The organism is Rhizobium sp. WYCCWR10014 (genome assembly GCF_001657485.1).
Taxonomy (GTDB): Bacteria; Pseudomonadota; Alphaproteobacteria; order Rhizobiales; family Rhizobiaceae; genus Rhizobium.
The window spans coordinates 114214-229556 of sequence record NZ_LXFU01000030.1; the positions used below are offsets into that span (position 1 = coordinate 114214).

Consider the following 115343-nt stretch of genomic DNA (forward strand, 5'->3'; position numbering starts at 1 on the left):
GCTCTCCAGCATCTTGTCCATCAGCGTTTCACGGTTTCGGCAGACCTCTCCGGTGCGGTAGGTCAGCGCCAGAAGCTCGCCCTTGCCGCCCATGTCATCGATCATCTTTTTGATGACAGGCTCGGCGATCGGCGCTCCGGAACCGTTGGTCGCCGCCACGCTCAGACCTAGCCCGCCTCCCCAGGTCACGACAGGAATATTGGCCTGCTTGGCCGCATCGAGACCGGCGCCGATCGACGATGCCGGAAAGACGAGATCGACGATTGCAAAGGCACCACGCTGCGCAAAATTCTGGATGGCCGCGTTCGCCTGGTCGGCGCTGCCCGCGGCATCGACGACGGAGACGTCATAACCGAGCTCTTCGGCAGCCTTCTTGGCACCATTAATGTAGCGAACGTTGTTGGCCTCGGTCGCTGCGATGGAAACGAGACCGATCAGCGGTTTGTCTTCGGCGTGCGCCGGCATCGCCGCCAAGATCGCGGCCGTCATCAACAGTGTTGTTATACTGGAATTCATAGCTTCCTCCTCCCACGTCAATTTACCACGTTCGCTGGGCGAACGGTAGCTAACCGTTTTGCTAGCATTCTCGATTTCGGTTAACGACGCAAGTATTTTCCCCAATTTATATAGACAAATTTCGCGATTTGTCGCATCGATCTTAGCGAAACGATTAGCTGTAGAAAAATGCGGATGGGAAATGGCGACCATTAGAGATGTAGCGACTCGGGCGCGGGTGTCGACGGCGACGGTCTCGGCGGTCGTCAATGACTCGGCCTACGTCAGCCCGGAGCTGCGCACCCGCGTGCTCGCCGCGATCAGCGAACTCAACTATGCGCCCTCGCAGGCAGCCCGCAGTCTGAAGCGCGGTCGCAGCCAGTTGCTGGCACTGGTCGTTGCCGATCTCGCGAACCCGTTCTTTGCGCGGCTTGTCTGGGCGGCGGAGGCGGCAGTGGCTGCTTGGGGTTATTCGCTCGTCCTGTTCAACAGCGACGAAAAACCTGAAAACGAGCGGCGCATCCTTGCCCGGATCCGAGCTCTGTCCTGTGACGGGATCATTCTGGTTCCGGTCGATGTCGTCTCCACTCAGCCGCAGCGCGATAGCGAAGGGGAGCCGATCCCGACTGTGCTTTTTGGGCGCACCGTCGAGGGGCAGAACACAGATACGATCACCATCGACAATGTCGCTGCCGCCCGGCAGGTCACCAACTACCTGATGGATCTAGGCCATACACGGATTGGGACCATCACCGGCCCCCTGCATCTAACGACCGGCCGCGGCCGTCTTGAGGGTATGCTGGAAGCCATGCGAGCACGCGGATTAACCCCGGCACCAAACCATATTCGCGCCGGCGAATTTCGGGAGGATATCGCTTATTCCGTCGCGCGTGAGCTTCTGACTCAACCTGAGCCCCCTACCGCCATCTATGTTGCCAACGGCGTTATGGCTCTTGGCGTGATGAGAGCACTGGCCGATCTCAGCCTTAAATGCCCCGATGATATCTCGATCGCGTCTACGGACACTATTCCCGGCATCGGGGGTCTTCGCCCGCGTCTCACGCGCACAGAGCATCCGGTAATCGATATGACCAACGAAGCACTACGTTTGCTCGTGGACCGGATCAATCGCGGCTCTGGCGCCGACGCCCGGAACATAGTCTTCCAGCCCTCGCTCGTTGTGGGAGAGAGTTGTGCGCCCCACAAGAGCTGATGAGACAAAGGCCGTAGCCATAACGCCTGGACAGCACTCGGGAACTCAGCGAGGAGGCCGTCGCCTGCGCTTCCGAAGATACGGCCACCATGCTCGCGCACCAAATCGGCGATCCGATTGTGGCACAAATTGAGTGCACGAACCGTGCTCTCCTCGTCCAGCGCCGTAAGGCGGTTGGAGCCGGCAACATCGGTGGAAAGGATGGCTGCAAGCTTTCGGTCCACAGCGGTGACCAGTCCTGCTGCGAGCAATAGTTGCGTAACTATGTGCGCGTTCAGCAAGAAATTACACAGTGAGAACGGCGGTTTTTGCACCGTATACAGGACATCCCTACCGCCCGAAGAGGCCGCCATTGAGGTCCACACTTCTCCGATGAGGCGTTCCGAACCAAGCCTGGCCGGCTCGCACGATCGACGGAGGAGCTTCGTTTGAGACATCACCGCTAATAGCCGGTCATTTCAAGATATCCGACACCTGACGCGGAGCCTGTAACGTTAATCGGCCCCTCCCAATAAGGCGTAGAGGTCGCCATCCAGGACTGCTCGTTCAGCGGTTTCGTGGTGATATCGAGCGACTTACCCGGCACGCGTATACGCCACTCTACCGGCATCCGGCGCCCATCGACCGTTGCCTTCTGCGTCGGCTCCAGTTGGATGTCGTCTTTCGACAAAGGTGTCGTCCGTCCGTCCACGGATATCCAGTTCGCAGAGATGAACCCGTCCTCGTCATCACGAAGGCGAAAAGCCATCAGCTTATCGCCGGAATTCAGATGCAGTGAGAACCAATCCCAACCCGTCTGATTGGACGCAAGCGGCTGCGACGACCACTCCCGATCCAGCCAGGCCTTGCCGGTGACCTTAACCGGCGCTCCGAACGTCGTGATCGTTCCCGCCACCTCATAAAAAGGCTGTGAGTAATAGTAGCTCGCCTGTCCGTTCGCCGACTTTACCGAAAAGCCGTTGTCTCCCTGAAGAACGATCGGGCCGTCGGCCTTGAGGTCTAAGGTGTAGCTGAAGTTCAGCCCACCCGCAGAGACTGAAAGGTTGCCAAGGGCGTCCAAGCCGGATCGCTCGTTATCCTCCATCCGCCAGTCGTCTATCCAAGCCCGAAACGGTCTTGCGGCAACGCCTGCCTGCCCGACGCCTCCCCGTCCCAAGCGCTCTGCAACATACTGATGGCCTTGAGTGGTGATCGCCGCGTGCCCGATCCAGATCTGCGGATCCGCGAAACCTGCCTTGTCTCCCGGAGCCAGCGCAGAGCGAAACAGCGTCCACTGCGCTCCATATTGCCTGCCATCCTCGTCTTTGAGATTAGCGGTCACATACCACCACTCAATGCGATAATCAGGATGAGCGCCATGATCGGCGGGGAAAGAAAGAACTGAACCTTGCTCCGGGATCGCAAAACCATGCGCATCCGATCCCAATCCGGCGAAGCCTTGCGCAAATGCCTGACCGCTCGCGCAGATCATAGCCGCCGCTATCAGGACAGATGCCGACTTTCTACCGTTCATTGGCGAAAATCCTCAGCAGGTCCGCAGGATTGATCGAGGCCAGCCGCCGAACCGGCACCAGCACCGACAGCAATGCAGCAGCAAGAGCGATTGTTCCCAGCCAAAACCAATCCATTGGAAACACCATCATCGGCAATCGCCAACCAAATGCCTCCACGTTCACGATCGCAAGCAGGACCCACGCCAGGGCAAGGCCGACCGGGATCGCAGCCACAAATGTTGCCAGCCAGAGTGCAAGTGTCCGGGCAACTTCGTAGAGCGCCAGATCCCGTCGCCGGACACCCATTGCCCACACGGGCGCGAGCTGTGGAAGCCGAATACCTGACAGCGTCAGGAGACTTGAGAACATGGCAAATCCTGCCACAGCAAGGGTGAGGACGTTCAACGCGCCCGTCACCTTGAATGTCTGATCGAAGATGGCTCTCGATTGTCGCTTGAGCGAAGCCTGATCGACGATCGCGGTATCAGGCAGACCAAACTCCTCGACCAACTGGCGCTTCAGATCCTGGGCTTGCTCGGGAGCCACTCTGACACCGTAGCGAAGTTTCGGGACATCGGGGTAATGATCGACCAGGGTATTGATCCCGATAATCACTTGCCCATTCGGATTTCCATAGTCCGAGTAGACGCCGACCACGGTTGCGCGCCAGCCTCCAGGCATGACCAACGGCTGGCCGATCTTGGCTTCGCCGCGACGCCACATCTGTTCATTGATCAGAGCACCCTGCCCGGCGGAGATCCTTGCCCAAACGTCGGCGTCGGAAGCGATCAAAGGCCAGTGCTCCCGGTAGGTCGGATCGTCCGCGACACCAAAGATCTGGGTCTGTTGGCCAAGCACCTCGGCGTCGACGCTCCAGATGGGCAAGAGCGCGGTTGAGCGTGGTGGAAGCCAGACTCGGAGACGCGCGGCTTCCTCCTCATCCTTGGCAGTGACGTAAAGCTCGGCGGCCAGGCGTTGATCGAGCCATCCGATGAAAGTCAACCGGAAGCTCGAGACCATCGTGCCGACGCCGATGTTTGCCGACAATGCCAGCAGCAGAGCCATCAAAGCCAACGACAGGCCGGGAATCTGTATGCGGGTGTCGGCCCAGAACCATTCCATAAGGGCGCTGCGTGCCAAGTGCTGCGCTTTGGTCAGGATGATGGCAAGAAGTGCAGGCAGCACCAGAGCTGTGCCAAGAAGCAGGCAGCCAAGTACCGCAAAACCCGCCACCAGCCCGGACGCAGTAATCGCAAGGATAGCAGCCATGATCAGCAGAATTCCACCCGTTCCCGCTTGAAAGGCAAGCGATCTGGCCGACTCTCTTTCCCATGCTCGCGGCTGGGCGGCGGCTAAAATCGGCAGCTTCCAAACCCGCCACAGGCTCTGGGCAGACGAGACGGCGGTTCCTCCGAGGGCAATCGCCAGTCCAGCCAGCCACCATTCCGGCCGAATGGATAGCGAGCCTGACACATCGGCGCCGTAGAGGCCCCTGAGGGTCGCGGCAACGCCCGGCATCAGGAGCCATGCAATGACGTAGCCGAGTATGACGCCGATCAAACCGGAAATCAGCGCCAGCATCGAAAGCTCGATCAAGAGCACCGTGATCAATGCTCGAAGCGAGACACCAAGAGATCTGAGTGTGCGAAAAGTGCCTCGACGCTGTTCGAAGGTCAGGCCGGTGGCCGAATACACGATGAAGAGCCCGACGATGAACGAAAGGAAGCCGAAAGCCGTAAGGTTGAGGTGGAAGCTGTCTGTGAGGCGAGCGACGTCTGGTTGTTCACCCGGTTCGCGGATCGTCAATCCCGCCTGATCGATTGCTTCGGCGGTGATCCTTTGATCGGCCGCGACCACCAGGCGGTCGATCTTCCCGTGCTTGTCGAGCAATCGATCGGCTACCGCTATGTCGACGAAGGCAGCACCGTCGGGAACCTTGCCGTCGACTTTGATGTTCATGTCCGTGACGCCACGGAGCCGCTCGGCAGTGGCGCTCGACACAAGCAGCTGTCCGCGGCCTGAAAAGAAGGCGGATAGGTCCGGGCTGCTGGCGGGGGTCTCGTTCCGGGTGTCTCTTGGCATGGTCAAAGGTTCGATACCAACCAATCTGATCCTTGTGCTGCCAAAGCGGTAGGTGCCCTCAATCACGGGCGAGACCTTCAGACCCGCTCGACGCAGGCTGCCATAGACCTCGCTCGCTATGCCGTCACCGTCCTTGGCGACGATCTGCCGGAGGTTGCCTTGCTCCAGAACCGAAGCCGCCCGGGCATAGCTCGCCCTAGCCTCGGCATTGATGGCCTGAACGCCGGACCAGAGAGACGTCGCAAGCGCAATCCCCATGACCAGCGTCAGAAGCTGAAGAGGTTTCCGACGCCAGTGTGACAGCAAGGCTGCGAAGGCAACGAAGTTCATTCGGCAATCTTCCCACCGCGAAGGACCACCGTTCGGTCCAGACGAGCTGAAAGCCTCGTGGAGTGGGTGACGAGAAGCAGAGCCGATCCCACAGTCCGGGCGAGGCTGAGCATCAGATCGAGGACCACATCGCCTGTTTGCTCATCCAGGTTGCCCGTTGGCTCGTCCGCAAGAATGAGAGGAGGTCGAGCAGCCAAGGTTCGGCCGATTGCAACGCGCTGCTGTTGGCCTCCGGAAAGCTGCTCGGGATATCGGGCGGTGTATTCTTCCAGCCCCAGTTTCTCGACCAACTGCGCTTCCCAAGCGTGATCGTATCGGTTTGCAAGCTTGGCGTGGAACGAGATGTTGGCTGCGACGCTCAGGGATGGAATGAGGTTAAACTGTTGAAAAACAAGGCCGACCCTGGTTCTCCGGTATCGGGCCCGTTCGCTCTCTGCAAATAGCGCCAGATCGCTGCCATCCATCACGACCGAGCCGCCGTCTGCACGGTCGAGCCCGCCTGCCAGATGCAGCAATGTGCTTTTGCCACTGCCGGACTCTCCGGTTAGCGCAACACTTTCGCCCGCAGCGACTTCCAGATCGACGCCCTTCAGGATTTCGATCGGGCCCTCGGCGGTGGAATAGGACTTTCTAACGCCTGCGAGGGTGAGGATCATGTCGGTCTTCTCGAACACGGAGTTTGCAGAATGCAAGACCTCGGATGACCTAAGAAACTTTCGGGGGGATCGCAAGATCCGTGCGACAGAAATGGGCGACCCGCGACGTGATCCCTGTCTTGCGCGGCTGGGCCGCGAACCGACATGGAGGGGCAGCCGGTCGCCCGAGGCGGCGTCGACAACACCCAACACCCGCGTCGAAACGCAGCTTTTTACCGTCAACTATTGCCCCGCGAGCGGGGTGAGGCAGGCGACCCTTCACCAGCATAGCTTCGCATAGAGAGTTATTCCTCCCGGAATGCGCGATTGAACTGATCGGTGAGCGGTTTGGCAAAAAATGACATCGCGGTCCGCTCTTCGGTGGAGACAAAGACTTCCACCGGCATTCCCGGCAGAAGCCTATTGTCGCCGAGTCTTGCAAGCTCGGCGGGGGGCACCGCGACATCGGCCAGGTAGAATATTTGCCCTGTCGCAGGATCGGTGCTTGTGGCCGCTGAGACATAGGCGATGCTGCCGTGAAGCTCCGGCGTTGCACGTTGGTTGAAGGCAGAGAACCGCATTCTTGCATCCTGCCCGACAAATACTTGATCGATGTCGGTTGGTGACAGTCTGGCCTGGATCTTAAGTGCGGCGTCATTCGGCACCAGCGTCACCAGCTTTTCGGCCGGGGTGATGACACCGCCGATCGTGTGAACGAAGAGCTCGTTCACCGTTCCCGACAAAGGTGCCCTTATATCGGTGCGCGACAGGCGATCTTCAACAGCGATACGCCGTTCCGTCAACTCGGAGATTTTCGGTTCTATGATGCTCAATTCGCGTTGCGCCTCCGTACGTGCAGCCTCATCGATGGCGATGATCTGAACCTGGATTTCGCTCATGCGTGCTCTTGAGCGCGCTATATTGGCCTGAACCTCTCCGTTCTCGCCCGTCAGCTTTGACAGTTCGCGATCGATAAAATATTTGCGTGACGTGTCGATGAGCTTCTTGTCGGCCAGACCCTTGATCTTGACGTGTTCGATCCGCACAAGTTCGAGTTCATCGGTTTTTGCGTCATGCTGGGCAATGAGGCCTTTCAACTCCTCTTCGAGCTGCGAAATTCCGTACTGCAACTGCTGCTTTTGATTTTGTCTATTGCGCCGGTTTCCATCGAACAGACGGCGTTCGCCGGAGGAGATAAGAGGAAACTCGGTGAGGGTTGCGGCGAACTCCGGCGCGTGGACGATTTCATCCTCGTTGTCGCGTTCGGCAACCAGCCGCGCCTGCCGCGCGGTCAGCTCGACGAGTTGCGTCTTGACAATGGAAAGTTCGGCACGGGTCTGGGCGTCGTCGAGGCGTAGCATGATCTGCCCCTTCGACACGAAATCACCTTCCTTGATCGCGATTTCACTGACAATGCCGCCGTCGCGATGCTGAATTGATTTCAGGTTGCGATCAACCTTAATGATGCCTGGCGCGATGATGGCGCCCTGCAGTTGGGTTGTTGCCGCCCATCCGCCCGCGCCAGCAAAGAGCAGCAGTCCTAGAGTTAGACCGGCAAGAACGCGCGATGCCACCGGAAACGTATTGTTCGCATCAGGTGCGAATGGAGGCGGTGCTTTCGTCTGAGTATGGAACACTTCTTTTCTCCCGAGCCGTTGTTCATGCATTCTCGACGATCACGAGCAAGTGGTGGCCCGTAAGATTGATCGTCATTTCGTAATGCTGGTCCTTGTCCATATCGACTTCGATGAAGGTCTGGCTCAATTCGTCCGTTCCCTCATGGCGAACCCGGATCGGCAGGGCTTCTGCATCAGCCTTTTCGCCATAAATATTCTCGAAGCGTTCCTCCAGGCCGTCCATGACCTCCTCGAAGATCTTGTACTTCGATACATCGATGCGGTCTCCCACCATGAAATCCAGGATCTGATGAACGAGATCGGCGCTGCTTTCGCCGGCCGGCACGCTGAACTCGAACGTGTCATCGCCAGCTCCGCCTTCGATGAGAACGGCCGCCGACCCGACGCGGACGACGTCATTGCCTGCGCCGCCCACGACCTTTTCGAATCCGTCGATGAGATCTTGCCCGACATCAAAACCGGTGGCCGTGCCGGTATTCAGGTCGATGAGCACGCCGTGTGCGGCCTGCGAGTAGTCGATCGTGTCCAGACCTTCCTCACCTCGGTAGTCGTCATCCGACGCATCGGCAGCCGCCACCACGATATCATCACCGTCGCCGGTAGAGAGGCAATCGACGCCTTCATCGTCGCGCAAGATGTCGTCGCCCTCGCCAGTTCTGATGACTTCGAACCTGCTTATGCTGTCGCTACCAATTTCAGCCCCGCTTGCATTTGCTGCAACGAGATCAACGACAATCGACAGGACGGCTGCAGAATAATCGAGGGTGTCGATGCCGTCTCCGCCATCGTAGCTGTCTGCCGCCCCATCGGCATCACCGACAACGATATCATCCCCATCACCACCTTGGACGAGGTCCGTGCCGGCGCCGCCGCGCAGATGATCGTTTCCCTCGTTACCGTGTATTTCCTCGGCCTCTGCACTGCCCGTGACTGAATCATCGCTGGAACCGGCGCGCACGATTTCGAAATTCGAGATTGAATCGTTGCAAATCTCGGCGCCGGAGGCTGTACCGTTTGCCAGATTGATCTCTACCGCCTCGGCGAGCGCTGAATAATCGAGCACATCAATACCCGATCCACCGTCATAACCGTCGTTTGCCCGATCAGCATTGCCGATAATCGCGTCATCGCCTGAGCCTCCCTTGACCGTGTCGCGATCGTCACCGCCGCTTAACACGTCGTCGCCGGCGCCGCCGTCGAGGCTGTCGGTGCCCTTGTGCCCGAGTAGGATATCCCTGCCGTCTCCGCCGTCGAGCCTGTCGTTACCACCTTCGCCATCGATGACGTCATTGTCGGCATCGCCGGTCAAGATGTCGTGGCCGTCACCTCCGAGCAGCATATCGTTGCCTGCACCGCCGCTGAGCACATCATCGCCAGCGTCGCCAAAGATGCTGTCTCTGCCCTCCTCGCCATACAAGCGGTCGTTGCCTGCACCTCCCCAGATCTGATCGTCGCCCAATCCGGCAAGAACAACGTCATCGCCCTCACCGGCGAAAACAATATCGTTCCCGCTGCCGGCCACGATGTTGTCGTTTCCATCGCCGCCGCTCACAGTGTCGCTGCCGTCCCTGGCGTCAATGTTGTCATTGCCGGCCAGTCCATCGATGTCGTCGGCGCAATTGCTGCCAACAAGCAGGTCGTCGCCAGCCGTTCCGACAACAGGGGGCGGCTTGACGACGGAGAACTGAGCGGTCTGCGACACCGAGACCTTGCCGTCGCTGATCTGGTAGGTGATGGTCACCGGGCCGAGCATGGCGGCATCGTATGTCCAGCCGCCGGCTGTCTGCACCAGTCGGCCCGAAGATACGCTGATGTCCCTGATCGACATCGCGTCGCCGTCCGGATCCACGCTGCCTCGCAGAAGATCGACCAGACCGATCAACGCACCTGCGCAACCGGAAACATCCGCGAGCGTGACCGGACCGCTGACGCGAGGCGCACGGTTGGCAGCCTTTTCAGATGCGGGTTGGGCATTGGAAGGACGGGCTTTATCTCCGCTGGACGGAGGAGGTCGCACAACCGAAAGTGCTTGCTTCGGAGCCGTCCAGACATTGTCGTTCGATGCATGGAAGGAAACGGAGATCCCGTTAAAGGTTTTCAGCAGCGCCAAACTTGGCAAGTTGATCCTGCTGAATTCTATCGGCAGGGATTCTGTCAGAGGATAACTCACGGCATTTTTATAGCTCGAGAGTGGAATAACCGCCGCCTTCCTTGCCGCTGGTACCCTCTCGTCCGCCTCGTCCTGCGGCTGAACCGTAGAACCGATCGCGCTGGTGTCGTTCACTGGTGCGGCGTCGGGAAGGTCGTCGGCCGGTTGCTGTTCTGCATTTGGGGCCTCTTGCTGGTTTGACAGAGCACTTTTCAGATAGAGCGCGAATCCCGTCAAAAGGAGCGAAAAAAACAGTGGGACCCTTGAATGTTTGTCCTCGGACTTGAGCACATACCGGTCGTGCGGATCGTCTTCTATCTTGGCGGATTTTGTTCCCTTTACCTCGATCATTCCGACATCCTCGCTGTGATGCGTGACCCGACCTGAGTCGCGCCGGCGGGTCTGCTGAAGGTTTCTGTCGCCGATGGCTTGAGGATTTCGTCCTTCGGACCGAACGCCACCATCTTTCCGTTCTGGATAACAGCAACCGTATCGACCGCCGCGAGAGCGCTGGGTCGATGGGCGATCACGATCGCGATGCCGCCGCGGGCGCGAACCGCCTTGATCGCCTGGGTGAGTGCCATCTCCCCCTCCCCATCGAGGTTCGAATTGGGTTCGTCCATGACGACGATGAAGGGATTGCGATAAAGTGCCCTTGCAAGGCCGATGCGCTGCCGCTGCCCGGCCGAAAGCGAAACGCCTTGAGGGCCCAAGGCTGTGCGATAGCCGTCCGGCATTCGCACGATCATCTCATGAATGCCTGTCGTTTGGGCCGCGTCGACAATAGCACGGGCGTCGACCTCTGGTTCCAGCCGGGATATGTTTTCTTCGATCGTCGCATCCAGCAGCGCCACATCCTGCGGCAGATATCCCACATGTTGACCGAGATCGGCGTCCGACCACTGCGTGAGTTCAGCATCGTCAAGCCTAACGCTGCCGCGAAGGGTCGGCCAGATGCCGGTCAGCGCGCGTGCGAGCGTCGTCTTGCCGCCGCCGCTTGGCCCTATGATACCGAGCGCCTGTCCCGCAGCGATCTCGAAACTGACTTCACTGAGCAGGACCCTTCCAGAGCCGGGAGCAGCCACGGTCATCTTCTCCACCTTCAGCGAGTGGGCAGGTGCAGGCAGTGTCATCGGAGGTACGGTTCCCGCCAGTGCTATGACCGTCTCCTTCAGCCGAATGAACGCGGTGCGGGCAGCAACAAAACTCTTCCAATTTCCAATGGCGAGATCGACGGGAGCAAGCGCGCGCGCCGAGGCAACCGAAGCGGCGATGATTGCGCCAGCCGATAGCTCGCCCTGGATCGTCAACCAGGCACCGAGACCGAGAACAGCCGACTGCAGGATCATCCGCAGCACACGGGATATGGCCCCAAATGTGCCGCTGATGTCATTCGTGCGGGTCTGTAGTTCGAGATGATCCTGATTGGCGCGGTTGAAACGATCCACCGCTCGTCCCGCAAATCCCATGGCCTTCAGGATGTCGGCGTTGCGGGCATTGGAATCGGCGATAGCATTGCGCTCTATTCCCGACCTGTGTGTGGCGCTTGCCAGCCGACGGGTCATGAGTTCCGTCGCGATCGTGAGCATGGAAAGGACGAAGGCGCCAGCGAAGGTGAGCGCACCCAGGTAGGGGTGAAGCATGTAGACGAAGATCAGATAGAGGGGTACCCAAGGGAGGTCGAATAGGGCGACTGGGCCTTGGCCACCGAGGAAAGCTCGAACCGTATCGACATCGCGCCCGCGCTCCAGAGATTCTGCTGTCGAAAAGCCGAAACGCGGCATGTCGATTGCCACCTGATGCGCCATGGGAGCGATGCGGCTGTCGAGCCGAGCGCCCATGCGAACCAGGATTTGCGATCGGATGATGTCGAAGAATCCTTGAAACAGATAGAGGCCAATCGCCAGGGCCGAAAGTCCAAGCAGCGTGGGAACGCTGCCGCTGGTCAACGCACGATCGTAGATCTGCAGCATGTAGAAGGAACCGGTCAGGGCGAGAACATTGATGACGCCGGACGTGATGAAGAGGAATACGAATATTCCCCGAAGTCCTTGTGTCAGTTTCTCGACCTGTTTGCGCTTGTTGCCGGTCAACGGAGTCTTGGGGCGCATGTCGTTCACCATTTCTTGCTGATGTTGGCGCATGCAGCGCTCCGGCAAAGCCGGAACGCTGCATCTCACGGATTACAGGTTGAAATCCGAAGTGGTGAGGTTGTGGTTCCCCTTTATGCTCAGGCGGAGTTCGGCACTGCTGTCGCCGTCGACGCTTCCCTGCACGACAGTATAGTCGCCGTCGGCACGGGCCTCATGCGTGACGATCAGTTGCGCAGGGCCACTGAGTGTCGAGGCGGCTACCAAGGTGAAGGCCTGGTTTCCGGAGAGAGCATTGTTGGCGTCAGTGCCACTGAGGTCGATCTTGTCTCCGGGCTGGAAGCCTATGATCGTATCGCCGTCGGCGTCCGCTTCGGAACGGAACAGGAACTTGTCATTTCCTGCCCCGCCGTCGATGATGTTGACGGAAGCGTTGGCAGTGATCGTATCGCTTCCGGAGCCCGTCACGACATTCTCGATGTTCCAGAGCGTATCGTTACCCGACTGACTGCTCGATGCATTTCCTCTGCCCATGAAGCCGCTGCCGAGGTCGACCGTCAGGTTGGAGGTGATCGCCGCCATATCCAGCGTGTCGCTGCCGGCATCGCCATAGTAGACGTCATCGCCGTCGCCGGTTTCGGCAACGAACATGTCGTTGCCGTCGCCGCCATGGGCGGTGTCGTTGCCGGCACCGGTCTGGATCATGTCGTCGCCGGCATCGCCGAAGACGCGGTCAGATCCAGCGTCGCCATAGAGCATGTCATTGCCGGCGCCGCCCAGCAGGTCGTCGTTTCCGGCGCCGCCGAAGACCATGTCGTTGCCGGCCTCCCCACTGAGGAGATCGTCACCGTCATCGCCGCGCATGATGTCGCTGCCGGCACCGCCGGTTGCCACGTCATTGCCGCCGAATGCGACGATCATTTCTCCGCTTGCGGTGCCGAGAAGAACATCGGCTGCGGCAGTACCGGCAATCGGGGCTCCCGTTGTTGCTTCGGGAGTCGGCGGTGTCGGCGGTGCTGGCGGCGGCGTATCGGTTTCGTCATCGCCATTGCCGTTGAATTGCGGCAGGCCGCCCTCGCTGGTGAAGCGAATACTATGCTGGTTGCCTGTCATCGTTGTCACGCCGTTCTGGTCAGTCGTGACCTCGTAATCATCGGCGGTCGCGCCTGCGGGCAGTTCGATGACGTCCTGCGGCCGCAAGGTGCCGACAATCGTGTCGTTGCCGCCGTTCGAGCGGAATACGATGCGATGCGCCGAAGTCAGAGCCGAAATGTCGATCGTATCGTCACCGGCGTCACCGTCGATGGTGATGGTGTTCAGCCGCAGACTTGTCCCGCCAAAATCCCCGATCACCTGGAACGTGTCGCCGCCGGACGTGCCAGCTCCGGACGGCTCGGCCCCGTTGATGCGGATCTCCTCGATCTCGCGCAACTCGGCAATGACGGAGGTGGCGAAATCGGTATTGGCTCCCCGCGTCACGACGATCTCGGTTGCGGCATTGAGGCTTGCACCATTATTGCCGGCCAGAGCGTCCCATGCAGCGCGGGTGTAGATGCGGTAGGTCTCCGCGACTGCGCCATTGCCTGTGATCACGAAGGTGTCACCGGCCTGGCCCTCCGTGCCGCCATTGACGACATCGCGACCATCGGAATTGGCCAGTGACGCCGCCGCCGCGTTGTTGGCGTTCCAGTTGAAGGTGTCGTCACCGGCATCGCCGTTCAGCGTGTCGTTGCCTGTCCCGCCATTGACAATGTCGTTGCCGGCTCCGGCATTGACTGTATCGTTGCCACCGAGGGCGTTGATCGTGTCGGCACCGCCGGTGCCGTTATGCGTCTGTCCGGCTGCAGCGCCAGTGATCACATTGCCGGCAGTGGCGAGCGTGAAGTCGGAGATATCGATGCCGGCATTATTGACACCGTTGATCTGGATCGTGCCCTGGATGGTCGAGGCCGGTCCATTCTCGCGGATGGTGATGATCGTGTTGGCGCCGCTGGCAGTTTCGAACACCCGGTTGTTGAAGTTCGCCGCCGTTACTCCCAGTCCGCTAAGGTCGATGCGATCCTGGGTCGCCGGCGTTCCACCGGTGGCGTCGAAGCTGCTGATGCTGTCAGCCCCGAAGCCGGTCGCACTGTAGATGATGGTGTTGACACCACCGCCGACATCGATCGTGTCATCGCCGGCACCGCCGATGATCGTGTCGTTGTCGTCGCCGCCATTCAGCGTGTCGTTGCCTTCGCCGCCGTCGAGCAGATCATTGCCGTCAGCGCCATTGAGCGTATCGTTGTTGCCTCCGCCAAAGAGCTGGTTGGCGGCGCCGTTGCCGTTGATCGTATTGGCGAGCGTATTGCCGCGACCGGTGACCGCCGCGCCAATGAGATTGAGGTTCTCCACCTCGGCGCGAAGCGTGTAGTCGATGCTGGCATCGACCCGGTCCGTGCCGCCTGCCGCCAGTTCCGTCACCACGTCGCCTGCATCGTCGACGGCGTAGATGTCGTCGCCGATGCCGCCCACCATGGTGTCGGCACCAAGGCCGCCGTTCAGCGTGTCGTTACCGCCAAGGCCTGTCAGAGTATCAGCGAGATCACCGCCGGTGATGACGTTATTGCCGTCATTGCCAGTACCGACGAACTGGTCGGCATCAACACCCGTATAGGTCAGGTTCTCGACATTGGCGAAGGCCGCCAGCGTGTAGAGTGCCGCGGTCGTCTCGACCGTGTCGGTTCCGCCACCCGTGGCCTCGACGATCAGATCTTCGCCGGTGTCGTCGATATAGGTGTCGTTTCCGGCGCCGCCGACCAACGTGTCGATATCGTCGCCGCCGTCGAGTGTGTCACTGCCGATACCGCCAACGAGCAGATCCTCACCGAGGCCGCCATTGAGCGTATCGTTGCCGTCATGGCCGAAGAGCAGGTCGAAGCCGGTATTGCCGGTCAGCGTATCGCTACCCGTCGTGCCTGCCAGCGCCGTATTGATGCCGACTGCGGCAGTCCGCTCACCGGTATCATCCGTGCTCAGTGCATAGTCGCCGGTCAGAACGTAGCCTTCGAATGTACTGCCATTGAAGTTGATGAACTCTACAGCCTCGCCGACTGTGTCGAAGTGATCAGTGACGGTGGCTTGCTGGCCATTGAACTGGACCACGAGATCGTCGTTGCCGCCGCCGGTCGTCACTTCGAACATGTTGAGCCCGTCGAGGGCGGCCGGCAGCGCCGGTGGCACGGTTCCTCCGACCGTGATGCGGTCGCTGCCGCTGGTTTCGTTGATGATATCGAACCCGTCGCCGAGATTGATGACATAAGTATCGTTACCGGCACCGCCGTTCAGTAGCTCGACGGCACTAGAGAAAGCGATCGACAAGTCGTCGATACCGACAAAATCGCCGTTGTTGTTCGTGCCGGCCACCACAAAGCGGATCGCCGAATTGGCGCCGAACGGCCCGTTCAAGGGAATGTTGACCCTCGATCCGTTGCCGGAATTCGCGTCAATGGTCTGGATCGTCTGATTGAAGTTGACCCCGTCGGCGGCGAACTGCACCGTGACCGTCTCTCCTCCATCAAAGCCGTTCTCATTGAAGGTATAGCTGACGGTGGCGGTCGACGCCTCCGACAGATTTACCGTTCGCGTGATCGTCGCCGTGCCGTTGCCGGTATCGTTGTCGTCATCGCGCAGGCGCAGCTGATTGGTGCCGTCGTCGATACGGATCTGGCCTGCCGAAGCGCTGTTTGTGCCGCTATTGTCGCCCGTCTCGACCCAGGACGACGTCCATGGTGTTGCGCCACTCGTTCCATTCAGCGCGGTGTTGTTGAAATTATCGGCGTAGCTGCCTGAAGAGCCGGCCGTGCTGGGGCCACCGACGAGGATGTCGTTGCCGTCGCCACCGTTCAGGGTGTCGTTACCGCCCAGGCCAAGCATCAGATCATCGCCAGCGGTGCCGTTGAGAACGTCATTGGCTTCCGTACCGACGATCAGGCCGACCGCTCCATCGGTAAACTGGAGCCGCTCCACATTGCGCAGTCGGTCGGAGCCGTCGAGGTTGAGCTCGGTGACGTCGGTGACGGTGACTTGTCCATCGGCGGTTGCGCCGAACGTATAATCGGCGCGGGCGCCCTGGAAGGCGGCAGTGTCGATATCGCCGCCCGTCGTATCGGTCCGGATGGTCCGAACGATCGCAAGTTGACCGGGATTGATCGTCCCGTTGAACATGCGAGCCGCCAATGCCGTCATGCTGTTGACCAGTTCGCTTGGTGTGCCGGTATGATTGACGTCCTCAAGCGCGAAGACGCCGATCTGCACATCGAGCCATTTGTCGCCGTCAATGATGTCGTCGCCGGCAAGGCCTTTCATGACGTCGCTGCCATCACCGCCGAGGATGATGTCACCGGCAGAAAAGGAGGTCACTCCGGCGCCGAGCAATGCCTGAAGGCCATTGATGAGGGCGATGCCGTCGGCGTCGAGCGCGCTGCCGGCATAACCTTCTGTACCGCCTTGTGGTGCCGGCAGGCGATCAGCCGCCAGGGCTTCCGAGCCGGTGAGCACGTCGTTGAACCGGGTACCGGACAGGCCTTCAATCGACTCGTACTCATCGAGAGCGGCGTTTTCTGGCAGGATCGGCGCCTCGTCGAAGATGATCGGTATCGAGATATTGGCGTTCACTCCGAGGACATTGTCCTTGTAGGTGGCCCAGTCGAAGCCCGACATGCCGACCATTTTGCCGCGACCAGCGCTTCCGACCATGATGTCGTCGCCGCCTTCGCCGATGAACTCGTCAAACCCGCCATCGCCGAGGAACACGTCGTGCCCGTCAATCAGGTCGTGAGCGAAGATTTCATCGAAATTGTCACCAGGGGCACCGTCGAAGGTGCCGGTCTCGATCCAGTCATTTCCCTCGTTACCAAGGATTCGTTCAGCGTTTCGGTTGCCGTAGATGAAGTCGTTGCCTGTGCCGGCAAAAACCTCCGAGCCCATATCCGTGCCGAGGAAGATGAAGTCCTGACCGTCGTTGCCCATGACCAGGTCGAGACCTGGGCCGGCATGAACCACGTCGTTGCCGGCGCCGAGCTTGAAATTATCGTCACCACCGCTGTCGGTCACGATGTCGTCGCCGTCGCCGGCATTGATGATATCGTTGCCAAAACCACCTTCGAGCCTGTCGTTGCCGGCATCGCCGAAGAGCGTGTCGTCGCCGATGCCGGCAACGAGAATGTCGGCATCATCAGTACCGCCGAGAACAATATGATCGCCGCCGGTATAGCGGAGATAGTTGCCGTCGGGACCGACGGTGCCCGGATTATTGCGGATCACCAACGGTGTCAGGATGCCGCTTCCGGTCGGATCGCTGCTCTCGAGCACGCCGTCACCGTCGAGGTCATTGAATTGTCGCGTTTGTTCGACTTCCAGGATTAGGCCTGGGGTCGAGAACACATCGGACGGTAGATGCGTCGCGTCGGTGTTGCGCATGATCATCGCGGCAAAGGAGTTGTTTTCCATTTCGCCGAACAGGTGCAAACCGTCGAGGCGCTGTAGATAATAGAAGCGATCGCCGCTCTGGAGCTTCTCCATCTGTATCTCGAAGACAAAGTTGAAGGTGGAGCCCAGCATGCCGCCAAAAGGCATGATCGCTTCGGCCAGACCGCCGATCCAGAGATCGATATCTTCCAACCCACCGAGTGAACCGCCCGCATAAGCACCGGTTGCGTTGAGGAAGTCGACCGCGTCGGCCGGCACCACGAACCCCGCCATCGTCGCGAATTTGCCGGTAGCAATACCCGTGATCAGTGTCAGCGCTGCGTCGCGTTTTCCCTCGATCGTCGTTTCTCCGGTGATCAGGGAATGCGTCCCATAGGCTGCAACGAAGTTGATGATCGAGGCTTCATGCTTGAGGTGGCCGGCGAAATCGACCCAGCTCTCGTAAGGCTTGAGCAGGGAATCTTCATTGGTGGCGAGGTAGAACTGCCGACGTGCCTCGTTGAGCGAGGGCACGCCTGTGTCGCGGCCACGCGCCAGGTTTATGGTCGCAAGATCGAGCGGCAGTCCGAGAAGGTTGTTACGGAGTGCGCTGGTGATAAATTCATCGATCTCGTTGCCCACCTGTCGGGTCATGCCGCGGATGATGGCACCGGCCGAGATATTGGCATCGACGGTCGCGCCGGTCCCGTTGTTTTCGAACTGAAGCGGGTTCAGGAAGCCTTCAATCAGACCGATGTCATTTTCGGTGAAGCTAGGATCGTACCGATCGATCGTCTCGGTCAGCATCGAGTGGCCGAAGCGATAAACCACATGGGCGAACTCGGCGACGATCGAGGGATCGATCGTGACGTCATACCCGTCCGGAACGAGGAAAACGTTGATATTCGGCTGGATCTTGCGGGCGAATTCTTCGAACACCAGATGCTGATACTGCATTTCTGTGCCGAATTTGGCTGCCTGGAAGAGCCGTTCTCCATTCCACTCGAGATCTTGAATGCCGTCGGCGATGTTTGCGCCGGGGACCAGCCATTGCTGAATAAAGGCGTTGTCGCCTGTCGCCAGCACCACCGCTTTTGTGTGCTCCATGAGCCGGTTGTGCTCGGAATGGAACACATGGTGGACGGCGGTCAGGCCGATGTTTTCGTTGGCACGACCGTCGCCAGCGATATAGTGCGCGTCGAGCAATTCGTTGTCGTAGACGCCGGGTTCGTTGCCCGGATTTTCAAGGCCAATCTCGATGTCACCGTCGGCAAGTCCGGTCGGAACGGCGTTGTGAGCGATGTCGGCGAGGAAGGCATGGCCGGTCAGGATAGCGTTGGCGGGCACCAAAACGCCCAGACCGCCGTTGGCGGACGGATCGCCCTCGACAAGGCCGCTTGCTGTCACCATTTGCGGAAAGCCGTTCGGGCCGCGAAGGAAGTTGCCGTAGGCATCGGTGGCAAGAAGCGGAACGTTGCCGACGTTGGCATCGACGAGCTGGATGCCCAGAATGTCGGCGGCCTGGGCCTTGAGATCCGCCCAGGTTGCCATGCCGCCATTCCCACCCTCGATAAGCTTGCCCGTCGCTACGGGATCGCCGGCGGCATTCAGTACATATTCCCGCAGGAAAACCTGGTGAGATGGGTGTGAGGTATAGGTCTGGTTCTGGTCGACGAAGGCGGTGGTTGTATTGACGGGACGATTGGTATCATCGCCCGTTCCCACAACACCGTCCGGACCTGGTCCTGCCAATGTCGCGCGGGTGAGGACCATGAAATTGGTATTTCCGCCTTCAACGTAGAGCGGGTCATCGGGCAGCAGCGGAATGAATACGGTACCATTGCCGCCCTTGTTGACGAGATCGAGACCATGATCAAAGAACTGGCCAAACAGCGTGAACCAGGAATTGAACGGCGCCGACAGCCCCTCGTCGGGCGCGGTGTTGGTAATGACGACATTGGGACCATCCAGTTCGATGCCAGTGGCCACAAGAAGTGCCATGAGCTCGTCATCGACGGCATCCAGTGCTGTCTCAGCAGCCGCGAGGACTGCGGCGGCGGCTGCGGCCGCTTCCTGCAGCGGAACGTTGGCCGGGCTTGCCGAGGCTGCGGCCGATGCGGCCGCATAAGCGCGCTGGGCGTCCGACACGGCTTTGAACTCGTCCACGAGCGGGGCGTAGGCCGCAGAAATCTGTGCCGTGACCGTCATCTGGTCTGGCCCGGCAACAATGCCTGCCCTTTGCAAGGCTGTCAGGATGGCGGACGGGTTGCCAAGGGTTTGGTCGACGAGGAGGTTCGAAATTGTCCGGACTGTTGGGTCGAACACATCACTGGGGCCAGCGGTTCCCGGCCCGTCATTGTCGACACCGGGCGTATAGCTCACCGGCACAAGCGGTCCACCCGGGCCAGCAGGCACCATGATAGTGCGGAAATCCGTGCCCAGCCCTTCGGGGAATTCGTTGTCGGAAGCACCCCATTCCGGGTGGTAGAGATTGTTGTAGGTGCCATCGACCGTACGTAGGCCCCAAGCCAGGTTGTAGGTGGGGATGAGACCGCCCTGGCCGAACAGCGGCTCGCCTGCGGCGTGCCGTTCCGCAATCTTGATCTGCGCCAAGATGAAATCGAGATCCGATCGAATATAGGTAACCATTTGTACTCTCCCCTTTGGTTGCACGGGAACCGCTGTCGTTCCTGCAATGCTTCTTCCGAACCCTGCGCTTGCAGGCATCGTTTGGTTTGCGAGATTTTTCTACTCGGGCGTCCAAGGCATGAATGGCCAATAGGAAAATCTTCAGCATTCTCTGCGATGATTGGATCTTGTCGCGCCGAGAGACCACGGGATAGTTCCAAAGGTCCGGCGACATGCATGGACTTTCGTCTGCAGGAGGACGGGACCTTGGGCCCGGAGAAAATGTGACTTACGTCCCATTCAGGAAGAGGTCTGGCGGCGAAAATGTGGGTATCGTCGCCTTCTGGCAACGCCTTGAATTGAAAACACAATTTTTGATAATTGCCGGCCTTGTCGTCTGCGGTTCAATGGCTATTCTTGGCGAATGGCTGAACGTGCAGATCGCCGCCAACCAGCTGCGGAGCCGGGCCGAATCCGGAGCCCTCTACATGGAGGGCTTTCTTGCTCGGCACGTTGAAGGATCCGGAACCGACCCGCGGGTTTCCGAAGCCCGTCGAAACGAACTGGACGATCTGCTAATCGGCACCGATCTCGCACGGCGAGTCGAGAGCTTCAGGATCTGGCGCCATGACGGGCTGGTGGTCTACAGCACCGACAAATCTCTCATTGGCAAGACGTTTCCATCGAATGCAATCGAACGGGCTTTCGCGGGGCAGGTTGTTGCACAACTTGAAAATGGCCATAACGACGGCGATGCTGATAGTTCGTCCCCCGATCGACCGCTCCTCGAAATCTACGCGCCCATCTATCGGTCCGGTACTCGCGACATTATTGCAGTCGGAGAGCTTTACGAGGATGCAACCGAGTTCGTCGTCCAAAGTGACCGAGTTCAGCGTCGCACATGGGCGCTCGTCGGCGCAACAAGCCTTGCTATCATGGCGCTGCTTTTCCTCATCGTCCGGCGAGCGAGCAATATTATCGCCAGTCAAAGAACGACCCTGAAGCTGCAACTGACACAGGCCCAGGCGCTGGCCCGGCAAAATACCGAGCTCCGCAAGGCAGCCGACAAAGCACGGATGGATGCCACGAAGTCGAACGAGCAGCTCTTGAACCGCATTGGTTCCGATCTGCACGACGGTCCTGTTCAACTTCTCAGTCTGTTGATTCTCAGATTGGGAGGTTCCACCAGCACTGCCGGTACGTCGAGGACCACCTTCGATTGCGCGTCCGATGTGAAAGAATCCGACCTTGCGCCGTCGCATATCGCAAGCCAGGTCCTGACTGAGCTGCGTGAGCTTTCGACAGGGCTGGTCATGCCGGAGACGGAACATATGGGCCTGGAGGCGGCGTTGCGTATGGCGGTTGAACAGCACGAATATGTAACCGGATCAAATGTCACGTCGACCTATCACGAGCTGCCCGAGCGTGTCGCACATCCGCTGAAGATCTGTCTTTATCGAGTAGTTCAGGAGGGGCTCAACAACGCTTTCCGTCACGGTGCGGGTCGCAACCAACGTGTGTCCGCTTCAGCCGATCCGTCGGCCATAACGGTCGTCATTTGCGACGACGGGCCGGGTTTTGCGAGCGGCAGCGCCAATCAACGCCGCAGGCCACTCGGCCTTCAGGGCATTCGCAACCGGGTTGAAGCGTTCGGCGGCAGAGTCGATATCCTCCAACAGATCGGTCTCGGAACGGAACTTCGGATCGTGGTGCCGCTGGAGAGCAATGGCATCTAGTGGCGCAGAGCCGCGTCCCTGCTCCCCTCGAGCTTTTGAGCCGCAATCAGCACTTCCAGGCGGTTTCGCGCGTTCAACTTTTGCATCAGGATCGTCATGTAGTTTTTGACGGTCTTCTCGCCAATTCGCAGATCCGTGGCAATCTGGCGGTTCGTGAATCCCCGCAGAAGCATCCTGATGATTTGACCCTCCCGTATGCTAAGCTTTACTTCTCCGCCCGCCATTTTTCGGAGCGAGGCTATTTTAAGCTCCTCAATGACTTTGCAGGCAAACGCCGGGGTGATGAACATATCGCCACGATGGACGGTCGCTATAGCCTGGATGAGTTCTTGAGCACTGCTTCCTTTGAGGACATACCCGCTTGCGCCTGCGTTGAGCGCGCGCACGGCGTAATCGCTTCCTGTCATCGCCGTAAAAACAAGAATTTTGGTCCGAACCTTTTCGACGAGTTTTGTGATGGTGTCGAAAATATTTCCAGGCATCATCAAGTCAACAATAAAAACATTCGGCTTCAATTTTAATCCGATTTCCAATGCTTCATCTGCGGTTGAACCAGTCGCGGTAACGATAAACGGGGACTGTTTGCTAAGGATGTCAGTCAATCCTGCCAACATCAAAGGATGATCGTCAATTAATGCTACCGACACTGAATTCATATTGTCCCCCTACGCAATATACATGGCACGAGAAATATTACCAAAGCAACATTATGTCCACGCAGCACTTTGGATTAGTTGCCGGCTTATCTGCACTCGATAAGTCACGCTGTAACCCCTCAACTGGGGTGATACTAGTTACCCCGCTTGATCAGATCGCGGTGGGCCACCGATACATCCGCATATCCGCGCCATGCATGATACGTTCTACAGCAAAATCGAAGAGACCGGTCCCATCCGCGCGTTCACGTGACCCAGTGACCGCATCGTCCATGTCCAGGTTCGAAGAACGACCGTGGCGTACCGGGACGCGGCAACATTCCCTGGGCGGCGACCTTTAGGGCACTACGCCCCGACAACCGAGGCCTTCGGCCAACGGCCCAAGGATCTTGCCGCCGCCACAAAGATCTGGCGCGACTTTTCCGAGAACACCGGAGTCGGTCTATCGCGAGGGCCACCGGCATATCCGCGATGGATGGCTCGCGACGGCATGAACGCCAACCGATCAGTATGAATCTCGGCGACTAGGCCGGCTACCTTGCAAGGGAAGCGTGCCGAGGAGGATCGCCCAACGTCGGTCCACGTTCCTCACAGGTCGATTCGCGTTGGCCTAATGGCGTGGCAGGGCTATGGTTAGGAATGGAGAGTCGGCAGCGACACAAGGCAAACATGTCAATCCAACGTACGAGCTTTTATGTCCTGCTAGCGCTAGTGACGATCGCGTTCATCTGGCTGCTTGTCCCCTATTACGCGGCTGTGTTGTGGGCGGTGATCCTTGCGATCATCTTCTTTCCAGTGCACGTGCGACTGGCGCTTCTGCTGGGGGGGCGCCGAGGCATCGCTGCCCTGGTGACGGTGCTGATATGCATCGGTCTCGTCATCGTGCCGGCATTGATTATCCTCGGTTCTCTTATCCAGGAAGGCACGAGTCTTTACCAACGGATAAGCAGCAACGAAATCGACCTCAATGACTATTTAGTTCGGATTCAGAATGCGTTGCCCGGCTTCGTCGACAACTGGCTGAACGCATTGAAGCTTGGCGGCTTCGCCGACCTTCGCGCTAACATCTCCGCAGGCGCAGTACAAGTAAGCCGGTCGGTCGCCGGCAGCCTGGTGAGTTTTGGTCAAAACACGCTGAAGTTCTTCGTCAGCTTCGGGATCATGCTCTATCTGCTTTTCTTCCTCTTCCGGGATGGCGCTGAGCTTGGCGGGACGATCCGACATGCAATCCCTCTCAACGATGACTATACCCGCCAGTTTCGCGACAAGTTTTCCGCTGTCGTTCGGGCAACCGTTAAGGGGAATATCATCATTGCGATGATCCAGGGAACGATCGGTGGAGTAGCATTCTGGGCCTTAGGAGTCGAGGCGGCACTGTTGTGGGGCGTCACCATGGCGTTCATGTCGATGCTGCCCGCAATTGGAGCAGCGCTTGTATGGGTTCCAGCCACGATCTGGCTAGTCCTCACGGGTGCCTGGTTGAAAGCATCGATCATGGTTCTCGTCGGCGTATTCGTCATAGGGCTAATCGACAACCTGCTGCGTCCACCGCTGGTGGGCCAGGGGACGCGGCTGCCCGACTATGTCGTACTGATCTCGACGGTAGGCGGCATTTCCCTGTTCGGCATCAATGGTTTTGTTATTGGCCCCCTGATTGCCGCCTTGTTTATCTCTGCCTGGTCACTTTTTGCCGAACAACAGAACGCAGAGAAACCAGACACCGAGGAGATCAAATAGAGATTTTATAGGCCCAGCACGTTATCCAACGAAGGCGGCACCAAGGGCAGCCCGCTGATAGGGGGATCGTGGCCTGCTCGAGGGAATAGAGGCTGAGGTGAGCCCGACCTTCTAGGATTTTCGTATCCCGAGATGCTGTTGATCCGCGATCCGGAGGAGAGCAACATGACCAGTTTCGCGGGCAGTCACTGTCGATTATCATCACATCACTGGCCTTGAGTTCGCGGCTGAGCATGCCGGCGAGCGTCGCGCCGATGAGGTGTTGATGAGTATCTGATGATCCCATGCCTGATCGCGCGAGCTCAGGTCGTCGCCAAATGATTTCGGGCTTTAATTTCCATCAATCTGGCGATTCCAGAGGAACAACGACGCGTCGATCGTCGCAACCGAAGGAAGTCCGTGCAAGGCGCCCGGCGGCCCGGTCGCTCAACCTATCCAGTGCATGCCAGTGTCGCATTCGTCGGATCCTACTTTGACGACACGCCAGGGCGTTGCACGTCGGCAAGCGCCTTCACTTCATATGACGGACGACCCTTCGAGGAAACTCCCTGCTCCAAGATCGAAGCAAATTACTTCCCGATCGAGCCAGCAAGGGGATGGCTGCTGTGGGGACGTCGATATCCGGGAACATCCGCGACCGATAAAGGTTCGCCGAGCTAGCGCCGTTGCAGCCGTTCCGTCTCTGCGCCGGAAGGTCGACGGGCGAGAATGCGAAATTGGAAGCCGGCCAAGTTGACGCGGGATCGGTATCTACCCGATGACGACGTGGACAAGCTGAGGCATTCTCATTTCCGGGATTTCTGCTATCGTCCACGAGTCACTGGAGTAGGCGTCATGGTTGCAGCAAGTTTGGTTCCTGGTGCGTTTTACTGGGCGAAATCCTCTAGGTACTTCGACGGACGAACGACCGTCGTTCAGGTCTCCACGGTCTTCGGTAAGGAGCCAGACTACTGGACGTTGGCGCTACTGGGAACAGATCAGCATGCTATGCCGACGGAATTCGAGATCATCGCTCCCGCGGAGCTCCCAGAAGAGTACCCCCTCCGTCAAGCCGCCGAGTGAACCTTCATTAGGCTTGCGAACGGCCTACGGCGATAGGAACACCCCTTTTGTCGGACATTCACACCGACAATCGAGTTGCCGTCCGCCTCGAAGCGTTTCGGTGGCGTATGGCAAGACGAGGCTTTTCTGCAAGTTCGGCCCTCTCGCGATGCGTTCCAGAACCAATACGGATGCGTAACATACAAGCGAAATGTTATGCAGTCTCTAAAGTCGGAGGATACCCGCTTCGATCGCCGCTTCCAGAAAAGCACGTGCTGCCGCAGCATGCTCCGCCTCCCCGCTGAGCGACTTCATGCAGGCACGTTTTGCAATGGCGAAAGATTTCCCGCCTCTTTCGGGCCAACAGGTCATGAGCGTCTCAAGGGCCTCGCGGCTGTTTTTGACGGTCTTGAAGTGATCACCGCCCCCGACCGCGACCTCGATAGGCGTTTGCCAGATTTCCGTCGGCATCGATGCCTCCTGCTCATGAATCTGACAAGGTAATGCCCCAGTGCGAACGGCGTTCCAACGCTAGGACCTTGGTCTGATAGGTGCAAGTTGCGAGAGAATGTTGCGCCGTAACCGGTGCTCCCATTCGAAGTCGGCGCCCCGCTGCTTCGACCGGCGTCCGTACTGGTCAGATGACTGCTTCCGTATCCAACTGAATTGGGGACCGTCAGCCCTGGAAAGCGGCCAGATCGGCTTCATCCACCGGCGGAAAATATCCAGAGACAGTGCTTGGCCCGCCGCAACCAGCCGGGGCCGCCTTGCTATGTACGCCACGACATGCAGCCGCAACGGTCTTCCTTGCTCCAAGCGACACCAAGCCCCATCCGGAAATCGATGCCCCGGACCGCCTTCAATTCGAAGACCCGTTCGCCAGGCCCTCGATCCCTAGACACTCGGAATTAGGCCGCCATCTACACGGATGACCGAGCCGGTGAGGTAGGATGCCCGACCGCTCGCCATGAAGGTGACGACATCGGCATATTCCTGTGGATCGCCATAGCGGCCAACCGGGATCGACGCCGTGCTGGCTGCCGAGACGTCCTCGACCGACTTGCCCTCGCGCTTGGCTTTCTGCTCGTCGAGGAAGGTGATGCGTCCGGTCGCGACGCGTCCTGGAAGGACGACATTGACAGTCACGCCGTCGCGACCGACTTCGCCTGCCAGCGTTTTCGACCAACCGAGAAGCGACATGCGCAGCGAATTCGAAAGTCCGAGGTTGGGAATGGGCGCCACGACACCAGACGACGTCGAGGTGATGATGCGGCCCCACTTCTTTTCGCGCATCTTGGGAAGAACGGCATCGCTGATGGCGATGACCGACAGCACCATGCTGTCGAAATATTTACGCCAGCTATCGGCGCTCTGACCGGATACCAGTGTCGGCGGCGGGCCGCCGGTGATGTTGACGAGTACATCAACCGAACCGAGCTGCTTTTCGATGGCAGCAAGATTGGGTGCGATCAAGTCGAGATTGGCAAGGTCCCATTCCAGTGCCATCGCCGAGCCACCGGCCGTGCGAATGTCGGCAACCGTCTTTTCGGCCGCTTCCTTGTTAATGTCGGCAACCGCGATCTGAGCGCCTTCAGCGGCAAGCGTTTTTGCGATCGCCCCGCCAAGCCCCCCGCCCGACCCCAGCACAAGGGCTATCTTGCCTTTCAATCCCAGATCCATCGTCTGCTTCCTTTCCGTTGTTGTCGATTGTTGTTCGGCACCCGATCAGCCGGCCATCCAGCCACCGTCGACCATCAGGTTGACGCCGGTGATGTAGCTCGCCATGTCGCTGGCGAGGAAAAGGGCGGCCCCCGCGACGTCGCGCGGTTCGCCGAGGCGCGGCCACGGCGTGCGCCGGCGCGAATAGTCGAGCGCGTCGGGATCATTGGCAACACCTGGCTTGCCAGTGATGATCTTCCCCGGCGCGATCGCGTTGCAGAGGATCATATTGACGGCGTGGTCGACGGCGATCTGTCGGGTCATCTGCACGATCGCCCCCTTGCTGACGCTATAGGGAAAATCACCTGGGCAAGCCAGCATGCCGTGCTGGGAGGAGATGTTGATGATCCGCCCTCGCGCCTCGCCCTCAGGCTCCTGCGTCAGGAACTGCTCAGCCGCGCGCTTGCAGCAATAGAAGAAACCGGTGACGTTGACCGACATGACCCGGTCCCACTGTTGCGGAGAGGTTTCGAGAAGATTGGTCGAGGTGTAGATCGCGGCATTGTTGACCATGATGTCGAGCCGACCGAACTCTTTCACCGTTTGCGTGACGAGTGAATCGACATCCGCCCAGTCGGAGATGTCGGTCTTGATGAACAGGCCCGTTCCCCCTGCCGCCAGAATGCGGGCAAGTGTGGTATCGCCTCCCTCGATCGGCGCCTCCGAGACATCGGCAATCACAACGGTCGCGCCTTCTTCGGCGTAGCGCAGCGCAATCGCACGGCCGAGACCTGAACTGGCGCCGGTAACAATTGCGACTTTTCTATCAATCAGAGGCATGGGAATTCCTTCAGGCGACGCTGCGGACAACTTGACCGCGGCGGGGAACAATGAGCGTTCCGTCTTTGACGATGCACTCGCCGCGCAGGAGGACATGCGTCAGCTTGCCAGCGGTGCGTCTGCCGTGAAACGGCGTGTAGCCCGCACGCGAAAGCTGACTGGCGTCCGTGATAGCGGTGGAGCGGGTCATGTCGACAACAAGGATGTCTGCATCGCAGCCGACGGCGATCGATCCTTTCGAGAGCCCGAGCCCAAACCGGCGAGCAGGGTTATAGGCACACATGCGCACCAGATCCGGAAGTGCGATGAGCTTTTCAGCAACAAGATCCAACATCACCGCAAGCAGCGTCTGGAGGCCCGGCATCCCACCGGGAATGTCGGCAAATGATCCATAGGCCGCCGACTTCTCGGCCCGGCTATGCGGCGCGTGATCCGTGGCCATGATTGTGATCAGTCCTTCCGCGACCGCATTGCGCAGGGCTGCGACATCCTCGTGGCTGCGGAACGGAGGCAATCCCTTGAGTTTGGCGCCGGCGGTCTCGTATGCGCCGGAGGTGAAGAACAGGTTCTGCGGCGTCGTTTCGACGGTGACATCCGCCATGCCATGAAGGCGGCGCCAGGTCTCGATTCCAAGCTTCGAATTGACTTGGCGCACATGCACGCGTGCCCCGGTCTCGGCCGCCGCCAACACCGCGCGAGCGATACCCCCGGCTTCGGCGAGTGGCGGTCTGCTTGCCAGAAATGCCTGGATATCGCCACCACGGTCACGTCCGGTGCTGCCCTCGAGGATCGATTGGTCGCCAGGGGAAACGCCGATCACCGGCCCGACGCCTGCCAACCGGCGCAGCATCTCAGTGACATCATCCAGACTGTCGAAACAGTAGTCGACGGGTACGTCGGCAGTGAACAGTTCAAGAGAAACAGGTGACAAGGCAAGCAGGTCCTCCAGGCTGTCACAGCGCTTCGAAACTACTGCTTGAAAACCGACATCAACACTGATCCGCCCCGCAGCACTTTCCATCTTATCGGACAATTGCTGCGCGGTTGCCGTCCACGGATCGTCCGTCGGCATGTCGAGGATGGTCGTGACGCCACCAAGCGCTGCGGCATGCGTGCCGCTTTCGAAGTCTTCCTTCTGCGTCAGCCCCGGTTCGCGCAGATGGACGTGGGCGTCGACCAGGCCGGGCAGCAGGAGTTTGCCGCTCGCATCGATGAAGCTGCGCGCCATCGCGGGTTCGCCCGACGCTAGCAGGGCCACGACGCGTCCGTCGAGAACGCCGATATCCGCCGGGCTTTGACCGGTTGCAGTGATGACCATACCGCCGGTAATCAGCGTGTCGAACATTTCCACCTCCGCCTCCCTACCGCAGACCCGCGAGCCGCGGCTCTTCGTGCGTGACGACCTCGACAAGGGCTGCCTGCCCAGCCTTGACCTTGGCGAGCGCGCGCAGCAATGCAGGGCGTAATTGTGCCGGGTCGCGCACGCACTCCCCGTGGCCGCCGAGCGCCTCGGCGATCGGCGCGTAATTGCCTGTCACCTGGTTTGCGCCATATTTCGTGGTGGCAATCGGCATGCTTTTCGCGTAGCCGCCGAGCACGTTGTTGCGGAGCACGATGGTCAAGACAGGCAGGTTGCAGCGCACGGCGGTCTCGAAATCGATGCCGACCATCCCGAAGGCGGACTCCCCCATCAGATTGACGACCGTCGCATCGGGGCGCGCAAGCTTGGCCCCGATCGCAAACCCAAGGCCACTGCCAAGCTGGGTCGTCTTGCCCCAGCCGATATAGCTGCCGGGCGTAGTTGCCACGTAGAACGGGCAGAACTGGTCGCGCGGATTGCCGGCATCATGCGTGACGATCGAGGTCTTCGGATCGATCGCCTGCATGATTTCCCAGACGACGCGATAGGGCGAAATCGGCATGCTGTCCGATGTCAGCAGCGGCATCCACTTTTCCATGAAGGCGGCACGGATGGCGGCGATTTCTGCTGCCGGCTGCTGACGTTCGCCGAGAGGGAGATAATCGCGGCGGATAAGTGCGATCATCTGTTTCAGGACCGAGGCGGCGTCTGCGACCACGCCCTGGGCAACCGCATAGTCCTTGCCGAGATCCGCCTCGTCGAGGGTGACCTGCAGAATGGCTTTATCGTCAGGGACCGGCAGGATGTAGTAAGAGCGCGTCAGGCTGCTGCCGAGCGCGAATACCACATCCGCCTTTTCGAGAAAATGGTCGACGGTCGCGGGCCGGGCGCGTCCGGCCGTTCCGAGAGCAAGCGGATGGTCCTCCGGAAAGGCGCTTTTGCCGTTCGGAGTCGTCATGACGGGAATGTTCAAGAGTTCGGCAAGCTCTACCAATTCCGGCGTGGCCGATGCTGAGAGCACTCCCTGCCCCGCGAGAATGACCGGAGTCTTGGCGGAGAGCAGGCTTTCAACCAGATCGACCACCTCACGCTCGCCGGCCTGCGGCACGCTACGGCGTGGTCGACGATGATCGGTCGGTAGCGCATCAAGCCTCTCGGCCAGCAGATCGACAGGCAATTCGAGCAGGACCGGCGCCGGCGGCCCGTTTCTCACACGCGAAATGGCCGCATGCATCAGCTTCGGCAGATCATCGACCTGCGTTGCCGCCTCGCACCATTTGGTAATGTGCCGGAAGTTGCGCCGGGATTCGAAATTTGGGGCGATCGCTTCCGATCCGCGCGGGTAGCCGGTCGGCAGGAACAGCATTGGCACGCGGTCGTTGAAAGCCTGGGCAATGCCGGCAAATGCACTTTCGGCTCCCGGACCATATTGCACGGTGACAACCGCAAGCTCCTTGCCGGCCGTCGCGCGGGCGTAACCCTCTGCGATATTGACGGCGACGCGTTGCGTGCGGGCGATCAGCGGCGGAATGTCGAGCGCGGCTGAGGCATCGAAAAGCTCGCTTGCCGGAAAGCCGATGATCTGTTTGACACCTTCCTCCTTCAGGACCCCGGCAATATATTCGGCGCCACTCATCGTCTCTGTACGCAGATGGCCGTTCGGCAGTGCATGCGTACCGTCAGCCATGATGATCGATCCAGTAACGGGCGATGTCTTCGCGCCGCATGAAGGCGGCGCCGGGGGTCTTCCTGACGTGTTCGATAACGTCACGCAGGCCTGAAGCGCGATTGGGCTGGCCCATCCAGCGGGCATGCACGCCGATCGTCAGCATGCGCCCGCCGGTTTCGTCCGCTTCACCGATCATGTAGTCGATCGCCGATCGGCAATCCTCGGCAAAGTCGCGCGGATTGCTGTAGCCCGGCGCGATCAGATAGCGGCTGTCGTTCAGCGTCTTCGAATAGGGTACAACGAGAAGCTTCGTACCCTCGTGATCAAGGAAATAGGGAAGATCGTCGTTGCAGGGGTCCGAATAATAGAGGAAGCCGCCTTCCCTGACGATCAGGTCGCGGGTGTTGACGCTGGGAAAGGAGCGGCAATTCCAGCCCATCGGCCTTTTGCCGGTCAACCTCTCATAGAGGGCGACTGCTTCATGGAGTTGCTGCTCCTCGTCATCGCGCGGCATGCCGGAATATTCGCTCCAGCGCAGGCCGTGGCCGAGCAGATCATGGCCGCGGGCATTCATCCAGTTGATGACGGCAGGGTTTTTCTGCAGCGCAACGGCGCAAGCCGAGACCGTTATGGGAATATCGTAACGGTCGAACAGTCGTGCCAAGCGCCAGACGCCGGCGCGGCTGCCATATTCGAAATGCGTCTCGGTGCCGAGATCGCGCAGCGGCGGACTGTTGGGAATATTGTATTCGCCCCAGTTGTCGTTTTGCCCGTCCTCGAGCCAGGAATATTCGGCGCCCTCCTCGTAGTTCAGCACAAGGTTGATCGCCAGCTTGACGCCACCTGGCCAGGTGATGACCGGCGGGTTCGGGCCATAGCCGACAAAATCGCGCGATTGATCTTTTGCAGCAGCGCTCATCACTTTCCCTCGCTCTGATTTTCGTTTTCGACGATCCAGTCCATGTAGTCGTGGAACGACTGCCTGGCACTGCGTGGCCGCCACCCCGTGTCCCGCGCGATACGGGCAATGTCGTAGGCTCCCCACATGCCGTCTTTCAGTGAAATATCCTGGATGATGTTGGCGGTTTCCGCCGGGCTCACTTCGACCTGCAGAGAAGGCGCACGCTCCTTCGCCCAGCCGATGATGTCGCCGATGGTCGAAGTCTCGCCACTGCCGATATTGTAGTGCCGGTAACGAAGGCGCTCTGCGAGGAGCAGCGCGATGATCGCGTCGGCCACATCCGTCGAGGTGACATAGTCGCCGACAGGTTCCAGGCTGTTTGGCCTGACGGTCTCCCCGGCAAGCGCCATATGGGCGACGCGGTTTGGCACATGCCGAAAATTGCGACTGCCGGTGACCCGATCCATCGGCCCATAGACCGACGCAAGCCGGACGGAGGCCGCCGACAGGCCGAAAAGATCGGCGTAGCGGTTGACGACCATCTCAGCTGCAAATTTGGAAATGCCGTACAGCGTCAGCGGTGCAACATAGCCGTCTTCCGGAAGCGGTTCGCTTGTCCAGTCCGGCCCGTGATGACGGTAGACCGATCCCGAACTGACGAAGATGAGGCGTTGGATGCCGGGACGCTTTCTCAGCCATTCGAGAATACGCACCGTGCCCGAGAAATTGACATCGACGATCCTGGCCGGGTCTTCGGCCTCTGGCTGAAGCTTTGCCTCAGCCGCGCTGCCGCGTGAGATGGGGGTAACGGTGGCGCCATGCACCACGTAGCGGACATTGTGGCTGTCGAGTGTCGCTTCCCATTGAGTGGGCTCGCAGATGTCGGCGGTGACCACCGTCAGTCGATCGCGGACCGGCGCAAAATAGCGCTCCGCCATCGCATCCAGGCCGGCGCGATCGAGAATGACGACGCGCGCATCGGCATCGCGTTCGAGCCATTCCCGTGCGAGGACGCTCATGACGAAGCCGGTTCCACCGGTGACAAGAAGGGTCATTTCAAATCCATCCAAAGATTTTCAACACAGGTATCAGCGCGTCGCGTAGCCGCCGTCGACCAGGAGATCGGTTCCAGTGACGAACGATGCATCCGACGACAACAAGAAGGCAGTGGCGGCGGCTATTTCCTCCGGCTGCCCGATGCGTCCGAGCAAATGCGCGGGGCCTAACCCGGCATTTGCTGCTTTGAGATCCGGCCACCGTTGCAGCAGTCGCGGGGTGGCGACAGCCCCAGGCGAGAGGCTGTTGACGCGGATGCCATCCGCCGCATGGTCAACCGCCATGGCCTTGGCGAGATGCACGAGACCGGCCTTTGCGGCGCAGTAGGCAACGGACCTGCCGGTTGCAACATGAGCGAATTGCGATGCGATGAAGACGACCGAACCGCCGCCGCCTTCGATCATGGCAGGAAGCGCGTATTTGCTGGCAAGGAAGGCTCCGGTCAGGATGACATCGATCTCCAGGCGCCATTGTGGCTCGGCAAGTTCGACGACACTCCCATCCATCGAAGGTGCGGCCGCGTTGTGCACGAGACCGTCGAGGCGCCCGAAATGTTCCAGGCCAGCCTCCACAGCACGCTTGACCGAGCCGCTCTCGGTAACCTCGCATTGAACACCCAGCGCCTGCGGACCGAGCGATTTCGCAAGCGCGTCTGCTTCATCGAGCGATTGGTCTGCGCAGATCACGATGGCTTTCTCGTCGATGCAACGGCGCGCGATCGCCGCGCCGATGCCGCTTGCTGCCCCCGTCAGAAAAATCACCTTGCCTTGAAGGCGTGACATCGGCGTCGTCATGATGCGAGGACCTTCGAGAGTCCCTGCTGCGGCGGGAAAGGCCTCTCTCTTGCGATGAACTTGCCGCGGCCCGGTCCCGCCAGGATCTTTCCGTCATCCCACACGATATCGCCGCGCGAGATCGTCATTATGGGCCAGCCCTTGACGACCTGCCCTTCATAGGGCGTGTAGTCGGTGGCGTGATGCAGCATGGAATTGGTGATCGTCACGCTGCGATCCGGATCCCAGATCGCAATATCGGCGTCTGCCCCGACGGCAATCTGCCCCTTGCGCGGAGCAAGCCCGAAAAGGCGTGCCGGCGCGCTGGACGTGAGCTCGGCGAATTTCTGCAGCGAGATCAGGCCACCATTCACGCCTGCCGAAAACAAAAGGGCAAGTCGCGTCTCGATGCCGGGAATGCCATTGGGAATTCGGTGGAACGGCGTTCCCGGCCCGCCCGCAATCTTATCGGCATAGTGCCAAGGCGAATGATCCGAAGAAAAAACCTCCAGCGTTCCGTCCTGGATGCCAGCCCAGATTGCAGGTTGGTTCGACTTGTCGCGCGGCGGCGGCGTGCAAACGCATTTGGAGCCGGAGAGATCATGGGTGTCGATATCCTCGGCCGAAAGGAAGAGGTATTGCGGGCAGGTCTCGGCGTAGATCGGGAGCCCGCGCGCCTTGGCGCGCCGGATCTCCTCGACGGCGCCCCCCGCAGCGACATGGCTGACAAGGATCGGCGTCTCGATCAGTTCCGAAAGGCTGATCGCCCGGAAGGTCGCTTCACGGTCGCCGATCGCTGAATGCGCCTTTTCGTGGTAGCGCAATTCGGTCTTGCGCGCGGCAACGAATTTTTCGGTCAGCCAGCGAATGCAGGCGTCGTTCTCCGCGTGAACCATGACCATCGCGCCTTGCGCGCGCGCAAGGTCGAGCACATTCAGCACCTCATAGTCATCGAGCTTCAAACCGTCATAGGTGAGGTAGATCTTGATCGAGGTGCAGCCTTCGGCGATCAGCTGAGGAATTTCGTTGCGCAACACTTCGGCTGAGGGATCGCCGACGATCAGGTGAAAACCATAGTCGATATGCGCTTTCGGACGGGCGCGCTCGTGATAATCCTCGACGATGTCGCGTAGCGACTGGCCACGCATCTGCATGGCGAAAGGAACCACCGTTGTCGTGCCGCCGCACATCGCCGACAGCGTACCGGTGTTGAAATCGTCAGCTGTCGCCTTCCCTTCCCATGGCTGCTGATCCATGTGGCAATGGCTGTCTACGCCGCCGGGCAGTACGATCCGCCCCTCGGCCGCGACTTCATGTTTCCCCTCGGACAGATCCGGCCCGAGCGCCGCAATCACCCCGTCGCGAACGCCGATATCGATCTGCCTGGTCGCATCCGGCAGCACCACACGGCCACGACGGATCACGAGGTCATAAGGCTTGGCGGGTGTCATTCGCTTCCTCCCGAAACAAGGCACGGTTTGGTAGTGCCGATCGGACGGCGCAGAAGATTGAAGCAGGCAGCGGCAGCAACCAGGAACGCGCCGCTCCCGAGCAGAAGGAAGAGTGCCTGCGGTGCAAACAGCTCCATCAGCTGGGCGGCGAGCCCAGGTGTCATGATGTTGCCAATCGAATAGAGGAGCAGCAGGCTACCCGATGCCGAGACCATATGATGGCTGTCGAGCTGTGAGTTAGCGTATGCGATACCGACCGGATAAATCGTCAGCGCAATCGCGCCATAGGCGAAAAACAGACCGTAAAGAAGCAGCTGCGGATAGGTTCCAGGCCAAGCGATTGCTGCGCACAGTCCTGCTCCCGCCAATCCCTGAACGAGAAGTAGAACGCGCCGGTCCATACGATCCGACAACCATCCGACCGGCGCCTGAGCGAGCATGCCGCCAAGGCTGAAAGCGGTTACCAGTGTCACGGCGACCGCCGCGTCGAGGTGCACCCGCTCCGCATAGATCGGCGTCATCGTATAAACATTCATATTCGTCATGCCCGCTTGAAAGACGCAGACGACAGCTACTGGTGCGAGAGCGACGAGCCGCCAGATACCATACCGATGCCCGGAGTGAGCGTTACCGGCATCGACCGTCACTGCCAGCGGCAGGCGCAAGGTGGGCCAAGGCCCACCGACAAAGCGGGCGTAGATCAGTCCAAGCAGGATGACGCCGAGCACGATCTGAAAGAGATGGGGAGAGCCCGCTCCGGCCGTTTCGACAAGCAATTGCGCAAACAGTGTCGCCAGTGACGTCATCAGCATATAGAGCGAGAAATAGGCGCCTCGGTTCTTCTCGTCCGCGTAAAGATTGATCCAGCTTTCGGAAACGACGAACAGCGTTGCGATGGAAAAACCGTTGATCAGACGCAGGCAAAACCAGACTGAAGCGGCTTCCGTCAGCATGTAACCGCAGGCACCGAAAGCAGCGAGCAATGCGACGGCCAGGAAAGCCCGCTCATGGCCCAAGCGGACGACCATGAAACGGGCAGACAGGCAGCCGGCAAGGAAGCCTATGGGAAACGCCGTCAGCAACAACTGGACGATGTTGGTATCGATTGCGGGGTCGCTGAGGTGAAGAGAAACTGTGGTCGTCAAAAGAGAATTGCCAGTCGCGACGATGCAAATGCTCGCCATGACATGCAGGATTGCACGAAGCCCCGCGGATTTCCGCCAGAAGTCACCAATCGTCCTATCGGGAGCGCGCATCATTATGCCTTTTCGGCGGGAGCAAGCACGGAAGGCCGGGCGGCCAGATCTACCTGCTCGATGTGGCAGAGGATCTCGTGCGTATCGGACATCTTGCGCAGTGGGGGCGGAGCGGTGTCGCAGATGCTTCCGAGCTTGCGGTGGCACCGCGTCGCAAAACGGCAGCCGGCGGGTACGTTGACCGCGCTCGGTGTTTCGCCGGACAGGCGAATACGCTCGCGCGGGGCTTCATCCGGGTGCGGGCTGCGGATCGCTGAGAGAAGTGCTTCAGTATAGGGATGCGCGCCCTCACCGAAGACCTCCTCGACGGTCCCCTGCTCCATGATCTTGCCGAGATACATGACCACGACCTTGTCTGCCACGTGGCGAACCAGCGCCAGGTCGTGGCTGATGAACAGCATGGTGGCATGCTTTTCCCGTTGAATGTCGAGAAGAAGCGTCACGACCGCGGCCTGCACTGAGACGTCGAGTGCCGAGACCGGTTCATCGGCGACGATGAGCGAAGGTTCCGCCGCAAAGGCGCGGGCGATGGCAATACGTTGCTTCTGGCCGCCGGACAGCTGGTTCGGCTTTCGGTCCGCGACGGCCGGAGACAGACGCACCATTTCCAGAAGCTCGCGGACGCGCTGCTCGATCTCGGCCTTTCCTTTGCGGATACCAAACTTCTTGATCGAGCGCCGGATGGAAAAAACGGCCGAGTGCGACGGATTGAGCGTACTGTCAGGATTCTGAAAGATCATCTGAACCTGTTGCAGCAACGCGCGTGGACGATCGCGGGCCTCCAATTCGGCGATGTTTTCGCCAGCCATGCGGATTTCGCCCGATGTCGCCTTGTCGAGACCCGACACGATGCGCGCCAGCGTGGATTTTCCGCAGCCGGACTCGCCGACCAGCGCCACGATCTCGGCTGTTGCCGCTTCGAAACTGACCGCTTCGTTTGCCTTGACGGTCTTCTGGCGGCCGACGGGATAGAGACGGTTCACATCAGACAGCGTTATCGCCGTCGATTTTGCAATGATCTGTGTCTCAACCGGAGCAAACGTTACTTCCGCTGCCGAAATTTCCGGCCAGCGGACGCAGCGCACCAGATGCTCTTCCGCCGCCGGCTCCAGAACAAGGCCCGGACGGTCGCAGAGGCCAAAGACGAAACTCGAACAGCGCGGCCCGAAAAGACAGCCCTGCGGTCTTTCCTGCGGCAGCGGGATCGAACCGGGGATGGCAGCGAGCGTACGGCTGCGCTTATCGCCGGTAATGTCGGGAATGCAATCGATAAGGCCGCGCGTATATGGATGCCTCGGCCGGCGGAATACTTCTGATGTCGTTCCCTCCTCCACCATTTCGCCGGAATACATGATGCCGAGACGATCGCAGCTTTCTGCGATCAGGCCGAGATTGTGCGAAATGAACAGCAGGCTGGTCGAATAGCGTTGGCGCAATTCGGCGATCAGATCGATGACCGCGGCCTCGACGGTCACATCGAGCCCGGTCGTTGGCTCGTCAAGCAATAGCAAGGACGGTTTGGCAAGCAATGCCATGGCGATGACCACGCGCTGCTGCTGGCCACCGGATAATTGATGCGGATACCGCTTCATCATGTCGCCAGGATCTGGCAGGCGAACGTCGGCGAGCATAGCTTCCGCCATGGCCATCGCGTCTTTTTTGCTGGCGCTCAGGTGAAGCAGGGGGACTTCGGCAAGCTGCGCACCGACCGTCATCACCGGATTGAGAGCGCTCATCGGATCCTGATAGACCATGGCGATCTGCCGTCCGCGGATGGAACGCAGTTCCCTTGGGGAGGCATCGACCAGTTGCTTGCCGTTGAAGCGGATGCTGCCGCCAGCAACTACGCCGGTCGCGCCGAGATAGCCCATGATCGCCATGGCCGTGGTGCTCTTGCCGCAACCCGATTCACCCACGAGACCGTAGCTTTCACCCGGCATGACCTTGAATGAGAGATCGGGGATCGCAACCACCGTCTCGCTCTTGCCGCGAAACTCGATGCACAGGTTCTGAATATCGAGAACGGGTTCACGATCGATCAATGGCGTGATGGACATGGCCGCTCCTTGAAGACTGGACGCGATGATGTTCATGGTTTCCATGCCTCCCGCATGCCGTCGGCGAGCAGGTTGAAGCCGAGGACCAGGCTGACGAGCGCGGCAGACGGGATCAGCGACATGTGTGGCCAGACGTTCAGGACAGTGACACTTTCCTTGACCATGCCACCCCAGTCCGGGTTCGGTGGCGGCAGACCGAGGCCGAGGAAACCGAGAATACCGATGGTAATGATCGTGTAGCCGATGCGAAGGCAGGCATCGACGATCAGCAGGCTGCGGCAGTTCGGCAGCAGTTCGACGATCATGATGTAGAGCGTGCTTTCCGCACGCAGCTTTGCTGCCGCGACATATTCCTGCTGCTTCAGACCCAGCACCAGGCCGCGCGTTATGCGACCGATACCCGGCGCCGAGGCAATCATGGTCGCAATGACGATATTCAGGACCGACGGTCCGATATTGGCGATCAGGATGACGTAGATAACGAGAACCGGAAAGGCCAGGATGATGTCCGAGAAGCGGCTGATCAGCACATCGACCCAGCCGCCATAATAGCCTGCAATCATCCCCATCGCGATGCCGACGATCATGGCAACCGCCACAGACAGCGGCGCAACGGAAAGCACTGTGCGAGCGCCGAAGATCAACCGTGACAGCATATCACGACCGAGAATATCGGTCCCCAACCAGTGGGCAGCGGAAGGATAGGGGTTGCTCATCGCCATGACATCGGAATCCGTCGGCGACGGCAGCGGCAGGATCGGTGCGAGAAGCGCGGCAAGTACCCATAAGAGCACGAGGCAGAGCCCGACGACGGCCGTGCGCGAATGGAAAATGCGCATCCAGCTGGGCCTTTCGGTACGCTTTGGCGGTGGCGCGACTGCTGCGGTGATGTTGTCTTGAACAGCCATGATTTACCTCACCCGGATACGTGGATCGAGCAGCATGTAGCCAAGGTCGCCAAGCAGCTGCGTGACAACGGCGATAGCGACTGTGATCAGCGTGGCAGCCTCGAGCGTTGCGATATCGCCGAACAGACTTGCGTCAAGGATCAGGCGGCCGAAGCCCGGATAGGCAAAGACGAGTTCGGTCACGACGACGCCGCTGATCAGGAAGTTGATCTGCAACAAAAGCACGGTGAAGGGCGCGATCATCGCATTGCGGAGTGCGTGCCCTAGCACCATGCGGCGCGTGCTCATACCCTTCAGGATTGCGGTGCGGATATAGGGCCGCTCCATAACGCCGATCATCGAGACGCGGATCATACGGGCGACATAGCCGAAATCGTAGATGACCAGCACGGCAACGGGCAGTACGAACTGGTAGGGCACGGCCCAGCCGCCATCGCTGTTCAAAGGGCTGGTACCAGGCAGGATTGGCCAGAGGATCACGAAGAGCGTCACCAGGAAGACGCCTGACGCGAACTCCGGAATGGAGGTAAAAGTGATACAGATGACCGAAAGCGTCCGGTCCAGCACCCCGCCCTCTTTCAGCCCCGACAAGATGCCGAAAATAATCGACAGCGGGACGATCAGCAGGAACGCCAGCCCGGCGAGGATGGACGTATTGCCGAGACGATCCCAGATGACGTCGTTGACGGGTAGCTTGTTCAGGGTGGAGTAGCCGAAGTTGCCGAAATACTGGGCGCCACGCGGATCCTTGAAGTTCAACCCGGTGGTCGGATCCTGAAGGGGATCGGGGATTGCGCCGACGAGCACACCAAGCCAGCGGCCGTAGCGCACCAGCAGCGGATCATTGGCCTTCAGTTTCTGCGACAGCAGATCCACCTGCTGCTGGGTGGCGAAGGGACCGAGCGACTTGCGCGCCACGCTGCCGGGAGTGAACTCGCAGACGGCGAAGACGAGAAACGAAGCACAGAGCATCGTCACGACCATCATCGCCAAGCGCTTGAGAAGAAAAATCGCCATAGCCGGAGGAATCCGAATGTCCGGGCCCAGCACCCGACCGCGCGAACGCGGCCAGGCGCCCGGCGGGAGGTTAAGCCGAGATCGCGTACTGATGCGCGAAGATGTATTGCGAAGGATGGAGCTCGAAGCCCTTGACCTTCTTGTCCATGACGGTCGAGAAAACACGCCAGAAGGGCTGAACGATCGGGCCGTCGTCCTGCATGATCGCCTCGATTTTCGCCATGACCTTGCTGCGTTCCTTCGGATCGAGAATACCCTCGGCTTCGGTCAGCAGCCTGTCAAAATCTGCGTTGGAATAATTGGACTCGTTCCAGGCGGCATTCGAACGATAGGCAAGCGACAGCGTCATGATTGCCAGCGGTCGGTGACCCCAGGCGGTCAGGCTGAATGGAGCTGTCGTCCAGACTTCCCAGTATTGGGCGCTTGGCAGGGACTTGATGTTGATCTTGACGCCGATGTCCTTGAACTGTTCGGCGAGGACCTGCGCCGTGTTCAGTTCCCAGATCGGATCGGGACGAGTGACCATGTCGAACTCGAAACCATCCGGATAGCCGGCATCGGCCAGAAGCTTCTTCGCTTTCTCGATGTCACGGGGGTATTTCGGCAAGGTCGCATATTCCGGATGCGAGGGCGCGACGTGATGATCTTCGGCAGGAATGCCAGCCCCGAGAAGCGCCGTTTGGATGACCTTGTCTCGGTCGATCGCATAACGCATCGCCTGGCGCACGCGCTTGTCCTTGAATTGGTCGATATCGGGATGCATGCGGGCAACGACGGTCTGGGTCGTCTCGACCTGATGGACCGTGACATGCGGGAAATTCTTCATCGCATTGATCTGCACAGCATCGGCTTCCGACAGGCCATCGACCTGCTTGGAGGCTATGGCCGCGATACCTGCACCAGGATTGTCGCCGAGGTCGACATATTCGAACGTATCGAGAAAGGGGCCGGCGCCCCAATAGTCGGTGCGGGCTTTGTATTTGGCACCCTTGCCGACGATATACTCGGTGATAACGAAGGGGCCAGTGCCGTTCGCGTCGGCACCGAAGGCACCATTTTCTTCCGGATCGATGATGAACATCGGATAATGATAGAGGTGCTCGGGTACCGCAATCTGGGGCGAGGAGCAGTTAAGGCGGACGGTGTAATCGTCGACCTTCTCGATGGCGTTGTCGGCCCAAAGCTTGCTCGACTTCTTGGGAGTGCCCTTCTCGTCCTTTTCGCCTGTTTCGTATTCCTGCACGAGATAGCCGGTGAAAAGCCCGAGCATCGACGAACCGATTGCTGGATCGCAGACGCGCTTCAGGTTCCAGATTACGTCGTCAGCCGTCAGCGGCCTGCCCTTGCGCCACTGGACGTCCTTGCGCACGTGTAGCGTCCACGTCTTCAGGTCGTCGCTGACCTCCCATTTTTCCAGCAGGTAGGGATGGGTGATGTTATTGCGGTCCGTGAGGGTGAGATACTCGCAAACCTGGCGGATGACATTCGACTTTTCGGCAAAGTCGGCCAGATGCGGATCCTTGATTTCCATGCAGCGCATGCCGATCCGCAGATTCCCGCCTTTAGGCATGTCCTCGGCCTGCACGGAGATGCCGGGCATCGCGACGCCGGCCAACGAATAGGCGGCTGCCGCCGAGACACCAAGCAGTGTCGCCTTGCGCAGGAATTCTCGGCGGCCGATCGAGCCGCTCGACATCTGTTCGACCAGAGTCGGGATATAGGAATGCTCAGTCCTGTCCATGATAGTCATCTCCGAGTTAGCGCTTTAACTGTTCCGAATTTTTGTTGGTCGGACCTTTCGGCGGGCGTTCGCCCAAAGCCTCGGTCGCAGCGGACTTTTTGTCCGTCACCCATCCGTCTTCGTAAGAATTAAAACGGGATGGACCTCTGTGACATGCAGCGATCCGACATCTTTTCTGCGTGGATCGACATTGTTCAGGCGATTGTCTCCTCCCGTCGTTTTTCCGCCTTTCTGGTGGCAGCAGGGCTCTCGCGAAATCGCGTGCGATACGAGCGACCGAAGTGGGAAGCCGACCGATAACCGCAGATTTCAGCGATCTCACCGATCGCCAATTCCGTGTAGACGAGGAGTTCGCGCGCACGCGTCATACGAAGCTCGATGTAGAAGTTGGTGGGACTCTTGCCGAGATTGGCGTGAAACAGCCGCTCGAGCTGCCTCAGCGAAAGTGCAACGCTGTCGGCGAGGTCTGAAATCTCGACGGGATCGCCAAGACTTGCCTCCATGCGGCGGACCACAAATGCGAGCTTGGTATTCCTGATGCCGAAACGATCTTCCGGCGACATCCGCTGGACGTCGTCCTGGCGCCTGATCCGGGCATGGTTGAACTGATCGGAAATAAGAGCGGCCAGTTCCCTTCCCTCGACGGCGGAGATCAGGTAGAGCATCATGTCAAGCGTGACCGTACCGCCCGACGAGGTCAGAAAGCGTCCGTCAATAGCGAAAATGTCGTCGGTGGCGAGACAATTCGGAAACTCACTGCGAAAGCTGGCCAGTGATTCCCAATGAACGGCACAACGCCGTCCTTCCAGCAACCTTGCCTTTGCGAGAAAGAATACGGCCGTGCTGACCGCTCCGAGCACGCATCCCTCGGAATAGATGCGCCTTAACCAGGCAAACACACTGGCATCATAGGCGTCTGCAAAATTGAGCCCGGCGCAAAGAATGACGATATCGCAACGCGGAGCCCGAGCGATCGCAGCATCGGCGTCGAAGCCCAAGCCGCTGCTGGATTTCACATGCCCGCCGTCTGCTGACAGGATTTTCCAGTCGAATATCCTTTGTTTGGCCAAGCGATTTCCCTGTCGGAGGGAATCAAGCGCAGCCGCAAAGGTCATTAGAGGGAAGTCGGGAACGAGAAAGAAGCCAATCCGGATTGGCCGACGGCCCTGTGCCAACTGCTTCAAAGTGTGGGTCTGGTCAGGCATGGACGAACTCGCTACCTTCTCGGGATCAGAAGCGCCCCATAGCCGAAGCTAACCACCACGTTTGGAAACGATGCAGGCACTTCCAAGCAGGTGCTGAACCGCTTGATAACGGTTTCCTTTGGTCGGAATATCGCGCGCCCACTTCGTTACGGTCGGAAATCTTACGAGGTGGATGAGGGTTTTCAATCGCATTTGCGAAACAACAAATTACCGTGCCCGCTACCGAGCAGCAAGCTTCGATGCAGGAATTGACTTCGAACTACACTGAGCGGTCGAAGTCTCTCCGCTGGCTGCGAAGACGGTCCGTCGCTAGCTTCAAACATGCAGCCAACATGGAACTCTGCGGGCCACCATCTTTCGTGGTTCGACTTGCGCTCGAGAAGTGCCTGCGCCTGAGACAACACTGGCATCGTCTCGTGTCGACAACGGCAACCGGTCGAGATCCACAGCGATTGAACAGGTCGAAATTCGATCAGGAAACTGTCCCTTCGTCCATCGAACCTCCTGATGAAACCACGCAATCTCGACGCCACCTGATGCAGCTGACAGAAGTGGATGCCGAGCTGAGTTCAGCCCTTGAGCCCGTGGCGGACCGGCTCGGCCAGGTGGCTAAATCGCAAACCCTGTCTTCGTAACCGGGTGCGAAATCAGACACTTGGTTGCGGAATTTCGTGGAGCGCCGCGGGCGGCAAAATCATCGAGACAGGCCTACCTAAAAGCGCCACTCTGGTGTCTCTCTGCGAACATAATAAAAACATCGGCGAGGCGGCCGCCAATCTGAAAATGATATTTGGAGAACGGATATGCGAGAGCAGCCGATCAGCGAAGCACGGAATGGGGCGACTGTGGCAACAGCCTTCTGCGGTTGTGCCGACCCGCTGGTGGTGTTTCGAACATTTCCCGCATAAATCCTATGAACAGGAACGGGCTCTCAGACGGAAGCTCGATGCGGCCTATTAAAGACCTCGATTGTTGACCGCGTGATCGCTCTCGAACGCGGCAGCGCATATGTCGGCAGCAGCGGAACAATGATCCAAGAACGAGGTTCTGGATGGGTAAACACCCAAAGACACCAAGGAGGACTTAAAATGCGCATGAAACTCGTAGCAGCTTCGCTCTTAGCTATCGGCATGGCCACATCCGCTTTCGCCCAGTCAAACCCAGCGCCGGCCGGCGCAACGATCGACAAGAACCAAGCCGATCAGGGTGGTGGCGCGACCACCGACACCAAGGCCAAAAAGCCGATGGCAACGGATTCTACCACCACGAACTCCACGACTAGCGGCACTACGATGGACAAGACCAAGTGCCCCAATCCGGTCAATAACTCCGCCAATCTCCAGACGCAGGGCGGCACGAGCAACGCCACCCCCATGGATGAAGCCTGTGCGGCCCACAACAATTGATCGGCGTCTTCACGACCAGGCAGTCAGATAAGCTGTCCTCGTAAAGCTGGACGTTTCACGGACGAGGAAAATCTATGGGCTGGGTCCTGTGTCGTACGGGGGCTCAGCCCTGTGATTTTTCGGTCTGATGCGGTCGTCGTCGCACTGTCATTTCTGAAGTAGGACACCTCACGCGTTTGTCACCCGTAAGCGCGTGTTCCAAGAAGGCATGTCACTCAACACGCCAGTTCGATCAAGCGGACGCCTGACTGGCATTTCATCAGATCCCGTATCGCCGGTCGAGTTCTTTGAGAGCAGACTGCACCTCATCGATCGAAACTGGCTCTAAGGTACCCGGCACCTGACGGAGGGCGGGTTTTGACTCGACTGCGTAAAAGTCCGACGCCCAGGCCGCTAAGATAGTGCGCTTATCATCGACAGAAAGGGATGGCTCTCTTACCACGTCGATCGGGCGCTTAAGCTGCATGCCATGAACCAGAACCGCGGGACCTATCGCCATCGCATGGCCGGCGGCCTGCTGCAGCAGGTTGTGCATCATCGGATTACCTCAACGAACGTGTGGATCCCTGTCACTTCGCAGACGGGACGCGGCGATCAGATTGTTTTCAGGTGCGAGAAGATCGTGTTTCTCGGCAAAGGCGACAAACATGCCCCGCGCGGTCTCTGCTTCGATCTCGCCGCGCAATGCGGCACTGCATGCCTTGACTGCGACCGAGTGCGCCGCGTCTCTCAGTGAAGCCGGCCACTCGAGGAGATGCCGGTAGGCGTCCATCACGCTAGGAACCTCAGTCGGAAATCCTAGGCCGACAAAAATGCAAACAGGCTGTTCGAACATATCGGGTTTCATCGCTCTCTCCTTCCTAACCCCGAATGAAGGGCGCCGTAGCCACGGCGCCCTTGTTCTGCGAACGACGCGGTCAAGCCGCCTTCTGCGCTTCGATCTGCGCGGGAGCAGCAGGATTTAGTGCGGGAGCGCTCTGGATGGAGATTTTCCGCGGCTTCAGTTCCTCTGGGATCTCGCGAACGAGGTCGATCGAAAGAAGACCATTGCCCAGCTCCGCCCCACTCACCCTGACGTGGTCGGCAAGTTCGAACCGATGTTCGAACGGCCGGCCGGCGATGCCGCGATGCAGGTAGCCTTCATTCGCTGATTCCTGCTTCTTGCCTGTGACGGTCAGAAGATTGGATTGGAAGGTGATGTCGAGATCGTTTTGGGTAAAACCCGCCACCGCAATCGAAATCCGATAACTGTCATCGCCCGTCTTGATGATGTCATAGGGCGGCCAGTCGCTGATCGAGCGGGCGCGCTGTGCGTTTTCGAGAAGGTGGAAGACCCGGTCGAACCCGACACTTGAACGGTAGAGAGGTGCATAATCGTAAGATGTTGCCATAGCCATATCCTCCTTGAAGCAACATGGTACGGAAGCGCCGAAAGACGGCGTCTCCAGCAAGGCCAGCCCTTCTTTAGCGGCTGGCGGCAATCGATTTGGTTTTTGAGAATTTCGGATTCAAGATCCGCACCGAAAAATTTTCATGTGGCCTTGTCACCCGGCCTCCGGCTTTATCAAGCCAATAAACGGCTGCGTTGTTCTCAGCATCGCGCAGGCACATGTGATGGGTCGGATCCTTCTCCCCCAAACCCGTACCGACCCAGATCAGGCATCGCCGCGGCGGCCTCAAGCAGCGGGCTGCACAAGCCCCCTCTTCGACTGAGTCGAGATGTCCCCGCCCCCTTGGTTGCATGCCCGCGTGACGATGTGCTTCTTACCGCCTTTGAGAGCCTTAAGGTCGGTTCCCGTAGCAGCTAGCGCCACTCCAAGACGCCTTCAGCACATCAGCCGTGGTGTGGCAAGAGTGATGCGGCTCCCCTCAGGTCCGACCTGCTATCTTCGTCGGATCGGAGGTGCTCGCCTTAGTGGCCGTTCCGATCAAGGTTGACCTTCCTCCATCAGGCTCTTCATCCCTCGGATGGGGATTTGCTCTCCGGCTTGGGGCGGGGATTGCGCGGCTGCCCATATCGACCCCAGCGTCAAACGGTCAGTCGTATTCCTTCGGTGTTACATGTGGCGAACATGATGATGGCGACCTCCTACACGCCGCTGCCCGATAACGAGAATGTGGTCCGTTTTCCTGATCCCGGGCACGGAAGTCGACCCGCAGTGCGATCGCTATCATCGTAGTCTTGCTGACACTGGGATGCTCGTGGTTTCGATTGCGGAGGATCCAAGCTGACCTGTAGCAACAAACGACCTCCCTCCACCTCCGCGCCAGCCGTGTCTGCTGTTTTATCGTAGGTAACAGCCGGCTCTCGCAGTCGACCGAGAACAAAATAAAAACGCGAGTATTTTCAGCGTGACATCTTCCATAAGGAAGCATGCCGGATAGATAAGTACGCGCTGTCGGTTTCCGATAACCGTTGGTGAGTGCAAAGGAGCTTCAGTTGAGCGACAATTCCATCGCGGTGACTTCGCCCTCATTTCAGCCTGAGTTGGACTTTTTGTCCGGCGGGGGCGAAATGGGTGCACTCATGCGAGCCCACGATTGGACGGCAAGCCCGCTTGGTCCAGCACACCAATGGCCACAGAGTCTGAAGACTGCAGTTCGGATCATGCTTCTGTCTCGCCAGCCGATTTGGATCGGCTGGGGCGATGCGTTGGTCTACTTCTATAACGACTCGTACAAGTCCATCATCGGTGGGAAGCACCCTTGGGCGCTTGGAAAACCCACCGCCGACGTCTGGCGGGAAATCTGGGCCGATATCGGACCGATGCTTGCGACCGCGACGAGCGGCCACGAAGGCACTTACGTCGAAGAGCAGCTGCTTATCATGGAGCGCAACGGCTATCCTGAGGAAACGTATTACACGTTTTCCTACACGCCGATCCCTGACGACGACGGCACGCCAGGCGGTATCATCTGTGCCAACACCGACGACACGCAGCGCGTTATCGGCGAGCGGCAGCTTGCTCTGCTCCGGGAACTGGCAACTAGCTCTTCGGACGCGCGGACCTGGCGGGACGCGTGCGAACGCGGAGCCGCGGCAATCACTATGAATGCCTACGACGTGCCCTTTGCCTTGCTTTATATGACCGGCCCTGACGGACGCGTCGCCGAACTCGTCGCGACCTCCGGCATTGAGGTCGGGCAATCGAATTTTCCAACGACTATTGATCTCGCTGAGAGTTCGGTATGGCCGATCGAGCAGGCCTTGCGGTCTCAATGTCCGGTGTTCGTCCCCGGCCTCTCCCGGAAGGCTGGTCCAGATCTTCCAGCTGGCAAGTGGCGCGTTCCACCAACAGACGCTGCAGTCATTCCGGTCATGCCGACGGGTGATACGGGAAGAGCCGGTGCCCTAATCATTGGCCTTAACCCGTATCGTCTGTTCGACGACGCGTACCGTAGCTTTTTGCAATTGGTCGCAGGCCAGATCGCCGGCTCGGTGGCCAACGCCCAAGCCTATGAAGAAGAGCGTCGTCGGTCGGAGGCGTTGGCGGAGTTGGACCGGGCGAAGACGACGTTCTTTTCAAATGTCAGCCATGAATTCCGCACACCCCTTACATTGATGCTCGGGCCGCTTGAGGAGGCGCTCGCGGACGTACGCGAGGATTCAGAAATGCAGGCCCGACTGGAGGTCGTACACCGCAACGGCATGCGGCTGCTGAAGCTGGTCAACTCGTTGCTCGACTTCTCACGAATAGAGGCAGGGCGCACGCAGGCTAGCTTCGAGCCGACTGATCTCAGTAAGATGACGGCTGAACTCGCCAGCAACTTTCGATCGCTCACGGAAAAGGCGGGTCTCAAACTCGTCCTCGAATGCGCGCCTTCGCCGGAGCACGTGTTCGTCGATCGCGACATGTGGGAGAAGATCGTTCTCAACCTCCTTTCCAATGCCTTTAAATTTACGTTCGAGGGCGAGATTCGCGTTGGCTTGACTTACGGTGACGAAGCGGCCCTGCTGGTCGTAGAGGACAGCGGCACCGGTATTCCGGCGCTTGAGCTTCCCCGGCTCTTCGAGAGATTCCACCGCGTAGAGGGTGCCAAGGGCCGCAGCTTCGAAGGCAGTGGAATTGGTCTGGCCCTGGTTCAGGAGCTGGTCAAACTGCATGGCGGGACCATCGATGTCACCAGTGAAGAAGGCCGCGGCTCAGCATTTACGGTCACGATCCCTAAGGGATCGCAGCATCTGCCCCAGGATAGATTGCAGGCGGGCCGGGCGTTCGCCTCCACGGCAGTTCAGGCTGGCGCTTTTGTCGATGAGGCGCTCAAGTGGCTTCCCGATCAGCCAGAGGTTGGTGACGATCGACTGGATCGTCCTGCAGCGGCCGGAATTGGTTCACGTGCCCGACAGCGAATTCTCCTTGCAGACGACAACGCCGACATGCGCGATTATGTCCGCCGTCTGCTGAGTGCAGACTATGAGGTCGAAACAGCCAACGACGGCCAGGCCGCGCTTGAGGCCATTCGGACAAGGAGACCTGATTTGGTCCTGTCCGACGTGATGATGCCGCGGCTCGATGGATTCGGTTTGATACAGGCCATTCGCCGCGAACCCGAGCTTGCCGACATTCCGATCATCGTTTTGTCAGCGCGTGCCGGCGAGGAAGCCAGTGTCGAGGGTTTGAGTGCCGGCGCCGATGATTATCTCGTCAAGCCGTTTTCCGCCCGAGAACTGGCTGCTCGAGTCGCCGCGGCACTTGGAATGATGAAGGTCAGGCGCGAGATGGGCGAGCGCCTGCGCGAAGAAGCGCGCTCATTGGAAACGCTCAACCGCGTCGGCAGCGTCATTGCAGCCGAACTCGATCTTGATCAGGCCGTTCAGGCTGTCACCGATGCGGCAACCGAACTGACCGGTGCGCAGTTTGGCTCGTTCTTCTACAACGTCCTTGATGACAAGGGTGAAAGCTACATGCTCTACACGCTCTCGGGCGTGCCGCGTGAAGCATTTTCGTCTTTCCCCATGCCGCGTAACACGGCGGTGTTCGGTCCGACCTTCGCTGGAGAAGGGATAGTCCGATCCGATGATATCACCAAAGATCCACGCTACGGCAAGAATGCCCCTCACCAGGGCATGCCGAAAGGGCACTTACCGGTCTGCAGCTATCTCGCTGCTCCGGTAATCTCCCGATCGGGTGAGGTACTTGGTGGGTTGTTCTTCGGACACTCGGAGACGGGGATTTTCACGGAGCGCGCCGAGCGGCTGCTGTCGGGCATAGCGGCACAGGCGGCGATCGCCATCGACAATGCCCGTCTTTACAAGGCGGCTCAGAAAGAGATCGCCGAGCGGGTCAGAACCGAGGAAGCTCTGCGAAAGAGTGAAGCACGGCTCTCCCATCTCAACGAGAATCTCGAAGCCACGGTGGCGGAGAGGACGCAGGAGCGCGACCGTACCTGGAACTTGAGCCGTGACCTTCTTGGTGTTGCAGATCGCAATGGCGTATGGCTCAGCATCAATCCCGCCTGGACGTCAACGCTCGGTTGGCAGACCGACGAAATTATCGGCAAAACATCCGAGTGGCTCGAACATCCCGAAGACCAGGCGAAAACCAGAAATGAGATCAACCATCTCGCGAGCGGCGGAATCACGCCTAACTTCGAAAACCGTCTCCGATGCGCCGATGGGACCTACAAGTGGCTGTCCTGGACTGCAGTGCCGGAGGGCGACCTCATCTATGCCGTTGCTCGAGACGTGACCGCTGCGAAAGAGCAGGCCGAAACCCTGCGACAAGCCGAGGAGCAGCTTCGCCAATCGCAAAAGCTGGAAGCTGTCGGAAAGTTGACGGGCGGGGTGGCCCACGACTTCAATAACTTGCTACAGGTGATCGGCGGGAACCTCCAGCTGTTGTCCAAAGACATGGTCGTCCATGAGAAGGCACAGCAGCGCCTGCAAAATGCCCTTGCCGGCGTCACGCGTGGGTCGAAACTTGCGTCACAGCTTCTAGCCTTTGGGCGGCGACAGGCACTGGAGCCGAAAGTGGTCAACCTCGGCCGGTTGATCCGCGGCTTTGACGACATGCTCCGACGCGCAATTGGTGAAGGGATCGAGATCGAGACTGTTGTTTCGGGCGGTTTGTGGAATACGCTTGTCGACCCTAGCCAGGTCGAGAACGCGCTCCTCAACCTTGCCATCAATGCGCGCGATGCCATGGAGGGGCACGGCAAGCTGACCATCGAAGCAGGCAATGCGTCGCTCGATGACGCCTATGCTGCAAGACACGCGGACGTGGCGGCTGGGCAATATGTAATGTTGGCGGTGACTGACACCGGTTCGGGTATGACGCCGGAGATCATAGAGCAGGCATTCGAACCGTTCTTCACGACGAAGGCAGCTGGCAAGGGAACGGGCCTTGGCCTCAGCATGGTCTGGGGTTTGGTGAAACAATCCGAAGGACACATCAAGATCTACAGCGAACCTGGAGAGGGGACGACCATACGCATCTACCTGCCACGATCGCGCCAACAGGAGGATCTTGCCGTCGATATGGACACTGGGCCGGTCGTTGGCGGGACCGAAACCGTGCTTGTCGTCGAGGACGACGAAGAGGTTCGCGCAACGGTCATCGAACTGCTGACTGACCTCGGCTACAAGGTCCTGCGCGCTGCCGATGCCCAAACCGGGCTTGCGGTCATCGACAGTGGTGTCCCGATCGATCTTTTGTTCACGGACGTCGTCATGCCTGGGCCATTGCGCAGCCCTGAACTGGCACGGAAAGCCAAGGAGCGCTTGCCGCACATCGCCGTCCTGTTCACCTCCGGCTACACCGACAACGCCATCGTCCATGGCGGACGTCTGGACGAGGGGATCGAACTCCTGAGCAAGCCGTATACGCGCGAAGCCTTGGCGCGAAAGGTGCGGTACGTCCTCGGCAACCGCCAGGCGGCGGCCCAACCGGCTTCGTTCCCACCGCCGCAAGCAGTGTCCGCCGCCGAAACCCTTGCGACGGCCTCGTTCACTTCCCCACTACGCATCCTGCTGGTCGAGGACGAACCGCTCATCCTGGTGAGCACGACCGATATGCTGGAAACTTTGGGCCATGTGGTCTTCGAGGCTACGAGCGCGGAAGAAGCTCTTTCGGTCCTCGAAGAGGAAGACGTCGATGTGCTGATGACGGACCATGGACTGCCCGGTATGTCCGGCGCCGATCTCGCTGTAGCGTGTCGGCGTCGACAACCAGAACTGGGGATTGTCTTCTCCTCGGGGGCGATCGGCATTCCGCAGGTCGATGGCCACCAGTTGATCTCTGACGCTGTACTTCTCGGCAAACCCTACCAGGAAGCCGGCCTGGCTGCGGCTCTGGCGCCGTTTCGAAAGAAGTAGTCGGGACCTAGCGTGGCTGGAGGAGGTCTCTCGAAGACGTTCAGCCGGTTCGCTGCTGGTCCGTCGCGAGCACTTGTTTTACGTGAGCGCGTTCGGAGACAAGATAAGCCAGTTCGCGGTAGTCGTATGGCTTGGGCAAGAAGAAAACGCCGGGGTCAATCTGCGAGCGGACATCGCGGCCCGATGCGACCCATACGCTCGTCTCGGGTCGCGTGGATCTCACCAGCCTCATCAGGTCAAGTCCACTCAATCCGCCCGGCATGTCGACATCGGTAATCATACCGTCCAAATGATCGCATCTCCCAAGCACTGCGACGGCTTCCAAAGCGCTAGCGGCTTCGATGACGGTATGACCCGCATCCACGAGTTCATCCGATAAGAGAAAGCGGATTAACGGCTCGTCTTCGACGACGAGAAAAACGGCCATAAGTTCGATCCCCACTAAATGTGATCGCCTAACGCGGCTCGACGCGGGAGTGTTGCCCCCTCGTTTTAGGATCCGCTTACATGTTTAATAAAATCTGAATTAATGGCTATTGGTTTGGAAGCGAACCGGCATGAAGCGAGCTGATCAAAAAGACCACGAAGATGCCATCAGTTTCAAGATGCCGTTAGGCAAGCACCGAAAGTGTGTTTCAGTGCCCGGCCGCATATGGCTTAGTCTAATGGACAGCCGCCGATGTTGGGGCGTTGATCCGCGTGGCCCAGATACCGACATATGTCCCAATTAGCATGGTGGCGATATCATCGACTGTCTGATAACCGTCACCATAAAGACTGATCGCCGCGCTGCAGAGCGTGTCGGACGCTCTTTCGTCGAGCGGGACCTCGTAGAACTCGAACCATCGCCGGACAGTCTCGGAAACCACCGCGACCACCGGCCCAACCTGCCATCCATCCATGTTGAACTCCTCTCAGCGATGAGATCTAGGAGCGTGCTGAAATCCTTCAACGGGCAACGTGGGCTGCACGTCGCCCGCTTAGTGGAGGTCAGGCATACCAGCAACGTGAGGTATAGCGAAGTCGCCCGCGAAGGGACGACTTCGGCCAGCCCAGCAGACCGGCCGGATGTTCGGAATATGCCGAACGCTTGAAGTCATTCCGCCGCGACAGGGCCGTCACGCCGGCCAACCAGGACATCGACACTATTTCGTTAGAAAATTGACGATTGCTTTGGCCAGAGCGACAGGGTTTTCCTCCGCCACATGGTGCCCGCTATCGATGCCAAATCCGCTTACGTCGATCGCCCAGTCCTTCCAGATCGCTACCGGATCGCCGTAGATCTGTTCGAGGTCATCACGGAGCGACCAGAGGCAAAGCATTGGACAGCCGATCTTCCTGCCCGCGTCGCGATCAGCCTTGTCATGAATATGGTCGATGCGAATGCCGGCGCGGTAGTCCTCGATCATCCCATGGACGGTTTCGGGCCGATGGATGGCCTTGTGAATGTCAGCGTATGCCTCTTGCCCCATAAGATCTGGCGAAAGCTTATCGTACCATGCGCCGGGATCGGCTGAGATTACGCGCTCGGGCTGATCCGGCTGTGCGAAGAAGAACCAATGGTACCAGTCTCGAGCGAACTTCCAGTCGGCCCGCTCGAGATGTTCGAGGACCGGTAGGCCGTCTATGACGATAAGTTTCCGGACCGCGTCCCCATGGTTCATCGCCATTCGGAAGGCCGTCAAGCTGCCACGGTCATGTCCAACCAGAAAGAAATCGTCATGCCCCATCCGTCGCATCAGTTCCACAAGAGCCGCTGCCTTCGCCTGTTTGGACGAATAGCGGCTGTCAGGTGCGTCTGGCGGTATGTAGGACTGGCCGAAGCCAGGGACGTCCGGGCAGGCGACGGTAAACAATGGCGCGAGAATATCGGCTACTCTCCCCCAGGTCATATGGGTTCGCGGGTGCCCGTGCAGGAGAAGAAGAGCGGGACCGCTTCCTCCCACGCGAAGCTGAATCTCGCCCGCGTCGACGTGAACCTTTTTCAGTTCGAAGCCATCGAAGGCCATTCTATCACCTTAGATTTGGTGCGCGACGTCACATACGCCTCAGCGAATGGTGCCTTCCTGCATTGCTTGGGAAGGCTTCGGCACTCCCTTTTGTCGGCTTTCTCGACCTCACCGGCTTTATCGACGGCTTTCGCCTCCGCAGCGACGCTTCTCAGGTGGGTTGGCGCCCCTGTCCGGCGTCTCAACCGTGATCGCGCCGCGTGCGTCCTCAGTCGTACATTTCGCCGGTGCTACTGTGCGGTAAAGAACGTCAGCAGTACTTTTCCCTTGTCGCCGAGCAGGCATACGAATCTGTCCGGTTTTCCCGTCTTTTCCTTTCGGGCGATATAGGCTTCCCCGAGGATCACTGTCTTTATTGCCACGTCCTCGACCTTGGTATCGGCTTTGCTGATCGCAAGGCTTTCCATGTCCATGACCAGATCAGTAATATCCGGCGAACGCTCCTGGAGGGCGAGCAGACCGGTATTCTTGCAGGCATTGACAACGGGGTCCTCGACCGCCTGCGCTGATGCGATTTCCGGTAGAAGGCTGACAAGGACCGCTGCTGCGGCGAATGCTGCGAGCTTCATGGGAATCTCTTTCCTAAAGCCCGCGACCAGCGCGGGCATACGGGGATCTCGAATGCTGGAACGCGGTCACGCCTTATCGACAACCTTCTTAACGGCATCCTTGGCGTCGCCTTTTGCAACCTGGGCCTTGCCTTTGACTTCCTGAATGGCGCCCTTGGCCTGCTCCTCATGATTACCGACCGCTTTGCCCGCTGCCTGCCGTGCCTTGCCGGCGACTTCGTTCGTCTTTCCCCTAATCTTGTCTGCAGTACTTCCCATGATATTCTCCTCTGGTTCGCGCTGCCAAACGTCCCGAGCCGCTATTCGTTCCACGCGAGCGTCGCGCTCTGAAAGGCGGCGCTGTCGACGTCACCTGACGAGCAACCGGCAAATGACCCAACTCCTGTCTGCGATCGACCGAGCCAGCCTAGTAAAGGCTAAACGGTTTTCGCTCTGGTCGGCGAGGCCTCCGCCGCCGTGGAGCTGAGAACATGACCTCCCGCGAATAGCTGCCTATCAGCAATGCTTGGATCAAAGCACATGCTCATAGAGAAGGATCAAGCCATACAGCCCCATCGCCACCGACAGAACGGTTTGGGCAGCTTTCGCCCAGATCGTGTCGAGCCGTTGAATAGCGGGGATGGAGAAAACGCATCCAACCAGGGTAAACCAGGAGAAGGCCATCACGAAAATGATGCAGGTGGCTGCTTCACCCAAGCCGCTCCTGAAGTCGGGATGTGTGAGATAGAGGCCCACGAAAAACGGAACGGACACCGGATTACTAAGCGCTGTTGCCAGGCCCAAGCTGTAGAGCCTGAGACTTGGGCTATCCGATCCAAGCTGTTGAGGCGGCGTGCCCGCAAGAGGACGGCGCGCGAGCCGCACGGCCGAATACAGGAGGATCGAGGACAGAACAACTGAAGACCACATATCCAGGTCATCCAGCATGTTAAGGCTCGCCGCTCCGATCACAGCGAGATAAGAAGCGATGGCGGCGCCGGTGGCGATCCCGGCGGCCACGCTCAGTAGGCGACCCCAGGACGGCCTCACGGCCACGCGAAGCACGATAAGCAGGTTTGGCCCTGGCGCGACCAAGACCAATGCATAAGATAGAGCAAGCGAGGCAAGAAGCGGCATGAGGGGCAATCTTGGGCCAATGAGATCGACGCGGGAGAATTGAAGATTTCTGTCGCGTCTGCGTCATCCGTTCGGGCGATCGCAGTGGCTGGCCGACTTGGCTTTTTTAGCTGGTGGTCGCCTGGCCGCTGATCCTGGTTGAACCATGGGATCACGTGGTCTGCTGGTCTACGTTTTGGCAAACTTTAAAGGTGAGCTCAAACCTTCTCAGAGTAATTCCCTAATAGGTCCGCTGGCTATGATGGATAAATAAGAATTTTGGCTCGCTCCATTTTACCGCCATATTGTGCGGAAGGAGAATAGGGAGGAGTTTGTACTCACCCGTTTAGGTGATGCAGGCATCGATACGTGGGGTTATATAGCCGACCTTGTTTTAAATGCATCACTGCAGCGGTTGGCAGGTCTGCTCTGCCACGATGAGGTCGCTGACATGACACATGCTGAAATCGTCGATGTCATTTACCAGTCATCTATTCGCTACGAGCTTTGGTCAGAAACACTTTGTTCGATTGTTGATTACGTCGGAGCGGTTGCCGGAAACATTGTCTATCAATCACCTCGGGGACGCGGCAGCTTCTTGATTCCCGGTAGAATGCGGGAAGATTTAAATTCTCTATATCTCCAACACTATGCCCAGAACCCGTACGCGCGCGCCTACGGGACGGTAAAGCCCGGCGACGTAGTCCTTGGAAACACCATGGTCGATGTGGCTGCCATTGAACGCTCATCGTTCTATACCGACATCTGCAAGCCGCAGAATATCCACAATCAGTTGTTCATGCCACATGCCAGCTTGCACGAGCCAGGGGGCATCGGGGGCGTGGCGCTTTTCCTGTCTCGCGCCCAGGACGAGCATGCCGCGCAAGCGCTGAAGCGGCTGAGACTTCTCGCCTCGCATATCGAACGCGCCATCGATCTGTCATTACACGTCCACCGCATAGACTCTGGACCCGACCTGGCGCAAAGGCTAATCAACGCGATGCCGGATCCGGCTGTCTTGATCGGAAGTCGTGGCGAAATCATCCTGCTCAATACTGCAGCTGAAGCTCTCCTGAAAGAGGCTGATGGCATCTCGATCAGACAAACCGACCGCTTATCCCTCACCGCTCACATACCGGAGACCTCTTCCCGCATGACAACGGCGATCCGTCAGGCGCTCACCGTTGCTGAGGGTGGCGATACACCTTTCACAGGAGCGTTCCCCATTATCCGGCCGTCAGGTTTGCCGCCTTATCTTGCGACAATCACTCCGCTTGCCCCATCTTCATCCGCCGCTTGGGACGCAACCGACAGCCGCGCGCGCGTCCTCTTGCAAATCGTAGACACGGAAGCCAGAGCTCGGCTTCAGGCACGACGCCTGCGAACGATGTTCGATTTGACGGAGGCCGAAACGCGGGTGGCCACGCTGATCGGCAGCGGGATGAGCCTGCATGATATTGCGCGGGCTTTAGGCGTCTCCCCGAACACGATCAAGACGCACGCGGCACGCTGTTTTGCGAAGGTCGGGGTCCGGTCACAGGCTTCTCTCGCACGCCTCGTCGCTTCGATCCCGGTCTAGTATCAGGGCAATAAAGCAACGAGCGTCTGTCTGGAACCGGTGCTACAAGTTCAGGTATTCAGGAACTTATCATCCAACTGAATGACGATATTTCCCACGTGATGGGTGATCTTGGGAACCCAACCTTCCTGGGCCCGAGCACGACAAACGCTCGGGTCACTTTTTTTGGCCCCAGAGCGACATTGACAAGAAACGCATCTGGTGGGAGCGCCAATCGGGTAATCCTCACTTCTTCGTTAGAGCTGTCGAAGCGCGAGGAGCATTGCGCATCGTTCGGCTTCTGTTGTTCTACTGTCCATCCTGCTTACGGAAAGCCGCAATCATTTCTCGCGAGATATCTCCTGCGAAGCAAATCGGGGCGTAGCCACCACCCCGATTATAGGCACTTCGCTTCCCGCAGCGCCGTCCGCCTCGATCCGTGTTGTAGGGACAGGCACACGAACCGGGGTACATGGAGAGCGATTGCGCAATAATTCGCTGAGCGATTGTCGCGTCCGAGATTCGCGGTGTGGACACTGTCGGCTCTCGCCGCAGGTCGTCTCGCTTCTCGTCTTCCGGCTCGGCTTTCTGCTCTGGTTTCCTATCGCTCAGAAGGCTCGTCGATATCCAGCCCTCGCGCCGCGTAAGTTTGTCTCTGATTTGCGACCATTCGCCCTTCGAACCCAGCAAAATCACTTCTCGCCCTGCATCGTATCGGTCGAGAATACCGAATTGCTTGCCGGGGCCATCGCGCAACGCCACTCTATGCCCTCCGATGAACCGCGATACCTCGGTCTCGTTGCTCGGGAAAACAGAGTCTCGAACCTTGTCGTTGGGGTACTCTGCGGCTGCAGGCACTTCGGTCGCCGCGATCGCCTCTTGCCCAATCTGATTGGTGTCGGCATTACCGGAGAAAGGCGCATTACCCGACCCTGATCCGCCCCCCCGAGCCAGGTCCGAATTCCTTTTGTCCTGTGGAGCCGCCGCGCCAGCGGAGTTCGGCAACTGGTGAACTGGTGGCGCGGATACGGATTGCGTCGGCTTTTCGCCGAAGATCCCTCCACAGATACCGGCGATAAGCAAAAACCATAGTATTGGTCCGCCAAGCTTGGGCGCCTTGGAAGAACCGCGGCGGCGTCGCGGCATTGTCTTGCTCCCCATCAAGGGCGTCGCCCTTACCTCTGGGTTGAAGAGTGACTCGGAATTCCCGCGCTTGCAACGTCAACTTGCTGGTTTCTCTCCTAGAAAGATCCGTCAAACTGCGCGAACGGTCTGCGACTTTGGCTCTTAGCACTCAAGTAATATCTGATCGCAGGCCTCTCCACAGAAGCTACCCCAGGGTCCTTCCAGTTACGAGGAATCCGCGACCGAACCAAGTTGGGCATAAAATGTTCGCATTATTTGTTTGCGGTCAGATAATACCGTATCGATTCGATGCTTATTGTGCATTACGCCTGTCATGATCTCTTCATGTGTGTTATATATTAGAAAAAGCGATCAGACAGCGGAACTTCTTGTTGCGTTATCTATTTATGGGCGGATGAGAAGAACGCGATATCTCGCGACCCCTTCTTCACGATCCACTTTTCCTGCATGCGAACTCAGCCCCGCCCGCGTGGCGGGGCTTTTTTATGGGTACACCATCGCACGCAAGATGCTCCGACAAATTGCCTACCCTATGACAAATTGGGAGATTGGCCGCCCGCGTACCATAGGTGCCGAGGGTCAAGGGGGCATTGCCGAAAATGAGTTTGAAAAGGGTGCTCCGGATCAGGGGCAGACGCCCTTTTCGTGCTGAGTTTTGCCGTCTCGGTGAAACAAAATTAGCAGAGAGATTGCTGTCTACCATCGGACCGAAGTCAGACTCACTCGCAATAATTCGTCGATGTCAGCATCGGTGGTTGTCCGGCGGATCAGCCGCCGGTAGCCGTCGGCCATGATGTGGAAGACGCCGTGCTCGCCTGATGCCGATGAGCGGCCCCGGCTTCGCCCGACGGCACCTACAATCACATGATGTTTATGGAAGCCAGGGGTTAATCACTTTCAACCCAGCGGCCTGAAAAGGGCTTATGTCGCGAGTTGCGACGGCAAGGCCGTTCGCTACGGCGGTGGCTGCAATATATCCATCCGCCTTGCTGACCGCCTTCCCGGATACTCGAGAGCGGGCCATCAGTTCCGAGTAGAATTGGCTGGCGGCAAGATCGAAAGGCAGTATGCGTTCGGCAAAATGCGGAAGCACTTCGTCCTCCAGGCGTTCGCGGAGGATAGTTTGCCGCTTGCCTGAGGGCATAGCAGCGATCCCAAAACGAAGTTCAGCAATTGTTATTGCGGAAACGAAGAGAGTTTCGATGGCTTGGGCGTCCAACCAAGCGACCACTGCTCCATCAGCAACCGGTTTCCACGGCTCCGATATCACGTTGGTGTCCAACAGGATCATTCGAAAGTCATGGGTTCAGCAGGTGCCTTATCGCGATTTTGCTGTAAGGCTTCAACGTCGCTGTTGGAGAGCTCAGCGTCACGACCGATAGCCGCAAGTAAAGAGCCGAGCTTCACGCGTTCAGATGGGCGAACGGCGGCCTCGAGAATGTCACGGATTTCGGCCTCAGTGCTTCGGCCATGATGAGCTGCTCGCACCCGTAGGGCGCGATGTGTTTCATCAGAAAGATTGCGAATGGTGACCGCCGGCATTGATGTCAACCTAAGAAAAACGATGTCGTTGATATCAACATATGCGCAATGATGTCAAACATCAAGGAAATTGATGCGCAGACGAAATCACATTGAGCGCAGCCATGAAACGTTACGGCGGCCCGACGTCTGTGTCAAAGAAACCGGCGTTTGTATTCTCGACGCAAACGGAACGATCCGCCGCGAAAAGAAGATAGTGGCTCGCCCGGAAGATTTGGTCGCCATACCCGTGAGCCGATCGGCAGCGCACCTCGGAAATAATCCATCTCAGTTGAGCGCCAGGATTGCCGCGTTCAATGCGGAAGCATAGCACAGCCAGACAATATACGGTGCGAAGCACCAGAACGCCCACCCGTCACGAGCTTTGGCCATAAAAAACATAGCAACCGCCGACAAGCTAAGGATCGTTAATAGCCCCAGCGAGATAAAATGGGCACCAAAGAAGATCGGGGTCCACACCCAATTCAGGACCATCTGCAATCCCCAAAGACGGAACGCTGACGAGCTGAAACCTTCGCTCAACGCTACTCGCCAGCCCGCTATCGCGATCAGCACATATACGACTGTCCACACGGGACCGAACACCCAGTTTGGAGGGGTGAAAAACGGCTTCTCAAGCGACTCGTACCACGCGCCCGGCCTGATGGTTAGACCGATCGCGAATCCGACACCCACGACGCCGATGACAAAAATCGCCAGAAGGGGAAGCCGAACCTTGATACTGCTCATTCGCCTGCGCCTCCATGCTTGAAGTCTTCACCGGTTATTTCCCCGAACAGATCACCGTCAAGATCGCGATGATGCATCTAGCCGCACCTGGATCTCCGACGACCAGGTCTACCGATGCCGATTAGTATCAATCCGCGACAGCAGAAAGACCATTGTGGTTGGCCGAAGAAGAAATTACCAGAAGGTCATGAGATTACGACAACTCGAATGCTTTCGCGCGCTTATGCTCCACGGGACCATGACCCGCGCCGCGGAAATGCTTAGAATGTCGCAGCCCGCGGTCAGCACCACGATTGCCGCACTCGAACATTCGATTGGCCTGACGCTTTTCGTCAGGCGTGGTTCGCGGCTGCATCCGACCCCCGAAGCCCAGCTATTTTACGTTGAAGCAAGCAAGGCCCTCGACGCGATCGAAGGAACTGTGCAGGCCGCGCGGGAGATCAGGTCCGGCCGGCGCGGTTCCCTCAGCATCGTTGCCTATCCTAATGTTTCGATAAGCTTGCTGCCACGGCTCATGTCATCGTTCGCGGCGGACAGGCCCGACCTGCAACTCAAGATCATCACGCGGCCATCCCAGGCGGTTAAGGAATTAATCTCCACGAATACATTCGACATCGCAATCGCCGAGCTTCCGACGAATTATCCTGTCTCGCATATGGAGGTGTTCTCGTTCGATTGCGTATGCATGCTTCCGAAGGGACATCCGCTGTGTCGCTTCGACACGCTCACGCCACGAGAGCTCGACGGGGTTCCATTTGTCTCTCTTTTCAAGGGCGATCCCCTTTACCTCAGTATCGCCGCCGCTTTTTCGAAGATGAATGCCGCCTGGAATGTCGTCGTCGAGACGGAATTCCTCACGAGCGCTTGCGAATTCGTCGCTTCCGGTCACGGCGTCGGGCTTATCGACCCTGTGATCAGCGCGGCCTTTACCGACAAGGTCGAACTGCGTCCTTTCGAGCCGACGATCACATATCAGATCGCCATTCTTTACCCCATTCACGACCAGCTGTCGCGTGTAGCACTGGATTTCGTAGAGATCCTGCGCAAGGCTTTCAATGATGGTGGCGCCCGCATAACGGATTAGCGGCCTGTATACTTTTCTGACAGGGCGGATGGTCATGAAACGGAGCCATCGGCACTGTCGTTTACCAAGTCCGTGTGAAGCCGTGCGTCTATTCAGTTCGATTGCCGACCCACACTCGAAAAACCCCCGCCAGCGCGAGATAAAACCAGGCCATTTCCGCATCCTTGAAGCCGTCGGTCCTGTCCACCCCCCTCAAAGGGCGGGCAGGATTTTTGAGTCCGGTTCAATCCTGCAGCGGCGGATACCAGGAGTCGGGTTCCGGATAGTCCCAGTCATCCGGGAACGCATATGTCTCGAAGCAGGTGGTCGTATCCTCCTCGGTGCCGAAGAATGCGAAGTGGTTGCGGCCCATCCACGACCCCGATTGTATCTTCTTGAAACCTCGGCGCTCCAATTCCGCGATCCGTTCCTCGAAGGGGATATTATTGCAGTCATAGGCCACGTGATGAATGCCTTCGCCGTGCGCCTTGAGGAAGTCCGCAAAGATCGTCGGCCCGGAGACCGGCTCCATCAGTTCCCAGACCATGCTGCCAGACTGGGCAAAGCAGACAGTGAGCTCGAATGACACCGCTTCACCCCTGTAGGTCTGGTTTTCTGTGTTTTCAGGGCTGAACTTGTAGACGCGCCAAGGTCCGATGCCGAGCTTCAGCAGGCCGTCCATGGTACGTTTGTGATCGCTCGTGACGATCGCCAATTCCACCACGTTGCCGAGGAAAGAACCGGTTTCAGCCCCGCCGGAAAGCGCCTTCAGAACGCTGTCCTGTTGAAGAACGATAGTCATTGCATTTCCTTTTCTTGGAGAGATGGGTCGCGCTGCCGCGGCCCCTTCGGTCTCATTCGCCACGGACAGGCGACGTCAGTGCTGAGCTGCCGACATCCGCCGTCCTTCGGAGCTTGTGAGAAACGATGTAGACCACGAACGCGACGACAAAGCCGGCCAGCCAGGAAAGATCAATTCCGCCCAGGCCAAGGGCAAGGGGGCCCTGAAGGACTTCGACGGCGCTCGTCTGGAAGAGATGGGCAGCGAAGACGCCGACCAGCAATGACAGGACGCCGCTCCAGTTGACATCACCTAGCCGGCTCGTCGTGTGCGGCTTGTACAGTTCGTCGACATTGATCGAACCGCCGCGCACAACGAAGAAATCGGCAGCGGTTACACCAGCCCAGGGGCTGATCCAGACGACCATCGTCACCATGAACATTTCGAATGCATGCGCAAAATCTCGCGACTGCATGAAGCCGTAGAGAATGATCGATCCCGCAACGCCGCAAGCGAGCGAAACGACCCAGCGAGGCTTGTTGATATCCATTGCAAGGCTTGAAAGTGCGGCGGAATAAATGACGACGATGTTCGTTGCGATCGGCCCGTGAACCAGCACGAGCAGGACTGGCAATGCCATCACGCCAAACGCCGCGATGATGAGCTGGGCCGGATCGGACCCGACGCCGGCGGACGCAATCGCCGCGCCGAGCGTGGCGAGCCAGACCGTGGGGACGAACATCCCCAGGAACGTTGCCTTGAAGACGCTGGACGGTTTCAAGCCTGGTTTGGAAAACCGCGTGTAGTCAGACGCATAGACCAGCCAGGATATGCCCCAGCCAATGCCGATTGCCGTCATCAGCTGGCTCATCGCGGCCCACCGCGCGATGCCTGTGACCGTTGAGGTGGACCATTGGATATCAACCGTAAAAATCGCCATGAACGTCATCGCGACCATGATCAGCAGGATCGCCGGCATCGTGTAGCGCTCGAAATACTTGATCGCATTGAAGCCCCAGGCGGCTATTCCGATCTGGACCACCATGATGACCAGGGCAATCGCATATTTCATCTCGACCCCACCACCGATTCCCATACGATCGAGCGCAGCGACCGAAAGATCGAGTACAATCCAGGTGTTCGTCGCGACCCAGCCCATCGCCATGAGAAGCTGCACAAAAGTCGGCAAGTAGGCGCCGCGGCGACCGAAGGCGAGCCGAGCAAGAACCATCTGCGGAACGCCGGTCCGGTATCCCATGAGGCAGAATGCGGCGAAAAGCGCTGCCCCCACGAGATTGCCGATCGCAATAACGAGAAACGTATCCCAGAGGCTAAGCCCCATCTGGATTCCGAGCGCTCCCAGAACCCAGTTGATCGGAGCGACGTTCGCGCCGGCCCAGATCCAAAATTGGTCCAGTGGTGACGACGTTCGGTGCGACACTGGAACCGGCGCGATGCCATGGATGTCGTATGCCGACAGTTCGTCTGAGGTGAAATTGGCAGATTTTGACATTGGCTTCCCCTGTCAGGTTGTTGCTCCTACTCCCGGACGCCACTTTCCGCAGGTGTGACAGATTTTTGAAAATGAAAACTTCTCAACCTGGGTTGAGCCAAAGTAGAAAGTAGGGAGAAACATGTGACCCGGATTTATTTGGCAGCCGTATATGGCTGCGCCCGCGTTCTGGCCGGGATTTATTGTTGAGTTTACCTCAAGAGTGCCAAAAGAAACCTCAATAACGCATGCATGCCGATCTGCGCGATGATCCAACGGTCTTAGATCTTCAGCGAAAGGCATATCAATGACCACGATTTTGCACATTGACGCGAGCCCGCGCGGCGATCGATCCTTAAGCCGTCGGCTTTCCGCGGCCTTTGTCGAGGACTGGAAGGCAAAGGATCCGTCGGCGGTCGTCATAACGCGTGATATCGGACGGTCTCCACCGCCGATCATCACCGAAGAATGGATCGCCGCGGTCTTCACGCCCGCCGAGACGCGCACTCCGGCTCAACAGCGGGAGCTGAAGCTCTCCGACACACTCATCGACGAGGTCGGCCGTTCAAACCTGATTGTCATCGGCGCGCCGATGCACAATTATGGAATGCCCGCGGCTCTCAAGTCCTGGTTCGACAAGGTGATCCGGATCGGGAAAACCTTCACTTTCGACCTTCAAAGAGGCGACTACCCCCTGGAACCGATCATGTCGGGCAAGACGCTCGTCATACTCAGCGCGAGAGGCGAGTTCGGCTTCGGCGTCGGTGGGGTTCGGGAACACATGAACCATCTGGAGACGCACATTGTCACCTGCGCCAGCTATCTCGGCGTCGAAGAAAGCCATGTCGTCGCCATCGACTATCAGGAATTCGGCGACGAAAGGCATGAAAAGTCGGTCCGGGAGGCTTATGAGGCGGTGCCGCGCCTCGTCGACCAGCTGATCGGCCAAGTTTGCCCGATCGCTGCCGAGTGAGCCGGAAAAAACTCCAAATGCAAAGCCTTTCCGAAGTCGCGGTGGCCCTTGCCACCAGTCGAACAACATCGATCCAGCTGTCGATGAAGCATTGTCGCGGGCCGTCTCCGCGCCTCATGCGTTCATATTTCCTATGTCGATGAGTTGGAAAAAGCCGGCCGCTATCGGGGGGCGGACCGATGATCTGCCCTATTACGCCAAACCTCGCCCTGTGATGGATTCATTTCATTATAGGTTTTGGCTATAGTGACTGCGGTTATTATTATTGGAATTCGCAAAGCCACTCTGCTTCAATTGCTCCGCAACGATAGGATGGAAGGTCGCGAGGGATGAACAAGCAAGCAGAGCTGGATTCCAATTTGGTGTATCGGATTCCCGCCCGAAAAGGGGTCGCGGCACATGTCGCCACCGGTCGCCTGGTCACCGTCATCAACACCCATGGATCCCAGGTTGTCGATACTTGGGCCTATAACGCAACCGACCTGACCGAATTCATGTCGATGGAGCACAGCCGGGCGTCGATGCTCACCTTGTTTCCGAAAACCGGGGATGTATTCAAGACGAACAGGCGCCAACCAATTCTCACCGTCGTCGAGGATACGACGCCCGGCATCCACGATACGTTGATGGCAGCCTGCGATATTCATCGGTACGAACAACTCGGTGCACACGGCTATCACGACAATTGCACCGACAATCTCCACAATGCGCTTGAGGCAATCCAGCTCAAGGCCGGGGCAACCCCGAGCCCTCTCAACCTGTTCATGAACGTTCCGGTCGACGCCGACGGCGCCCTTTCATTCCAGCCTCCAGCCAGCAAGCCGGGCGAGTACATCGCCCTCAGGGCGGAGATGGATCTCATCATCGTCTTCTCCGCCTGCCCCCAGGACATGGTACCCGTAAACAACATGAACCCGACCGAGGCGCATTTCAAAATCGGATGACTGCGGCGCTCCGTCGAGCAGGCGGGCTTATATGGATATCGATATCAGACATCAGGATCGGCCGAGGACGTCGCGACCGGCGAGCATCAAGCCTTCAACAATCCCAACAGGATGGAATAGTTTTATCGCCCGTCCACTAGATGCCGTCCTATTGTGAAGACGGGCCGATCCATACCCGTCGAGGAGCTGGAATGCGAAAACTTCCCCCGCTGAATTCGTTGAGGGCCTTCGAAGCTGCCGCAAGACACGGCAGCTTCACCGCAGCGGCGAAGGAACTCTTCGTCACGGTCACGGCCGTGAGCCACCAGATCCGGCAACTGGAAGAATTGGTCGACAAGAAGCTCTTCGAACGCTCGGGAAGGGCTGTCGTCCTGACCGAGGCGGGCGCTGCGTTTTATCCAAGATTGCGTGACGGCTTTGATCAGCTGGCCGAAGCATTTGCTCAGGTTTCCGGAGAAAAAGATGGCGATGTCGTCGCGGTCTCGATGACGAAGGTGTTTGCCGAGCGCTGGCTCATGCCGAGGCTAGACCGGTTTCATTCCGCTTTTCCCGATGTAATCGTGAACGTCCACGCCTCGGAAAACGTGGTCGACCTCCGGGCCGAAAGCATCGATCTCGCCATACGGTACGGCCCGGTCGATCTCGCAGCGAAGCCGACGATGCTTCTGCGGGACGTCTATCTGGCCGTGGCCGCCTCATCGATATCGAACTCCGAGCGGCAGCCCGTGATCGACGACTACCGCAAGCGCCCCCTGCTTGCCTACAAGTGGAAGAATCCTGCATTCCTTTGCCCGACGTGGTCAACGTGGCTGGCGGAGACGCCCCACGAGCGTGACGGCGATTTCAAGATATCCTGGTTCAGCGAAGAGACACTGGCCCTCCACGCCGCCGAACGTGGACTGGGTCCATTGCTGACGAGCAATGTACTTGTCGATGAGAAACTGCGGGACGGAACGTTGCGCAGAATTGAGGGACCCATACTGCCCGGCTATGCCTATCGCCTGATCGAAGGCCCGTCATTTGGCAAGAAGAAAAGCGCGGTCCGGTTTGCCGACTGGCTGAAGGAGGAAGCCGTGACATTTGCTCGCGGCATTCCGCATCCGATGAACGCCCCTTCCCCCTGAAAGCATTCGGAACTCCGTTGGCGGTATGCTATCGGGACGAGCGTCTGCCTGCGCTAGGAGCAATTGGTCTCGCACTGCGATCGGCAAGAAGCTCCTCGCCGGGATGCGGTCAGGATCCGGTGGCGGATTTTCGAGCAGCGGCACATACGGTGGTGGGATGATAGGTTTGACAGGACTGAATGACGGGTCTTCAGCAGAACCGACATAACGACGTTTAGTACCACCATGTCCATCTGGGATGTCGAAGCACCAGTCCTTGCGGCCCTTGATGTTCCCCGGGGTGAACCGACACCGGAGGGAAATCGGCCGTCCAGGCGGCGTCGAGCGCGCGCTGACCGAGCTCGGCGACCATCGACTGATACATGAGGTCGATGGACTTCATAAGTTCGACTCCACCGTTATACTGTTTCTCAAAAACAGTATAACGGTCGAAAGAATAGGTCGTTAGATAGGCCGCTTAGCTCGGCCAAGGTTATGCGCGGCGAGTTGCTTTCCCCGCTCCTTCTTTCGCACAGACGCCTGATGATCGGGGACCAGCAATTGCGACCCTTCGATGTCGACATGTCGTCGACGACCGAGGCACAAGATGTGGTGACGCTCGCGGAAGGTCTCGAGTCGCGATATCCGATTGTGCAGCCTTCCCGTGGTCACCAGTCAAATAAGCTCTATCCGACTCCGACAATTCGACTTCACCGAAAAGATGGCTAGGGTCTTTGCTATGCGCCGGAATGTTGTCCATTGCTAACCCGTCGTCTGAACAGAAGACCACGTTTCCGTCGATCTCGACAAATTCCGGATTCGCCACCTTGCGAAAATTTTCGCGGATTATTTGGTCGATCACCGGTTGTGAGCCATACTGACACCCGCCCTTAATCGGTGGCACGCGGGTACCACCTTTGCCTTGCTGCCTTACTCCAGGGTCCAACCGGAAAAGCGACATCTTCGATCAGGCAGCGTAATGTTAGATCGTTATGACCTTCCACTTGTGACAATGAACGCGCGCAATGCCGCCGCCATGGGTGTGCCAATGACGGCGAGATCGCGTACCGTGCTCATGTGATCCCCGTCGGCGACATGCGATGCGCGCACTTCAAGCCCTTGGTCGAAAAGGGTGTCCCTGAACGCATTTGCCTGGACTTTGAACGGGTTGGTTTCCAGTCCGCCGGTCATGATAGCGACACGCGTTGCAGGATCGTGCACGTGGCGCAAGGGCGTAAACCGTCGCACCTCCTCGTCGCTCAAGGCGATCTCGTCACGCAGGAAAGACCTCTGCAGGGGTTCGAGATCGTATAGCCCGCCAAGCAGGAAGGCGGCAACTACGCCCGAAGGCGCTGGCGAGCGATGGAAGAGAAAGGTTGCAAGATGTGCACCGGCGGAGTGGCCGCTGACGGAAAACCGCTTTGACGTGGCGCCGAAGCGATCGGCATGCGCCAGAAGAAAAGACTTGGCTTTCAGGACCTGACCAACCAGGACGTCCATTCTCGCCGTGGGCATCAAGGAATAATCGACGATGGCTGCAACCGCGCCAGCGCCGGTGATCGTTTCAGCGACGCAGGAATAGTCCTCCTTGGAAAACATCCGCCAATAGCCGCCATGGATGAACATGTGGATCGGCATGTCCGAGCCGGCACTGTCTGGCAGGAAGATATCGAGCGTCTCGCCAAGCCTATCCCCGTAGGCGATGTTGGCCTCCATGGCGACAGTGCGCCGCGTTGCAAGGCTGCGAGCTCGAATGTCGCCCACAATCGCGTCGAAATCTGCGACATGGTCACGAATGCGGAACGGATCGGCGGCCACAGGTTCCTCCCTCAGAAACTTGTGGCAATGTACTTGGCTTCCATGAACTCCGCGATACCGTGATGCTGCCCTCCTTCACGTCCAAGGCCGCTCTGCTTCACACCACCAAAGGGGGCAGCGGGATCGGAGACCAGTCCACGATTAAGAGCGATCATTCCGGCCTCGATTTTGGAGGCGACCCGCATGCCGCGGCCAATGTCGCGGGTATAGATGTAGGCGGCGAGGCCATATTCCGTATCGTTGGCGGCAGCGATGACCTCCGCCTCGCTCTCGAAACGGTAGAGCGGCGCGACGGGACCGAAAATCTCCTCGCAGCCCATGTCGGAGGCCGGGGAAACATCGACAAGCACCGTCGGCGGATAAAAAAAGCCGCGCCCTGCCAATATTCGTCCGCCGCAGAGGGCGCGCGCGCCGCGCGAAATGGCGTCCGCGACCAGGCGCTCGATCTTCTCCGCCGCCTTGCGCGTGATCATCGGACCGCATTCCGTATCCGGAGCCACACCCGGACCGACCTTGAGCGCGGCCATGCGTCGGGCAAATTTCTCGGCGAAAGCATCGTGGATACCGGACTGGACATAAATGCGGTTTGCAGCCGTGCAGGCCTCACCCGCATTGCGCATTTTCGCGACCATCAGACCCTCGATCGCCGCGTCAATGTCCGCATCGTCAAAAACGATGAACGGCGCGTTGCCGCCGAGTTCCATGGAACAGGAGATGATATTTTTCGACGCTTCCGCCAGTAGCGTGCGGCCGACGCCGGTCGAGCCTGTGAAGGAGAGTTTTCGCACGCGCGGGTCGGCCAGCATGGCGGCGATGACGGGGCCTGGCGTCGATGTTGTCATCACGTTCACCACGCCCGGCGGCACGCCAGCCTCCTCGTAAAGAGCCGCAAGCGCATAGGCCGTCAGCGGTGTCTCGCTCGCCGGCTTCAGGATGACGGTGCAGCCTGCGGCAAGTGCAGGCGCGATCTTGCGGGTCGCCATCGCCGCCGGGAAATTCCACGGTGTGATGAGAACGCAGATGCCGATAGGCTGGTAATCGACGACGATTCGGTTTCCACCGGCCGGGGCAGAGCCGAACTCGCCGGAGATGCGCACCGCCTCCTCGGCGTTCCATCGAAAGAACTCCGCCGCATAGGCCACCTCGCCGCGCGCGTCGCGCAACGCTTTCCCGTTCTCGAGCGAAATGAGCCTGGCAATCGTTTCGGAGCGCTCCACCATAAGTTCGAAGCAGCGGCGCAGAATCTCGGAACGCCTTCTCGGCGGCATCTCGCGCCAGCCTTCCGCGGCGCTTGCCGCAGCCTCCACGGCCGATGCCGCATCCACAAGGCTCGCATCGGGCACGGTGGCGATGACCGCCTCCGTCGAGGGGTCGACCACCTTGATCTGACCCTCGCCCGCCGCAGGCCGCCAGGCGCCGCCAATATAGAGTCCGCGGGAGAACGCGTTGAGCTCGAAGGGATCGTGGTCTGGATGTGAAGAATGCTGGTTGACGTTCATGATGGTTTCCAAGTCAGAGGGCGGAAGCGGCCAGGTCGCCGTCATAGGCGGCGCGCACCAGGCCGCGCATGGCGGCCGCATCGAAGGAGCGGGGATTGTTCTTGATCAGCCGGCCAATGCCGAGCGCCTGCTCTGCGGCCCAGTCGATCCGGTCTTCCGGCAGGCCGAGCCCGGCAAGCGTCGGCGAGATGCCGATCGCGGCGAAGAGGCGGCACACCTCGGCAATCGCGGCATCGGCAACCGTCTCGTCGTCCTCCACGCCGGCGGGATCGAGGCCGAGCGCCCTACCGACAACGGCGATGTCCGCTGTAGCGACACGGCGATTATAGGTCATCACATAGGGCAGCATGGTCGCAACCCCGAGGCCGTGCGGCGTATGGGTCAAGGCACCGACCGGATATTGCACGGCATGAGCCGCAGCGGTACCCGCCGTGCCGAAGGCGCAGCCGGCTGCCAGCGCACCCATCATCACATCGGCGCGCGCATCGATGTCGGAGCCGTCGACGTAGGCCTTTTCCAAGCTCCGGCTGAGGAGCCGGATGGCATGCAGCGCGAACTGGTCGGAGAGATCGCTCTTACCGATGAAGACATGCTGCTGCGCAAGTTCCGGATCGCCGGGGCGGCGCATGGCCGTGAAGGCTTCGATGGCATGCGTCAACGCATCCGCACCGGCAACCGCCGTGAGCCCGGGCGGGCAGGAAAGGGTCAGTTCCGGGTCGCAGATCGCCGCCGCGGCGATGAGATATGGGCTGGAAATGCCAACCTTCAGGATACGGTCAGGATCGGAAACAACCGCAACCGGCGTCACCTCGGAGCCCGTGCCTGCCGTTGTCGGCACGGCGATGACCGGCAGGACGGGCCCCGGCACCTTGAACTCACCGTAGTAATCGGCGAGCGCGCCGCCGTGTGCGAGCAGGAGCGAAGCGCATTTGGCCATGTCGAGGCAGCTGCCGCCACCGATGCCGATCACCATATCGGGCCCAAAGCCGCGCGCGGCCTCAACGCAAACCGCGACCGTATTTTGCGGCACGTCCGGCAGCGTCTGGTCATGCACCAGGACGACGATGCCGGCCGCTTCGAGCGCGGCGATCATTTCCGCAAAGACCGGCGTTGCGGCAAAACGTGCGTCCGTGCAGACGAGTGCGCGCCGGCCGGTCCTGCTGGCGACGCTCGCGAGCGCATGGCGCTGGCCGACGCCAAACAGGATTTCCCGCGGCAGCCTCAAGGCGGCAAAGAGGCTCATGATCTTTGACCCTCGAAGGCCAGAATGCGGGGGCGCGAACGCGCATTGAGGTCTTCCCAGAGGCGCTGGTCGATCTCGAACCCATTGCGGCTTGCCGCCACCCGCCGCCGGCGGGCACGATCACCCGGGACGAGAACCGGCTCGCCGGCGCCGGCGGGGGGTGAGGCGCGCACGGCATCGAGATAGGTCGACAGTCGCTCCGGCAGTCCCGGTGCCAGACTGGGCTCGATCAAGATGAAAACGTCGCCCTTGTTACACGGCGACTGGCTGTCGAGCGTGCCGTGCGCATCCGGCGCGAGCGCCGAGCCGGCAAGAGCTGCCACCAGCAGTTCCAAAGCGATGCCGAGGCCGTAGCCCTTCGCGTCGCCAAAGGGCGCAATCGCACCGGCCTTGGCACGCTCCGGATCGGTCGTCGGGTTACCAGCCGCATCGCGCGCCCATCCCTCGGGAATGGGTCTGCCGGTCGTCGCGTAATGATGGATCCTGCCCATCGGCACGAGGCTGGTGGCAAGGTCGAGCACGAGCGGTTCTTTGGCGGTCGGTACGGCGATGGCGATGGGATTGGTGCCTAGCATGGCCTGGGTGCCGCCGAAGGGATGGACCAGCGCCTCGCTCGACGAGAGCGCGATGCCGACGAAACCCATTGCGGCGATGGCCTCCACATAATGCGCGAGCATGCCGAGATGGTTGGCATTGCGCACGGCGACAAGGCCGATACCAAGATCCGGAATGTGAGGCGCCAGCCGCTCGATCGCGGACATGGCAACGATGGGGCCAAATCCCGACGACCCCTCCACCTCCAGCACCGCATCCGCGCGCCAGCGCTGCGTGCCCTTCGTCTGCGGGTCAATGACCCCGCGCTCGATCCGTTCGACCAGCCGCGGAAGCCGGTACAGGCCATGCGAGGGGTGCCCCTTCATCTCGGCCGTTACCAGGACGCGAGCCTGCAGGGCCGCATGGTCACGCGGTGCGCCATGCTCTTCCAGCAGGCGGGTGGCAAGGGCAAGCGCTGCCGCTTCGGATACGCGCATAATTTTTCCTCCCTATATTAAATCGTATAGGATATAGGATTGTCTTGGCCGCAGCATCGTGCTAGCGATTGAACCTGTCAAGAGGCAAGGCGGCAGATGATTTCGACGAGACCGAAGGAACCCTCGACGGGCACAACCCAGATACCGCGCGCCAACAGCCTGGCGGGCGACGTCTACGAGGCAATCTTCAACCAGCTCATGTCATTGAAGATCGCGCCGGGGGCGCGGATTACTGTCGACAACCTAGTCAGGGAGTTCAGCGTCTCACACACGCCTATCCGCGAAGCCCTCGGCCGGCTTGAAGGCGAGGGCCTCGTCGTCAAGCAGCATCTCGTTGGCTATCGTGCCGCGCCGCAGATCACGCGGCACCGCTTCGACGAGCTCTATGAACTGCGCCTGCTGCTGGAACCCGACGGCGCTGCGAAAGCAGCCGAGGCGATGAACGACGAAAAGCTGGCCATCCTGACGGAGGCTGCAGGGGTGATGACACGCAGCGACAACAGGGACGAACGAGCGAACTATTCGGCCTTCGCCCGCAAGGATGCCATTTTCCATGACCGCATCATGGAATTTGCCGGCAACGAGTTGATCCGCGAGATGCTGACATTCCAGCATACCCATTTCCATATCTTCCGCCTGATGTTTCATCGCCGTGTCACCGAGGAGGCACTCGGCGAGCATCAAACGCTGCTCGATGCCTTCGCGGCGCGCGACCCCGGCGCGGCTGCGAACGCAATGCGCATCCATATCGAGCATTCGCGCGACCGGCTGTTACCGGCCTTCGACGAAATCTGAGCAACCCCGGCGGGCAGGGACGAGCCTGCCCGATCTGACAATGAGGAGGAGAACCCATGCCAGGCAAGAAAATCCTGATGCTCACCGGCGATTTCACCGAGGAGTACGAAATCTTCGTCTTCCAGCAGGCGATGGAGGCGGTCGGCCACACGGTGCACGTCGTGTGCCCGGACAAGAAGGCCGGCGACATCCTCAGGACGTCGCTGCACGATTTCGAGGGAGACCAGACCTACACCGAAAAACTCGGGCACAACGTCACCATCAACAAGACGTTTTCCGAGGCCGAGAACCAGCTCGATCAGTATCATGCCGTCTACTGCGCCGGCGGACGCGGACCGGAATATATCCGCACCGACAAGCGGGTGCAGGCAATGGTGCGTCATTTCCACGAGGAGAAGAAGCCGATCTTCACCATCTGCCACGGGGTCCAGATTCTGATCGCGGTCGACGGTGTCGTTCGCGGCAAGAAAGTGGGTGCACTTGGGGCCTGCGAACCGGAGGTAACCCTGGCGGGCGGAACCTATATCGACCTCTCGCCAACCGAAGCCTATGTCGATGGCACGATGGTTTCGGCCAAGGGCTGGACGGCGCTCGCCGCCTTTATCCGCGAATGCCTGAAGGTGCTGGGAACGGAGATCCACCACAGCTGAGACGACGGCACCAAGTAAAAAAGCCCGGCAGGTGACATCTGCCGGGCCTTGTTTGCGGTCGGCCTGCAATCACGCTCCGCCGCGGTTCCAGCCGCGGCCACGGTCGCCGAACATTTCATAGCCGCCATCGGTGATGGCAAGCGTATCCTCCAGCTTGATGAATCCGCGCTTTGGGTGAAGCATCGTCGTCTCGACCGAGATCACGCTTCCGGCTTCCAGCGGCTTGTCGGCATCGACGCCATCATAGGTGACGGGGTGGTTCGTCATGAGGAATGGCGCCTCGTGGGTGATGAGGCCCATGCCATGGCAGAAAAAGTCGGTGAAGGCCGCCGACGGCGAGGCCTTGAGCTCGGCCTCCGCTGCCACGATCATCTCCCTGCCCGCAGCCCCTGCCCTGACCTTGGCGAAAGCCGCTTGCTGGATACATTCGACTTCGGCCAGAAGGTCCTCCAGCTCCGCATCCGGCTCGCCGAGCACACCCATGCGGCAGAGGTCACCGATATATCCGTGATAGTTGCCGCCGGAATCGATCGACAGGATCTCGCCCTCGGCCCAGGCCTGCGGCGAGCCCGCACGGTTGTGACTGGAGCCGAGCGTCAGCAGGCAATATTCGAAGTGCAGCCCGCGGTTCGTTTCCTCCCGGCGAAGCTGCTCGATGATCTCCATCTTCGTCGAGCCGGCGCGGGCCGCCGCGATCGTCGCCAGCATAGAGTCGGTAATCAGTTCGGAGGCGCGTCTCAGCTTTGCCAGTTCATCCGGCGTCTTGATCGCCCTTAGCCGCTCCAGCACATGCGTGGCATCGACAAATCGAGCGCCATCCAGCCGAGAGGCAAGGAGGTCGCGGGCGTCGGATGGCAGGAAGGCCGGCTCGATGCCGATACGCCCACCGGTCTTACCGATTTTCTTCAGGTGCTCGACGGCGAGCCCGGCGGCATCCTGCGTGCCCCAGGTCGCCGTATGCACGGCGGGCGTCCAGAATGGGTTGTTCTGGTGCTCTGCGCCCTCCATGCGGTTGCCCACATAGGCGGAGTGATCAGGCGCGCCTTTCTCATAAATCACCATCGGCAGGTACCGGCTATGCCCGATCGCATCCATGGCGGCGAAGAAGATGAACTTATAGCCGCCCATGAGATATTGCGTGTTGTGTTTGGAGGTGGCGACGACGACGTCGATACCGGCTTCCTCCATGAGACGGTCGAGCTTGGCCGTATCGAACGGCGTCTCGGCGGCCTGCCTTGTTTGCCCTGCATTGTCGTTCATTGTCTTTCCTCCCAGAAAATGGATGCGCCGCCTCAGAAGCCCGGCGGCAGCAGGCGGAAGTCCGGCAAATCGCGAAGGGCAAGCTCCGGCCCCGCCGGTGAGTAGACCACGAAGAGGAGCATCGGTCCGCCGCCAGTGTTCTTCGTCGAATGGAAGCGACTTTCCGGAACATAGATCGTGCAGCCGCTGGCGACCTTCCGGGTGATCGGATTACCCGTCTCGTCCTCGACCATCTGCTCGCCCTCGCCGGAAATCACAAAAATGATTTCCTCCGCGCCAGGATGATTGTGGCGGGAATGGCCCTCGCCGCTCGGCAGTTCGACGACACCGCCGGAAAAGCGGCTGGCGCCGTTGACCTCTGGCGCCACGGTCAGCGACAGCTTGCCCCAGTCGAATCCGAAGGCTCTCACATCCTCAGGATAGATGAAGTACTTGTCCTTTGCCATGAAACGGCCTCCTCCATGCCCTTCCTCAGACGACTGCGCCGATGGCGAGCGCCTTGAAATCTTCGGTCTGCTTGCGGATCGCCGCCTCGGCCGGCAGGCGCTCCATCGAGCTTGCGCCATAAAAGCCGTGGCAGCCAGGGCAACGCTCGAGAACGTAGCGCGCATCCTCCGGCATCGAGATCGGGCCGCCGTGGCAGAGCACGATGACATCGTCGCGCACGGAACGTGCCGCCTTGGTGATCGCGGTAATCTCATCGACGCAGTCATCGAGGGACTTCCCGGAGGTGGCGCCGATCGTGCCGCCGGTCGTCACCCCCATATGCGCCACGACAATGTCGGCGCCGGCCGCCGTCATGGCGATGGCCTCGCTCTCGTTGAAAGCATAGGGCGTCGTCAACAGGTCGAGCCCGTGGGCGGTGGCGATCATCTCGACCTCCAGATTGTAGCTCATGCCCGTTTCCTCGAAACTCTGCCGCATCCGGCCGTCGAAGAGGCCGATTGTGGGGAAGTTCTGTACGCCTGAAAAGCCCATTGCCTTGAGGTCGGCGAGGAAGCGCGGCATCAGCACGAAGGGGTCCGTGCCGTTGACGCCGGCGAGCACCGGCGTCTTTTTCACGACCGGCAACACTTCAAGCGCCATGTCCTTGACGATCTCGTTGGCATTGCCATAGGCGAGCAGTCCGGCCGCAGAACCGCGCCCCGCCATGCGGTAGCGCCCGGAATTGTAGATAATGATGAGGTCGATGCCGCCTGCCTCCTCGGCCTTGGCGGAGATGCCGGTGCCGGCGCCGCCGCCGACGATCGGCACGCCGGCTGCGATCATGCCGTGAAATTTTGCGAGGATGGTGCTGCGCGGTATGACTGGCATCGATTTGTCTCTCAGGGGTTAGCGATGTCACGATAGGCCGCGACGGCGGCCTCGGCGAAATCTGGATCGTTGATATGGAGCGGCAGGCGAATAATACGTCGTGACGCCGTCGGCTTGACCGTCGCCTCGAGTGTAGCAAAAAGCGCGGCATCGGCTTGCGGATCGAAGAATGGACCGCCTTCGACGTCGAGGGCCGAAACGCCCTTTTCGGGAATGAGAAGGCGTACGGGGCCGTGGCAGAGATTGAGCTTGTCGCCGATCCAGCGGCCGATCTCAGCGCATTCGGCCGACGTCGTGCGCATCAAGGTGACGTTCGGATTGTGCCGGTAAAACAGCCGGCCGGCATAACGCTCCGGGACGGTCTCCGGCGCCCAGAAGTTCACCATATCGAGCGCACCGACCGAGCCGACATAGGGCAGGCCTTTGCGAGCAATGGCGCCGAAACGGTCCGAGGTGGCGGGCAAGACGCCGCCGAACAGCAGATCGCAGACCTCGGTCGTCGTGATGTCGAGCACGCCAGAGATGAGCTCGCTGTCGGCAAGCTTCTCCATCGCCCGCCCACCCGTGCCTGTCGCGTGGAAGACCAGGCAGTCATAGTCCGCTCGAAGGCGCTCGACCATGGCGGATACCGCAGGTGTGGTAACGCCGAACATTGTAAGCCCGAGGGCCGGTTTCGATGCAGTCACCTCAGCCGGCCGGCCGGCCATCGCGGTGATCGCCTGGGCGGCGTTGTGAAGGATGACGCGGCTCAGCCGGTTGAGACCCGCCATGTCCGTGACCGAGGGCATCATCACGATGTCTGAAACATCGACAAAGGGGGCCACATCGCCGGATGCGAGCGTCGAGACCATGATCTTCGGCAGACCGAGCGGCAATTGGCGCATGCCTGCGGTGATGATCGAAGTGCCCCCACCTCCACCGATACCGATGACGCCGGCCATATCCTGGCGCTCCACGAGGAAGCGCGCGAAGGCGATGCCCATCGCCTCGACCGCCCTTCCGCGATCCCCAGCGGCAAGGACGGCTCCAGCGCCGTCGGGATGCCATGCGGCGACCGTCTCGGCCTTCACATCCACGTCGGTCGCCGGCCCGCGTGTGCCGACGTCGACACGCACCACGCTCCCACCCGCCGCTTCGATGCAAGCGGCCAGATAAGCAAGCTCCTCGCCCTTCGTGTCGGCCGTGCCGACCACGTAGATCTGCTTCATTTGCCCTCCGCTACCGGGTGGATTTCCTCCCGGCATATCCCACGTTCGAGGCAAAGCGACGGGCCCTTGCAAAATTGTGAGACGTGCGTATCATAAAGACATGGATGTCTCACGTCAACAGAACGAAACAGCCAGGACCGAGCGAGGCCCGCGTGCACGAACGCGAAAACTGATGCTCGAAACGGCAACGCGGCTCATGCAGTCCGGCATCACTCCGTCGGTAAGTGAAGTCGCCGAGGCTGCCGAAGTCTCGCGCGCGACGGCCTACCGTTACTTTCCGAGCCAGGCCGCGCTCGTGCATGCCGTGGTGGACGAGGCCCTGGGGCCAATACTCGGCTGGTCGTCGGATAGCCCGGATGCACGCACCCGTGTCGCCGACCTCTTGGCGACCGCGATGCCGCGCATCGATGAGTTCGAGGCCACCTTCAAGGCGGCGCTGAAACTTTCGCTGGACCAGTGGGCGCAGCGCCAGGCGGGCACGCTCGGCAACGAGCCGCTGTTCAAGCGCGGCCACCGGATCGACCTGCTGAAGAGCGTGACTGCCCCCCTGCAGGGCAAATTGCCGCCCGAATCCCGGGAACGCCTTGCACAGGCTCTTTCGCTTGTCTTCGGCGTCGAGGTGCTGATCGTATTGAAGGATATCTGGGGCCTGACCTCGGAAGGCGCGCAGTCCGTTGCCGAATGGGCCGCCAGGGCGCTTGTCGATACCGCATTGCGGCAGGCAGAGAGCGAGGCTTGACGTGGCGGGCCCAGACTTGGCGCACCAACTGGTTAGACCAGTGTCAGTAATATATTCTTGTATTGTGGTCTGGATCGGTGATCATGGATGTGAGACGGTCCGACAAGGGAGCATCAACAGGCCTGCAATTGTGGGGGAAAGACGTCGAAACCTCGAAGACAAGCCTTTGATGGACGCTCTCCGAGGTTGCGCTTGACGATAATGGCATTTGGTAATACCAGATCAGGGAAACGACATTCAGGCTTGAGATCTGAAACGAGCTAGGGGTCGAGGAGGACCCCGAGCACGAACACCACCCAGGAGGATCGGGAAGCCAGATCGGGAGGCCCGCGATGAAGCGGGAAGCGTGCATAAATGGGAGGAAACGTTATGCGCAAAACTATGACCGGTCTGTTGGCCGGTGTCGGATTGATGTGGGCCTGCGGAACATCCGCACAGGCCCAGGAACTGACCATCTTCTGGGCTGAGTGGGACCCGGCAAACTACCTTCAGGAACTCGCCAACGAATACGAGGCTCAAACCGGCGTTAAGGTCACGGTCGAGACCACTCCATGGGCCGACTTCCAGACCAAGGCCTTCACCGAGTTCAATGCCAAGGGTTCAGCCTATGACATGGTCGTCGGCGACAGCCAGTGGATTGGGGCAGCGTCAGAAGCCGGCCATTACGTCGATCTGACCGAATTCTTCACCAAGCATAATCTGACCCAGGTGATGGCCCCGGCAACAGTGAAATACTACGCCGAATATCCGTCGAACTCGAAAAAGTACTGGTCAATTCCCGCCGAAGGCGACGCCGTCGGCTGGTCCTACCGCAAGGACTGGTTCGAAGATCCCAAGGAGATGGAGGCGTTCAAGGCCAAATACGGCTACGACCTCGCCCCGCCGAGGACATGGGCCGAGATGCGTGACATCGCCGAGTTCTTTCACCGTCCAGACCAGAAGCGATACGGAATCGCCATCTACACCGACAACTCTTATGACGGTCTCGTCATGGGTGTCGAGAACGCGATCTTCTCGTTTGGGGGCGAACTCGGCGACTACCAGAGCTACAAGGTCGACGGCATCATCAATTCCGAGAAGAACGTCAAGGCGCTCGAGCTTTATCGCGAGCTCTACGGCTTTACGCCTCCGGGCTGGGCCAAGTCCTTCTTCGTCGAGAACAACCAGGCGATCACCGAGAACCTGGCAGCGATGAGCATGAACTACTTCGCCTTCTTCCCGGCCCTAGTGAACGAGGCGTCCAACCCGAACGCCAAGGTTACCGGTTTCTTTGCCAATCCGGCAGGCCCGAACGGAGAGCAATTCGCAGCGCTCGGCGGCCAAGGCATATCGGTCATCTCCTACTCAAAGAACCAGGAAGAGGCGATGAAATTCCTCGAATGGTTCATCAAGGACGAGACCCAGAAGCGCTGGGCCGAACTCGGCGGTTACACAGCAAGCGCCAAGGTGCTTGAATCGCCGGATTTTCAGAACGCGACACCCTATAACAAGGCCTTCTACGAGACGATGTTCAAGGTGAAGGACTTCTGGGCAACGCCTGAATATGCCGAACTGCTGATCCAGATGAACCAGCGCATCTACCCCTTCGTCACCGCCGGCCAAGGCACGGCGAAGGAAGTGCTCGACTCTCTGGCAGCGGACTGGAACGCGACGTTCAAGAAATACGGACGCAATAAATAGCAAACGCGATCAGCGGAGGGGCTTCGGCGCCCCTCCGTTTGCATTCCGCATCTCGCGCCCAAAGGCGCGGTTCGAGAGGGCGCGGCGCCCGGAATTCACTTCGCGCATCGTGATGCCTTTCCCGGCATCCGGCGCCTACTCTCGGAGGAGGAGAGGATTGGCCACCGCAGTCATGACATCGCTGGACACGAGATCGCGTGCCGCATCCCGCGGCATGAGCGACATCCGCATTCGCAATCTCTTCATTATCCCGACGATCCTGTTTCTGATCATCTTCAACATCTTTCCGTTGATTTATTCGCTCGGCTATTCGTTCACGGATTTTCGAGCCTCGACGAACGCGCCGGCCAACTTTGTCGGCCTGCAAAACTACCGGGAGTTGCTGAACGATCCTTTCATCTGGTCGAATTTCGCCATCACCGCGAAATACGTGATCGTCTCTGTGACGGGGCAGGTGATCGTCGGCTTCGGCACCGCGATGCTGCTCAACCGCGATATCCCGCTGAAGGGTCTTTTGACGACGCTGCTGCTGCTGCCGATGATGCTCTCGATGGCCGTGGTCGGCCTCTTCTGGAAGCTGCTCTACGACCCGTCCTTCGGCATCATCAACTACGCGCTCGGCCTCGGCTCCTTCGAGTGGCTGTCGAATCCGGACATGGCGCTCTATGCGGTGGCAATCACGGACATCTGGATGTGGTCGCCCTTCGTGATGCTGCTGTCGCTTGCCGGCCTTTCGGCCGTGCCAAAGCATCTCTACGAGGCAGCGGCAATCGATCGCGCGGGACCCTTCTATACCTTCTTCCGCATCACGCTGCCGCTGGTGGCGCCGATCCTGATGATCGCAATCATCTTCCGTACGATGGAGGCGTTCAAGACCTTCGACCTCGCCTACATCCTGACCAGCCAACCGACAACCGAGGTGATCTCCATCCGGCTCTACAAAATGGCCTTCCAGGAATGGCAGACGGGGCGCTCCTGCGCCCTCGCCTACATTGTGCTCATCATGGTTCTCGCCATCACCAACATCTACGTCAAGTACCTCAACAAAGTGAAGGAGCGCTAAGATGGCAGCTGTCCAAACCCGCTCCGAACGCGCGCTGAACCGGGTAGCGATCGCCGCCGTGCTGGTCATCACGCTGATCTTCCTGGCGCCGATCTACTGGATCACCTCGACGGCCTTCAAGCCGCGCAACCTTGCTACCACCATTCCGCCGACGGTGCTCTTCGAGCCGGAACTCTCGCCCTTCGTGAAGCTCTTCACCAAGCGCTCGCAATTGCGCGGGGCTCCAACTCCTGAAGAATATGCCGCCGCCCCCTGGTGGGAGCGGATGGTGTTTGACGGCGGCGAGAAGATCGTCCGCTCCGGCCGCGGCGAGGTGCAGCCATCCGGCTATCCGAACCGCTTCATGAACTCGCTGATCGTCGCCATCACCTCCACCGTTCTGGCCGTCGGCATGGGAACATTCACAGCCTACGGCTTTTCGCGCTTCAAAGTGAAGGGCGAGGCAGACCTTCTCTTCTTCATCCTGTCAACGCGCATGCTGCCGCCCGTCGTCGTGGCGATCCCGATGTTCCTCATGTACCGTGTCGTCGGCCTCAACGACACGCATTGGGGCCTGATCATCCTCTACACTGCCTTCAATCTTTCCTTTTCCGTCTGGCTGATGAAGGGCTTCATCGACGAGATCCCGAAGGAGTACGAGGAGGCCGCACTTGTGGACGGCTACACGCGGATGGAGGCCTTTTTCAAGATCGTCATCCCGGAAGCGGCGACAGGTATCGCCGCGACCGCCGTCTTTTGCTTCATCACGGCCTGGAACGAATATGCGTTTGCGCTGATCATGACGAACCGACGCGCGCAAACGGCTCCACCCTTTATTCCGAGCCAGGTCGGCTCGGGCCTGCCGGATTGGACGGTAATTGCGGCCGGCACGTTCCTGTTCCTGCTACCGGTCGCCATCTTCACCTTCCTGCTCAGGAACCATCTCCTGCGCGGCATGAGCTTTGGAGCGATCCGCAAATGACCTTCCGCGCCTTGAACCAGAAATATCTCGAACCGGCGTCGCAGTATCTGATGATCCTCGGCATCATCGCGCTCTGCCAGCCCTGGAACATGTTTCTGCATCGCTACGGCATGACGATGACGCTCGTCGGACTGATTGCCTTCATGGTGACGACCAAAATCCCCCGGGACGCGCAACCAGACGAAGGCAGCCATTCATGACACAAATCGAACTTCGCGGGATTCAGAAATATTTCGGTGCCGTCCAGGTCATCAAAGACCTTAATCTCGCCATCGCCGACAATGAATTCATTGTGCTGCTTGGACAATCGGGCTGCGGAAAAACGACGACATTGCGCGCCGTCGCGGGGCTGGAAACGATCGACGAAGGCGACATTCTGATCGACGGGCAGCCGGTGCAGCATATCAAGGCATCCGGCAGGGACATCGCCATGGTGTTCCAATCCTTCTCGCTCTATCCGCACATGACGGTCTACGAGAACATCGCCTTCCCGCTCCGCGCTACCCGGATGAGCCGTGCCGATGTCGATGCGTCGGTGCGCGAGATCGCCGCTGTGTTACGCATCACCGGTCTGCTGGCCCGCAAGCCTTCGGCTCTATCCGGCGGCGACATGCAGCGTGTCGCCATCGGCCGCGCGCTGGTGCGACGCCCAAAGGCCATGCTGATGGACGAGCCGATCGGTGCCCTCGACGCGAAGCTTCGCGAAGAGATGCGTGCGGAAATCAAGCGGCTGCATATCAAGCAGGGTTCAACCACCATCTACGTGACGCATGACCAGGTGGAGGCCATGTCGCTTGCCGACCGCATCGTCATCATGCACGAGGGCATCCTTCAGCAGGTCGGCACGCCGGAAGAGGTTTACGCGCAACCCGCCAACACGTTCGTCGCCCAGTTCGTCGGAAGCCCGGTCATGAACATGGCGTCGGCGACCGTAAGCGAAACGGGTGGCCATACCAGCGTGCAGGTCGGCGACGGGACGACAGGCTTCGAGTTCCCCGCCGTATTGGCCAACCGCCTCTCCGACGCGAGGGCCGAGAACGGCAAGTTGACACTCGGGGTCCGGCCTGAGGGCGTGCTCGTTTCACGGGAGGCCCGCGAGGGCTTCATGCCGGTCGAGGCGCATATCATCGAGCCTCTCGGCTCGCACGACATCGTGGACCTGAAGGTCGGTCAGCAGATGATCAGGGCACGCACCAAGAGCGGTTTCGTGCCTGGTCCCGGCGAAGCCGTCTGGGCACGCATCGACCCCACCCAGGCACATTTCTTCAACACCGCGACCGGCTCGTCGCTGGGGATCAGACTCTGATGGCGCATATCGAACTCAAGGGCATCACCAAGACCTTCGGCAACCACACGGCGCTGAAAAACCTGAACATCGACATTGCTGACGGCGAGTTCTTCGTGCTGCTCGGGCAGACCGGCGCCGGCAAGACGACGACGCTGCGCCTGATCGCCGGTCTCGAAAAGCCGACCGCGGGCCAGATCTTCATCGACGGGCAGGACGTCGCCGACTGGGGTGCCGCCGAGCGCGACGTGGCCCTGGTGCTCCAGCAATATTCGCTTTACCCGCGCTATACGGTGCGGGAGAACCTGGAATTTCCATTGAAATCCCGTATCCGTCGCGTTGAACCCGGAGAAATCAAGGAGCGCGTCGACCGCGTTGCGAAGACCCTGCGCATCGAGCATCTGCTCGACCGCAAGACGGACCGGCTATCGGGAGGCGAGATGCAGCGCGTATCGATCGGCCGGGCCATCGTGCGCAAACCGCGGGTCTTCTTGATGGACGAACCGCTTTCGGCGCTCGACGCGAAGCTTCGCGAAGCACTTCGCACCGAACTGAAAAACTTGCAGATGAACCTCGGCGCGACCTTCCTCTTCGTCACTCACGATCAGATAGAGGCCATGTCGATGGGCGACAAGATCGGCGTCCTGAACAATGGTCAACTGGTGCAGACGGGTACGCCGCAGGAGATCTACGGAAACCCGGTCAACACCTTCGTCGCGCGCGCGGTCGGCTCGCCGCCAATGAACCTGATCGCCGGCACGCTTGCCGGCGGCGAAGCAGTGGCGAGCGAGGGCTATCGGCTGCCCCTCGGCAACGGACACGGGATTGCGACAGACGGTCGCCCGCTCACCTTCGGCATCCGTCCCGAGGACATTTTTCTCGACAGTGGCGCGCCCGGCGAAGCACGGGTCCACGACGTGGAAAACCATGGCGTCGAAAAGATCGTGACGCTGCGTACCGGCGAGAAGTTCATCCACGCGACCGTGCCGACACAGACGGCGCTTCGGATCGAGGATGAGGTTCGCTTTTCGTGGAATCCGGAAAAGGTCGTGCTGTTTGACGCCGGAAGCGGTGTAAGCCTGCGGCACGCGGGCTGACCTGATCGGTCCGAAGGATGCCAGCGGTCTCGGCGGCACGGCAGGAGCAGCGAGCGTTTCGAGTTGTCGCGACGAGGCGCTATGCGGGAAAGCGCCGGCGGTAGTGTTCCACCACTTCGGGATTGCGCAAATTAACGGGCAAGTCGCCCTTGATGACGCGCAGGGCTTCGCTCGCCGCGCCCGTTCCCATGCGCATCATGCTCTCTTCCGTCAGACCAGCCAGATGCGGCGTGATGATGACGTTGTCAAAGCCGAAATAGGGATGGTCGAGCGGCAGCGGCTGCGTTGCGAAGACGTCGAGCGCGGCTCCGCCGATGCGACCATCGCGCAGCGCCTCGATCAACGCCGCACCATCGATCACCGGGCCGCGCGAGACGTTGACCAGAATGGCCGCGGGCTTCATGCGCCCGATGCGGCCGGCATCGAGCAGGCCGGTCGTCTCCGGTGTCAGCGGGCAGCAGAGCACCACGATGTCGGCCGTCGCCACAAGCTCATCAATCGTCAGGAAACGCGCGCCGTCCGGCACGCTTTCCGGCGACCGGCTGGTGGCGATCACCTCCAGGCCGAAACCGAATTTCGCGATCTGGAAGATCGCCTTGCCGACATTGCCCATGCCGACGATGCCCATGGTGCGGCCGGCGAGGTCGACGGCCGTATCCGATTGGGCGCGGCCCGCCGCCCAGCCGCTCTGACGCAGTTCGCGGTCCATCAGGCGGAAGCGCCGAAGCAGGGCCAGTGTCACGAGGAAGACGTGCTCAGCGACAGTCGAGGCATTGGCGCCCGGGACGTTGGCGACAAGCACGCCGGCCCGGGTCGCCGCATCCATCGGCACCATGTCGAGCCCGGCGCCATGGCGGATCGCCGCGCGAAGCGCCGGCGCATCCTCGAAGAAGGCCGGCGGGATCGGCGCTCGTATGACGAGGATGCCCGCGCCGCGGCCTTCTCGTAGCAATGTTTCGGGATCGGGCGCGGAAGCGACGCGCAGATCACCCGCAGCCTCGAGCATGGACCTGGCCACAGGGTGCAGGGGATGTGTGGAAAAGATGAAGCTCATCGGCCCTCCCCGCCGGTTACGCCTATCCGGCTGCCGTCGCTGGACCGCCGATGAGACCCTTCCAATAGCTTTCCGCACCTTGAAGATGCGCGCTCATCAGCGCCTGGGCGAGATTGCCGTCTCGGGCAAGCAGTGCCTCGTAGATGCGGATATGTTCCTCATGCGAGCGCCGGCTGCGGGCGGCGTCGGCAAAGTAGATCGGCAGGCGGTGCTCGCCCATCACGTAATAGACGCTGCACACCCGATGGAAGACGCTGTTCTTTGTGGCCCGGACGATCTCCAAATGGAAGTCCCGATCCTCGCGCGCCAGCCCCTCGCCGGCTGCAAGCTTCGCCTCGGACGCAGCGAGGATATCGCGCAATTGCTGGTAATTCTCCTCCGTCGCCCGATTGCAGGCGAGCTCCGCGGCCTTGATCTCATGGATCTTGCGAAGCTCCACGGTCTCGTAGATCAGGATAGGATCAAGCGGCACGCCGGCGCGGGCAAAAAGCGCCATGGCCTCCACGCTCGCCTCGGTCGTCGTCAGGTAAATACCCGACTTGGCCCGGCGCTCGACGATGCGCATTGCCTCCAGAATGGCCAGTGCCTCGCGAACCTGGCCCCGGCTGACGCCGAAATGCTCCGCAAGCTCTCGCTCCGATGGCGTACGGCCATTGCCGCTCGAGTTCGAGAAAAGATGTGCCGCGAGATCGGAGAGGAGGGAATTTTCTTTCATCGTCACTGTCTTTGCGCGTGAGTCTCCAGGACCCGCTGATTGATCGTGAAGCCCAGGCCGGGCCTGTCGGGGATCTCTACCATACCGTCCTTCACCGACACAGTGTCCTCGACGAGATCATGGATCATCGGATTGGCGCCGAGCGAATATTCGATGATGAAGCTTGCCGGGGAAGCCGCGCACAAATGCAGGCCGGAAAAGAAGCAGGGCGCACCGGCCCAAAGATGCGGTGCAAAACGGAGATTGAAGGCGCTGGCGAGCGAACTGATGCGCATCGCCTCCGTAATGCCGCCGCAGAAGGCGGGATCCGGCTGGAATATGTCGGCGGCTCGAAGCATGGCAAGATCGCGGAAGGCAAAACGTGTCGCCTCGCTCTCGCCGGCAGCGATCGGCACGTTCCCAGCCGCGCGCACCTCCGCCATGCCCGGCTTGTCATCTGCTATCACCGGCTCCTCGAACCAGGCAAGATCGCAATCGGCGACCATCTGGATGAAGCGCTTTGCCTCCGCAACAGTATAGGTGCCGTGCGCATCGACCATCAGGTCGACGTCGGGGCCGATCGCCTTGCGAGCCGCCCGCACGCGCGATGCCGAGACATGCAGCGCACGATCCATCGCACCGACGCGCATCTTGACTGACTTGAAACCACCGGCCGCGATATAGGACCGGAGCTGTTCGCCGATCCGGTCCACGCTCTCCCAACCGCCCGAAGCATAGGCGGGCAACCTGTCGGCCTTGCGCCCACCCAGCAGCTTCCAGACAGGGACGCCGAGCGACTTGCCGAGAATGTCCCAGAGCGCTATGTCGACCGCGCTGATCGCCGCGACGGAAAGACCGCGCCGCGCGATCTCGGGCATGGCGTGACCCGAATTCGCCGCCGTCTCGTGGCGGACGCCGTTATAGAGCATCTCCCATATGGTGGAGATGTCGGCAGGATCGCGCCCGATGAGCTTCGGTCCAATCTCGTGATTGATCATGTGTACCAGCGTGCCATAGGTGCCCGAACTGCCGGCGGCGTTCTTGCCCTCTCCCCAGCCGACGATGCCGTCGTCGGTTTCGATCCGTAGGATCGCACTATCGAAGGTCGTCAGTCGGCCGAAGTCGCTGCGGTGCTGACGGCTCGCCTCGATGGGAATTTTGATCCACCAGGCCTCTACGGTCTTGATGCGCATGTCTCGGATCCCCTGCCCCTCACGGCCCGCGAGCCGCAGGGCATATGTCTTTCCGTTCGTTACCTGATCAACGGCAGGATCGTCTCGGCAGTGATCCGCATCTGATCGTCGTAGAACTTCTCAGTGAGAAGGCTCGAACCGTGGTCCTGGATAAATTTCAGTTGCTCCGGGGGAATATCGACGGGATTGCGCTCGACCATGTCCGGATATTTTGAGGCCGGCGTGCGGTCGACCGGAGCGACGAATTCGTTGGTGACGGCGCCATCGTACCCGATCTCCTTCAGCGTGCCGATGATCTTCGGCCAGTCGAGCTGGCCGAGGCCGGCGGCAAAACGATTGTTATCGGCGACGTGGAAGTCGAACAGGCGCTTTCCAGCGAGCCGGATCGCTTCATACATGTCTTCCTCCTCGATGTTCAGGTGGAAGGCATCAAGGCAAACCCCGCATTCGGGGCTGACGGCATCGGCGAGCGCCAGCGCTTGGGCGGCACGGTTGAAGAAATAGGTCTCGAAACGATTGAGCGGCTCGACCGCAATGCGCACGCCCCTCTTCTGCGCATGGGCAAAACACTCCCTGGTGGCGTCCACCACCCATCTCCACTCTTCCTCCTCGGTGCCATCCGGCACCACCTTTCCGACGGTCGCCGGCACGAGGGTGACGATCTCGCCATCAAGCTCGCTGACCATGGTGATGACGCTCTTGACATAGTCCACCGACCTGGCGCGCTGGCCTTCATCCCTGGCGGCAAGATTTCTCTCGCCGAGCGTCAGCGTAACGGCGCCCCAGCAGCGGATGCCATGCTCTTTCAGGAGCGAACGCGTCTCGTTGACGTCGTACTGCGTCGGCTCGCCGGATATCTCGATGCTTTCGTAGCCATATTTCTTGATGCGCTTCAGCGTGACGGCGAGCGGTTCGGCCCGCATCCAGTTATGTGTCGAAAGATGCATGAGGTCCTCCCAGACAGTTGCAGCACGGTCCACCGCCAATCGGGCGGCAAAAGGTCATGTATGGTTGGCCACTCTCGCCACCTTCGGCAATCTGGTTTGGCCAATTCTCGTTATTTGAAAGCTCTAGCTCAATTCTTAACCCTCTGCAAGACGGGGCCAAAATGTCGATATTTCCTCATGCGCTCGATATTTAATACTGATTTTCTCGCTTAGGCCCGAATCCGGCACCCCAAGCATGTAATAAACTGGGTTGACCAGATTCGAAGATTTGGTATGACCAGATCTGGAAAAGTGATAGGACGTTTGAAACCATCGCGGAGTGGCCGCAGGCCAAGTGGAGGGGAGATGAAGATCGGCATGTGCATGTTCCTCTGGACGACAAGTGTCGGCCGGAAACACGAAGCGCTGTTACGCGATATCAAGGACACGGGGTTTGACGGTGTCGAGATCCCGATCTTTTCGGGCACACCCGACGACTACCATCGGCTGGCAGACATGCTTGACCGGATCGGCCTGGAACGGACCGCCGTTTCGGCCATGGGCGATCCGCAGATGAACCTGATCGCCGCCGACGCCGCGACCCGCAGGCGCGGCATCGACTACATGAAATGGGCCATCGACTGCAGCGATGCGCTCGGCGCGACGATGCTGAGCGGGCCGTTACATTCGACGCTCGGCAAATTTTCGGGAAGCGGGCCGAGCGCGGCCGAACTCAAGCGCTCGGTTTCCTCGCAGCGCGCGATCGGCGATCATGCAGCAAAGCATGGCATCACGATCGGGCTTGAGGCGCTGAACCGCTTCGAATGCTACCTGTTCAACACGTTGGACGATCTTGCGGCCCATATCGACGCGGTCGGACATCCGCATATCCGCGCCATGTACGACACGTTCCACAGCAATATCGAAGAAGCCGATCCCATCGGCGCGTTCACGCGAAACAGTGACCGCATCGTGCATGTCCACATTTCGGAGAACGACCGCGGCGTACCCGGTCGCGGCAACATTCCCTGGGCGGAGACGTTTGGGGCACTACGGGCGAGCGGCTATGACGGGTGGCTGACAATCGAGGCCTTCGGCCGGGCGCTCAAGGAGCTCGCCGCCGCGACTAAGGTCTGGCGCGACTTTTCCGAGACACCGGAATCGGTCTATCGTGAAGGCCACCGCCATATCCGCGATGGATGGCACGCGGCGGCATGAACCCAACCGATCCGTTTGAATTTCGAACCGGTCAAGCAGTTTCTTGCGGGCGTTTCGACGAGCGCGACCTCAGAGCTACGCCGGCAGCGCTTCCCGGAACAGCCGATGTGCTGTCGTCATCGAGTGCTTCCGGAGGCTATCTGCTGCCCGTCGTTGCCTTGGAAAACCCATCGATGGCGTCGAGCACAAGACGTTCACCGGCTCCCAGATCGACGTTCCATGTCCTTTGACCAAAACGGAGCTTCGCGACTGCAGCCCGAACTGCCGACAGCGTGACCATCGTCGGCATGCCGTTGCGCCAGTCAATATCCAGCAGCAGTCCACCGCGAACACGCAGACCGCGCACAGACCCCTCCTGCCACGCGTAAGGCAACGCCGGCAGGAGATGAATTTCCCTTGGAGACGACTGAACCAGCATCTCCAGTATGCCGGCCGCGCCACCGAAATTCCCATCGATCTGGAACGGAGGATGGGCGTCGAACATGTTGTTATAGGTCCGCTCGGGGGTGAGAAGAAGCTTCAGCACGTCAAAAGCATGATTGCCGTTTCGAAGCCGTGCCCACAGATTAATGCGCCAGCCGATCCCCCATCCCGTCGCATCGTCGCCGCGGATTTCGAGGGAGCGGCGGGCGGCGGCGGCGAGCTCCGGCGTGTCCTCCATATTGATCTGCCAGCTCGGATAGAGACCGTAGAGATGCGAGACATGGCGGTGATGGATTTCGGGCGCCTGCATATCCCAATCTTCCAGCCATTCTTGCAACTGGCCGGCAGAGCCGATCCTGTCGGGCGGAATGCGAAGCAGGACGCGATCGACATCGGCGACGAGATCATCTTCGCCGCCCATGGAGGCTGCAAGGGGACGAAGCAGGCCCAGAAAGTCCCGGATGAGCTGGCGGTCCATTGCCGGACCGGCGCAGATCGAAGCGTCGTGCGGATGGACGTTTTCGGGAGACAGAGAAGGGTTTGTCACCAGATAGTCCGTACCTGGAAGCGGGACGAGGACATCGAAGAGGAATTGCGCGGCCCCTTTCGCAACAGGAAACAGCCTACGCCGCATCGCTTCCGGGTCATCGAGGTAGTCGCACAGATCAAGCAGGTGTGCCATCAGCCAGGCGCCGCCTGTCGGCCAGAGGCCCCATTTGGCGCCGTCGATCGGTCCCGTGGCTCGCCAAAGGTCGGTATTATGGTGCATCACCCAACCGCGGGCGCGATAGTGCCTGTGGGCGACCACGCTGCCCGTTTCGGCAAGCTCTTCCACCATCGCGACAAGCGGCTGAATACACTCGGGCAGATTGGCGGGCGCCGGCAGCCAATAGTTCATTTGGAGATTGATGTTGGCGGTATATTTGCTTCCCCAGGGCGGATCGGTTTCTGCGTTCCAGATGCCTTGGAGATTGGCGGGCTGGGTACCGGGACGCGACGAAGCAATCATCAGATAGCGGCCGAACTGCACATAAAGCGCAGCCAATGCGGGATCCTTGCCGCTGGCGAAGTCAGCGATGCGGCGATCGGTCGGCAGGGATGCCGCCGCGGTCGAGCCGAGATCGATGGCGAAGGCGCGGAATAATCTTTGATGTTCTTTGACATGATCGTGACGAATCGGCGCGAAACCACGATTATGGGCCTGCTCAAGCCTCGCGGTGATGTCAGCACCGGGATTCCCGGACACGTCGTCGTACCGCTTGAAGCTTGTTGCGGCATCGAGGAGGAGCAGTACTTCGTCGGCTGCTTCGACCGACAGTGCTTTGGCCGACCTGCCGACCACTCCGCCGCTGTTGATGAGCCTAATGCCGAAGGCGAAGTGCAGAGCGGCGGTAATGCCGGACTCCGGTTTTCCGGTCCCGGAAAAAATCAATGAACCCTCGCTGCCACTCGCCTCCCCCTGCTGCGGGCTGTTCAGCCATATCCGGCAATTGATCGTAGCCTTCCGGTCGGCCGAGAGCCGCAGAACCAGCACGCCGTCGACCGGTGATATGAAGGCTTCGCGCAAAAAGGCGACGCCGTCCGCAACATAGGAGACGGTCGCCGTCGCGGTGTCGAGATCGAGCGCGCGGCGATAGTGCGAGACGCCTTCGGCGTGAGCAAATTCAATGTGGAGATCGCCGATCGGCTGGTAGGACATCTGCTTGATCGGCTGGGCCATCAGGTGTCTTTCGGCCATCGCCTCCGCTTCCGCGTAACCGCCGTCGAAGACCAGCTGCCGCACCGATTCCAGATATCTGAAAGCATCCGGATTGACCGGCCGATAAGGGCCGCCGGCCCAGAAGGTGGATTCGTTGATCTGCAGCCGCTCGGAAAGCGGGTCGCCGAAAACCATGGCCCCGAGCCGACCATTGCCGAGCGGCAGTGCATCCGTCCACAGCCGGGCCGGAGCATCGTACCAGAGAAGATCGTCTGCCATCGTCACTCCGCCGGAATGCCGTTTGCTCGCCGGGCTTGGCGAATGCGCTGGCCGTCTGCGCCGAAGAGAAGCGCTCTGCTTGCAGGAAAACCGGCTGTGACGGCGTCTCCGGGGCGACGGGCCGTCTCGGAGCGATCCTCCACGATCACCGGTTGTCCCGAATTCGCCGTGCCGTAGATGAAGCGGGTTCCGCCGAGGTTCTCAACCACATCAACCTTAAGATCGATCGCGCCACCGACGTCGTCGCGTCCGACGAAATGTTCCGGCCGAATACCGAGTTTGACCGGAATGTCGCCCGCCGCATGCACGGGGCCCGGTCTGAAGACCGCGCCGCATTCGAGCCTGACTAGGCCATCAGCTCCGAGCGTCCCATCCAGGAAATTCATCCGCGGCGAGCCTATGAAACCGGCAACGAAGAGATTGTCCGGATCCGCATAGAGCGTGTCCGGAGTGCCTATCTGCTCGATCTTGCCCGCTCGCATCACGACAATCTTGTCGGCAAGCGTCATCGCTTCCGTCTGATCGTGGGTGACATAGATCATCGTTGCGCCGATGCGGCGGTGCAGCTTGGCAATCTCCACGCGCATGGAGACCCTGAGCTCTGCGTCGAGGTTCGACAACGGCTCATCGAACAGGAAGACGGCCGGGTTGCGCACGATCGCGCGGCCAATAGCGACACGCTGGCGCTGGCCGCCGGAAAGTTGCGCGGGCTTGCGCTTCATCAGCGGCTCGATCTGTAGCGTCGTTACGGCGGCAGCGACACTACGCTCGATCTCGGCCTTGCCCATGCCAGCCATACGTAGCGAGAAGCCGATATTCTGCTCGACGGTCATGTGCGGATAGAGGGCGTAGTTCTGGAAGACCATGGCAACACCGCGCTCGATCGGGTCAGCGTCGTTCATGCGCCGGCCGTCGATCTGCAGTTCTCCTGCGGTGATCTTTTCGAGACCCGCGATCATCCGCAGCAAGGTGGATTTCCCGCAGCCGGAGGGACCGACGAAGACCGTGAAGGAGCCGTCCTCGATGCTCAGATTGAGGTTGGCGATCGCCTGGAAGCTTCCGTAGGACTTGTTTATATGCTGCAATTCTACGCTGGCCAAAGCTTCCTCCCTTTAATCCCTTGGCGGACAGACGCGTCAGTTGATCCGTCGCGTCGAGCCTCGCAGGATGATGTCGCATTCGAGAATGACGTTGCGCGTCGCGTCGCCAGACGGTTCTGTCAGGCGTTCCACGAGGATGTCTGTGATCGTTTCGGCAATGCTTGCCACCGGCTGGGCAACGGCGGTGATGCCGGCTTCATAGAGGCGGAAGATGGCCACGTCGTCGAAGCTTGCAAGCGAAATATCCTCGGGCACATGCCGGCCGTTTTCCTTGAGCCAGCTGAGCGCCCCGACTGCCATGCCGTAATTGGCGGAAAAGATTGCGGTCGGCGGGGTTTGGAGTGACATCAGTCGCTTGGTGGCCTCGTAACCTCCGTCCATGCGCCAGTTGCCGCGCGCAGCAAGGGCCGGATCGATTGTTATACCTCTGTCGCTCAGCGCCTGCTCGTAACCAGCAAGCCGCTCTATACCCGAAGAGTTGCGCGGGTCGCCGGTCAGGATGCCGATGCGGCTATGGCCGAGGTCGATCAGGTGGCTGACGATGCGATGGCTTGCGCGCTGGTTCTCGACCATCACCCGGTCGGCGGCCAGGCCGCGGACGTCATTGTTGTAGAAGATAATCGGGATATCGTGCTTGATCAGGTCGTCGACGCGATCATAGACCTCTGCGGTACCATCCATGACCAGCGCATCGACGCGCTGCGCCGCGAAGAAATCCAGCGCCTCGGCAACCACGCGAGGGTCTCCGCCGTGGCAGTAGGTCAAAAGTGCACGTCCGGTCTGGCGCACCGAATGGGCAAGGTGCTCCAGCATGCGCGCGTGGAATTCGTCGAAAGTCGGCACCAGGAAGCCGATCATATGAGTGAGGTCGGTGCGGATCGAGGCGGCAGCGGCATTGCGCCGATAGCCGAGATCCTGGATCGCCCGCTCGATCTGCTCACGATTTGACCGCCGAATGGTCTGGCCGTTAATATATCGGGACACGGTACCGACGGCGACGTTTGCCACTCTGGCAACATCGATAATCGTGGCTCCCCGCTTCCTTCCGGCCGTTTGGTCCGTCTGTCGCATCTCGAGTGGGCTCCTGCACGCATTTAGGGGAAACGGTGCCTGGCCAGGCACTTTTCCGTCGTATAGCCCAGCGCTCCGCTGCCCACCAGTAGCGCCGGTAGCAAGTGCAACGTCCAACGGTCCCACCACTTGCACCTGCATCAGCCGCCTTCGAAGACGACGGCGCTGTGGATGCGCAGGCGCGGTAGCGTGATGCTGATGGCCCCGTCGTCGCCGGCATTCCACGCCACATCCTCGCCCGTCATCGCGTCAAAGACACGCTTCGGCATTGCGGGAAGCCGGACGGTGGCCTTGACAGGGCCGATCGCCGGAATGTCCTCGATCATCTCCATGATACGGGTCGAGCCGTCATCGCCGCGCACGTCCTTGCCCCGGATTTGCGGTGGGCCGTAAAGCAGGTGCAGGATATGGCGGTCGTGCTCGATTTGGCGCGTCAGCGTTGCCCGGCCGGAAGAGGGCAGGTCGGTGACCATGGCCGGATTGGGAACGAGACGGTCGAGGAGCCCGCGAACGACATATTTGTAGAGCGGTTGACCCATCGCCCGATAGAGCCGGAAGATGGGATAGGCGATATAGGCAGCACCCTTGTTCACGGTCACGGCCGCACCGAGCATGTCGGCATCCGGATCGTCTGGTGCGTGCTGGTGCGAGCAGAAATGCTTATAGGAGCGGTTGAAGTAGGAGGGGAAAATCCCTGCCAATACCGTTGCACCGACGGAGCGAACCGTTTCGGCCTCCTCATAAAAGACAAAGGCCGTTTCCGGCATGGAGGGATCGAGATCCTTGCCGGCCTTCACATAGCTCGGCCTGAAAGCGACGGGGGCGGGCCCTCTTTCAATACCGAAGTCAATTGCAAATCTGCCGTCTTCGTCGAGGCCCGAATGCCAGGAGGCGATGATCCTGCCGCCGCCGGCGAGGTAAGACCTCAGACGCGCGGCGAGCGCCGCGTCAACCGGGATCTCGTCAGGGAGGATCAGCAACCGATATTGCTCGAAGCGGCCGGATAGATCGAGAACGTCGAACGGACGTTTCAGCTCCTGCAGCACCTGGGCCGCGCCATCATCGCTCGGATGGTTGCGTGCACCTGAAGGGTTCATGTGTTCGGCCGAGAGGATGGCGATTTCGGAGACCTGCTTTGCGCCCTCGAGGAAGGGTTCGAGCTTCTCGACGCGATTGTAGGCCGGAGCAATCGAGGCATAGGTATCGGGGTTGATGGCCCCGTTCGGATGAAGCTGATCGCCGACCAGGCATTTGGAACCGAGCGCAATCATCTGGGCGCATTCATATTCCAGCGCATCCGGATGCTTGAAACCGCCGAACTCGCCCCAGGAGGTGTGGAACTTGCCCGTATGGGCAAGGAAATCCATGCCGAGGGTTGCCGCATAACGGGCGCTGGATGGGAAGTGATCGTAGCCCCAACCGCCGGTCGGCAGACTTTCGAGTTCGAGGTGAGAATAGGTCGCGAAACGCTCCGGCCCGTGCTTGTGGATATGACCGCAATTGTAGAACACCCTGAGATTGGGGAATTCTTCGAACAGCGCCTCGCTGGTTTCGCGGCGAAACTGCTCATTGACGGCTTCGTCGTTTTTCAGGCGGTCTGCCGGATTTTCCGGGTCGAGGCCATTGCACTGCATGCGCTCGATGCAGGCCGGGCAGACGCAATCAGGCGTCAGAATGATATCGAAGAAGAGCCCCTGTGTCGGATAGCTTTCAGCGACTTCCCGTGCCTGATCGAGAATATAGTGCCGCAGGCCCGCATGGTTGAGGCAAAGCGTATGCCAGGCGGGGCTGAGCTGCTTGCCTGCCGATGGATCGGCAGGACGATCATGATGGTAGCGGTTCGAGGCGCTCATGGCGCGCCATTCCGGGTGCTCTCGCGCGGTCAGTTCGTCCCACTGCACGGAGATATAGATCGGGCTGTCGATATCGGCGGCAGCAAGCGCTTCCACCATGTCCCCGAGCAGATCCGGGCGGGCAAGCTGCGGATGCGGCTTGCCGACCTTGGTTGGATAGTAGGACCAGCCATGATGGCACTTGGCGAAGATGGTGATGGAATCGACGTGCGCCGCCTTCAGCGTCGAGACGAAGGCGTCCGGATCGAAATCTGCGCCAATACCGGGAATATGTTCGGAGGTATGGAAATCGAGATGGATCTGGCGATAACGCAGTGGCTTATTGGTGATCTTGGGCATGGTCCTATTCCTTTGCGCCGGCGCGTGTCTGCGATCCGGCGGCGAACTGACGTTGGAAGACAAGGAAAACGAGCAGGGGAACGATAGTGGTGATGATGGCGGCCACCGATCTCAGATCCCAGTTGATTTCGTAACTGCCTGAAATACGGGCGAGCAGCACGGGAAGAGGTACGTTGTTGCGCAGAAAAAGCATCGGCAGCAGCAGGGCATTCCATGTCCAGAGGAACTGCAGGATGCCAACGGCAAAGATTGGTGACAGGCTGTTCGGCAGCACGACGTGGCGGAAGGTCGCAAGCGGTCCGCAGCCATCGATCTTGGCGGCTTCGATGAGTTCACGCGGAAAATCTTCGAAGAAGTTTTTGACGAGGAAGATCGACCAGGCGAAGGACATCCCGACATAGGGAATGAGCACGGAAAGAATGTTGTCGATCAGCCCGAGATCGCGCCAAAGCGTGAAAAGCGGGATGATGACGACCTGCTGCGGCAGCACGAAGGCATTGATGATGATGATCAGCAGCACGCGGCGCAGGGGGAACGTCAGGAAGTGGAAAGCATATGCCGCAGCCGGCGTCAGCAGCATCGTCAAAGAGGTTGCAATGCCCGCCGTCTTCATCGTCGCCCACATGGACTCTGCGAGGGGATATTTGTCCCAGACGCGGCGCCAGGCACTCAACGTCAAGTCAAAATGATCGAAGCGCCACCAGCCAAGCGAAACGCCTTCCGGTGGACGCAGCGATGTAACGACAATACCGATGATCGGGACGATCCAGATGAAGGCGACGATGCCGACGACGACGATAATCCAGCGGGGAGCCTTGCCAATCATTTTGCACCGGCCGTTCGCTGGACGATCGCGGGAATCGAGACAATGAGCACGGCAAGCAGCAAGATCACGGTTGCGGCCGCGCCGTAGCCCAATTTGAACTGGGTCATTGATTCCCGGTACATGAAATAGCCGACTGTTTCGGTGGCGCGCACTGGCCCGCCGCCGGTGAGGATATAGATGATGTCAAAGGCGCGTAGCGCACCCAGAAGATTGATGAAGACCGCGACACGCACACCCGGCATCGACAGCGGCATCATGATATGGCGCATCGTCGAGAACGGCTTGGCGCCATCCATATAGGCTGCTTCGAGCACGGATTTCGGGATTGCCTGGATGGCGGCGAAGATCAGCATCAGCGGCAGGCCGACGCCGCTCCAGGACGCGGCAATGATCAGCGCCCAGAGCGCCGTACTAGCGTCACCGAGCCATGCATGCGCAAAGCCGGAAAACCCGACAAGCTGGATCAGCGAATTGAGCAGACCGCCGGCATCCGGTCTATAAATGCCAATCCACATGTAACCGGAAACTGCTTCCGAAATGCCGAAGGCGGCAAAGATCATCACCCGGAATGGAAGCGTCTGTTGCGGCGCGAATGCGCACAGCATTGCCAGAATCCAGCCGATCGCCACCGAAATCACCGTCGTGCCGATGGTGAAGATCAGCGTCGTCAGCAGCGTGTTGCGAAAGGCAGCGTCCGAAAACAGCCGCGCATAATTGCCGAAGCCGATAAAGGCCGGCTTTCTGAGCCCCTGGATATCCCAGAAGCTCAGCCTGATCGTCTCGGCCAGCGGATAGACCACGGCGATCGCAAACAGCAGGATGACCGGTGCAATCAGGATAAGCGCAGCGGGCGTGTCCCTGAGCAGACGCCGGCGATCTTCGATGCCAGCCGCCAGCGCAGAACCCTGCATCACGCCCGCCGCTTCCTGCACCGAGGAGGCGGAAGTACCAGCCATTAGTAGGAACCCTGGGCCTTGGTTTCGATGGAGCCAAGAACCGTGTCGATATTGGCCTCAGACGGATCCTGCAGGAATTTCTGCAACTGAACGCGATATTCGTCGACGAGATCGCCAGGTAACAGGTCGCCCAGCACGAATTGCAACTTCGAACTGGCGACCGCGGCCGTTGCCGTCTTCTGCGCCGCTCCATAAAGAGCGCTGTCGACCTGGCTGCTCGGCGATGCATAGCCGTTCTTGACAAGCAGATTGGCAGCCTCCGCACTTGTCCAGTAGTCGAGGAAAGCGTCCGCCGCCTTCGGATTGGCGCCGTTGCTCGTCACCAGGAACTCTTTGGCATCGACGCTCGATGTGTCGTCGTGGCCCATGCCAAGCGATGGGAATTGGAAAAGGTCGTAATCGGTGCCCTCGACGAGCTTGTAGTCATTCTTGGCGCGGTTGTTCATCCACATGCCGATCAGAAGATAGTTCTTCGCATTGGCCTGGAAAATCTGATCGGCCTCGCCGTCCCAGTCATTGGCGAGCATTGTATTGGTCGCGCCGCAGCAGCCTGCCGACAGCATCTCGGCATATTTGCTGAGCGCCGTCTTCACCGCCGGATCCGTCCACGGAATTTCGTGAGCCGCAAGCTTTGCAGCCGTCTCGACGCCTGCGGTTCTCAGAAGCAGGTTTTCAAACCATTCGGCATGCGCCCAGTATTTGCCGGGAATTGCAACCGGCGCCGCATAACCTGCCTTGGTCAGCTTGCTAAACGTCGACAGGAACTCATCCCACGTCTTCGGCGGCGCCGTGATCCCCGCCTTGGCCAGATGCTCCTTCTTGTACCAGATGCCGGAACGGTCGCCGAATGTGTAGGTCAGCCCGTAGGCCGCACCATCGATCGAACCCAGATCCTTCCACGACTGACTGATGAGCTTGTCCCAGCCGAAGCTCTTCCACTGATCGTCGATCGGCCGCAGCATGCCGGCATCCGACAGTTCCTTGCGAAAGGCGGGCCAGGTGTTGATCAGAACGTCGACCACTTCACCTCCCAGCAGCGCGGTACGGATGCCGCCACGCATATCGCCCTGCCCGGTGATGTTGACCTCGCGGATCCTCACGTTGGGATATTTCTTCAGAAACCCGTTCTGAATCGTCTTCATCATCTCAGCCTCGGAACCACCGATCCAGTTGAGAACGACAAGCTCGCCACTCACGGCATCCTGCGCCCGGGTGCGGCCGGCCAACGCCGCCAATGCGACACTTCCTGCCCCGGCGAGCAGAGTGCGGCGATGGATTTGAGGCATAAATCTGCTGCTGCTGGTCATCTCACGTCCTCCCAAACGATGACTTCTGCCCTCCGGCATGCAATTTAATTGAAACGTTATCATCTAATTTGTATGAGGCAAGTGCTTTCTGCCTTGCGTCGAAATGGGGGGCGACACCTCCGCCCCCCATGAGGACTTCGCCGCGATATCATCCCTGACAGGAAATCCCATATCCGCGCGGGAATGCGCCCCGTTGCCGCACCGGTCCCGGCGAACTCATAAATCGTCAAGAAGTGGTGCCAACATCGTAGGTCGGCACTTCGCTGGCAGTGGACGCCAAGTCGCGCTGCCCGCGATGCGACTTATGCCGATTAGCGTCAGGCGCTCATTAGGCAGACGCCAAAGATTCGATCGCGCCGCGGCGAGCGGCAGCCTTACAGAGCCAAAACCCACTTGGTTTTCAACCTACCATCTTTCGCAAACGACGAGTGACTATTGCCGCGAGGTATCGAACCTACGGCCCTCAAATTCACAAGGGTTGACGGTTAGTCCTCGTTTCTATTCGATTCTGAGTTTCGGCATCGAACAGGTTGATGCTTTGCGCATCGACGCTAAAGCGAACCTTATCGCTTCTCCGACCCTGGAAACGCACTTCGGCTCTTGCCACGATCGCGTGGCCGCCAACCATAGCGGTGACCATCGTGTCCGGACCAGTTGGCTCCACTACGTCTATCACTCCGTGGATTGCGGCATCATCGTTCTCGACGACCTTAAGCTCTTCCGGTCTTACCCCAAGGACGCAGTCCCGGGGTTTGACTGCGTTATCTGGGATACTGACAGGAACTATCACGCCACCGCTCTCAAACCGGGAACCGCCGTCATCCGACATCAATTTGCCCCTGATGAAGTTCATCGCGGGAGATCCGATAAAGCCGGCGACGAACATGTTCGCAGGCCGTTCGTAGATGGTTCTGGGATCGGCAAGCTGCTGGACATAGCCACCTTTCATCACGGCAACTTTGGTCGCCAGCGTCATCGCCTCGATCTGATCGTGGGTCACGTAGACGATGGTCGTGCCGAGGCGTTCGTGCAGCCTCTTTATCTCGGTCCTCATCTCTACGCGCAACTTCGCATCCAGGTTTGAGAGCGGTTCGTCGAAGAGAAACAGGTCGGGACTCCGGACAATTGCGCGCCCCATGGCAACGCGCTGCCTTTGGCCTCCTGAGAGATTTGCTGGAAGCCGATCCAGAAGATGTTCGATCTGCAACATCTCCGCGGCCTTTTGAATCTCCGCCCTGCGTTGTTGCTCCGGGACACCCCGCATCTCAAGGCCAAAACCGATGTTGCGAGCAACCGACATTGTCGGATAGAGCGCGTAAGACTGGAAAACCATTGCAATATTCCGGTCCTTCGGCGGAAGCGCTGTGACCGATCGATCCCCGATCGCAATATCACCAGACGACGGCTCATCAAGTCCTGCAATGATATTGAGCAAAGTCGACTTGCCGCATCCTGACGGTCCAAGGAGCACGAGAAAGCCACCATCCTCGAGGTCGACGTCTATTCCGTGCAGCACCTTGAGTGCGCCATATGACTTTTGAATATCCCTGATGGACAAGCTCGACATGATCGTCTCCTAACCCTTGACCGCGCCTGCGGTGAGGCCCTGAACCATCGCTCGCTGGACGATCGCAAAGAGAATGACGACTGGCAGAATGCTCAGTATGCCGCCCGCAGCAAGAACGCCCCATGGCAATTGAAACTCGCCGACCATCAGTTGCAGACCGACCGGCCAGGTCCTCGACCCCTGTCCGGTCGTCAGCATCAGCGCGAAAATGAACTCGTTCCAGGCGGCGATCGCGATAAACACCGCGCTTGCAACGAGCCCGTTGCGCGCCAGGGGCAAGACGATGCGCACCATGGCGCCCAATCTGGTGGACCCATCGATGCGGGCGGCGCTTTCCAGCTCTTTCGGGGCTGCGTCGAAGAAGCCTTTAAGCATCCAGACGAACAGCGGCAGCAGGAAGCTGGTATAGGCAAGGGCCAAGCCGAAGCGGCTGTCGACGAGGCCAACGGTCCGCATCATCACAAAGAGCGGAATGATCACCATGACGGCCGGGAACATCCGTACCAGGAGGTAGCTGAGCATCAGTCGGTCGCGGCCCCTGAACGATAGCCGCGAGAATGCATAGGCTGCAAGCGTTCCAGTCAGGACGCAGATAGCCACCGTAATCGTCGTCACCACCAGGCTGTTTGTGATCAGCACCGGAAAATTCGACTGCGTCCAGATTGCGCGGTAGTTCTGAAAGGTGATTGTGCGAGGGATGTACTGCATCTGGGAGGTCACGATGTCGGCTTCATTTTTCAAGGACGTCAAAAACATCCAGACGATCGGTCCGAGGCAGAAAATCGCCATCGTGAAGAGTATGGCATAGGTCAGGATATCGGCCATGAGGCGGCGACCGCGACTAGTTTTCAACATTGTCATTCTTTCGAGATCCGCGTGAACCTGATGTAGAGCGTCGCGAACACCATGAGGATGGCGAACATGACGACCGAGAGCGCCCCGGCATACCCGAAGTTGAATTCGCGATAGGCGGTTTGGAAGGCGTAGAGCGACAGCACCTGTGTGGCGTTGCCCGGGCCCCCACCTGTCAGAACGAGCAGCAGATCGGGTGAGTTCACAAGGCTGATCACGCGCAGGATAACGGCCGCGGTGATCACCGTTTTCAGCATTGGCACGGTGATCAGCCGGAATTGCCGGACCGGCCCTGCGCCGTCGACTGCCGCGGCTTTGTAAAGATCCTCGGGGATGCCTTTGAGACCGGCCAGAAACAGCAGCGCGAAGAACGGAAACCCGTGCCACGCTTCGACCAGAATAGTCGCGGCCAAAGCTGTGGCCGGATCGGCGAACCATGCCTTGTAGGTGCTCAACACGCCGCTACGCACCAGCAGATCGTTGATGACACCCAGACGGGGATCGAGCAAAAGCGCCCACATGTGTCCTGCGACAACGTTTGGCAAAAAGTAGGGAAGCAGGATCAAGACACCAAATAGCTTCGTGCCTGGAACATTGCGGTTCAGCGCGACCGCAGCAACGAAGCCAAGTGTTACTTCTATCGCGATGGCTGCGGTCACCCAGATCGCCGTGTTCTGCAACGATATCCAAAACACGCGATCCGACATCATGGCGACGTAGTGCTTTGCCCCGACCCAGCCGTTGAGGCCCGGTCGGGTGAGACGCATTTCACGTACGCTGATGACGAAGCCATAAAGGGTCGGATAGGCGACCACCAGCAAAAGCAGGAACAGGCTCGGAAACAGCAGGACGTAGACCCAGTAGCGTGTTTCGGACAGGTCGCCGAGACGGGTAAGTGGACCACGGTGCAAGGCTTGCTTCATGTTTTCGCGGCGACTTGCCGTCCTCTCGCACGCGACGACTTCTCGTCGCGTCGGCTTCACTACCGGAGCGCGGCTTCCAGACCTTCGATCATACGGTCGACGGCCTGCTCAGGTGTGAGTTGACCTGTCAGAACGGATTGGAACGTTGGATTGACGACATTTTCCGACCAGCCCGCGGCGCCAACGAAACTGTTCGGCAAACGACCGAAGTCGAGCGTCTGCGAAGCGGCCTGGTAGATGGGATTGGACTTGATCCGCTCATCATCAAGTGCTGCCGTTGATGCCGGGAAATAACCTGTCGCTTCCAACAAGGCTATCGCCGCATCCTTTTCTCCCCAGAAGCTGATCCAGTCCCAGGCAGCATCGACATTGTCGTCCTTCATGATGCCGTTACCGGCATAGGCAACACGCGCAATATGTGCCTTCGGTCCCGCAGGCATTGGAGCGGTTGCGAACTGCTCTCCTGATTTCAAGGCGGCCGAAATTTCGATCAGCGATCCGGTATGGTGCCAGACCATCGCTGTCTGGCCGGTTCGGAACCCCTCCATGATCTGCCGATAGCTGTCGTTCGGCGCACTTGGAGGGACAACTTTCTCTTTCAGAAACAGACTTGAGTAGAAGGTGATCGCCTCTACCGCCGCACCCTTGTCGATGGCCGCCTGACCGTCCTTCACAATGGGCGAGCCGAAGGCTTCCATGACGTCGATGACGTATTTGAACGCCCCGGCGCCTCCGCGCATGCCGAACGCGTAGCGCCCCTTTGCCGGGTCGGTGAGCTTCCTGCAAGCGGCGACAAACTCGTCGAAATTCTTTGGGGGGCCTGAAAGGCCAGCTTCTTCGAAATAGTCTTTCCGGTAGTACATCCAGTCGACGAAAGCATAGGCCGGAACCGCGTAAATCGCGCCGTCCTGAGACATGCCAGTCCACCGGTTCTCCGGCAGATTGGCTTTTCCCTTCCATCCTTTCACCCGTTCGGTGATGTCGGTCAACGCTCCCATCGCCGTCAGATCGGCAAAACGTTCCGCGATAACCATTCCGGTATCTGGCCGCCCGCCGGCCACGACCGCCGACGAAACCTTGGCCATATATTCCGAATTCGGAATGCTCTCCTGGGTGACCGTGACGCCTGGATGAGACTTTCCAAACAGCTCGATGATTTTCACCAGGCCCGCCATTTCCGACTGGCTGGCGAAGTGATGCCAATAGTTGATCGCGGTGGCAGCACTTGCGGAGCGGACGCCGCTGGCAAGCGCTAGCGCTGCTGTCGCAACGAGGAATTCGCGTTTGGTAATCTGCATCTCTTTATCCTCCCAGATATCAGAATAGCGATCTGATCGATCAGTGGGAGATAGCAGCCTTTTGCTTATACGGCAACAGCTGAGTTGACCGAGAGATATCCTGAGATCAAGCCAGGCCGAGGTTGCGATTTATCGCCGCCTGGAAATGGGCTTGAAGCGCTTTCTCGGCCGCGTCGGCGTTTCTCGAAGAGCATGCTTCAAGGATTTCCAGATGCTCCTTCAGCGTTCGAATAAGCATGGGAGGCGTCACCTTGCGCTCCAATCGCAGCAAACGCAGATAGTTGTGCATGCGCCGGTATGCGGTGTCGATGAGCGGATTGCGCAAAGCCGCGATGATTTGACCGTGAAGATCGAGCTCGAGAAGATCCATTTCAGCGAGATGGTCAGGCGTCAGACCATCCTTCTCCAGCTTCCGCAAAAGCCTAGAATGCCGGACTTCCAGCCTGTTCATCAAGTCCTCGTCGGCTTCCTCGGCAAACACGCGAACGGCCGAGCGTTCAACGATCGAGCGGAACTGGTACGTCGAGCGCGTCAGCTCAAGGCCGGGCCGCACGAACTGGATGCCGGAGCGAGGATGGATGGTCAAAATGCCTTCGGCTTCGAGCATGCGCAACGCATCGCGAAGCGGCGCAACCGGAACGCTGACAATCTCGGACAGCTCGCTCTGGGAGATAAATGCGCCAACAGGGACCGTTCGCTCAAACAGGCTTTCGAGGATGCGATCATAGGCGAGATCGCTGAGCCGGGGGGCAGCCACCTCGGGGTCAGTTGCTTTCGCTTTGCGCACTTGCGATTTTTTCATCCGTCCGATAATACCTCTGATAGATCAGTCATCAATATAAAGCGATCAGAGAGCACGTTCATGCCCCTATCCGAATTTCGTATAACCCGATTTCAGTTCGCCCGCGACAGAGTAATTGGTGACAGTCAAGTCCGCGCAGATGACGTCAACGTGGCCGCTCTTGAGCTTATTGGCGAAACGGGAAACGTTGGGCTCGGCTTCATTCAAACGCTCTTTCATCCTCTCCCGGATCAGACGGAGATCGAAGCGGTGTTCAAGCACGAAGTCTGGCCGGCGATTGTTGGGCACGAAGCGATCGGGCTGGTCCATCGTGTCAGTCGCCCGCGAGGCGGCAATCAGCGCGCTTTCTCGCTGCCGTTTCACGAGGCCCTTCAGGTCGCATTGTGGGACCTTGCCGCCAAGGAAGCCGGTTTGCCCCTACACAAGCTGCTGGGAAGCCGACGTGACCGGGTCCGTGCTTACGCCAGCGGTCTTGATTTCCATCTAGGCGATGACGCTTTCTGCGCGCTGTTCTCGCACGCCGCCGGTCTTGGCTATGAGGCATTCAAGATCAAGGTTGGCCATCCTGACTTCAAGCGGGACATGCGCCGGCTCAACCTGCTCAAAGAGGTCGTCCCCGCTGGGTCGCAAATTATGATCGACCCAAACGAAGCCTGGAATTCCAAGGAGGCGCTGGTCAAGTTGACAGCGATCCGCAATGCGGGCCACGACCTGTTGTGGGTAGAGGATCCGATTCTTCGCCATGACTTTGAGGGCCTGCGTACGCTCCGTCACGCCGTGAACTGGACGCAGATCAACAGCGGCGAGTATCTCGACGCAAATGGAAAGCGTCTCCTGATGGAGAACTTCGGAACCGACCTGCTCAATGTTCATGGCCAGGTGACGGATGTCATGCGGATCGGCTGGCTCGCAGCTGAACTCGGCATCCCGGTCAGCCTCGGCAACACTTTCCTGGAAGTCGGCGTCCACATGGCTGTCGCACTTCCGGAGGTCGAGTGGCTCGAGTATTCATTCCAGAATTTCGATCATCTCGTAGAGCAGCCAATAGAAATCCGCGATGGTTTCGCCCATGCGCCGACCCGCCCGGGACATGGCCTCGTTTTGAGCGAGGCAGCCCGGCAAGACTGGGCCCGTCCAAAGCGGCTGGATCGATCAGCCCTTGGACCGGCGCCTGTCAATCCGAGACTTCCAACCCTCCCTTAAAGGTTGGCGGGCGCAGCGATGTCGCCTGCGTCTGCACAAGTGGGTCACATTCGACAAACGTCAGGCATTGCAGCTAGTTCAGACGTCGCCCTGTCGATTTGTCGAAGAGATGGATTGCTCCGGCATAACCCTTCAGATGGATCTTTTCTCCGACGGCGATGTCCGTTTCGCGGGGCAGTTCCACCGTCAGCATGCGAGCGTCTCCGATCTCGACATACGCGTAGGTCTGACTTCCGAGACGTTCTGCAACGGACACCTCTCCCGAAAACCATGCCTCCTCGGGTGAACAACGGGTGAGATCTTCCGGTCGAATGCCAAATACGATCGATGCCGCACGACCACCATGTTCCGCGATCTCGATCTGGTGTCCGAGCACGGTGATCGAATTACCGTCTGCAGGCGCTGCGTCGATTGTGTTCATCGTCGGGCTGCCGATGAAGCGCGCCACGAAAAGACTTGCTGGTTTGCGATAGAGATCCAGGGGCTTGCCGATCTGCTCGACCACGCCAGCGTTCATCACCGCGATCCTGTCAGCCAAGGTCATGGCCTCGACCTGGTCATGGGTGACGTAGACCGTGGTTGCCTTCATGCGATTGTGAAGCTTGGCGATCTCCAGACGCATTTCAACGCGCAGGGAGGCATCGAGATTGGAGAGCGGTTCGTCGAACAGAAACGCCGCCGGCTCTCGAACGATCGCGCGGCCCATGGCGACACGCTGGCGTTGGCCGCCAGACAATTGGGCAGGACGGCGCTTGAGGAAATCCTTGATCTTGAGGACGTTGGCAGCGTTTTCGACCCGCCTGCCGATTTCGTCCGACGCCGCACCACGCATCTTGAGGCCAAACGACATGTTGTCTTCAACCGTCATGTGCGGATAGAGCGCATAGTCCTGAAATACCATGGCGATGTTGCGCTCGGCGGGCGATAACGTGTTGACCGTGGCGCCGCCGATAGCAAGTTCGCCTCCCGTTATATCTTCGAGCCCAGCGATCATCCGCAGCAGAGTGGACTTGCCGCAGCCGGAAGGCCCGACCAGCACGAGAAATTCGCCGCTGGCGATATCGATGTCGATATCGTGGATAACCTGCAGTTCCCCGTAGGATTTGCTGATTTTGTTGAGCGTGATGCCAGCCACGACGTTCCTCCATGTCTTTTCGCCTTGACGGCCATTATCGATATCATTATTGATAACGATAAGACAAGCGAGATGCAATCGGCAACAGGTTCGATCAATGGCATATTTTTCCCCCAGGCCCACGGTCACCAAGCCGCCCAAGGCTTCGCTCGCCTTCAATGCGCTGAAGCGCGACATCATGCTGGGGAACCTTGCGGCCGGAACCGGTCTGACGGAACTCGACCTCGCAGCGCATTTTCAATGCAGCCAGGGAACTGTTCGCGAAGCGCTGCTGCAGCTTCAGGAGGAAGGCCTCGTTCGGCGCCAGGGTCATCGCGGGACCCAGGTTTCCGAATGCACCGCGGATGAGGCGGTGGAGATGTTCCGCTTGCGCACCCACATCGAGTGCAGTGGTCTTCCTCGAACGATGCGGTCGCCCGGCAAGGCGTTGATCGCAGATTTGAACGCAATGCTCGACGATATGGTGGCCGCGGCCGAGGGCGACGATGAACTTCATCTCGCGGCAATCGACCGGGATTTTCATCGGCGCATTCTCGAAGCCGCCAATCTTCCGGCCCTCGATCCGATCTTGCACCGGTGCCTCGTTCACAACCACCGCTTCAAGATATCGAGGAGCCGCTCGGCGCGCGACCTTCGCGCGACGGCGTTGCGCCATCGCAGCATCATAGACGCCATCGAAAGCGGCGACATTGCTAATGCCACCGCTGTCATGCGTCACCATATCGCGACGATCGTCGACTTAGGTCCCGATGTTTTTCCGGATGCGAACCAGTGAGTGCGGTCGCGGCAGATCCCGGAGTGCTGTCGGCCGAGATGCAGGCCCTGTGGGCGAGGGTTGCGGCCGACACGGGTCCGCAGACCGATCCGACACTCCTGCCAGCTGCCGAGGGCCGTGCGCAGTCGGCACGCAACAACGAGCGCTGGAACGTCAACCTGCCGCCGATGGCGGTAGACCGGCAGGTGTGGATCGCTGCCGACAGTGGACTTGGTTCTCACCCCTGCCGCATGCGTATCCTATCGCCGGCGGATGCCGAAGGCGGCGTCATATTTTTCGTGCATGGCGGCGGTTTTGCCTTTTGCAGCCCAGAAACACATGAACGTTTAGCACGCGTCTTGGCCGCGGAAGCGCGGATGACCATTGTCATGCCGGATTATCGGTTGGCGCCGGAAAACCCCTTCCCGGCCGGGTTGCTTGATACGGTCGCATGTCTTCGGGCCGTGCTGGACGGCAAAATCGAAGGTGTCGATTGCCGGCCTCTTCTTATCGCGGGCGATTCCGCTGGCGCCAATCTGGCGCTTGCCGCAATCCTGCATGAATTGCGCGACGACCGCGCCCTTCCTGACGGCGGACTGCTATTTTACGGCTGTTATCGGTGTGATCTCTCCGGCGAGTCCTATCAGCGCTTCGAAACCGGACCCGGCCTGACGACGGAGCGGATGCGCCGCTATTGGAATTGGTATGCAGGTGAGCAGGCAATCGCTTCTGATGAACTTGCCTGTCCACTGGTGGCAACGGATGACGCGTTGTCGAGATTGCCACCGCTCTATCTGATGGCTGCGGGGGTCGATCCGCTCTTTTCAGATACGATGGCGCTTCATGCGCGCCTCAGGGCGCTGCATCGCAATGACCCTATCCACATCGTTGCTGGGGTCACGCACGGCTTTCTGCAAAACACCAATGAGCTTGAGGCAGCGCGGGAGGCGTTGCGCTCGGCCGGTGCAGCGGCGAGGGCTGTGAAGAACAGAACGTGAGAATTGCTGAAACTGGAGGAGATGAAGGCAATGAAACTCTTGAGGAAACTGGCCTTGGGCGCGGCGATGGCTGCCTCCCTTGCGCTCAATCCAGCACGGGCCGCAGAGACAGTCCGCTTCTGGTACCACTTCGACAACCCCGCAAACCCGATGTCCGATCTGGTGGCCAAATTCGAAAAAGCCAATCCCGACATCAAGATCGAGGCCGAAAACGTTCCCTGGAACAGTTACTACGACAATCTCTACACGGCCCTTGTCGGCGGCAACGCACCCGATGCGGCCATGGTCAAACTTTTCGCGCAGCCGCGCCTTCTTGAAATGGGCGCGCTGGAGCCGATCGGCGACCGCATCAACGCGTGGCAGGGCAAGGCAGATCTTCTCGACAATCTGCTCGAACTGAACAAGGGCGCCGATGGCCAGCAATATTACCTGCCGATCCAGTATGTGGTGCTCTACCTCTATTACCGCGCCGATCTGTTTGAAGCGGCCGGTCTCAAGCCGCCGACGACTTGCGAGGATTTCCGCGAGGCGGCGATCAAGCTGACCAAGGCGCCCGACACCTACGGCTTCGGCCTGCGTGGGGGCAAGGGTGGCTGGGATCAGTGGGGCGCTTTCGTATTTTCGAAAGGCGCCGAACTGAAGCCCGGCGGCCTGACGACGCCAGAAGCCGTGGCCGCCAATCAATGGCTGATCGACTTGTTCCAGAAAGACAAGGTCATTCCGCCATCGGCGCCGAATGACGGTTTCCAGGAAATCATCGCGGCCTTCAAAACCGGCAAGACGGCGATGACGATCCATCATATCGGCTCGTCCAAGGATCTGGTTGCCGCTCTGGGCGACAAGGTTTCGGCGGTGCCGGTGCCGAAATGCGGCGGCAAGCAGTGGACGTCCTATGGCGACGAGTCGCTTGCCGTCTTCTCGTCGTCCTCGGTCAAGGATGCATCCTGGAAATGGATCTCGTTCCTGGCGGAAGGCGAAAACAATGTCGCCTTCAACACCGCGACCGGCCAGATGACCGTGACGAAAAGCGGAGCAGCCGATTGGAAGCTTCACGAACGCCGCTTCGTCGACGCTACTGTCCAGTCCCTGCCCTTCGCCCACGTCCTGCCCCAGAGTTCCGGCACGTCCGAATTCGTGAACACGGCCTGGCAGACGGCGATGCAGCAGGCCCTGACCGGCCAAACCACGTCGCAGCAGATGATGGAGCAGCTCAACACGCTCTTTGCGGAGTAAATGCCCGTGGCTCCGGTGGACCATCCACCGGAGCCGCCCCATCGCGTAAATTTGAAAGTCAGGATTTTCGCATGTCGACGATCGTTTCCACGCCCAGGGAACAGAAGGTAAAACCGTTCTGGCAACGCCAGCATTTTATGCCCTATTGGCTGCTGGCACCGGCTGTTTGCGTCACCGCTGTGATCGTCTTCCTGCCGATGATCCAGGCCGTTTTCACAAGCTTCTACGATCTCGTCCTGTTCAAGCCGAATGCAAGCCGCTTCGTCGGATTCGGCAATTACGTCAAATTGTTCAACGACCCTGTCTTCTGGAGCGCCCTGTGGAACACAGTGATCTGGATCGGCCTGACGGTGCCGCTGCAAATGGGCCTTGGCCTCCTCACAGCGCTGCTTCTCAACCGCGAATTTCCCTGGCGCGGGCTGGCGCGCGCCCTTGTCATCATCCCCTGGGCGCTGCCAAGCGTCGTCATCGCACTGATGTGGCGCTGGATCTATGATCCGAACACCGGTGTCCTCAACGATATCCTGCTCTACCTGCACGTCGTCCAGACGGCGGTTCCATGGCTCGCCGATCCGGGCGTCGCGCTTTACGCCATCATCGCAACGCTGACGTGGCAGGGTTTCCCCTTCTTCGCGGTGATGATCCTTGCCGGGCTTCAGGGCATTCCGAAAAGCCAATATGAAGCCGCCTCGATCGATGGCGCGTCCGCCTGGCGGCAATTCGTGCACATCACCTTGCCGGGTATCGGCCCGGTTCTGGCGACGGCCGGCCTGCTGCGGGTAATCTGGGTCGCCAATTCGATGGACGTGATTTTCGTCATGACCGGCGGCGGGCCAGGCTATGCCACCCATACGCTGCCGCTCTACGCCTTCATCAAGGCGCGTCAGAATCTGGACTTCGGCTACGGCACCACGATCGCCGTCACCTTCACCCTTTTGCTCGGCGCTTTTGTCGCCGTCTATCTTGCCCGCACCATGCGCGATGTTGAACGATGAACAAACCCAGCACCTTACGCCGCATCCTGACGACCGACCTGCCGGTTCTCCTGATCGTGATCTTCGCCATGGCACCCTTTGCCTGGATGATCTTGACATCGCTGACTCCAACGGCAGTTCTCAGTGCCACAGGCGTTTCCATTTCGCCCTCGGGCTGGAGCTTTGACAATTACGTCCGCCTGATCGAACAGACGTCATTTCTGAAGAACATGCTGGACAGCCTGATCATCGCCGTAGGCACCGTCGTTGTCGGACTGCTGGTTTCCGTCACGGCAGCTTACGCCTTCTCTCGCTTCAGGTTCGCAGGACGCAAAGCGTTCATGCTGCAGTTTCTGTTGATCAACATGTTCCCGATCGTGCTTCTGATCCTGCCGCTTTTCGTGCTGTTTCGAAAACTCAACATCCTCGACACGCATTTCGCACTGATCCTCGCCAATGCGACGGCGGCCATTCCCTTTGCCGTCTGGATGCTGACGAGCTATGTCGGCGCAATCCCCAGGAGCCTCGACGAAGCGGCGATGACGGACGGGTGCACGCGGCTGACGGCATTGCGCCGCGTCGTGTTGCCGCTGATGATGCCCGGCATCATCTCCACCGGCATTTACATCTTCATCACCGCTTGGAACGAATATCTCTATGCTCTGACGCTCGGCGGCAAGAACGTTCGCCCCGTGACCGTCGCGATCCAGACGCTGATCGGCGAATACCAGATCGAATGGGGCTTGCTTGCCGCCGGCGCCGTCGTGGGAGCCTTGCCGGCGACGCTGCTTTTCCTTCTCGTGCAACGCCGCCTGATCGGCGGGCTGACCCAGGGTGCCGTAAAAGGTTGACCACCATACCGCTCCGCGAATGCCGGGCCGGTCGATGAAAGAGGATACACACATGAACCCGATCGGGTTGATCTCCATGCAGTATGCAAGGCCTTTCACGGCCGAGCATTTCCCGCTCTTTGCGCGCATGCGCCAGCACGGCTACGATTTCGTCGAGCTGCTGGTTCCCGAAGTCGGCGAGATCGACATGAAAGAGGCGCGCAAGGCTCTGGACGATGCCGGGCTCGGCGTCGTGCTGGCCGCACGCGTCAATCTGCAGCGCAATCTCTCTTCGGCTGAGGGAGACGCCCATCGCGCCGGCATAGACTACCTGAAATATACGGTCGATTGTGCCAAGGCGCTTGGCGCGCAAATCGTCGGAGGCCCGCTGACGGGCAATCCCCTGGTCTTTGCCGGCCGCCCGCCCCAGCCCGTGGCGGAAGAAGAACGCCTTGCCCGCAAGCGGCGCTGCGTGGCGGGTCTGCGCGAGGTCGGCGACTATGCCAAGGCCGCCGGCATTCTGCTGGCCGTCGAGCCCCTTAACCGTTTCGAGAGCGACGTGCTGTGCACGACGCAGCAGGCCATCGAACTGCTCGATGCCGTTGACCACCCCGCGATCCAACTGATGCTCGATACCTTCCATATGCACATGGAGGAAAGCTCGATAGCCGAGGCCATTCTTCTTGGCGGCAGCCGGATAGTGCATTTCCAGGCGAACGAGAACCATCGGGGCTTTCCGGGAACCGGAGCAACGGACTGGGTCTCGGTCTGCCGCGCCCTGCATGCGGTTGGCTATAAAGGGCCGATATCACTTGAGCCCTTCCGCCGCACCGACGATCGGTTCGGTGTTCCCTTCGCGCAATGGCGCCCACCTCATGAGGATGAAAGCGATCGTCTCAGCGCCTCCAGCGCCTTCATCAAGTCTCATCTCACACTGACGGAATATCGCCGATGACATTGAAAATTGGTTGGATCGGGTGCGGCGTCCACGCTACCCAGATGCTTCTTCCGCAACTTGTTCGCCATGACGTCCAGATCGCGGCGCTCTGTGATATAGACGGAAAACGGCTTGCCGATGCGGGCCGGCAGTTCGGCGTCCAGGCATTGGCCAGCGATGTCGAATCGCTGCTTCGCACCCCCGGCCTCGATGCCGTCGGCATGGCCGTCGGTCCAGATCAGCATCTCGCTTTCGGCAAGGCGGCTCTCGAGCGTGGTCTCGGCGTGTTCATGGAGAAACCGCCTTCGGGCTCGGCGGCCGGCGCACGAGAGCTTCTTGCTGCATCCGAAAAGGCCAAAAAGCCGCTCCTTGTCGGCTTTATGAAGCGCTATTCGGTCGGCAACAAAATCGCCGCCAATATCGTCAAATCGGGCCGTTTCGGCGACGTTCTAGGCCTGACCGGCTATTACATGACGGCGCCCGGCTACTTCGCAGGCAACGTCGATTATACCGGCTTCTTCCTGCATCATTGCGTGCATTACATGGACCTCGTCTCCTTCCTCGTCTCGCCCGTGCGTTCGATGTCTGCGCGCAAGGTGGAAAAAACGCCGGGCCGCGTTCTCTTCCATATCGGCTTCGAATTCGAGTGCGGCGCCATCGGTAACATCGCCATGGGTACCATCCAGTCTCGGGGCACGCCTGTCGAACGCATCGAACTGATGGGCGACCATCAGCGTATCGAGGTCGAGGATGTCATCGAGGTCCGCTGGCATCGCAACCCGCCCTTCAAGACAGATGATCCGGCCGCGACGCTTGCTGACCACGTCGATACCCTGACCTGGAAGCCGAACTTCACGGCTGCCGCGAATGAAGACCCGAAGGGTTATTATTCGCTGCTCGCCGACGTCGTCCCGGCGCTTGGCGGGGCTCAAACCGCGGCACCGACCATTGCCGACGGCGTCATCGCCATGGAGCGGCTGGAGACCATGCGGCGCGAGCTAAGCCTGTGACAGGACTGCCTGGTCAAGATTTCAACATACTCCCCAGCACCAGTAGGTCCGGTCCGCGCACTGCTGGACTAACCGTCGGTAGGAAGAGAGGAAAATCAATGCTGCATGCAGTCCGTGTTCTAACTGGTCTGGTATTCGTGAGCGCAGTTCCGCCTTTGGTGGCGTGTTCAGCTGGTACAACGTCCGAAGTTAAAAGTGGCCGATGCGATGCCGCGGCCGCGCAAACACTCATTGGAAAGCCCAAGCCGACCGACGAGGAGGCCAGGCGGACAACCGGAGCAACCATTGCGCGTCAGATCGCACCCGACCAGCCCGTTACACATGATTACAGAGCTGACCGAATTACCATCGAGACCGATCCCGCCTCCGGCCGGGTGCTGAGAGCCACCTGCGGATGATATTGACGCAAAATGCTGTGAGTGCATTGCACTTGGTCGAAACGGGAATGCGCCTAGCTGTGAGCCTTGGGACCAATAGCCGCGCAATGCTGGCTCACGGTCCGACGTCGCGAGGTGCTGCCAAACTCGCGCGGAATCGCCTGCTGTGGCCAAGTGTCCAGGCGGTGCCTGAATATCCTGCCGTCGCTCTCCAGCATTACCTGCGAGAGTGGAGAAGTCTTTCTAGATCATCGGACACACGCTCGAGAGCTACCCGATGACCATGTTTCTACCCGAGACTTTGGCCTGATAAAGGTTTTCGTCCGCGGCTTTCAAACAAGAGTGGGGATGGAACCCCGGCTGGCAATGAAACACGCCGACACTCGCCGACATTCGCACTTTCGAACCTGACGGAGATCGCAGATCAATACGCGCGATCTCTTCCCGAATTTCCTCGCAACGCATAAGCATCTCGGCAGCCGTCAAATTGCCTTGAAACAGACCGAACTCTTCGCCCCCGAGGCGTCCCGCGAAATCTGACTGTCCTTGGTAGCGGGCGAGGACACGACCGGTGCAGCGAAGAGCTTCATCGCCGGTCGCATGACCATATCGGTCGTTGATCGACTTGAAATAGTCCAGGTCCAGAAACAGCAAGGCGCCGGATATGCCGCGCTGACTGGTCGCGTCTAGATCTTCCATGAAGGCGCTGCGAGTGAGAATTCCGGTCAGGCCATCCCTGCGAGATTGGACGCGAAGGGCGTCATAAGCCTCGGCGAGCTTGTTCAATGCCTCTTTTGTCGCAGCTTCAGCGCGTCGGACTTTTTCCGACTGAGTAAAATGCAGCGCCGAAGCCGGGATCGATATCGCCAGGGGGCAAAAAATCG

At 59.6% G+C, this 115343-nt stretch carries 95 protein-coding genes and 2 pseudogenes (2 of these 97 only partly in view); 31 read left to right on the top strand and 66 right to left on the bottom strand.

Features of this window, described 5'->3' with window-relative positions; translation table 11 throughout:
* Positions 1–708, bottom strand: partial view of a sugar ABC transporter substrate-binding protein gene (locus A6U98_RS11385; protein WP_245304509.1) — the 5' portion only. The gene continues 426 nt to the left of window position 1, outside the view; the window shows 708 of its 1134 coding nt (coding positions 1–708); the start codon lies at positions 706–708; the stop codon falls past the left edge of the window.
* On the opposite strand from A6U98_RS11385, the gene A6U98_RS11390 reads away from it, so the two are divergent.
* The gene (locus A6U98_RS11390) at positions 698–1708 is read left to right on the top strand and encodes a LacI family DNA-binding transcriptional regulator (protein WP_082933880.1); all 1011 of its coding nucleotides are present in this window, start codon (positions 698–700) and stop codon (positions 1706–1708) included. The two genes, A6U98_RS11385 and A6U98_RS11390, sit on opposite strands and share 11 nt — an antisense overlap.
* Positions 1709–2150: 442 nt before the next feature.
* Here the strand turns inward: A6U98_RS11390 and A6U98_RS11395 are convergent, their stop codons facing one another.
* The 7 genes from A6U98_RS11395 to A6U98_RS11425 all read right to left on the bottom strand — a co-directional run bounded on the left by A6U98_RS11395 (position 2151) and on the right by A6U98_RS11425 (position 20218).
* On the bottom strand, positions 2151–3221 hold the full coding sequence (locus A6U98_RS11395; protein WP_064649864.1) for a lipocalin-like domain-containing protein: 1071 nt from the start codon (positions 3219–3221) through the stop codon (positions 2151–2153).
* Positions 3211–5613 (bottom strand): ABC transporter permease, encoded by a 2403-nt coding sequence (locus tag A6U98_RS11400; protein ID WP_064649865.1) that lies wholly within the window; start codon positions 5611–5613, stop codon positions 3211–3213. The genes A6U98_RS11395 and A6U98_RS11400 overlap by 11 nt, the downstream gene beginning before the upstream one ends.
* The gene (locus tag A6U98_RS11405) at positions 5610–6269 is read right to left on the bottom strand and encodes an ABC transporter ATP-binding protein (protein WP_064650073.1); all 660 of its coding nucleotides are present in this window, start codon (positions 6267–6269) and stop codon (positions 5610–5612) included. Before A6U98_RS11405 ends, A6U98_RS11400 begins: the two co-directional genes overlap by 4 nt.
* Before the next feature lie 284 nt (positions 6270–6553).
* Positions 6554–7885, bottom strand: a complete 1332-nt coding sequence (locus tag A6U98_RS11410; RefSeq protein ID WP_064649866.1) for an HlyD family type I secretion periplasmic adaptor subunit — start codon at positions 7883–7885, stop codon at positions 6554–6556.
* Between the two features lie 22 nt (positions 7886–7907).
* Positions 7908–10385 carry a cadherin-like domain-containing protein gene (locus tag A6U98_RS11415; RefSeq protein ID WP_064649867.1) on the bottom strand — a complete coding sequence of 826 codons (2478 nt, stop codon included), beginning with the start codon at positions 10383–10385 and terminating at the stop codon, positions 7908–7910.
* Positions 10382–12145 (bottom strand): type I secretion system permease/ATPase, encoded by a 1764-nt coding sequence (locus A6U98_RS11420; protein ID WP_064650075.1) that lies wholly within the window; start codon positions 12143–12145, stop codon positions 10382–10384. Before A6U98_RS11420 ends, A6U98_RS11415 begins: the two co-directional genes overlap by 4 nt.
* Before the next feature lie 72 nt (positions 12146–12217).
* Positions 12218–20218 (bottom strand): peroxidase family protein, encoded by an 8001-nt coding sequence (locus tag A6U98_RS11425; RefSeq protein ID WP_064649868.1) that lies wholly within the window; start codon positions 20216–20218, stop codon positions 12218–12220.
* Between the two features lie 305 nt (positions 20219–20523).
* Between A6U98_RS11425 and A6U98_RS11430 the strand changes: the two genes are divergently transcribed.
* Complete coding sequence (locus A6U98_RS11430) at positions 20524–21933, top strand: ATP-binding protein (protein WP_064649869.1); 1410 nt, start codon at positions 20524–20526, stop codon at positions 21931–21933.
* Here A6U98_RS11430 and A6U98_RS11435 read toward each other — a convergent pair.
* Positions 21930–22589 carry a response regulator transcription factor gene (locus A6U98_RS11435; protein ID WP_064649870.1) on the bottom strand — a complete coding sequence of 220 codons (660 nt, stop codon included), beginning with the start codon at positions 22587–22589 and terminating at the stop codon, positions 21930–21932. The two genes, A6U98_RS11430 and A6U98_RS11435, sit on opposite strands and share 4 nt — an antisense overlap.
* A gap of 158 nt (positions 22590–22747) precedes the next feature.
* Between A6U98_RS11435 and A6U98_RS37605 the strand changes: the two are divergent.
* From A6U98_RS37605 to A6U98_RS37610, 3 genes and pseudogenes are all read left to right on the top strand, one after another.
* Positions 22748–23083, top strand: a pseudogene (locus A6U98_RS37605) (sugar phosphate isomerase/epimerase); the annotation flags it as partial.
* 175 nt (positions 23084–23258) lie between these two features.
* Positions 23259–24326 carry an AI-2E family transporter gene (locus tag A6U98_RS11440; RefSeq protein ID WP_064649871.1) on the top strand — a complete coding sequence of 356 codons (1068 nt, stop codon included), beginning with the start codon at positions 23259–23261 and terminating at the stop codon, positions 24324–24326.
* Between the two features lie 834 nt (positions 24327–25160).
* Entirely contained in the window at positions 25161–25388 is a 228-nt protein-coding gene (locus A6U98_RS37610; RefSeq protein WP_064649872.1) for a hypothetical protein, read from the top strand.
* A gap of 204 nt (positions 25389–25592) precedes the next feature.
* Here A6U98_RS37610 and A6U98_RS11450 read toward each other — a convergent pair whose 3' ends face one another.
* From A6U98_RS11450 to A6U98_RS11520, 15 genes are all read right to left on the bottom strand, one after another.
* Positions 25593–25838 (bottom strand): DUF982 domain-containing protein, encoded by a 246-nt coding sequence (locus tag A6U98_RS11450; protein ID WP_064649873.1) that lies wholly within the window; start codon positions 25836–25838, stop codon positions 25593–25595.
* A gap of 423 nt (positions 25839–26261) precedes the next feature.
* On the bottom strand, positions 26262–27047 hold the full coding sequence (locus A6U98_RS11455; RefSeq protein WP_064649874.1) for an SDR family oxidoreductase: 786 nt from the start codon (positions 27045–27047) through the stop codon (positions 26262–26264).
* 45 nt (positions 27048–27092) lie between these two features.
* Positions 27093–27866 carry an SDR family oxidoreductase gene (locus A6U98_RS11460; RefSeq protein WP_064649875.1) on the bottom strand — a complete coding sequence of 258 codons (774 nt, stop codon included), beginning with the start codon at positions 27864–27866 and terminating at the stop codon, positions 27093–27095.
* Between the two features lie 10 nt (positions 27867–27876).
* Positions 27877–29211: a dihydroorotase family protein gene (locus A6U98_RS11465; RefSeq protein WP_064649876.1), complete on the bottom strand. Its 1335-nt coding sequence runs from the start codon at positions 29209–29211 to the stop codon at positions 27877–27879.
* Between the two features lie 16 nt (positions 29212–29227).
* Complete coding sequence (locus A6U98_RS11470) at positions 29228–30913, bottom strand: thiamine pyrophosphate-requiring protein (protein WP_082933883.1); 1686 nt, start codon at positions 30911–30913, stop codon at positions 29228–29230.
* Entirely contained in the window at positions 30906–31814 is a 909-nt protein-coding gene (locus A6U98_RS11475) for an allantoinase PuuE (protein WP_064649877.1), read from the bottom strand. The genes A6U98_RS11470 and A6U98_RS11475 overlap by 8 nt, the downstream gene beginning before the upstream one ends.
* A complete protein-coding gene (locus A6U98_RS11480) occupies positions 31814–32851 on the bottom strand; it encodes an NAD(P)-dependent oxidoreductase (protein ID WP_064649878.1) in 1038 nt (345 codons plus the stop codon). Before A6U98_RS11480 ends, A6U98_RS11475 begins: the two co-directional genes overlap by 1 nt.
* A gap of 33 nt (positions 32852–32884) precedes the next feature.
* On the bottom strand, positions 32885–33634 hold the full coding sequence (locus A6U98_RS11485; protein ID WP_245304510.1) for an SDR family oxidoreductase: 750 nt from the start codon (positions 33632–33634) through the stop codon (positions 32885–32887).
* Between the two features lie 8 nt (positions 33635–33642).
* The gene (gene hydA, locus A6U98_RS11490) at positions 33643–35076 is read right to left on the bottom strand and encodes a dihydropyrimidinase (protein WP_064649880.1); all 1434 of its coding nucleotides are present in this window, start codon (positions 35074–35076) and stop codon (positions 33643–33645) included.
* Positions 35073–36335, bottom strand: a complete 1263-nt coding sequence (locus A6U98_RS11495) for an MFS transporter (protein ID WP_064649881.1) — start codon at positions 36333–36335, stop codon at positions 35073–35075. Before A6U98_RS11495 ends, hydA begins: the two co-directional genes overlap by 4 nt.
* Positions 36335–38389, bottom strand: a complete 2055-nt coding sequence (locus A6U98_RS11500) for an ABC transporter ATP-binding protein (RefSeq protein ID WP_245304511.1) — start codon at positions 38387–38389, stop codon at positions 36335–36337. Before A6U98_RS11500 ends, A6U98_RS11495 begins: the two co-directional genes overlap by 1 nt.
* Positions 38390–38421: 32 nt before the next feature.
* Positions 38422–39297 (bottom strand): ABC transporter permease, encoded by an 876-nt coding sequence (locus tag A6U98_RS11505; protein WP_064649883.1) that lies wholly within the window; start codon positions 39295–39297, stop codon positions 38422–38424.
* A gap of 3 nt (positions 39298–39300) precedes the next feature.
* Positions 39301–40314, bottom strand: coding sequence for an ABC transporter permease (locus tag A6U98_RS11510; protein WP_064649884.1), 1014 nt, complete (start codon positions 40312–40314; stop codon positions 39301–39303).
* 70 nt (positions 40315–40384) lie between these two features.
* Positions 40385–42055, bottom strand: a complete 1671-nt coding sequence (locus tag A6U98_RS11515) for an ABC transporter substrate-binding protein (RefSeq protein WP_064649885.1) — start codon at positions 42053–42055, stop codon at positions 40385–40387.
* A gap of 194 nt (positions 42056–42249) precedes the next feature.
* On the bottom strand, positions 42250–43125 hold the full coding sequence (locus A6U98_RS11520) for a GlxA family transcriptional regulator (RefSeq protein WP_245304512.1): 876 nt from the start codon (positions 43123–43125) through the stop codon (positions 42250–42252).
* A 1223-nt stretch (positions 43126–44348) separates the two neighbouring features.
* Here A6U98_RS11520 and A6U98_RS11525 point away from each other — a divergent pair.
* Positions 44349–44666, top strand: a complete 318-nt coding sequence (locus A6U98_RS11525; protein ID WP_064649887.1) for a hypothetical protein — start codon at positions 44349–44351, stop codon at positions 44664–44666.
* Between the two features lie 259 nt (positions 44667–44925).
* On the opposite strand, the gene A6U98_RS11530 is transcribed toward A6U98_RS11525, so the two are convergent.
* The 3 genes from A6U98_RS11530 to A6U98_RS11540 form a co-directional block, all read right to left on the bottom strand.
* A complete protein-coding gene (locus A6U98_RS11530; RefSeq protein WP_064649888.1) occupies positions 44926–45204 on the bottom strand; it encodes a hypothetical protein in 279 nt (92 codons plus the stop codon).
* 9 nt (positions 45205–45213) lie between these two features.
* A complete protein-coding gene (locus A6U98_RS11535) occupies positions 45214–45513 on the bottom strand; it encodes a DUF982 domain-containing protein (RefSeq protein ID WP_064649889.1) in 300 nt (99 codons plus the stop codon).
* 70 nt (positions 45514–45583) lie between these two features.
* Positions 45584–46057, bottom strand: coding sequence for an Hsp20 family protein (locus A6U98_RS11540; protein WP_064649890.1), 474 nt, complete (start codon positions 46055–46057; stop codon positions 45584–45586).
* A 1049-nt stretch (positions 46058–47106) separates the two neighbouring features.
* Here A6U98_RS11540 and A6U98_RS37615 point away from each other — a divergent pair.
* Complete coding sequence (locus A6U98_RS37615; RefSeq protein WP_245304513.1) at positions 47107–51981, top strand: response regulator; 4875 nt, start codon at positions 47107–47109, stop codon at positions 51979–51981.
* A 40-nt stretch (positions 51982–52021) separates the two neighbouring features.
* Here A6U98_RS37615 and A6U98_RS11550 read toward each other — a convergent pair whose 3' ends face one another.
* From A6U98_RS11550 to A6U98_RS11575, 6 genes are all read right to left on the bottom strand, one after another.
* On the bottom strand, positions 52022–52408 hold the full coding sequence (locus A6U98_RS11550; RefSeq protein ID WP_064649892.1) for a response regulator: 387 nt from the start codon (positions 52406–52408) through the stop codon (positions 52022–52024).
* A 235-nt stretch (positions 52409–52643) separates the two neighbouring features.
* The gene (locus tag A6U98_RS11555; protein WP_064649893.1) at positions 52644–52883 is read right to left on the bottom strand and encodes a hypothetical protein; all 240 of its coding nucleotides are present in this window, start codon (positions 52881–52883) and stop codon (positions 52644–52646) included.
* Between the two features lie 243 nt (positions 52884–53126).
* Entirely contained in the window at positions 53127–53990 is an 864-nt protein-coding gene (locus A6U98_RS11560) for an alpha/beta hydrolase (protein ID WP_064649894.1), read from the bottom strand.
* 230 nt (positions 53991–54220) lie between these two features.
* Positions 54221–54559, bottom strand: coding sequence for a hypothetical protein (locus tag A6U98_RS11565; protein WP_064649895.1), 339 nt, complete (start codon positions 54557–54559; stop codon positions 54221–54223).
* 66 nt (positions 54560–54625) lie between these two features.
* Positions 54626–54817, bottom strand: a complete 192-nt coding sequence (locus A6U98_RS11570; protein ID WP_064649896.1) for a CsbD family protein — start codon at positions 54815–54817, stop codon at positions 54626–54628.
* Between the two features lie 252 nt (positions 54818–55069).
* The gene (locus tag A6U98_RS11575) at positions 55070–55675 is read right to left on the bottom strand and encodes a LysE family transporter (protein ID WP_064649897.1); all 606 of its coding nucleotides are present in this window, start codon (positions 55673–55675) and stop codon (positions 55070–55072) included.
* Positions 55676–56105: 430 nt separating this feature from the next.
* Here A6U98_RS11575 and A6U98_RS11580 point away from each other — a divergent pair, with 430 nt between their 5' ends.
* Complete coding sequence (locus A6U98_RS11580) at positions 56106–57233, top strand: helix-turn-helix transcriptional regulator (RefSeq protein ID WP_064649898.1); 1128 nt, start codon at positions 56106–56108, stop codon at positions 57231–57233.
* A 288-nt stretch (positions 57234–57521) separates the two neighbouring features.
* On the opposite strand, the gene A6U98_RS35755 is transcribed toward A6U98_RS11580, so the two are convergent.
* From A6U98_RS35755 to A6U98_RS11595, 4 genes are all read right to left on the bottom strand, one after another.
* Positions 57522–58358, bottom strand: coding sequence for an SH3 domain-containing protein (locus A6U98_RS35755; protein WP_197496375.1), 837 nt, complete (start codon positions 58356–58358; stop codon positions 57522–57524).
* An 871-nt stretch (positions 58359–59229) separates the two neighbouring features.
* On the bottom strand, positions 59230–59649 hold the full coding sequence (locus A6U98_RS11590; protein ID WP_064649899.1) for a type II toxin-antitoxin system VapC family toxin: 420 nt from the start codon (positions 59647–59649) through the stop codon (positions 59230–59232).
* Positions 59646–59900: a plasmid stabilization protein gene (locus A6U98_RS35760; RefSeq protein WP_082933886.1), complete on the bottom strand. Its 255-nt coding sequence runs from the start codon at positions 59898–59900 to the stop codon at positions 59646–59648. The genes A6U98_RS11590 and A6U98_RS35760 overlap by 4 nt, the downstream gene beginning before the upstream one ends.
* Positions 59901–60167: 267 nt before the next feature.
* On the bottom strand, positions 60168–60629 hold the full coding sequence (locus A6U98_RS11595) for a TspO/MBR family protein (protein ID WP_064649900.1): 462 nt from the start codon (positions 60627–60629) through the stop codon (positions 60168–60170).
* Positions 60630–60816: 187 nt separating this feature from the next.
* Between A6U98_RS11595 and A6U98_RS11600 the strand changes: the two genes are divergently transcribed.
* A complete protein-coding gene (locus tag A6U98_RS11600; RefSeq protein ID WP_064649901.1) occupies positions 60817–61713 on the top strand; it encodes a LysR substrate-binding domain-containing protein in 897 nt (298 codons plus the stop codon).
* 223 nt (positions 61714–61936) lie between these two features.
* Here the strand turns inward: A6U98_RS11600 and A6U98_RS11605 are convergent, their stop codons facing one another.
* Together A6U98_RS11605 and A6U98_RS11610 are read right to left on the bottom strand one after the other, a co-directional pair.
* Positions 61937–62494, bottom strand: coding sequence for a VOC family protein (locus A6U98_RS11605; protein ID WP_064649902.1), 558 nt, complete (start codon positions 62492–62494; stop codon positions 61937–61939).
* A 52-nt stretch (positions 62495–62546) separates the two neighbouring features.
* Positions 62547–63986: a cytosine permease gene (locus A6U98_RS11610; RefSeq protein ID WP_064649903.1), complete on the bottom strand. Its 1440-nt coding sequence runs from the start codon at positions 63984–63986 to the stop codon at positions 62547–62549.
* A gap of 286 nt (positions 63987–64272) precedes the next feature.
* On the opposite strand from A6U98_RS11610, the gene A6U98_RS11615 reads away from it, so the two are divergent.
* From A6U98_RS11615 to A6U98_RS11625, 3 genes are all read left to right on the top strand, one after another.
* Positions 64273–64938, top strand: coding sequence for an NAD(P)H-dependent oxidoreductase (locus tag A6U98_RS11615; protein WP_064649904.1), 666 nt, complete (start codon positions 64273–64275; stop codon positions 64936–64938).
* A 329-nt stretch (positions 64939–65267) separates the two neighbouring features.
* Complete coding sequence (locus A6U98_RS11620; protein WP_064649905.1) at positions 65268–65882, top strand: urea carboxylase-associated family protein; 615 nt, start codon at positions 65268–65270, stop codon at positions 65880–65882.
* Between the two features lie 191 nt (positions 65883–66073).
* Entirely contained in the window at positions 66074–67006 is a 933-nt protein-coding gene (locus A6U98_RS11625) for a LysR family transcriptional regulator (protein ID WP_064649906.1), read from the top strand.
* A 92-nt stretch (positions 67007–67098) separates the two neighbouring features.
* On the opposite strand, the pseudogene A6U98_RS35765 reads toward A6U98_RS11625, so the two are convergent.
* The 5 genes and pseudogenes from A6U98_RS35765 to A6U98_RS11645 form a co-directional block, all read right to left on the bottom strand.
* A pseudogene (locus tag A6U98_RS35765) lies at positions 67099–67388 on the bottom strand (hypothetical protein); the annotation flags it as partial.
* Positions 67389–67975: 587 nt separating this feature from the next.
* Entirely contained in the window at positions 67976–68803 is an 828-nt protein-coding gene (locus A6U98_RS11630; RefSeq protein WP_064649907.1) for an alpha/beta hydrolase, read from the bottom strand.
* 11 nt (positions 68804–68814) lie between these two features.
* Positions 68815–70302, bottom strand: coding sequence for an NAD-dependent succinate-semialdehyde dehydrogenase (locus A6U98_RS11635; protein ID WP_064649908.1), 1488 nt, complete (start codon positions 70300–70302; stop codon positions 68815–68817).
* Between the two features lie 13 nt (positions 70303–70315).
* Complete coding sequence (locus tag A6U98_RS11640) at positions 70316–71545, bottom strand: iron-containing alcohol dehydrogenase (protein ID WP_064649909.1); 1230 nt, start codon at positions 71543–71545, stop codon at positions 70316–70318.
* A complete protein-coding gene (locus A6U98_RS11645) occupies positions 71542–72576 on the bottom strand; it encodes an Ldh family oxidoreductase (protein WP_064649910.1) in 1035 nt (344 codons plus the stop codon). Before A6U98_RS11645 ends, A6U98_RS11640 begins: the two co-directional genes overlap by 4 nt.
* Before the next feature lie 96 nt (positions 72577–72672).
* Between A6U98_RS11645 and A6U98_RS11650 the strand changes: the two genes are divergently transcribed.
* Together A6U98_RS11650 and A6U98_RS11655 are read left to right on the top strand one after the other, a co-directional pair.
* Positions 72673–73371 (top strand): GntR family transcriptional regulator, encoded by a 699-nt coding sequence (locus tag A6U98_RS11650; protein ID WP_064649911.1) that lies wholly within the window; start codon positions 72673–72675, stop codon positions 73369–73371.
* Positions 73372–73427: 56 nt separating this feature from the next.
* Positions 73428–74021, top strand: a complete 594-nt coding sequence (locus A6U98_RS11655) for a DJ-1/PfpI family protein (RefSeq protein ID WP_064649912.1) — start codon at positions 73428–73430, stop codon at positions 74019–74021.
* Positions 74022–74090: 69 nt separating this feature from the next.
* On the opposite strand, the gene A6U98_RS11660 is transcribed toward A6U98_RS11655, so the two are convergent.
* Genes A6U98_RS11660 through A6U98_RS11675 form a run of 4 tightly spaced genes read right to left on the bottom strand, consistent with a single transcriptional unit; the run spans position 74091 to position 77803 of the window.
* Complete coding sequence (locus tag A6U98_RS11660; RefSeq protein ID WP_064649913.1) at positions 74091–75281, bottom strand: Xaa-Pro peptidase family protein; 1191 nt, start codon at positions 75279–75281, stop codon at positions 74091–74093.
* A gap of 32 nt (positions 75282–75313) precedes the next feature.
* Positions 75314–75727, bottom strand: a complete 414-nt coding sequence (locus tag A6U98_RS11665) for a cupin domain-containing protein (RefSeq protein ID WP_064649914.1) — start codon at positions 75725–75727, stop codon at positions 75314–75316.
* Positions 75728–75752: 25 nt separating this feature from the next.
* On the bottom strand, positions 75753–76595 hold the full coding sequence (locus A6U98_RS11670; RefSeq protein ID WP_064649915.1) for a phosphoenolpyruvate hydrolase family protein: 843 nt from the start codon (positions 76593–76595) through the stop codon (positions 75753–75755).
* Between the two features lie 11 nt (positions 76596–76606).
* Entirely contained in the window at positions 76607–77803 is a 1197-nt protein-coding gene (locus A6U98_RS11675) for a Tm-1-like ATP-binding domain-containing protein (protein ID WP_064649916.1), read from the bottom strand.
* Positions 77804–77903: 100 nt separating this feature from the next.
* Between A6U98_RS11675 and A6U98_RS11680 the strand changes: the two genes are divergently transcribed.
* The 7 genes from A6U98_RS11680 (at position 77904) to A6U98_RS11710 (ending at position 84628) form a co-directional block, all read left to right on the top strand.
* Complete coding sequence (locus A6U98_RS11680; RefSeq protein ID WP_064649917.1) at positions 77904–78542, top strand: TetR/AcrR family transcriptional regulator; 639 nt, start codon at positions 77904–77906, stop codon at positions 78540–78542.
* Between the two features lie 369 nt (positions 78543–78911).
* Positions 78912–80222, top strand: coding sequence for an extracellular solute-binding protein (locus tag A6U98_RS11685; RefSeq protein ID WP_064649918.1), 1311 nt, complete (start codon positions 78912–78914; stop codon positions 80220–80222).
* Positions 80223–80379: 157 nt separating this feature from the next.
* Positions 80380–81285 carry a sugar ABC transporter permease gene (locus A6U98_RS11690; protein ID WP_064649919.1) on the top strand — a complete coding sequence of 302 codons (906 nt, stop codon included), beginning with the start codon at positions 80380–80382 and terminating at the stop codon, positions 81283–81285.
* A 1-nt stretch (position 81286) separates the two neighbouring features.
* Positions 81287–82246, top strand: a complete 960-nt coding sequence (locus A6U98_RS11695) for a carbohydrate ABC transporter permease (protein ID WP_003549729.1) — start codon at positions 81287–81289, stop codon at positions 82244–82246.
* Positions 82243–82446, top strand: a complete 204-nt coding sequence (locus A6U98_RS11700) for a hypothetical protein (RefSeq protein ID WP_064649920.1) — start codon at positions 82243–82245, stop codon at positions 82444–82446. Before A6U98_RS11695 ends, A6U98_RS11700 begins: the two co-directional genes overlap by 4 nt.
* Positions 82443–83552, top strand: coding sequence for an ABC transporter ATP-binding protein (locus tag A6U98_RS11705; protein ID WP_064649921.1), 1110 nt, complete (start codon positions 82443–82445; stop codon positions 83550–83552). Before A6U98_RS11700 ends, A6U98_RS11705 begins: the two co-directional genes overlap by 4 nt.
* Positions 83552–84628: an ABC transporter ATP-binding protein gene (locus A6U98_RS11710; RefSeq protein ID WP_003549715.1), complete on the top strand. Its 1077-nt coding sequence runs from the start codon at positions 83552–83554 to the stop codon at positions 84626–84628. The genes A6U98_RS11705 and A6U98_RS11710 overlap by 1 nt, the downstream gene beginning before the upstream one ends.
* Positions 84629–84707: 79 nt before the next feature.
* Here the strand turns inward: A6U98_RS11710 and A6U98_RS11715 are convergent, their stop codons facing one another.
* Genes A6U98_RS11715 through A6U98_RS11730 form a run of 4 tightly spaced genes read right to left on the bottom strand, consistent with a single transcriptional unit; the run spans position 84708 to position 88516 of the window.
* The gene (locus A6U98_RS11715) at positions 84708–85682 is read right to left on the bottom strand and encodes an NAD(P)-dependent oxidoreductase (protein ID WP_064649922.1); all 975 of its coding nucleotides are present in this window, start codon (positions 85680–85682) and stop codon (positions 84708–84710) included.
* Positions 85683–85704: 22 nt separating this feature from the next.
* Positions 85705–86397: a FadR/GntR family transcriptional regulator gene (locus tag A6U98_RS11720; RefSeq protein ID WP_138332479.1), complete on the bottom strand. Its 693-nt coding sequence runs from the start codon at positions 86395–86397 to the stop codon at positions 85705–85707.
* A gap of 2 nt (positions 86398–86399) precedes the next feature.
* The gene (locus A6U98_RS11725; protein ID WP_064649924.1) at positions 86400–87569 is read right to left on the bottom strand and encodes a mandelate racemase/muconate lactonizing enzyme family protein; all 1170 of its coding nucleotides are present in this window, start codon (positions 87567–87569) and stop codon (positions 86400–86402) included.
* Between the two features lie 59 nt (positions 87570–87628).
* The gene (locus A6U98_RS11730) at positions 87629–88516 is read right to left on the bottom strand and encodes a sugar phosphate isomerase/epimerase (protein ID WP_064649925.1); all 888 of its coding nucleotides are present in this window, start codon (positions 88514–88516) and stop codon (positions 87629–87631) included.
* Between the two features lie 345 nt (positions 88517–88861).
* Between A6U98_RS11730 and A6U98_RS11735 the strand changes: the two genes are divergently transcribed.
* Entirely contained in the window at positions 88862–89713 is an 852-nt protein-coding gene (locus A6U98_RS11735; RefSeq protein WP_064649926.1) for a sugar phosphate isomerase/epimerase, read from the top strand.
* Positions 89714–89849: 136 nt separating this feature from the next.
* Here A6U98_RS11735 and A6U98_RS11740 read toward each other — a convergent pair whose 3' ends face one another.
* The 12 genes from A6U98_RS11740 to A6U98_RS11795 form a co-directional block, all read right to left on the bottom strand.
* Positions 89850–92114, bottom strand: coding sequence for a glycoside hydrolase family 95 protein (locus A6U98_RS11740; RefSeq protein ID WP_064649927.1), 2265 nt, complete (start codon positions 92112–92114; stop codon positions 89850–89852).
* A 2-nt stretch (positions 92115–92116) separates the two neighbouring features.
* Entirely contained in the window at positions 92117–93214 is a 1098-nt protein-coding gene (ugpC, locus tag A6U98_RS11745; RefSeq protein ID WP_064649928.1) for a sn-glycerol-3-phosphate ABC transporter ATP-binding protein UgpC, read from the bottom strand.
* Between the two features lie 36 nt (positions 93215–93250).
* Positions 93251–94285 carry a LacI family DNA-binding transcriptional regulator gene (locus A6U98_RS11750; protein ID WP_064649929.1) on the bottom strand — a complete coding sequence of 345 codons (1035 nt, stop codon included), beginning with the start codon at positions 94283–94285 and terminating at the stop codon, positions 93251–93253.
* A 140-nt stretch (positions 94286–94425) separates the two neighbouring features.
* Positions 94426–96477 carry an alpha-L-fucosidase gene (locus tag A6U98_RS11755; RefSeq protein ID WP_064649930.1) on the bottom strand — a complete coding sequence of 684 codons (2052 nt, stop codon included), beginning with the start codon at positions 96475–96477 and terminating at the stop codon, positions 94426–94428.
* A 4-nt stretch (positions 96478–96481) separates the two neighbouring features.
* The gene (locus A6U98_RS11760; RefSeq protein ID WP_064649931.1) at positions 96482–97303 is read right to left on the bottom strand and encodes a carbohydrate ABC transporter permease; all 822 of its coding nucleotides are present in this window, start codon (positions 97301–97303) and stop codon (positions 96482–96484) included.
* Positions 97300–98259 (bottom strand): sugar ABC transporter permease, encoded by a 960-nt coding sequence (locus A6U98_RS11765; RefSeq protein WP_064649932.1) that lies wholly within the window; start codon positions 98257–98259, stop codon positions 97300–97302. Before A6U98_RS11765 ends, A6U98_RS11760 begins: the two co-directional genes overlap by 4 nt.
* Positions 98259–99566, bottom strand: coding sequence for an extracellular solute-binding protein (locus A6U98_RS11770; RefSeq protein WP_064649933.1), 1308 nt, complete (start codon positions 99564–99566; stop codon positions 98259–98261). Before A6U98_RS11770 ends, A6U98_RS11765 begins: the two co-directional genes overlap by 1 nt.
* A 469-nt stretch (positions 99567–100035) precedes the next feature.
* Complete coding sequence (ugpC, locus tag A6U98_RS11775) at positions 100036–101133, bottom strand: sn-glycerol-3-phosphate ABC transporter ATP-binding protein UgpC (RefSeq protein ID WP_064649934.1); 1098 nt, start codon at positions 101131–101133, stop codon at positions 100036–100038.
* Between the two features lie 9 nt (positions 101134–101142).
* Complete coding sequence (locus A6U98_RS11780; RefSeq protein WP_064649935.1) at positions 101143–101988, bottom strand: carbohydrate ABC transporter permease; 846 nt, start codon at positions 101986–101988, stop codon at positions 101143–101145.
* A 2-nt stretch (positions 101989–101990) separates the two neighbouring features.
* A complete protein-coding gene (locus A6U98_RS11785) occupies positions 101991–102908 on the bottom strand; it encodes a sugar ABC transporter permease (RefSeq protein WP_064649936.1) in 918 nt (305 codons plus the stop codon).
* A gap of 59 nt (positions 102909–102967) precedes the next feature.
* Complete coding sequence (locus A6U98_RS11790) at positions 102968–104206, bottom strand: sugar ABC transporter substrate-binding protein (RefSeq protein ID WP_064649937.1); 1239 nt, start codon at positions 104204–104206, stop codon at positions 102968–102970.
* 106 nt (positions 104207–104312) lie between these two features.
* Positions 104313–105008 carry a GntR family transcriptional regulator gene (locus A6U98_RS11795; RefSeq protein WP_064649938.1) on the bottom strand — a complete coding sequence of 232 codons (696 nt, stop codon included), beginning with the start codon at positions 105006–105008 and terminating at the stop codon, positions 104313–104315.
* 60 nt (positions 105009–105068) lie between these two features.
* Here A6U98_RS11795 and A6U98_RS11800 point away from each other — a divergent pair, with 60 nt between their 5' ends.
* Positions 105069–106211 carry a mandelate racemase/muconate lactonizing enzyme family protein gene (locus A6U98_RS11800; protein WP_064649939.1) on the top strand — a complete coding sequence of 381 codons (1143 nt, stop codon included), beginning with the start codon at positions 105069–105071 and terminating at the stop codon, positions 106209–106211.
* Between the two features lie 73 nt (positions 106212–106284).
* Here A6U98_RS11800 and ugpC (A6U98_RS11805) read toward each other — a convergent pair whose 3' ends face one another.
* Positions 106285–107346 (bottom strand): sn-glycerol-3-phosphate ABC transporter ATP-binding protein UgpC, encoded by a 1062-nt coding sequence (gene ugpC / locus A6U98_RS11805; RefSeq protein WP_064650081.1) that lies wholly within the window; start codon positions 107344–107346, stop codon positions 106285–106287.
* Between the two features lie 178 nt (positions 107347–107524).
* On the opposite strand from ugpC (A6U98_RS11805), the gene A6U98_RS11810 reads away from it, so the two are divergent.
* From A6U98_RS11810 to A6U98_RS35775, 8 genes are all read left to right on the top strand, one after another.
* The gene (locus A6U98_RS11810; RefSeq protein WP_245304518.1) at positions 107525–108121 is read left to right on the top strand and encodes a GntR family transcriptional regulator; all 597 of its coding nucleotides are present in this window, start codon (positions 107525–107527) and stop codon (positions 108119–108121) included.
* On the top strand, positions 108118–109098 hold the full coding sequence (locus A6U98_RS11815; RefSeq protein ID WP_245304516.1) for an alpha/beta hydrolase: 981 nt from the start codon (positions 108118–108120) through the stop codon (positions 109096–109098). Before A6U98_RS11810 ends, A6U98_RS11815 begins: the two co-directional genes overlap by 4 nt.
* Before the next feature lie 30 nt (positions 109099–109128).
* Entirely contained in the window at positions 109129–110331 is a 1203-nt protein-coding gene (locus A6U98_RS11820) for a sugar ABC transporter substrate-binding protein (RefSeq protein ID WP_064649941.1), read from the top strand.
* A gap of 137 nt (positions 110332–110468) precedes the next feature.
* Positions 110469–111326 carry a sugar ABC transporter permease gene (locus A6U98_RS11825; protein WP_239620731.1) on the top strand — a complete coding sequence of 286 codons (858 nt, stop codon included), beginning with the start codon at positions 110469–110471 and terminating at the stop codon, positions 111324–111326.
* Positions 111323–112156, top strand: a complete 834-nt coding sequence (locus tag A6U98_RS11830) for a carbohydrate ABC transporter permease (protein ID WP_064649943.1) — start codon at positions 111323–111325, stop codon at positions 112154–112156. Before A6U98_RS11825 ends, A6U98_RS11830 begins: the two co-directional genes overlap by 4 nt.
* 52 nt (positions 112157–112208) lie before the next feature.
* Complete coding sequence (locus A6U98_RS11835) at positions 112209–113090, top strand: sugar phosphate isomerase/epimerase family protein (protein ID WP_064649944.1); 882 nt, start codon at positions 112209–112211, stop codon at positions 113088–113090.
* Positions 113087–114082, top strand: coding sequence for a Gfo/Idh/MocA family oxidoreductase (locus A6U98_RS11840; RefSeq protein WP_064649945.1), 996 nt, complete (start codon positions 113087–113089; stop codon positions 114080–114082). Before A6U98_RS11835 ends, A6U98_RS11840 begins: the two co-directional genes overlap by 4 nt.
* A 98-nt stretch (positions 114083–114180) precedes the next feature.
* Complete coding sequence (locus tag A6U98_RS35775) at positions 114181–114480, top strand: I78 family peptidase inhibitor (protein WP_082933888.1); 300 nt, start codon at positions 114181–114183, stop codon at positions 114478–114480.
* Between the two features lie 249 nt (positions 114481–114729).
* On the opposite strand, the gene A6U98_RS11845 is transcribed toward A6U98_RS35775, so the two are convergent.
* A protein-coding gene (locus tag A6U98_RS11845; RefSeq protein WP_064649946.1) for a GGDEF domain-containing protein crosses the window boundary here: on the bottom strand, positions 114730–115343 show its 3' portion. 124 nt of this gene lie beyond the right edge of the window; 614 of the gene's 738 nt are visible here — the last part of the coding sequence; the start codon falls outside the window, past its right edge; it ends in the stop codon at positions 114730–114732.

What these genes read in the sequence shown, in the direction of transcription:
- A6U98_RS11390 (WP_082933880.1), top strand. Translation starts at nt 698, where the DNA reads ATGGCGACCATTAGAGATGTAGCGACTCGGGCGCGGGTGTCGACGGCG.
- A6U98_RS11395 (WP_064649864.1), bottom strand. Translation starts at nt 3,221, where the DNA reads ATGAACGGTAGAAAGTCGGCATCTGTCCTGATAGCGGCGGCTATGATC.
- A6U98_RS11400 (WP_064649865.1), bottom strand. Translation starts at nt 5,613, where the DNA reads ATGAACTTCGTTGCCTTCGCAGCCTTGCTGTCACACTGGCGTCGGAAA.
- A6U98_RS11405 (WP_064650073.1), bottom strand. Translation starts at nt 6,269, where the DNA reads ATGATCCTCACCCTCGCAGGCGTTAGAAAGTCCTATTCCACCGCCGAG.
- A6U98_RS11415 (WP_064649867.1), bottom strand. Translation starts at nt 10,385, where the DNA reads ATGATCGAGGTAAAGGGAACAAAATCCGCCAAGATAGAAGACGATCCG.
- A6U98_RS11420 (WP_064650075.1), bottom strand. Translation starts at nt 12,145, where the DNA reads ATGCGCCCCAAGACTCCGTTGACCGGCAACAAGCGCAAACAGGTCGAG.
- A6U98_RS11425 (WP_064649868.1), bottom strand. Translation starts at nt 20,218, where the DNA reads ATGGTTACCTATATTCGATCGGATCTCGATTTCATCTTGGCGCAGATC.
- A6U98_RS11435 (WP_064649870.1), bottom strand. Translation starts at nt 22,589, where the DNA reads ATGAATTCAGTGTCGGTAGCATTAATTGACGATCATCCTTTGATGTTG.
- A6U98_RS11440 (WP_064649871.1), top strand. Translation starts at nt 23,259, where the DNA reads ATGTCAATCCAACGTACGAGCTTTTATGTCCTGCTAGCGCTAGTGACG.
- A6U98_RS37610 (WP_064649872.1), top strand. Translation starts at nt 25,161, where the DNA reads ATGGTTGCAGCAAGTTTGGTTCCTGGTGCGTTTTACTGGGCGAAATCC.
- A6U98_RS11450 (WP_064649873.1), bottom strand. Translation starts at nt 25,838, where the DNA reads ATGCCGACGGAAATCTGGCAAACGCCTATCGAGGTCGCGGTCGGGGGC.
- A6U98_RS11455 (WP_064649874.1), bottom strand. Translation starts at nt 27,047, where the DNA reads ATGGATCTGGGATTGAAAGGCAAGATAGCCCTTGTGCTGGGGTCGGGC.
- A6U98_RS11460 (WP_064649875.1), bottom strand. Translation starts at nt 27,866, where the DNA reads ATGCCTCTGATTGATAGAAAAGTCGCAATTGTTACCGGCGCCAGTTCA.
- A6U98_RS11465 (WP_064649876.1), bottom strand. Translation starts at nt 29,211, where the DNA reads ATGTTCGACACGCTGATTACCGGCGGTATGGTCATCACTGCAACCGGT.
- A6U98_RS11470 (WP_082933883.1), bottom strand. Translation starts at nt 30,913, where the DNA reads ATGGCTGACGGTACGCATGCACTGCCGAACGGCCATCTGCGTACAGAG.
- A6U98_RS11475 (WP_064649877.1), bottom strand. Translation starts at nt 31,814, where the DNA reads ATGAGCGCTGCTGCAAAAGATCAATCGCGCGATTTTGTCGGCTATGGC.
- A6U98_RS11480 (WP_064649878.1), bottom strand. Translation starts at nt 32,851, where the DNA reads ATGACCCTTCTTGTCACCGGTGGAACCGGCTTCGTCATGAGCGTCCTC.
- A6U98_RS11485 (WP_245304510.1), bottom strand. Translation starts at nt 33,634, where the DNA reads ATGTCACGCCTTCAAGGCAAGGTGATTTTTCTGACGGGGGCAGCAAGC.
- hydA (WP_064649880.1), bottom strand. Translation starts at nt 35,076, where the DNA reads ATGACACCCGCCAAGCCTTATGACCTCGTGATCCGTCGTGGCCGTGTG.
- A6U98_RS11495 (WP_064649881.1), bottom strand. Translation starts at nt 36,335, where the DNA reads ATGATGCGCGCTCCCGATAGGACGATTGGTGACTTCTGGCGGAAATCC.
- A6U98_RS11500 (WP_245304511.1), bottom strand. Translation starts at nt 38,389, where the DNA reads ATGTCCATCACGCCATTGATCGATCGTGAACCCGTTCTCGATATTCAG.
- A6U98_RS11505 (WP_064649883.1), bottom strand. Translation starts at nt 39,297, where the DNA reads ATGGCTGTTCAAGACAACATCACCGCAGCAGTCGCGCCACCGCCAAAG.
- A6U98_RS11510 (WP_064649884.1), bottom strand. Translation starts at nt 40,314, where the DNA reads ATGGCGATTTTTCTTCTCAAGCGCTTGGCGATGATGGTCGTGACGATG.
- A6U98_RS11515 (WP_064649885.1), bottom strand. Translation starts at nt 42,055, where the DNA reads ATGGACAGGACTGAGCATTCCTATATCCCGACTCTGGTCGAACAGATG.
- A6U98_RS11525 (WP_064649887.1), top strand. Translation starts at nt 44,349, where the DNA reads ATGCGCATGAAACTCGTAGCAGCTTCGCTCTTAGCTATCGGCATGGCC.
- A6U98_RS11530 (WP_064649888.1), bottom strand. Translation starts at nt 45,204, where the DNA reads ATGATGCACAACCTGCTGCAGCAGGCCGCCGGCCATGCGATGGCGATA.
- A6U98_RS11535 (WP_064649889.1), bottom strand. Translation starts at nt 45,513, where the DNA reads ATGAAACCCGATATGTTCGAACAGCCTGTTTGCATTTTTGTCGGCCTA.
- A6U98_RS11540 (WP_064649890.1), bottom strand. Translation starts at nt 46,057, where the DNA reads ATGGCAACATCTTACGATTATGCACCTCTCTACCGTTCAAGTGTCGGG.
- A6U98_RS11550 (WP_064649892.1), bottom strand. Translation starts at nt 52,408, where the DNA reads ATGGCCGTTTTTCTCGTCGTCGAAGACGAGCCGTTAATCCGCTTTCTC.
- A6U98_RS11555 (WP_064649893.1), bottom strand. Translation starts at nt 52,883, where the DNA reads ATGGATGGATGGCAGGTTGGGCCGGTGGTCGCGGTGGTTTCCGAGACT.
- A6U98_RS11560 (WP_064649894.1), bottom strand. Translation starts at nt 53,990, where the DNA reads ATGGCCTTCGATGGCTTCGAACTGAAAAAGGTTCACGTCGACGCGGGC.
- A6U98_RS11565 (WP_064649895.1), bottom strand. Translation starts at nt 54,559, where the DNA reads ATGAAGCTCGCAGCATTCGCCGCAGCAGCGGTCCTTGTCAGCCTTCTA.
- A6U98_RS11570 (WP_064649896.1), bottom strand. Translation starts at nt 54,817, where the DNA reads ATGGGAAGTACTGCAGACAAGATTAGGGGAAAGACGAACGAAGTCGCC.
- A6U98_RS11575 (WP_064649897.1), bottom strand. Translation starts at nt 55,675, where the DNA reads ATGCCGCTTCTTGCCTCGCTTGCTCTATCTTATGCATTGGTCTTGGTC.
- A6U98_RS11580 (WP_064649898.1), top strand. Translation starts at nt 56,106, where the DNA reads ATGACACATGCTGAAATCGTCGATGTCATTTACCAGTCATCTATTCGC.
- A6U98_RS35755 (WP_197496375.1), bottom strand. Translation starts at nt 58,358, where the DNA reads ATGCCGCGACGCCGCCGCGGTTCTTCCAAGGCGCCCAAGCTTGGCGGA.
- A6U98_RS11590 (WP_064649899.1), bottom strand. Translation starts at nt 59,649, where the DNA reads ATGATCCTGTTGGACACCAACGTGATATCGGAGCCGTGGAAACCGGTT.
- A6U98_RS35760 (WP_082933886.1), bottom strand. Translation starts at nt 59,900, where the DNA reads ATGCCGGCGGTCACCATTCGCAATCTTTCTGATGAAACACATCGCGCC.
- A6U98_RS11595 (WP_064649900.1), bottom strand. Translation starts at nt 60,629, where the DNA reads ATGAGCAGTATCAAGGTTCGGCTTCCCCTTCTGGCGATTTTTGTCATC.
- A6U98_RS11600 (WP_064649901.1), top strand. Translation starts at nt 60,817, where the DNA reads ATGAGATTACGACAACTCGAATGCTTTCGCGCGCTTATGCTCCACGGG.
- A6U98_RS11605 (WP_064649902.1), bottom strand. Translation starts at nt 62,494, where the DNA reads ATGACTATCGTTCTTCAACAGGACAGCGTTCTGAAGGCGCTTTCCGGC.
- A6U98_RS11610 (WP_064649903.1), bottom strand. Translation starts at nt 63,986, where the DNA reads ATGTCAAAATCTGCCAATTTCACCTCAGACGAACTGTCGGCATACGAC.
- A6U98_RS11615 (WP_064649904.1), top strand. Translation starts at nt 64,273, where the DNA reads ATGACCACGATTTTGCACATTGACGCGAGCCCGCGCGGCGATCGATCC.
- A6U98_RS11620 (WP_064649905.1), top strand. Translation starts at nt 65,268, where the DNA reads ATGAACAAGCAAGCAGAGCTGGATTCCAATTTGGTGTATCGGATTCCC.
- A6U98_RS11625 (WP_064649906.1), top strand. Translation starts at nt 66,074, where the DNA reads ATGCGAAAACTTCCCCCGCTGAATTCGTTGAGGGCCTTCGAAGCTGCC.
- A6U98_RS11635 (WP_064649908.1), bottom strand. Translation starts at nt 70,302, where the DNA reads ATGAACGTCAACCAGCATTCTTCACATCCAGACCACGATCCCTTCGAG.
- A6U98_RS11640 (WP_064649909.1), bottom strand. Translation starts at nt 71,545, where the DNA reads ATGAGCCTCTTTGCCGCCTTGAGGCTGCCGCGGGAAATCCTGTTTGGC.
- A6U98_RS11645 (WP_064649910.1), bottom strand. Translation starts at nt 72,576, where the DNA reads ATGCGCGTATCCGAAGCGGCAGCGCTTGCCCTTGCCACCCGCCTGCTG.
- A6U98_RS11650 (WP_064649911.1), top strand. Translation starts at nt 72,673, where the DNA reads ATGATTTCGACGAGACCGAAGGAACCCTCGACGGGCACAACCCAGATA.
- A6U98_RS11655 (WP_064649912.1), top strand. Translation starts at nt 73,428, where the DNA reads ATGCCAGGCAAGAAAATCCTGATGCTCACCGGCGATTTCACCGAGGAG.
- A6U98_RS11660 (WP_064649913.1), bottom strand. Translation starts at nt 75,281, where the DNA reads ATGAACGACAATGCAGGGCAAACAAGGCAGGCCGCCGAGACGCCGTTC.
- A6U98_RS11665 (WP_064649914.1), bottom strand. Translation starts at nt 75,727, where the DNA reads ATGGCAAAGGACAAGTACTTCATCTATCCTGAGGATGTGAGAGCCTTC.
- A6U98_RS11670 (WP_064649915.1), bottom strand. Translation starts at nt 76,595, where the DNA reads ATGCCAGTCATACCGCGCAGCACCATCCTCGCAAAATTTCACGGCATG.
- A6U98_RS11675 (WP_064649916.1), bottom strand. Translation starts at nt 77,803, where the DNA reads ATGAAGCAGATCTACGTGGTCGGCACGGCCGACACGAAGGGCGAGGAG.
- A6U98_RS11680 (WP_064649917.1), top strand. Translation starts at nt 77,904, where the DNA reads ATGGATGTCTCACGTCAACAGAACGAAACAGCCAGGACCGAGCGAGGC.
- A6U98_RS11685 (WP_064649918.1), top strand. Translation starts at nt 78,912, where the DNA reads ATGCGCAAAACTATGACCGGTCTGTTGGCCGGTGTCGGATTGATGTGG.
- A6U98_RS11695 (WP_003549729.1), top strand. Translation starts at nt 81,287, where the DNA reads ATGGCAGCTGTCCAAACCCGCTCCGAACGCGCGCTGAACCGGGTAGCG.
- A6U98_RS11700 (WP_064649920.1), top strand. Translation starts at nt 82,243, where the DNA reads ATGACCTTCCGCGCCTTGAACCAGAAATATCTCGAACCGGCGTCGCAG.
- A6U98_RS11705 (WP_064649921.1), top strand. Translation starts at nt 82,443, where the DNA reads ATGACACAAATCGAACTTCGCGGGATTCAGAAATATTTCGGTGCCGTC.
- A6U98_RS11710 (WP_003549715.1), top strand. Translation starts at nt 83,552, where the DNA reads ATGGCGCATATCGAACTCAAGGGCATCACCAAGACCTTCGGCAACCAC.
- A6U98_RS11715 (WP_064649922.1), bottom strand. Translation starts at nt 85,682, where the DNA reads ATGAGCTTCATCTTTTCCACACATCCCCTGCACCCTGTGGCCAGGTCC.
- A6U98_RS11720 (WP_138332479.1), bottom strand. Translation starts at nt 86,397, where the DNA reads ATGAAAGAAAATTCCCTCCTCTCCGATCTCGCGGCACATCTTTTCTCG.
- A6U98_RS11725 (WP_064649924.1), bottom strand. Translation starts at nt 87,569, where the DNA reads ATGCGCATCAAGACCGTAGAGGCCTGGTGGATCAAAATTCCCATCGAG.
- A6U98_RS11730 (WP_064649925.1), bottom strand. Translation starts at nt 88,516, where the DNA reads ATGCATCTTTCGACACATAACTGGATGCGGGCCGAACCGCTCGCCGTC.
- A6U98_RS11735 (WP_064649926.1), top strand. Translation starts at nt 88,862, where the DNA reads ATGAAGATCGGCATGTGCATGTTCCTCTGGACGACAAGTGTCGGCCGG.
- A6U98_RS11740 (WP_064649927.1), bottom strand. Translation starts at nt 92,114, where the DNA reads ATGGCAGACGATCTTCTCTGGTACGATGCTCCGGCCCGGCTGTGGACG.
- A6U98_RS11750 (WP_064649929.1), bottom strand. Translation starts at nt 94,285, where the DNA reads ATGCGACAGACGGACCAAACGGCCGGAAGGAAGCGGGGAGCCACGATT.
- A6U98_RS11755 (WP_064649930.1), bottom strand. Translation starts at nt 96,477, where the DNA reads ATGCCCAAGATCACCAATAAGCCACTGCGTTATCGCCAGATCCATCTC.
- A6U98_RS11760 (WP_064649931.1), bottom strand. Translation starts at nt 97,303, where the DNA reads ATGATTGGCAAGGCTCCCCGCTGGATTATCGTCGTCGTCGGCATCGTC.
- A6U98_RS11765 (WP_064649932.1), bottom strand. Translation starts at nt 98,259, where the DNA reads ATGGCTGGTACTTCCGCCTCCTCGGTGCAGGAAGCGGCGGGCGTGATG.
- A6U98_RS11770 (WP_064649933.1), bottom strand. Translation starts at nt 99,566, where the DNA reads ATGACCAGCAGCAGCAGATTTATGCCTCAAATCCATCGCCGCACTCTG.
- ugpC (WP_064649934.1), bottom strand. Translation starts at nt 101,133, where the DNA reads ATGTCGAGCTTGTCCATCAGGGATATTCAAAAGTCATATGGCGCACTC.
- A6U98_RS11780 (WP_064649935.1), bottom strand. Translation starts at nt 101,988, where the DNA reads ATGTTGAAAACTAGTCGCGGTCGCCGCCTCATGGCCGATATCCTGACC.
- A6U98_RS11785 (WP_064649936.1), bottom strand. Translation starts at nt 102,908, where the DNA reads ATGAAGCAAGCCTTGCACCGTGGTCCACTTACCCGTCTCGGCGACCTG.
- A6U98_RS11790 (WP_064649937.1), bottom strand. Translation starts at nt 104,206, where the DNA reads ATGCAGATTACCAAACGCGAATTCCTCGTTGCGACAGCAGCGCTAGCG.
- A6U98_RS11795 (WP_064649938.1), bottom strand. Translation starts at nt 105,008, where the DNA reads ATGAAAAAATCGCAAGTGCGCAAAGCGAAAGCAACTGACCCCGAGGTG.
- A6U98_RS11800 (WP_064649939.1), top strand. Translation starts at nt 105,069, where the DNA reads ATGCCCCTATCCGAATTTCGTATAACCCGATTTCAGTTCGCCCGCGAC.
- A6U98_RS11810 (WP_245304518.1), top strand. Translation starts at nt 107,525, where the DNA reads ATGCTGGGGAACCTTGCGGCCGGAACCGGTCTGACGGAACTCGACCTC.
- A6U98_RS11820 (WP_064649941.1), top strand. Translation starts at nt 109,129, where the DNA reads ATGAAACTCTTGAGGAAACTGGCCTTGGGCGCGGCGATGGCTGCCTCC.
- A6U98_RS11825 (WP_239620731.1), top strand. Translation starts at nt 110,469, where the DNA reads ATGCCCTATTGGCTGCTGGCACCGGCTGTTTGCGTCACCGCTGTGATC.
- A6U98_RS11830 (WP_064649943.1), top strand. Translation starts at nt 111,323, where the DNA reads ATGAACAAACCCAGCACCTTACGCCGCATCCTGACGACCGACCTGCCG.
- A6U98_RS11835 (WP_064649944.1), top strand. Translation starts at nt 112,209, where the DNA reads ATGAACCCGATCGGGTTGATCTCCATGCAGTATGCAAGGCCTTTCACG.
- A6U98_RS11840 (WP_064649945.1), top strand. Translation starts at nt 113,087, where the DNA reads ATGACATTGAAAATTGGTTGGATCGGGTGCGGCGTCCACGCTACCCAG.
- A6U98_RS35775 (WP_082933888.1), top strand. Translation starts at nt 114,181, where the DNA reads ATGCTGCATGCAGTCCGTGTTCTAACTGGTCTGGTATTCGTGAGCGCA.